Origin of the sequence: Pseudomonas sp. BIC9C (assembly GCF_034541995.1) — a bacterium.
Taxonomy (GTDB): Bacteria; Pseudomonadota; Gammaproteobacteria; order Pseudomonadales; family Pseudomonadaceae; genus Aquipseudomonas; species Aquipseudomonas fluorescens_CC.
In genome coordinates, this window is the sequence record NZ_JAWDGM010000001.1 from 1,671,595 (window position 1) to 1,785,454 (window position 113,860).

Consider the following 113,860-nt stretch of genomic DNA (forward strand, 5'->3'; position numbering starts at 1 on the left):
TCTTACCGGCGCCGGGCGGTGCTTCGAGCACGGCTTCGTGACGTGTAGCGAGGGCTTCACGCAGGGCGGGTAAAACTTCATCGATTGGCAAAGAAATCATGCTGGCTCCAAAACAGAGGGCCGAGTATAACGGCGAACTGCAAGGCGTTCGTCAGGGTCTTAATTCATATCGACGACGTTTCGTTTCGAGATTACCCAGGAGATTTCAAATGCGTGCTCCCTTTCGCCTGATTGGCGGTGTTCTGGTCGCAACCTTGCTGACTCAAGTGACCGCCTGCGGTTCGATCTTCTACCCCGATCGCCGTGGCCAGATCGAAGGCAAGATCGACCCGGCCATTGCCGCGCTCGACGCCGTGGGCCTGCTGTTCTACATCATTCCCGGCCTGATCGCATTTGCCGTGGACTTCGCCACCGGCGCGATTTATTTCGAGCCGGGCAAGACCGCCCAGGTCGACCCGCAAAAACTCAAGGACGCCATCGGCCCCGACGGCAAGGTCGATAACCGCAAGTTGCAGACTATTCTGGAAAGCGAACTGGGCCGCAGCTTCCCGCTGGACGATCCACGCCTGATCCAGAGCAAAGGCAGCGCCCAACAACTGGCAATGTTCGGCCTGCAACCAGCCGCGTAATCCCTGCGCGCGAAAGGACTCTTCAAGGAACAATGGCCACTATGACCTCCAGCTCCGAACACGCCCGCCTGCTGCGGCTGGCGACCCGTGCCTCGGTGGCGGTGGCGTGCACCCTGATCGTCGCCAAAGCCATTGCCTGGTGGCTGAGCGGCTCGGTGAGCATGCTCGCCGGGCTCACCGACTCGGCACTCGACGGCGTCACGTCGTTGCTCAACCTGCTGGCGGTGCATTACGCCCTGCGCCCCGCCGACGATGATCATCGCTACGGGCACGGCAAGGCCGAGTCATTGGCGGGCATGGCCCAGGCGCTGTTCATTGGTGGCAGTGCGGTGCTGATCGCATTACAGGCCTACGATCGGCTGAAACACCCCGAACCGGTCGGCGCGCCGTGGATCAGTATCGGGGTGATTGTGTTCTCGCTCGCCCTGACCCTGGCCTTGTTGATGCTGCAACATCGGGTGATCAAGGCCACGGGCTCCAATGCCGTGCGTGCCGACTCGCTGCATTACCGTTCGGACCTGTTGCTCAACGGCAGCATTCTGCTGGCGCTGGTACTGGCCGGGTTTGGCTGGGATCAGGTCGACGCCTGGTTTGGTCTGGGCATCGCCGCTTATATCTTTTGGAGCGCGGTGCAGATCGCCCGGGAGAGTTTTGCGGTGTTGATGGATGAAGAACTGCCACCGGATGTCAGCCAGCACATGCTGGAATTGGCGTGCAGCGTGCCCGGTGTGTTGGGTGCGCATGACTTGCGTACGCGGATCTCCGGCAACCAGTGGTTTGTGCAGTTGCATCTGGAGTTGCCGGGGGAACTGACGCTGTCAGTCGCCCACGGCATCAGCGATCAGGCGGCCGCGGCCATTCACAGCGCCTACCCGCGCGCCGAAGTGCTGGTGCACGCCGACCCGAGGGAAGTGGTGAACGCTGCCAGGGCTCAGTAATTCACCTGATAACCGCGACTGCTCAGGCAGTTGCCCTGAGCCTGTCGGTAGGCTTGCACCACCGACGGATCTGGCTGGTAGGTGGCAGTTCGTGGATCGAAACCACTCTGCTGCACCGCGTATTGATAACACTCGTAGCCATCCCGGCTGACCTGCTCTGGCGACTGACCGTTGGCCGGATAGGCCTCCACGTCATAACCATTGCTGGCGGCTGGTGGTTGCGATTGGCCAACCGGCGGCTCGACCACCTCGTAATCCTGAGTGCTTTCCTGGTAGGCGTAGTACGAACCGGCTGCGAGGAAAAACAACGTTCCGGCGATCCATACCTGCTGGGCATAATCGGGCAGGTAGCGAACGCGAATCCCGCGCGGTGGTTCTACCACCTCATAGCGCGGGCCGAGCGGGCGATACCAGTAACCGGCGGAATAGTAATAATCCATGCCACGGTAAGGCACGCGGTAATTACGCTCAGGGAAGCGGTCGATCACCTGGCCAGGGCGATACCTCGGCCCGGGTCCCCAGCCGTTACCGCGCCCGTCAGGGTGACCCTGCCAGTTACTGTAATTGGTCGGTGCACCCATGTAGCCGCCCCAGTGCTGGTTGTAATCGTTGCGATGCGGCTGGTCCTGGTAGTAACCACGCTGCGGCTGCTGGGTCTGGCGCACGGTGTCGGGGCGCGGCTGGATCGGAAAGTCATTGGCCGGCAACTGCGGCGGCGGCGGCGGCGAGCGAACCGGGCTGTTGAAATCCGGTGCCGGACGGTTCTGCCACTGGCCATTGTTCTGATGTTGATTCTGGCCGCTGTGCTCGAACTGGCGATTGTCGTTGTTCTGCGCACGCGGCTGGTTCTGCGGCTGGCCGTTTTGCGGGTGCGGCTGGTTGTTGCCACCATGGCCCTGATTACCACCCTGATGCCCTTCCTGGTCGTGCTGCCCGCCATCACGGCCATGGTTTTGCGGCTCATCGGCCATCGTTTGCGCGGTGACACTGACACACAGCAAACCAACACCGGCCAAACGCCAGATGCGCGCTTTCATGCTTTTCCTCACTGCGGGTTAGGGCCTGTACATAAGACTGGGAAAGCACGGGCCGGTTCTGCTACAGGTTATCAGTCACGCAACTTATTTATTGAGGGCTGAGCGTCAATTCACGGCAGTAAATTGCGCAAGAAAAAGGGGAGACCCGTCGGCCTCCCCTTGGAGAACTTCGTCCTGGCTCGACGCTTTTGACGTCGGCTCACCTCACGCCGTCTTCTGGACAGTGTGTAGCTCGGGGGCCGGCACGTCCCCGGTGGGGGTGGCGACCGCGGCGGGCCTGATTGGGCGAGCCGCACTGGACTGTTTGTCCGAGCAGTGATTCTGGTGATAAGAATAGGCCTGGAGCGCCGGCAGAGGATTGCGAAGATTGCTGAATTAAACATCACTTGCGCAATTTTTAGCCTCAGATACATAATCCTCCGCAATAGTTACGACAAAGGACCGTTTGATGAGCAAGCTCGACCGTTACGACCTGAGTATTTTGGCGGAATTGCAGCGCGACGCACGCATCTCCAATCAGGAGCTGGCCGAGCGCATCGGCCTGTCGCCTTCACCGTGCTCGCGGCGGGTCAAGCAACTGGAAGACGACGGCTACATTTCCCGTCAGGTCGCCCTGCTCGACCGCAAAATGCTCGGTCTGAGCCTGACGGCCTATGTACTGATCGGCATGGACCGTCACACGCCGGAGCGTTTCGAAAACTTCGAAGCGGCCATCCGCACCTTGCCCCAAGTGCTCGAATGCAGCCTGGTGACCGGGATGGATGCCGACTATCAACTCAAGGTCGTGGTGCCGGACATGGATCACTACCAGAAACTGCTGCTGGGGCATCTGACCCGGATCGAAGGGGTGACCAGCGTGCGGTCGAGTTTTGTGCTGAATCAGGTGTTGAATAGCACCGAACTGCCTTTGACTCATCTGCGCAGCTGAGGACGCCTTCGCGAGCAAGCTCGCTCCCACAAAGTTTTGTGTTGACCGCAGTATCGTGATCCATACAAAACCTGTAGGAGCGAGCCTGCTCGCGATGGGGCCGGCACAGGCGACGAATGACTGCGACACACCGACGCAGGTCAATACTGCACGAAGCCCGTGCGGCGTATACTCGCCGCGCCCTTTTAGCCCCGCCTGCGCTGGAGATGTCCGATGGATCCTGCAGTATTCGAAGAGTGGATGATGACCGGACTGGTCACGATCCTGATCATTTTCATGGGTTTCATCGTCTGGGATCTGGCGAAGAAGTCAAGGCCGGGCGCTTTGGCTCTTTCATCCTGTTCTTCGTGCTCGGCCTGGGTGTTGCTGCATTCGTGATCAAAAGTGTGGTCATCGGCCTGATCGAATCCGGCACGTTATAAGCGCGCCGGCACTTCTTTCCATTGCCCCTGATCGAGCCCTTCGATCGTCCAGTCACCGATTCTGACCCGTACCAGGCGCAGCGTCGGTAAACCGACCGCAGCCGTCATGCGCCGCACCTGCCGGTTGCGCCCTTCGCGAATCACCAACTCCAGCCAACTGGTCGGCACGCTTTTACGAAAGCGCACCGGCGGATTGCGCGGCCACAGCTCGGGCTCGTCCAGTTGTCGCGCCTCGGCGGGCAAGGTCATGCCGTCGTTCAATTCGACCCCGTCACGCAAGCGCTGCAATTGCTCGACGCTCGGCTCGCCCTCGACCTGCACCCAATAGGTCTTGGCCAGTTTGTGTTTCGGGTCGGCGATCCGTGCCTGAAGCTGACCGTCGTTGGTCAGCAGCAACAAGCCTTCGCTGTCGCGGTCCAGCCGTCCGGCCGGATAGATGCCCGGTACATCGATGTAATCCTTGAGGGTCGCGCGCCCTTCGCCGTCACTGAACTGCGTCAGCACATCGAACGGTTTGTTGAACAGGATCAGTTTCGGCTCGGCCGGTGGTGCCTTGGCGACACGGCGCTGGGCTGATGGGGATGGTTTCGCGCCAGGGCGGCGGGAAGGTGGACGAGATGGACGCGACATGGGCAAAACAACATCTAACGGTCAGGGCTGCTAATGCTAGTAGCCCGACCGTTAAATGACCATCGACAAATCAGCGGAACGGCGGCTCGTCGAAGCTGCGCAGTTTGCGCGAGTGCAGTGAGTTGAGTTCGGTACGCAACAGATCCACCGCCTCGATACCGATCTTCAAGTGCTGGCTGACCGCGCGTTCATAGAAGGCGTTCGCCGAGCCCGGCAACTTGATTTCGCTGTGCAGCGGTTTGTCCGATACGCACAGCAACGTGCCGTACGGCACCCGCAAACGATAACCCTGGGCGGCGATGGTGCCGCTTTCCATGTCCACCGCCACGGCGCGGGACAGGTTGATCAGCGGCCGTTCCTGTGCCCAGCGCAGCTCCCAGTTACGGTCGTCGTAGGTCAGTACGGTGCCGGTGCGCAGGCGCTTTTTCAGTTCGTCGCCCTTCTCGCCGGTGATGTTGGCCGCCGCTTGCTGAAGCGCCAACTGCACTTCGGCCAAGGCGGGGATCGGAATGTTCGGCGGCACCACCCGGTCGAGAATCCCGTCACGGCGCATGTAAGCGTGGGCCAGCACATAGTCGCCGATGGTTTGTGACTGACGCAGGCCACCGCAGTGACCGATCATCAGCCAGCAATGCGGGCGCAGAACGGCGAGGTGGTCGGTGATGTTCTTGGCGTTGGACGGGCCGACACCGATGTTGACCAGGGTCACACCGTGGCCGTCGCTGGCGATCAGGTGATAGGCCGGCATCTGATAGCGGTGCCAGACCACACCGGCGGCAATCGCCGAGGCCTCGCCGTGATCCATGCTCTTTTCGATGATCACGTTACCCGGCAGCACCATGCGCACGAAGCGCGGGTCTTTGCGCAGCTGTTCCAGACCATGGACGATGAACTGGTCGACATAGCGGTGATAGTTGGTCAGCAGAATCCACGGCTGCACATGCCGCCAGTCACTGCCGGTGTAATGCACCAGTCGGCGCAGGGAGAAATCCACCCGTGCGGCATCGAACAGGGCCAGTGGCAGCGGATCGGTGTTTTCCCAATCGTACAAACCGTCGGCAATGCCATCGGTCGCGGCCGACAGGTCGGTACTCGGGAACACCCGCGCCAGCACGGCAGCGGTGACGCCGGAACCCGCCAGCTCATCGCCCTGCTCGACCACATACGGATACGGGATGTTCTGCTCGCTGACCCCGACTTCCACGGTCACGGTGAAGTCGTGCATCAGCGGAACCAGCTGTTCCAGCAGGTATTTACGGAATGCCGATGGATGGGTGACGGTGACGCTGTAGGTGCCTGGCAACTGGACCTTGGCATAGGCACGGGTGGTCTGCGGGACCTCGCCCTGGCAAAGGTAGGTCAGGCGCAGTTCGGGATAACGGAACAACGCCCGCTGCTCGGCGTCCGGCTCTACACGGTCCTTGAGGTAACGCTTGAGCGCCTGACTCAGCGCGGTGGTTGCACGATTGTGCAAGAGTGCAAGCCGATCCACGGCTTGCTCGGCGGTTTGAACGACAATAAAAGCTTCGGTCACGATCAGCATCCTGTGTTCTGACTTGCAGACCTTCATCTTGCCTGCATCGTCGCTTCACGGGAACAGTGGCATGTTGGCGATGTGCATAGAGAACATCTGTGGGAGCGGGCTTGCTCGCGAAAGCGGTCTTTCAGCCACATCAATGTTGAATGTGAAACCGCATTCGCGAGCAAGCCCGCTCCCACATGGGGCCAAGTGGTGATCACGCAATCGTGATCAGAAACCCTGCGGAGTCGAGCGGGCGACAATGGCTTCCACGTCCAGGCCTCGCGGCAATGCGCCATAGACTCGGCCGCCGCCATCCAGACGACTGGCGATAAAGGCATCACTGACCACCCCGTTCCCGGCTTCCAGCAACAGCTTGGCCTGCAGCCCCAGCGCAATGTCCTCGGTCAACTGCCGGGCGCGGTACTGAATGTCACTGGTGTCCTTGAAGGCCAACTGCAATTGATGGATATACGCAGCCAGGCGCTTGTCGCCATGGCCATCGCCCAACTCGCTGAACAGCGCGTCGAGTACGCCCGGTTCTTTCGACAGGGCACGCAGCACATCAAGGCACTGCACGTTGCCGGAACCTTCCCACGTCGAATTCACCGGCGCCTCGCGGTAAAGCCGCGGCAGAATGCTGTCTTCGACATAACCCGCGCCACCCATGCATTCGGCCGCTTCGTTGATCATGGCCGGCGCCCGCTTGCAGATCCAGTACTTGCCCACGGCCGTCACCAGTCGGGCGAATTTGGCTTCCTGCGAATCGTCCAGATGATCCAGCGCCCGGCCCATGCGCAGGCTCAAGGCCAGGGCGGCTTCGCTTTCCAGCGCCAGATCCGCCAGCACGTTCTGCATCAAGGGCTGTTCGCTGAGCAGCTTGCCGCCAACCGAACGGTGAGCGCAGTGATGGCTGGCCTGAGTCAGCGCCTGGCGCATCAGCGAACTGGAACCGACCATGCAATCGAAGCGGGTCATGGCGACCATCTCGATGATCGTCGGAACGCCACGGCCCTCTTCACCGATCATCCACGCCAGTGCGCCGCGGAACTCCACTTCGCTGGAAGCGTTGGAGCAATTGCCGAGCTTGTTCTTCAGGCGCTGGATGTAGAACTGATTGCGCGTGTCGTCCGGACGATGGCGCGGCAACAGGAAACAGGTCAGGCCCTTGTCGGTCTGCGCCAGTGTCAGGAAGGCGTCGCACATCGGCGCCGAGCAAAACCACTTGTGCCCCACCAACTCATAGGCCTGGCCCGGACCGCTGGCGCCGACCGGATACGCCTTGGTGGTATTGGCCCGCACATCGGTGCCGCCCTGCTTCTCGGTCATGGCCATGCCGATGGTGACCCCGGCCTTGTGGGCCATGCCGACGTTACGCGGGTCGTATTCGGTGGCGAGGATTTTCGGCAGCCATTTTTCGGCCAGGTCCGGTTGCAGACGCATGGCCGGAACGCTGGCGAAGGTCATGGTCAACGGGCAGCCGCTGCCGGCTTCAGCCTGACTATGCAGGTACGACATCGAAGCACGGGCGACATGGGCGCCGTCCTGCGGGTGCGCCCAGGGTAGCGAGGTCAGGCCGTGCTCGACCGCCGTACGCATCAATTGGTGATAGGCCGGATGAAATTCCACCAGATCGATGCGATGACCAAAGCGGTCATGGCTGTTGAATACCGGCTTGTTCTGATTGGCCAGGAACCCGGCTTCCATCAACGGGCCACCGGCCAGTGCGCCGTAGGCATCGATCCGCGCTTCGGCCCAACCGGCCCCGAAGCGCCGCGACCATTCCTGCAATGGCAAGTCGATGCGGTACAGGTTGGCGCCGTCCAGTGACGGTGGCTGATTGGTGACTTCATGGGTTTCGGCGAACTGATGCAGGTTCATGACTGGGCTCCTTTGGTCGGCCAAGGGACTTCAGTTAAGCACCGGCCCTCGGTCGATCAAAGTGTCATATCCGCCTAACTGTCGGCGCTTTCGCCCTGTTGCGAGCAAAGCACACGGCGGTAGAGCGCGGCCTGCAAGTCTTCGAATTTCACCGGCTTGCTCAAGTGATCAATCACCGCGCCGGTCGGGCAGCGCTCACGGTCACCGCCCAGGGCGATCATGAACAGCGGCAGCTCGGCATAACCCGGCAACGCACGGATCTGGCAGCACACCGACCCACCGTCCTGAAGCGGCAACTGACAATCGACCAGCACCGCGTCAAACACATCGCGCTGCAAGAGATCGAGCGCGACATCGGCACTGTCGGCCGTACGCACGCGAAACCCCAGCTTGAGCAACATGCCGCGCATCACCAACTGGCTGATGCCGTTGTCATCCACCAACAGCACGGCACAGTCCTGGGGCAAGCGCAGGCGCGGAAAGTCCCGAGTCATCAACGGCGTCACCGGACGCTCAATCACCGGCAGCCCGACCTCCACATCAAGCTGAAACCGACTGCCGCGCCCTGGCTCGGTGCGATGAGTCAGGCGTCCACCCAGCAATTCGATCAACTGTCGGCAAATCGCCAGACCGACACCCAGGCCACCGTATTCACGGGTCATCGAGCCATCGAGCTGGAAGAACCGCTGATACATCGTGGCCTCCCCCAAATCGGTGAAGCCAATGCCCGTGTCGATCACCGCAAAGGTCAACGCCAGCCGGTCGGGCTCAATGGCCTTGCCGGTCACCCGCAAGGCCAGACCGCCGACCCGGGTGAACTTGATGGCGTTATCCAGCAGACATTCCAGGCACTGGGCGATCTTGACGTGGTCGCCGTACAAGCGATCCGGCACACCTGGCGCGACATCGACCTTGAAGTCCAGCGACTTGCCCGATGCGTTGCCCTCGAACTGCGTGCGCAGTGTCTCGACCATGTTGCGCAAGCTGAAGGTGTCGGCCGAGGCCTTGAGTTTGCCGGCCTGCAATTCGGTGAGGGTCAGGATGCCGTTGACCATGCGCATCATGTCCCGCGCCGACCCCGAAGCCGTCTGCTGATACTGCTCCAGCTCAGGGTCCATTTCGACCGTCTGCATCAGTTCCAGCGAACCGATCACACCATTCATGGGCGTGCGCAGTTCATGGGTCAGGGTGGCAAGGAATTCGTCCTTGAGCCTGTTACTGCGAGCCAGTTGCTGGTTGAGAACCTCTAGCTTCTGGCTGGCGTCGAACAGGGTTTGCGCCTGCTGCTCGCGCATGTCATTGATGCGGTCGGCCAGCGCCAGGGACAGCAACGCCACTTCGATGGCCGAGCCGATCTGACTGGAATACATGGTCAGGAACACGTTCGGCAGGTATCCCAGCACCATCAGCGTATTGACGATGCCGCCGAGCAAAAACGCCGACCAGGCAATGATGAAATACCGCGCAACGCGCAGGCCCCGCAGCCAGGCAAAGATCCCGGCGGCAAAAATCACCACGGTGAACATCAGCGCCAGTGCCGTGGCCAGGCGCAAGGCCAGGGCGTAACTGGTCATCAACGACAGGCCCACGACCAGCGCACTAAAGGCAACCAGCGCCAGTAACAAGCGGTCGAGCCAGCGACTGTGGGTCGCCATTTGCAGGAAACGACGGGCGAACTGACTGCCGAACAGCCCTGCACAGCCGATGAAAAACGGCGTCGCGGCGTTGGCCCACCAGGGGTTGTCCGGCCAGAAATACTGCACGGCCGCCCCGTTTACCGACAGCTGATACAAGCCGAACGAGGCGATATAGAAGATGTAGTAGAGGTAACTGGTGTCACGCACGCTAAGGTAGATGAACAGGTTGTAGACCAGCATCCCCAGCAGCACGCCGTAGATCAGCCCCAGCACATAGAGGCGCACGGGCTGCTCTTCGAGGTAGGCCGTGCTCGACCACAAGGTTACCGGTGCCTGGATCGAGCCTTCGCTTTGCAATCGCAGGAACAGGGTTTCGGCCTGGTCAGGCTTGAACGTCAGGTCGAACAAATAGTTGTTCTGACGAACCTCGCGACTGGCGAACGGCAAGGCATCGCCGGTCTGCCTGACCATCTGATAATTGCCAGCCGCATCAGGCAAATAGAGATCGAGATGATCGAGGGGCGGATAGGCCAGCTCCAGCAGCCAGGTCCGTTGCGCCGCCGGATTGGCCGGACGGTAATGCAGGTCGATTTTCAGCCAGAACACCGAACGCGAATACCCGGCGTTGAGCGTGTCCTTGTGGTGCGGTTTGAAGTTGCCGGCCGCCGCTTGCGCACGGCTATCCGCGATGGTCGCCTGACCACCTGCGTCCTCGTAGACCTGCAGGGTTCGGCCCAAGGGGAGGCTTTGAGTGAACTCATCGAACTCGACGGCGTTTGCCAGGAGGGGCAAACACAACAGCAACATCAGCAAATAGTGCATTGAAGCCCCAGCGTGGCCTGTCCGGTTCTGTCAGGAAGCCCCCCATTCCTTTTGAGCAGACGTAAAACCGGTATCACCTGTTATTGGTTTGGATCCACTCTAGCATAGCCGTTGATGGCCACTAAACACCATTGAAATTTTTCCTACAAAGGCTCTAGGACGGGCGTTTCAGAGCAGCTATCAGAAGACATTTTGTGGCTGATGAGTCACCGTGGCGAGGGAACAGCCGGACTGGCTGTCGCTACACCCGAAAAACGTTGTTTGGTGGTAAGCTCGCGCACCATGAATATCTACAGCTCTCGCCCCGTTGTCCTCTGTCTCTCCGGCCACGACCCAAGTGGTGGCGCCGGCTTGCAGGCAGATATCGAAGCCCTGCTCGCTCAGGGTTGCCATGCGGCTCCGGCCGTCACCGCCCTGACCGTGCAAGACACCGTCAATGTCACTGATTTCCGCGTCCTCGACCGTGAGTGGGTACTGGCCCAGGCCAATGCCGTGCTCAACGACTCCGAAGTCGCGGCCGTCAAACTGGGCATGCTCGGTTCCCTGGAAATGGTCGACACCGTGGTCGAACTGCTTTCGGCGCACCCGCACTTGCCGGTGGTCTGCGACCCGGTGCTGCGCGCTGGCGGCGGTGGACGCCTGGGCAAGGACGAAGTCGGCTACGCCATGCGCGAACGCCTGCTGCCCTTGTCGATCATTGCGACCCCTAACCTTCCCGAAGCCCGAATTCTCGCCGAACTGCCCGAAGGCACCGCGGACGAGTGCGCTGAAAAACTCCTGCCGTTCGTCAAACACCTGCTGATCACTGGCGGTCATGGTGACGAAACCGAAATCCACAATCGCCTGTACAGCCGCGATGGCCTGCGCGAAACCTACACCTGCCAGCGCCTGCCCGGCAGTTATCACGGTTCCGGTTGCACCCTGGCCAGCGCCCTGGCCGGTCGTCTGGCCCAGGGTGAAAACCTCGCCAGCGCCGTGCAGACCGCGCTTAACTACACGTGGCGCACCCTGCGCGATGCCGAGCAGTTGGGCAAAGGCCAGTTCGTGCCGCGCCGTTTGCCACTGGATTTCTGTTCGTAACTTCCATTTGTAATGCGGTGAGGCTTGTCCAATGAAACTACGTGGCCTGTACGCCATTACCGACAGCCATTTGCTGGACGGTAAGTTGCTCAAGTACGTGGAGGCGGCGCTGGAAGGCGGCGTCACCTTGCTGCAATACCGCGACAAGAGCAGCGACGAGGCCAGACGTCTGCGTGAAGCCGAAGCCTTGCGTGATTTGTGCGAACGCTACAACACCCGGTTGATCATCAATGATGACGCTGAGCTGGCCGCACGCCTGAATGTCGGCGTGCACTTGGGTCAAACTGATGGTCCATTGTCTCCGACCCGCGCCCTGCTGGGTCGCGATGCAATCATCGGTTCGACCTGCCATGCGCGACTCGACCTCGCCGAACAGGCCGTCAAAGAAGGCGCCAGCTACGTCGCGTTCGGCCGTTTCTTCAATTCCAACACCAAACCCGGCGCGCCCACCTGCAGCCTCGACCTGCTCGACCAGGCCCGCCGACAGCTGCACCTGCCGATCTGCGCGATTGGCGGCATCACCCTGGACAATGCCGCCCCGCTGGTGGCCCACGGGGTCGATCTGCTGGCCGTGGTGCATGGCCTGTTTGGCGCCGAGAGCACGGCTGAAGTCACCCGCCGCGCCCGCGCATTCAATGAATTACTAAAAGTCTGAGAGCCCGATCATGTCTCGTTCCGAAACGCTGTTTGCCAATGCCCAGAAACACATTCCCGGTGGCGTGAACTCGCCGGTTCGCGCGTTCAAGAGCGTCGGCGGCACGCCGTTGTTCTTCAAGCACGCCGAAGGCGCCTACGTCACTGACGAAGACGACAAGCGCTATGTGGATTACGTCGGTTCCTGGGGCCCGATGATCCTCGGTCACAGCCACCCGGACGTGCTGGACGCCGTGCGCAAACAGCTTGAGCATGGATTGTCCTACGGCGCCCCGACCGAGATGGAAACGCAGATGGCCGACCTGGTCTGCTCGCTCGTGCCATCGATGGAAATGGTGCGCATGGTCAGCTCCGGCACCGAAGCGACCATGAGCGCCATCCGCCTGGCCCGCGGCTTCACTGGCCGCGACAGCATCATCAAGTTCGAAGGCTGCTACCACGGTCACTCCGACAGCCTGCTGGTCAAGGCCGGCTCCGGCGCACTGACCCAAGGCGTACCGAGCTCGGCCGGTGTACCGGCAGCGTTCGCCAAACACACCCTGACCCTGCCGTTCAACGACATCGATGCCGTTGAGAGCATGCTGGCCGAAGTTGGCGGGGACGTGGCCTGCATCATCGTCGAGCCCGTGGCCGGCAACATGAACTGCGTACCGCCGGCACCGGGTTTCCTCGAAGGTCTGCGGACCCTGTGCGACAAGCACGGCGTAGTGCTGATTTTCGACGAAGTGATGACCGGTTTCCGTGTCGCTCTCGGCGGTGCCCAGGCGTATTACGGCGTGACCCCGGACTTGACCACCTTCGGCAAGATCATCGGCGGCGGCATGCCGGTCGGCTGCTTTGGCGGCAAGCGCGAAATCATGTCGCGCATCGCCCCGCTGGGCCCGGTGTACCAGGCCGGTACGTTGTCCGGCAACCCGCTGGCGATGGCCGCCGGCCTGACCACCCTGCGCCTGATCAGCCGCCCGGGCTTCCACGCCGAGCTGACCGACTACACCACTCGCCTGCTCGACGGCCTGCAACAGCGCGCCGATGCGGCCGGCATTCCGTTCGTGACCACTCAGGCCGGTGGCATGTTCGGCCTGTACTTCAGCGGTGCCGACGACATCGTCACCTTCGATGACGTGATGGCCAGCGACGCTGCCCTGTTCGGCCGCTTCTTCCACCTGATGCTGGAAGGTGGCGTGTACCTGGCACCGAGCGCCTTCGAAGCCGGTTTCACCTCGATCGCTCACGGCGAAGCCGAGCTGAAACTGACCCTGGACGCCGCCGAGCGTGCCTTCGCTGCCTTGAAATAATAAAGCTGTAGCGCTGACGCTGGCCATCGCCAGCGTCAGCTTTCACCTGCCCACCCGCGTTTTTTCCTACTCACCTGCCGATAATCCCCCGCAAAGTGGGCGATATATTTCCCGTGCAGCAGAAAAACGAGTAAAGACTTTGTAAGGTTGGCCCTGCTTATTTCATAATGCGCGCTTATTGGATCCCCTCGATGGGTCCGCGCGCCCTTCAGAGGTAAGTCGATTCCCATGAACCGCACCGGCCGCACCCTTGCACTGGGCTGCCTGTTGCTTCTTCAGCCCCTGCTCGCGCAAGCACAAGCAGGCGGCAACTCGTTGTTGATCCCAGCGATGGGTCGCTGCACCCTCAATACCCAGCCGCAAGACCTGGAACAGGCGCTCGCCGCCTGCCAGAAAGCGTCGGATGAAGGGGATGCGCAAGCGCAATACGAGTTGGGTGAGTTCTACTACGAAGGAAGAAACGCGCCGCGCGACCTCAATAAAGCCCTGAGCTATTTCGAAAAAGCCTCGCTGCAAGGCCACGCCCAGGCGCAATTCAAGCTCGGCACCATGTTCTTTCATGGCGAAGGCGTGCCGGCCAATAACGTTCAGGCGTACATCCTGCTGAAGATGGCGGCGGTCAACGGCGCCGAAGATGCACTGGACACCGCCGATGAAGTCACCGAAAAGATGCCCCGCGAAGAGCTGGAAGTCGCCACTCAGGTGCTCGGGCAGATTTTCCGTAAATACCTGATGGAATTGCAGAGCGCCGATGGGCGTACGCCTTTCTCGCCACTGCCCTGATTTCCGCTTTGTTCTGACTGGCCCCTTCGCGAGCAAGCCCGCTCCCACATTTGATCTGCGTCGTACACAAATCAAATGTGGGGGCGGGCTTGCTCGCGAATAGGGCGACTCGGTCGTGGGTCTTACTTCTCAGGCATCGGCATCGGGAACGGCATGACATTGCCGACCGCGCCACGGGCTTCGCTGATTTTCGGTGTCCCCAGACGCTCGACTTCGTCGATGCGCACGATCGAATGCATCGGCACAAAACTGCGTACCACGCCTTCGAACTGAGCCTTGAGCTTTTCTTCGCTCGGATCGACGACCACTTGCGTGCGCTCGCCAAAGACGAACTCTTCCACTTCCAGAAAGCCCCACAGATCACTCTGATAGATCTGCTTGGCGTACATTTCGAACACCTGGCCCTGGTTGAGGAAAATCACCTTGTAGATTGGAGCTTCACGTTTGGTCATGGTGGGCGGGTAACACATCGGGGTAAAAATGAGGGCGCAAACTATAGCACAGCCGTCGGACGCGCAACGGTAGGAACCACGGGACATGTTCCCTATAATGTGCGGTTCTTTGAATCACGTGATGACTCTTTCCATGGCCAAGAAGCTTTACATCGAAACCCACGGTTGCCAGATGAACGAGTACGACAGCTCGCGCATGGTCGATCTGCTGGGCGAACATCAGGCCCTGGAAGTCACCGCCCGCGCTGAAGACGCTGACGTGATCCTGCTCAACACCTGCTCGATCCGCGAACGTGCACAGGACCGGGTCTATTCCCAGCTCGGTCGCTGGCGCGAACTGAAGCTGGCCAACCCGGACATGGTGATCGCCGTCGGTGGCTGCGTGGCCAGCCAGGAAGGCGCGGCCATCCGTGATCGCGCACCGTACGTCGACGTGGTCTTCGGCCCGCAGACCCTGCACCGCCTGCCGGAAATGATCGACGCCGCGCGCATCAGCAAGCTGCCGCAAGTCGACGTCTCGTTCCCGGAAATCGAAAAATTCGACCATTTGCCCGAGCCTCGCATCGACGGCCCGAGTGCTTACGTGTCGGTGATGGAAGGTTGCAGCAAGTACTGCACGTTCTGCGTGGTGCCCTACACCCGCGGCGAAGAGGTCAGCCGGCCGTTCGACGACGTGATTGCCGAGATCATTCACCTGGCCGAAAACGGCGTGCGCGAAGTGACACTGCTGGGGCAGAACGTCAACGGCTATCGCGGCCTCACCCATGACGGGCGCCTGGCGGATCTGGCCGAGCTGATCCGCGTGGTCGCCGCGGTCGATGGCATCGACCGCATCCGTTACACCACGTCGCATCCGCTGGAGTTTTCCGACAGCCTGATCCAGGCCCACGCCGACGTGCCGGAACTGGTCAAGCACCTGCACCTGCCGGTGCAGTCGGGCTCGGACCGCATCCTCGCCGCGATGAAGCGCAACCACACCGCGCTGGAATACAAATCCAAACTGCGCAAGCTGCGCGCCGCCGTGCCGGGAATCTGCATCAGCTCGGACTTTATCGTCGGCTTCCCGGGCGAGACCGAGAAAGACTTCGAGCAAACCATGAAGCTGATTGCCGATGTCGGTTTCGACTTTTCCTATTCGTTCGTCTACAGCCAGCGCCCGGGTACGCCGGCCGCCGACCTGGCCGATGACACACCGGAAGAGTTGAAAAAAGAACGCCTGAATGCCCTGCAACATCGCCTGAACCAGCAAGGTTTCGAGATCAGCCGACAAATGGTCGGTTCGATCCAGCGGATCCTGGTGACCGATTACTCGAAAAAAGACCCGGGCGAGTTGCAAGGCCGGACCGAGAATAACCGTATCGTCAACTTCCGCTGCGACAATCCGACCCTGATCGGCCAGTTCGCGGATGTGCACATCGATGCTGCGCAGCCGCATTCGCTGCGGGGTTCGCTGATCCAATAACACATTTCGGAAACACTGAGGACCCTGTGGGAGCTGCGGTGCGACGATTCGACTTGCCAGCGATGAGGCCATCAACCCCGACAAATATGTCGCCTGTTGCACCGCTATCGCTGGCAAGCCAGCTCCCACATTGGGCTGCATTGTTCTCGAGAATGGGCTTATCCATTTAAGTGCTTTCGCACCCACGCCACTGGCGTTATCCTTGATTTCATCTCAATTGCCCCAGGGCGGCTAAATACGACCTTGAACGCACCCATAGAACCACATCGTTTCATCCTCGAGCCTTTTGAAGCTCGCCGCTTCGCCAATCTGTGCGGGCAATTCGACGAGCATTTGCGCTTGATCGAACAGCGCCTGACCATCGAGATCCGCAATCGCGGAAACCAGTTCGAGCTGATCGGCGAACCCAAACACACCACCTCCGCGGAAAACCTCCTGCGCCGCCTGTACCGGGAAACCAAGGGTACGGAGCTGTCGCCGGACATGGTGCACCTGTTCCTGCAGGAATCGGCCGTCGAACAGCTGGACAATCACTCCCCTGCGGAACCTTCCGTCGCCCTGCGCACCAAGAAAGGCATGATTCGCCCACGCGGCCTGAATCAGCTGCGCTACGTGAAGGAAATCCTCGGCAACGACATCAACTTCGGCATCGGCCCGGCCGGTACCGGCAAGACCTATCTGGCCGTTGCCTGCGCGGTGGATGCACTGGAGCGCGAGCAGATCCGCCGCATCCTGCTGGTGCGCCCGGCGGTCGAAGCGGGTGAAAAACTCGGCTTCCTGCCCGGCGACCTGTCGCAAAAAATCGACCCGTACCTGCGCCCGCTCTACGACGCACTCTACGAAATGCTCGGCTTCGAATACGTCGCCAAGCTGATCGAGCGCCAGGTGATCGAAGTCGCGCCGCTGGCCTACATGCGCGGCCGTACGCTGAACAACAGCTTCATCATTCTCGACGAAAGCCAGAACACCACGGTCGAGCAAATGAAGATGTTCCTGACCCGGATCGGCTTCGGCTCCACGGCCGTCATCACCGGGGACATCACCCAGGTCGACCTGCCACGCGGCACCAAGTCCGGCCTGCATCATGTGATTGAGGTGCTCAAGGACGTGCCGGGGATCAGCTTTACCCATTTCCAGCCCAAGGACGTCGTGCGCCATCCGCTGGTGCAGCGGATTGTCGAAGCCTACGAGCGCTTCGAAACCAAAGCGGCCGATGATGCAGCCGCCAAGGATAGCCGCCGCGATGCTTGAGCTTGACCTGCAAATCGCCACCGAAGCCACCGCCCCCAGCGAAGCCGAGTTCCGCCAATGGTGCGAACTGGCTTTGCGCCAACGCACCGCCGACTCGGAGATGACCATTCGCCTGGTCGACGAAGCCGAAGGACGCGAGCTGAACCACACCTGGCGGCAAAAGGATTACGCAACTAACGTCTTGTCATTCCCGGCCGATGTGCCGGATGAGTTCCTCGACATCCCGCTGCTGGGCGACCTGGTGATCTGCGTGGCCGTGGTCGAGCGCGAGGCCGCTGAACAGGGCAAGGAGCTCAAGGCCCATTGGGCGCATCTGGTGATTCACGGCTGCTTGCATCTGCTGGGTTACGACCATATTGATGACGACGAAGCCGAAGAGATGGAAGCTCTGGAACGAACGTTGCTTGCAGAACTGGGCTTTCCCGATCCGTACGCGGACGACGAAACCGATTTATCCCCTACCGAAACAACAAAGGATTCAGAGTAATCGCTATGAGCGAAGATCGATCGAGCAACGGGCAGAAGTCGTGGCTGGGTAAGCTCACCCAGGCTTTTGCCCACGAGCCGAAAAACCGCCAGGAGCTGCTGGAGCTGCTGCGCGATGCACACCAGAACAAACTGCTGGACAGCGAAGCGCTGGCCATTGTCGAAGGCGCCATCCAGGTGGCTGACTTGCAGGTCCGGGACATCATGGTCCCGCGCTCGCAAATGGTCAGCATCAAGGCACACCAGACACCCCGCGAGTTCCTGCCTGCCGTGGTCGACTCGGCCCACTCCCGCTACCCGGTCATCGGCGAAAGCCACGATGACGTGATGGGCGTGTTGCTGGCCAAGGATTTGCTGCCGTTGATCCTCAAGGAGAACGGCGACAGTTTCAACATCAAGGACCTGCTGCGCCCGGCCACTTTCGTGCCGGAATCCAAGCGCCTTAACGTGCTGCTGCGCGAATTTCGCGCCAACCACAACCACATGGCCATCGTCATCGACGAGTACGGCGGCGTGGCGGGCCTGGTCACCATCGAAGACGTGCTGGAACAAATCGTCGGCGACATCGAAGACGAACACGATGTCGAAGAAGACAGCTACATCAAGCCGCTGCCCAGCGGTGATTTCCTGATCAAGGCCCTGACACCGATCGAGAACTTCAACGAGTTTTTCGACAGCGAGTTCTCCGACGATGAATTCGACACCGTTGGCGGCCTGGTGATGAGCGCGTTCGGGCATTTGCCAAAACGTAACGAAATCACTGAAATCGGCCCGTACCGCTTCCGCATCCTGAACGCCGACAGCCGTCGGATTCACTTGCTTCGCCTGACGCCCATTGCTCGCTAAGGATTGAAATGCGCTGGACAACCTGCCCCGGCTGGCCCGGTAACCTGCTGGCCGTGGCGGCCGGTGCAATCACCACACTGGCCCTGGCGCCCTTCGATATCTGGCCACTGGCACTGCTCGCCGTCGGCCTGTTCTATGCCGGCCTGCGCGAGCTGAGCCCACGTCAGGCATTGGGTCGCGGCTGGTGTTTCGGTTTCGGCCTGTTCGGTGCCGGCACCAGCTGGATCTACTACAGCATCCACCACTTCGGTGGCGCCTCGGTATTGCTGGCCGGTTTCCTGATGCTGCTTTTCACGGCGGCGATTGCCTGGTTCTTTGCCCTGCCCGCCTGGATTTGGGCGCGCTGGCTGCGCCGCAATGAGGCGCCGTTGGCCGACGCACTGGCCTTCGCGGCGCTGTGGGTCGGCCAGGAAGCCTTCCGCGGCTGGTTCCTGACGGGCTTCCCGTGGCTGTATTCCGGTTACAGCCAGCTTGATGGCCCGTTGGCCGGGCTCGCCCCCATCGGCGGGATGTGGCTGATTTCCTTTACCCTGGCCCTGACAGCTGCGTTGATCTACAACGGCATGCGCCTGGTTCGCACGGGGCGCAAAGGCTTCATCGCTGCCGGTGTATTACTGCTGGTCGGTCCGTGGCTGGCCGGCATGGCGCTCAAGCACCACGCCTGGACCAGCCCGTCGGGCCCGCCACTGAGCGTCGCCGCCATTCAGGGCAACATCGAACAAAGCATGAAGTGGGATCCGGCGCAGCTCAACGCGCAACTGGCGCTGTACCGCGACATGAGTTTCAGCTCCAGGCGCGTCGATCTTCTCATCTGGCCGGAAACGGCGATCCCGGTGCTCAAGGAGTCCGCCGAGGGCTACCTGAACATGATGGGCAGCTTCGCCGCCGAACGTAAATCGGCGTTGATTACCGGTGTCCCGGTCCGCATGGAGGTACGCCACGAAAAGCGCTTCTTCAATGGCATCACTGTTACCGGTGAAGGCGACGGCACTTACCTGAAGCAAAAACTGGTGCCGTTTGGTGAATATGTCCCCTTGCAGGACATGCTGCGCGGACTGATCGCCTTCTTCGACCTGCCAATGTCGGACTTCGCCCGCGGCCCGGCCGACCAGCCGCTGCTGCAAGCCAAGGGTTATCAGATCGCGCCGTACATCTGCTATGAAGTGGTTCACCCGGAGTTCGCCGCCAGCCTTGCCGCCCGCAGCGACCTGCTGCTGACCATCAGCAACGACACCTGGTTCGGCACCTCCATCGGTCCGCTGCAACACCTGCAGATGGCGCAGATGCGCGCCCTGGAAGCCGGCCGCTGGATGATCCGCGCCACCAACAATGGCGTGTCCGGACTAATCAACCCGTTCGGTCAGATCACCGATCAGATCCCGCAGTTCGAACGCGGCATCCTGTACGGTGAAGTAGTGCCGATGCACAACCTGACGCCGTACCTGGAATGGCGTTCGTGGCCGCTGATCATTGTCTGCGCGCTGTTATTCGGCTGGGCACTGATCGCTGGCCGGATGGCCAAGACCGTCTGAAGTCATTTGTGGCGAGGGAGCTTGCTCCCTCGCCACAGGGTTTAGCGCTCAGCGATAGAAAAGCGAATAACCAATCTGCCCCACCGCCTCGTTCATCAATTGCCCGTTCTGCCAGATCGCCTTGAACTCCGGCATCCAGCCACCCAGTGGCCGCGCATTGTCACCGCCCAGAAACCCTACCGGCGCCGGCACCACCTCAAACCCGGCCTTGCGGAAACTCCAGACCGCTCGTGGCATATGCCAGGCCTGAGTCACGACCACCACACGCTTGATGCCCTGAGGCAGCAATACCTCGGCGCTGAACTGCGCATTCTCCCAGGTCGTGCGGCTGCGCCCTTCCTGCCAGCGCACGGTCAGGCCAAAGTCGTCACGCAAGGAGTCAGCCATCATCTGCGCCTCGCTGGGTGGCGTGCCGTAGTGCAAGCCGCCGCTGGTCAGTACCGGCAGGCCGGATGCCTTGGCCAGCCGCGCGGCAAAGCGCTGGCGTTCCAGACCGACGCCCGTGGGCTGGTCGGCGCCCCAGGCCACGTCACCGCGCTCGCGCCCCGAGCCGAGGACCACGATCGCATCCGCGCGTTGCCCCAGGCCAGCCCATTCATCACGGGCCAGCGGTGGCTCCCGCTCGAGCAGGCCGGCACTCCACTGCACCACCACCGGCAGGCTCATCAACCAGAAGCCCCCCAGACCCAGCGCAAAGCACACACTGGCAAGCCTCGGCCTTGAGCGACGTAACCACCAGGCAAGCAAAAGCAGCAGCAATAGAATGCCGGGGGGCAAAAGAAGTTGTTTTACGAAATAACGAAATGGCATCGAGCATCTCCCGGAGATGCCCGAAGCCTAAGTGGGTTGACGCAATGCGACAATCAATACAGAAGGACTATGCTTCAAAAATGCCTGGAGCATGGCTCTGTACCCTATTTGAACTGCAAAGACCGGACCTTTACCGCGTCTCTGCCGCGAACCTTGTCCTTGAGCCAGATGATCTTGGCCGAACGTGGTGCATCGAGTTGTTTTACCGCCTCTGACAAGCATCCGTGTGTCTCACGCTCACTGCGATCCAGGTACGCTTTGACCAGTGCAAACTCTGCGGGGCTCAGGCCGCGCAGTTCCAGTTCCAGAGGGCGTTCGTCGCGCAACCGGCTAGCGGTCCTTGCCGCCTCCAGGGCCAAGGCCAAACGATCGATCAGCCTTTCGTACAGCTCCGGTTTTGTAGCTTTTTGCTGTGACTCAACCATCCCTCACCTCATTGGAAGATAAGACCTACTCCCCAGTTAGAGCTTAGCTTCCATGAACAAACCGGCTGAACGCCGCGACCAACGGCCCTCGCAGCGGTTTTTGCAGGACGTGCGGCAGCAATCAGGGTTTCCCTCGGCAGAGCGCGGTCATGTATGCTACGGCGCTTCCTGTAACTCCACTTCCAGCTCGGCTGGGCATCGAAAACGCCAATCTGGCGTGATCACCGTCCAGCGTTGCATTGAAGAGGATTAGGCCACCCCTATTCAGTTCAAAAGTAGCCATGCACGAACAATATCAGCCCCGTGAAATCGAAGCCGCCGCCCAGTCGTTCTGGGACGAGCAAAAGTCCTTTGAAGTCAGTGAACAGCCAGGCAAGGAGACCTACTATTGCCTGTCGATGTTCCCTTACCCCAGCGGCAAGCTACACATGGGGCACGTGCGCAACTACACCATCGGCGACGTGATCTCCCGCTACCAGCGCATGCAAGGCAAGAACGTTCTGCAACCCATGGGTTGGGACGCCTTCGGCATGCCGGCGGAAAACGCCGCGATGAAGAACAACGTAGCGCCCGCCAAGTGGACCTACGAAAACATCGCCTACATGAAAAGCCAGTTGCGCAGCCTGGGCCTGGCGGTGGACTGGTCGCGCGAAGTGACCACCTGCAAACCCGATTACTACCGCTGGGAACAATGGCTGTTCACTCGCCTGTTCGAAAAAGGTGTGATCTACAAAAAAAGCGGCACCGTGAACTGGGACCCGGTCGACCAGACCGTCCTGGCCAACGAACAGGTAATCGACGGTCGCGGCTGGCGTTCCGGGGCGCTGATCGAAAAGCGCGAAATTCCGATGTACTACTTCAAGATCACCGCCTATGCGGATGAGCTGCTGGAGAGCCTCGACGAGCTGACTGGCTGGCCTGAACAGGTCAAGACCATGCAGCGCAACTGGATCGGCAAGTCCCGCGGCATGGAAGTGCAGTTCCCCTACAACGTCGACTCCATTGGCGAAACCGGGACCCTGAAAGTCTTCACCACCCGTCCGGACACTTTAATGGGCGCGACCTACGTCGCCGTGGCCGCCGAGCACCACCTGGCCGCCCTCGCCGCCAAGAACAACCCTGAGCTGCAAGCGTTCATCGCTGAATGCAAGGGCGGCAGCGTGGCCGAAGCCGACGTCGCCACCCAGGAGAAAAAAGGCCTGCCGACCGGCCTGTTCGTCGAGCACCCGCTGACCGGCGAAAAACTGCCGGTATGGGTCGCCAACTATGTGCTGATGCACTACGGCGATGGCGCGGTAATGGCAGTTCCAGCCCACGACGAGCGTGATTTCGAATTCGCCCACAAGTACAACCTGCCGGTCAAATCGGTAGTGCGCACCAGTTCCGGCGATAGCAACCCGACACCATGGCAAGACGCCTACGGCGAGTACGGCACACTGATCAACTCCGGCGAGTTCGATGGCCTCGATTTCGCGGGCGCCTTCGACGCCATCGAAGTCGCGCTGATCAAGAAAGAACTGGGCGCCTCGCGTACCCAGTTCCGCCTGCGCGACTGGGGCATCAGCCGTCAACGTTACTGGGGCTGCCCGATCCCGATCATCCACTGTGGCACTTGCGGTGATGTGCCAGTGCCGGAAGATCAACTGCCTGTCGTGCTGCCGGAAGACGTCGTACCCGACGGCGCCGGCTCGCCACTGGCACGCATGCCCGAGTTCTACGAGTGCACCTGCCCTAAATGCGGTGCACCGGCCAAGCGTGAAACCGACACCATGGACACCTTCGTCGAGTCCTCCTGGTACTACGCCCGTTACGCCTCGCCGCACTATCAAGGTGGCCTGGTCGAAAAAACCGCGGCCGATCACTGGCTGCCGGTGGATCAATACATCGGCGGTATCGAACACGCGATCCTGCACCTGCTCTACGCGCGCTTCTTCCACAAGCTGATGCGTGACGAAGGCCTGGTGAGCTCCAACGAGCCGTTCAAGAACCTGCTGACCCAGGGCATGGTGATCGCCGAGACGTACTATCGTCGCGAAGCCAACGGTGCCTACACCTGGTTCAACCCGGCGGACGTTGAACTCGAACGCGACAGCAAGGCCAAGGTCATCAGCGCCAAGCTGATCGCAGATGGCCTGCCGGTGGAAATCGGCGGCACCGAGAAGATGGCCAAGTCGAAGAACAACGGCGTCGACCCACAGTCGATGATCGACCAGTTCGGCGCAGACACCTGCCGCCTGTTCATGATGTTCGCCTCGCCACCTGACATGAGCGCGGAATGGTCCGACTCGGGCGTCGAAGGTTCGCACCGTTTCCTCAAGCGCGTCTGGCGTCTGGCTCAAGCCCACGTCACCCAAGGCCTGCCGGGGAAACTGGACGTTGCCAGCCTGAACGACGAGCAGAAAGCCATTCGCCGCTCGATCCACCAGGCCATCAAGCAAGCCAGCCACGACGTCGGCCAGAACCACAAATTCAACACCGCCATCGCCCAGGTGATGACGCTGATGAACGTGCTGGAAAAAGCCGCGCAAGGCACCGAACAGGATCGCGCGCTGGTCCAGGAAGGCCTGGAAACCGTAACCCTGCTCCTGGCCCCTATCACCCCGCACATCAGCCACGAACTGTGGCATCGCCTGGGTCACGCCGACCCGGTGATCGACGCCGGCTGGCCGGTGCTGGACGAAAGCGCGCTGGTGCAGGACAGCCTGCAACTGGTGATTCAGGTCAACGGCAAGCTGCGCGGCCACATCGAAATGCCGGCCAGTGCCAGCCGTGAAGAAGTCGAAGCAGCCGCCCGTGCCAACGAGAACGTCCTGCGCTTCGTCGACGGTCTGACCATTCGTAAAGTGATCGTAGTGCCCGGGAAACTGGTCAATATCGTCGCCAGCTAATTGGATCAGGCGCCAGGTGAGCCTGGCGCCGAGTAAAACCTTTCGGGCCGCTTGATCGGCCCACATGGTTTCAAGGGGAGCAACAAGATGATCAAACGCAATCTGCTGGTGATGGGCCTCGCGGTTCTGCTGAGTGCCTGCGGTTTCCAGCTGCGCGGAACCGGTACCGACGAACTGGCGATCAAGGAACTCGACTTGAGCGCCCGTAACGCCTATGGCGAAACCGTGACTCAGTTGCGTAAGGCACTCGAGGGCAGTGGCGTCAAGGTCTATAACGGTGCACCGTACAAACTGGCGCTGACCAATGAACAGGAAAGCCAGCGCATCCTCAGCTACGCAGGTGCCGGACGTGCAGGCGAGTACCAGGTCACCACCGTGCTGAACTACGACATCCGGGGTCGCGGCGACCTGCCACTGTTGAGCGACAAGCTTGAAGTGCAGAAAATCTATATGCACGACGGCAACAACCTGGTGGGCTCCGACCAGGAAGCCGCAACCGCCCGGGCAGAAGGCCGCCGGGAGATGGTTCAACGCATGATGCTGCGCCTGCAACAACTGACCCCGGGCCAACTGGATCAGTTGCAGCAGACTGCCGAAGCCAGGGCCAAGGCTGACGCCGCCGCACTGGAAGCGGCGAAGAAGGCTGAAGCGGAAACCCCGCGCCAGTCGCCAATCGAACTGCCGCAGCAGTAAGACTTACGGGGCGCTCAGGCGCCCCGTTCGCCCTCTCTTATGAAACTCGCCCCCGCCCAACTCGCCAAACACCTGCAAGGCGCCCTTGCGCCGGTCTATATCATCAGCGGCGATGACCCGTTGTTGTGCCAGGAGGCGGCCGACGCTGTTCGCGCTGCCGCCCGCCAGCAGGGATTCGATGAACGCCAGGTGTTTGCCGCCGACGCCAGTTTCGACTGGGGCACGTTGCTGCAAGCCGGTGCCAGCATGTCGCTGTTCGCCGAAAAGCGCCTGCTGGAACTGCGCCTGCCTTCCGGCAAACCCGGCGACAAAGGTGCCGCCGCGCTGATCGAGTACTGCTCGCGCCCGGCCGACGACACCGTGCTGCTGATCAGCTTGCCGAAACTCGATGGCAGCGCACAGAAAACCAAGTGGGGCAAAGCGCTGGTCGAAGGACAGCAGACCCAGTTCGTGCAGATCTGGCCGGTCGATGTCGCCCAGTTGCCAAGCTGGATCCGCCAACGCTTGTCCCAGGCCGGGCTTTCCGCCAGCCAGGACGCCGTTGAGTTGATCGCAGCAAGGGTCGAGGGCAACTTGCTGGCCGCCGCCCAGGAAATCGAAAAGCTCAAGCTGATGGCCGAAGGGGGTCAGATCACCGTTGAAACCGTGCAGGCTGCCGTGGCCGACAGTGCGCGTTTCGACGTCTTTGGCCTGACCGATGCGGTACTCAATGGTGAAGCAGCCCACGCGCTACGCATGCTCGAAGGGTTGCGCGGTGAAGGCGTCGAGCCGCCGGTGATTCTCTGGGCCCTGGCCCGGGAGTTGCGCCTGCTGGCCAATATTTCGCTGCAATACAGCCAGGGTACACCGCTGGACAAGGCCTTCAGCCAGGCCAAGCCGCCGGTCTGGGACAAACGTAAACCGTTGATGAGCAAAGCGCTGCAACGCTACTCGGCACAGCGCTGGGCGCAACTGCTGCTGGAAGCGCAACGCATCGACGCGCAGATCAAGGGCCAGGCTGCGGGTTCGCCGTGGATGAGCCTGAGCCGGTTGACGTTGTTGATGGCCGGGCAGCGCTTGTCGTTGCCGGCGGAGTGAAAAGTCCTACGTAATGTAGGGACTAGACAGATCCACGACTTCGGCCGATGATTCGCCTCGCAAAATCCACTCACTTGCGAGCAATCACCATGAGCAAAAAGCCATCGAAGCATGGTCCCAACAAGGCCAAATCCATCATCGCCCAGCCATTGTTCCGCAGCCGCCAGGAACGCCCCGGCAAGGGCAAAGGCAGCTACCGCCGCGAAGCCTTCCAGTCTGACAACTGGGAGGCTTCTTACTTTCTGGCGGCCTGAAAGGCAAGCATCCGCTCAACATGTTAAGGTCTGCACCTGATACGTTTTCCCTGGACCTGTGCATGCCCTTTTGTATTTCCCGTCGTTGGCATCTGCGCCAATTGATTGCTGCCTCCAGCCTTGTTTTGCTAGTCGCCTGCGCGGAAAAACCAACCGCCGCCGACGCACAGCCGCTTCAGACGCTTCCTGTCGCCACCGCTCCGGCTGTTGTTGCGCCTGTGGTTCCGACGGGCGAGAACCTCGACATCCAGCCAACCCAGACCTTCGCCGAATGGCAGGCGGGTTTCCGCAAGGATGCCCTGGCCGCCGGTATCCGCGCCGATCTGTTCGACCGCGCCTTCGCCAATGTCAACTTCGACCCCAGCGTGATTCGTGCCGATCGCAGCCAACCGGAATTCGCAAAACCGGTATGGGAATACCTCGATGGCGCCCTGTCGCCGCTGCGGGTGCGCAAAGGCCAGTCGCTGGTCAACCAGTACGCCGACATCCTGCAAAGCATCGAACAGCGTTACGGCGTTGATCGTCAGGCTCTGGTGGCCGTGTGGGGCATGGAAAGCAACTTCGGCCAGTTCCAGGGCAGCAAGTCGGTGATCAATTCGCTGGCGACCCTGGCCTACGAAGGCCGACGCCCGGGCTTCGCCCACGCGCAATTGATTGCCGCGCTGCAAATTCTGCAACAGGGTGATATCGAACCGGAGAAAATGCTCGGTTCCTGGGCCGGCGCCATGGGCCAGACCCAGTTCATCCCGACTACCTACAACACCCATGCCGTGGACTTCGATGGCGATGGGCGCCGCGACATATGGGGGAGTTCGGCCGATGCCCTGGCCTCGACTGCGCATTATCTGCAAAGCTCCGGTTGGCAGAAAGGCCAGCCATGGGGCTTCGAGGTGCAGTTGCCAGGCGGGTTCGACTACGTGCTGGCCGATGGCACGATTCGCAAAAGCGTCGCGGAATGGCGGCAACTGGGGATCACGCTGCCCAATGGTGGCCAGGTCCCGGCCGGTTCCGAGCAATTGTCCGCGGCCCTGTTGCTACCGGCCGGTTACCGTGGCCCGGCGTTCCTGGTGCTCGATAACTTCCGGGCGATCCTCAAGTACAACAACTCGTCGTCCTACGCCTTGGGGGTGAGCTTGTTGTCCGAACGCTTCAATGGCGCGGGCCTGATCAGCGGCACGTGGCCAAAAGATGATTTGCCGTTGAGCCGTACCGAGCGGATCGAACTGCAAAACCTGCTGAGTGCTCAGAATTACGACGCGGGTAATGCGGACGGGATTATCGGTGCCAATACCCGCAAGGCGATCCGCAGCGCACAACAGTCGTTTGGCTGGCCGGCGGATGGGTATCCGACGCACAAGTTGCTGGAAGGGTTGCGTAACCGCTAAAAAGCTTCGCGGGCAAGCCCGCTCCCACAGGCTCACAGGCGATCACAACATTTGTGTACACCTCAAACTTTGTGGGAGCGGGCTTGCCCGCGAAGACTGAGTAACAGGCGATAAAAATCTAGCGCCTGACCACCACATCCTGCTCCAACACCAACTCCTTGTTCCCCGCATCCAGCCTGACCAGCGCGCCCATGGGCAATGTCAGGTTCGGATCGCAATGCCCGCTACGCCATCCGGACAGCACCGGAATACGCAAGGGCTCGAAGGTCTGCTTGAGCAACCGCTCCAGCGCAGGCACCTCCACCCCCGCCACATCCCCCACCAGCACCCCACGCAACTTGCCCAAAGTGCCTGCCAGCCGCAGATGGGTCAGCAACCGGTCGATGCGATACAGCGGCTCGTTGATGTCCTCGACAAACAGGATGACGTCCTCGGCGTCAATCTCGTAAGGCGTGCCCATGGTCGCGGCGATCATCGACAGATTGCCCCCCAGTAAACGGCCGTGAGCGATGCCTGGCTCAATCGTCGACAACGGATAGGCCACGGGGTGCGCCAACACACAGCCCGCCTTCACCTGCCCGCGCAGCATGTTGAAAAACGAAGGCTCGGTGGGCTTTTGCTTGTCGCCCAGCAGATCGGCATTGAGCATCGGGCCATGGAAGGTCACGAAGCCTGCATAACGACTGATGGCCAGATGCAGTGCGGTGATGTCGCTGTAGCCGATGAATGGCTTGGCGTTGTTGCGCAGCAATTCGAAATCGATGCGATCAAGCAACCTCGGTGTTCCGTAGCCACCGCGCAGGCAAATGATGGCATCGACCTCCCGGTCGGCGAACGCCGCGTGCAGGTCATTGAGTCGCACCTCGTCACTGCCGGCAAGATAGCCATCCTTCTCGTAGACGCCAGGAAAAATCTTCAGCGAATAGCCGCGGGCGCGCATCCATTGCACGGCTTTACTGGTGTCCAGCGGCGCGGGACCGGCGGGTGCGATAACGCCGATCATGCCTTCCGACGGCAGTGCCGGGACAGAAACGTGAGGGCAAAGGGTCTGGGTCGGTCGAACGGTCATCCGTGAATCTCCCTGCGTGAAAACTTCAGCACACAGTAGTCAGGAACGGGGACAAACAGAAGAGGAACCGTTGCCCCGCAGGTTGCAGGAAAAAGTGGCCAGTACCGTAGGACAGGCAAAAAAACGCCCGCAAGGCTGAAAACCGTGCGGGCGTTTTTCATTTCATTGCGCAGATCAGGACGACATCAGCTCGGCCTTGACCAGCTTGGCCTGCTCGTCGGCGTGATACGAGGAACGTACCAGCGGACCCGACGCAACGTTCTTGAAACCCATCTTGTAACCTTCCTCGGCGAACCAGGCGAAGGTGTCCGGGTGTACGAAGCGCTGCACCGGCAAGTGGCTACGCGAAGGTTGCAGGTACTGGCCCAGGGTCAGCATGTCAATGTCGTGCTCGCGCATGCGCTTCATGACTTCGATGACTTCTTCGTCCGTTTCACCCAGACCCAGCATCAAACCGGATTTGGTTGGGATGTGCGGCATCATCTGCTTGAAGCGTTGCAGCAGGGTCAGCGACCACTGGTAGTCCGAACCCGGACGCGCAGCCTTGTACAGGCGTGGCACGGTTTCCAGGTTGTGGTTGAACACATCCGGCGGCTCGGCGGCGGTGATTTCCAGGGCGATGTCCATGCGGCCACGGTAATCCGGGACCAGGGTTTCCAGCTGCACGTTCGGCGACAGCTTGCGGATTTCACGGATGCAGTCGGCAAAGTGCTGGGCACCGCCGTCACGCAAGTCGTCGCGGTCCACCGAAGTGATCACCACGTACTTCAGGCGCAAGTCGGCGATGGCGATGGCCAGGCTTTCCGGTTCGTTGACGTCCAGTGGCTTCGGACGACCGTGGCCGACGTCGCAGAACGGGCAGCGACGGGTGCAGATGTCCCCCATGATCATGAAGGTCGCCGTGCCGCCGGAGAAGCACTCTCCCAGGTTCGGGCAGGAAGCTTCTTCGCACACGCTGTGCAACTTGTGTTTGCGCAACAGGGCCTTGATACGGTCGACTTCCGGCGAAACCGGGATGCGGACGCGAATCCAGTCCGGCTTCTTCGGCAGTTCGGTGGTCGGAATGATCTTCACCGGGATGCGTGCAACCTTTTCGGCGCCGCGCAGCTTGACGCCGGCTTCAACCTTGGGACGCGGGGCCGGGCGCTCGGAGACATCGAGCGTCGGGATCATGGTTTGCACTGCATCAGTAGTCATATCAGTCGATTCCGCCCGTCAGGGTCGTCTGCTCAGCATAGTCGAGGTGTTTGACGAGCTGCGCACGCAGCCGGGCACTTACCTCGGCAAATTCAATCGATCCTGCGTGATCGCTCAGCTGGGTCATCGCCAGCCCGGCGTAGCCGCAGGGATTAATCCGTCGAAACGGTTCCAGGTTCATGTCCACGTTCAGGGCCAGGCCGTGAAAGGAACAGCCGTGGCGAATCCGCAGCCCCAGGGAAGCGATTTTCGCCCCGTCAACGTAGACACCCGGTGCATCGGGCTTGGCCACGGCGGTCACGCCATAACTGGCCAGCAGCTCGATCAGGCATTGCTCCATCCGGCTGACCAGATCGCGCACACCAAAACCCAGCCTGCGCACGTCCAGCAGCAGATAAGCCACCAGCTGGCCAGGGCCGTGGTAGGTCACCTGACCACCACGGTCGACCTGCACCACCGGAATATCACCCGGAAGCAGCAGATGCTCGGCCTTGCCGGCCTGCCCCTGGGTGAACACCGCAGGGTGTTCCACCAGCCAGATCTCGTCGGCAACATCGGTGCCGCGTTCGTTGGTGAAGCGTTGCATGGCATGCCAGACCGGCTCGTAAGCCATCTGGCCGAGCTCGCGAAAGCCCAGCGTGCCGGACATCACAACACCATGTGCACGAAACCGGTGGCCCGCAGTTCGCTGTTGATGTTGTACAGCTGGTCCTGGTCGGTCGCGACGATGTGCAACTGAATGGTGGTGTATTTGCCGTTGGTGCTTTGGCGTTCATCTACACGGTCATGGTTGATCGTCGCGTGTTTCTTGACGATCTCGATGATCTTGTCCTTGTTGCCCACACCGGTATCGCTGATCACCTTAACCGGGTAATCAACGTTGGGGAATTCGATCTTAGGCGCCTTTACTTCGGTATCGGTCATGGCGTAACGGCCTCGTAAGCGTAAGCCGTGGCGACGGGCATAGCCCCGTGCCGGATCAGCGCGGGGCCATGCAGGTGCACACTATCAGTTGAACAAGCCGTAGAAGAATAGACGGATGCTATCCCACATGCGACGGAAGATACCACCCTCTTCGACGCCATCCAGAGCGATCAGGTCGGCGCTGTGCACCACCTTGTCGTCCAGTTTGACTTCGACTTTACCGATCACGTCGCCCTTGGCGATTGGCGCAACCAGTTGCGGGTTCATGGTCATGCTGGCAGCAAGCTTTTTCAGCTGGCCTTTCGGCAGGGTCATGGTCAGGTCTTCAGCCAGGCCGGCCTTGACTTGATTGGTGGAGCCTTTCCAGACAGGTGCCTGGGCCAGTTCGGCGCCCTTCTGATAGAAGGTCTGGGTTTCGAAGAAACGGAAACCGTAGGTTAGCAGCTTCTGGGTTTCGGCGGCACGGGCTACTTCGCTGCTGGTGCCGAACACCACGGCGATCAGGCGCATGCCATCACGTACGGCCGAAGACACCATGCAGTAGCCGGCTTCGTCGGTGTGGCCGGTTTTCAGGCCGTCGACGGTCTTGTCGCGCCACAGCAGCAGGTTGCGGTTCGGTTGCTTGATGCCGTTCCAGAAGAACTCTTTCTGCGAGTAGATCGCGTAGTGAGCCGGGTCTTCATGGATGATCGCGCGGGCCAGAACAGCCATGTCGTGAGCCGACGAATAGTGCTCAGGGTTCGGCAGGCCGGTCGGGTTCATGAAGTGGGTGTTGGTCATGCCCAGATCGGCGACGGTCTTGTTCATCAGGTCGGCGAAGGCGTCCTCGCTGCCGGCGATGTGCTCGGAGAGCGCGACGCTGGCGTCGTTGCCCGACTGGATGATGATGCCGTGCAGCAGGTCGCTGACGGTGACCTGCGAACCGACCTTGATGAACATCCGCGAACCGCCGGTACGCCAGGCGTTTTCGCTGACGGTCACCGGATCGTTTTCGCCGATCTGGCCACGACGGATTTCCAGGGTCGCGATGTACGCGGTCATCAGCTTGGTCAGGCTGGCCGGTGGCAGACGCTGGTCACCGTTGTTCTCGACCAGCACGTTGCCGCTGCTGGCATCCATGAGCACGTAGGCCTTGGCGGCCAGTTGCGGTGGCGACGGCATCATCTCGACCGCGAATGCGGCAGGTGAGAGGAGCAGCGGGACTAGCAGGAACAGGCGTTTGGCAAAGGTGGTGATGTTCATCCGTCTCTCGAAATCGCTAATGGAAACTTGCCCGAGGGCAAAACTATTCAGACAGCTTCTTAAAGGCTGTCGCATGTTCAGCTGCTCACTCTTTAACCCTGTGCCGGGCTTTTGTTCTTGGAAGAGCCAACAACCTGGTCCGCCCCCCAAATCGCAAGCGAACCGTCAATCAAGTACTACGTATTACTCGGTGACCACACTCGGCGAACCGAGATTGGCCAGGCGCACACTGTTCTGCACCTGCTGGATTTCACCCGGCGATCCGATCGGGCCCAGGCGAACCCGATGCAGGGTCTGCTGATTGCGCACGATCGAGCTGATGAACACCGGAGCGCTCACCATCCCGCTGAGCTTGGATCTCAGGAGTTCTGCAGCGTCCGGGTTGGCGAACGCGCCCACCTGCAGATACTGGCCAGAGGCTTGTACAGAAGCGTTTTTTTTTGCATCAAGCTGTACGGGCACCACCGCGGCGGCGTGTTGCTGCGGCGGTGGCGTCCATTGCTCGACGGTGCCGGCCGAAGCCGTGATCACCGGGGCGCTATTCTGCGCGACTTGCGGCTCGTTGAGCATCAAAGGCGCCGGACGGCCTTTGGCCGCCCAATACGCCTGTGGATCGATGCCCTCGACCTTGACCCGCGCGGTGCCGATTTCGGCATAACCGAGCTTCTTGGCGGCGGCGTAGGACAGGTCGATGATTCGGTCCGAGTAGAACGGCCCACGGTCGTTGACTCGCAGGATCACGCTCTTGTTGTTGTCCAGGTTGGTCACCCGGACATAACTTGGCAGTGGCAATGTCTTGTGCGCGGCACTCATGCCGTACAGGTCATACACCTCGCCGTTGGCGGTGTTCTGGCCGTGGAACTTGGTGCCATACCAGGACGCCGTGCCCGACTGCACGTAGGTCTTGGATTCTTGCAGCGGGAAATAGGTTTTACCCAATACCGAGTACGGGCTGGCCTTGTACGGGCCGGTGTGCAGGGTCGGCGTGGCATCCGGGATGCGCGAAACATCGACATCCCACCATGGCGCGCCATCCTTGTGGGCGCGGTTGATGTCCAGCCCCGGCGTCGAGCGCACGGCGGTGGAAGACTTCTGGGCCGGCGCACGGCTGGTCGAACAACTGGCGACCAGCACTGTCAACGCGGCGAATGCCATCAGCTTCAGGGGTTTATTGATAGGCAATGCCCGCATTACTTGACGCCCCGTGCTTGGACCAGCTGTTCAGACAGTTGATGTACGGCCATGGCGTACATCACGCTGCGGTTATAACGCGTGATTGCGTAAAAATTCTTCAGGCCCATCCAGTATTCGGAGCCATTGTCGCCTTCCAGGCGGAAGGCGGTAACCGGCATATCATCGCGCAGCGCATCATGACTTGACCAGCCCAGGGCTCGCAACTCCCCAACGGTTTTCGTCGGTTCGATTCCGGTGGTCAAACCCTCGTCGACCTGATCGCCACGGACATCGGCACGGCTGACTACCGGTTCGTCGGCAACCCAGCCATGACGTTTGAAGTAACTGGCGACACTGCCGATGGCATCGTCCGGGTTGGTCCAGATGTTGATATGGCCATCACCGTCGAAATCCACCGCATAAGCGCGGAAACTGCTCGGCATGAATTGTGGCAATCCCATTGCGCCGGCGTAGGAGCCTTTGAGCGTCAACGGATCGACCTGCTCTTCGCGGGCCAGCAGCAGGAACTCACGCAATTCCTTGCGGAAAAACTCGGCACGGGGAGGATAGTCGAAACCCAGGGTCGACAAGGCATCGATCACCCGGAAATTTCCGGTATTACGACCGAAAAAGGTTTCAACGCCGATGATCGAGACAATCACCTGGGCCGGCACGCCGTATTCCTGCTCGGCACGGGCCAGCACCGCTTCGTGCTGACGCCAGAAGTCCACACCCCGGGCTATGCGCGCATCGGTGATGAACATCGGGCGATATTCGCTCCACTGCTTGACCCGTTCGGCGGGTTTCGAGATCGCGTCCAGAATCGATTGCTTACGCTCGGCTTCGCGGAACACGCCCATCAATTGTTCACCGGCGAAACCGTAGTCGCGGGTCATTTCACCGACGAATTCGGCTACCTGGGGTGAACCTTCGTAGTCGCCGGCCAACGCTTCCTGCACGGTGCCAAGGATGCTTACCAGGCCGACCCATGGCGCATATCGAGTCGCCCAGCCACGCATTACTTGCATTGAAAATTTCACCTTATTCAAACCTGCGCGATCCACTTGCGATGGGTATGGATCGACATCAAAACCCCAAACGCTGACAGCAGCGTCACCAGCGAAGTTCCTCCGTAGCTAATGAACGGCAACGGCACCCCAACCACCGGCAACAGGCCACTGACCATACCGATGTTGACGAAAACATAAACAAAAAACGTCATGGTCAGGCTGCCCGCGAGCAACTTGCCGAACAATGTCTGCGCCTGGGCGGTAATCACCAGACCGCGGCCGATCAACAGCAGGTAGATCAGCAAGAGTGCGCAGATCCCCACCAGGCCGAACTCTTCGCCCATTACGGCAATGATGAAGTCGGTATGGCTTTCCGGCAGGAAATCCAGGTGCGACTGGGTGCCCAGCAACCAACCCTTGCCGAACACGCCACCGGAGCCGATGGCCGCCTTGGACTGGATGATGTTCCAGCCCGTACCGAGCGGATCGCTTTCCGGATCGAGGAACGTCAGGATCCGCTGCTTCTGGTAGTCGTGCATGATGAAGAACCACATGGCGATGGCCACGGGCACGGCAGCGGCGAGCACGCTGAGGATCCAGCGCCAGCGCAGGCCACCCATGAACAGCACGAACGCGCCGCCGGCCAGGATCAGCAGCGAGGTGCCGAGGTCCGGTTGCCGCACGATCAGGATGAACGGGATACCGATCAGCATCAGGCTGATGCCCACATGCTTGAGTTGCGGCGGCAGGGTGCGCTTGGACAGGTACCAGGCGATGGTCGCCGGCATCAGGATCTTCATGAACTCCGAGGGCTGGAAGCGGATCACCCCGGGGATGTTGATCCAGCGCGTAGCGCCCATGGCGTTGTGGCCCATGACGTCCACCACCACCAGCAACAGCACGCCGATCACATAGCCGACCGGCACCCATCGGGCCATGAACCGCGGCTCGAACTGGGCGATGACGATCATCGAGACCAGGCCGATGCCGAACGAAGTGGCCTGCTTGGCCAATAGATCCCAGCTCTTGCCACTGGCCGAATACAGTACGAACAGACTGCCGGCGGCGAGAGTCAGCAACAGGATCAGCAGCACGCCGTCGATGTGCATGCGCTGCAACAGCGTTGCACGGCGACGCATCACATCCTCGCTGGAGAGCATGCGATCAAAATTATTCATCACGGGCGGTTGCCTCTGCACTGATAGGGCTGGCGTATTCAGGCTTCAATCGGCCGTCCTCGCCGAGAAGCCAGGCATCCATGACCTGACGGACCACCGGCGCGGCCACGCCGGAGCCGGACTCACCGTTCTCGACCATCACCGAGACCACGATCTTCGGATCGTCGGCCGGTGCGAAGCCGACAAACAAGGCGTGGTCGCGATGGCGCTCCTGAACCTTGGAGCGGTCGTACTTCTCACCCTGCTTGATCGCGACCACCTGGGCCGTACCACTCTTGCCGGCGATCCGGTATTGCGCGCCGATCGAAGCCTTGCGCGCCGTACCACGGGCACCGTGCATTACCTGCTGCATGCCATGGTTGACCTTGGTCCAGTCGGACGGGTCACGCAGGATGATGTCCGGCATCGGGTTAGGATCCACCGGCTTCTCGCCTTCGATGGTCTTGGCCAGGTGCGGACGATTCCAGATGCCTTTGTTGGCCACCAGCGCGGTAGCCTGGGCCAGTTGCAACGGCGTCGACTGCATGTAGCCCTGACCGATACCGAGAATCAGTGTCTCCCCCGGGAACCACGCCTGACGACGTGTCGCCCGCTTCCATTCCCGGGTCGGCATCAACCCCGGCGATTCTTCGAACATGTCCAGGGAGACTTTCTGGCCGATACCGAACTTGCTCAGGTACGCCGACAACCGGTCGATCCCCAGCTTGTGGGCCAGGTCATAGAAGTAGGTGTCGTTGGAACGCATGATCGCCGTATCGAGGTCGACAAAGCCGTCGCCGGTACGGTTCCAGTTACGGTATTTGTGATCGTAGTTGGGCAGCATGTAGTAACCGGGGTCGAACACCCGGGACGAGGCCGTCACCACGCCCGCATCCAGTCCGGCAATCGCGACCGCCGGCTTGATCGTCGAACCCGGCGGGTACAGACCACGCAACACGCGGTTGAACAACGGCCGGTCGATGGAATCGCGCAGCTCGGCATAGGCCTTGGAGCTGATGCCGGTGACGAACAGGTTCGGGTCGAAACTCGGCTGGCTGACCATCGCCAGGACCTCGCCGGTTTTCGGGTCCAGCGCCACCACAGCACCACGACGACCACCGAGCGCGGCTTCAGCGGCTTCTTGCAATTTGATGTCCAGGCTCAGGACGATGTCCTTGCCGGGAATCGGATCGGTGCGCTTGAGCACGCGCAATACGCGGCCCCGGGCGTTGGTCTCGACTTCCTCGTAACCCACCTGGCCGTGCAATTCAGGCTCGTAGAAGCGCTCGATGCCGGTTTTGCCAATTTGATGGGTGCCGCTGTAGCTCACCGGGTCCAGAGACTTCAGCTCTTTCTCGTTGATCCGCCCCATGTAGCCCACCGAGTGCGCAAAATGCGCACCCTGCGGATAGTGACGGACCAGCTGCGCGACCACTTCCACCCCAGGCAGGCGGAACTGGTTCACGGCGATCCTGGCGATCTGCTCTTCGGTCAATTCGAACATGATCGGCACCGGCTCGAACGGCCGACGCCCCTGGCGCATGCGCTTCTCGAAAATCACCCGGTCCTCGGGCGTGAGCTCGAGCACCTGGACGATCACATCGAGCACTTGCTGCCAATCGCCAGAGCGCTCGCGGGTCATGCTCAGGCTGAAGCTGGGCCGGTTGTCGGCAATGACCACACCATTGCGATCGTAAATCAAGCCACGGGGTGGCGGAATCGGCTGCACATGGACGCGGTTATTTTCCGACAGGGTCGAGTGGTACTCGTACTGGATCACCTGGAGGAAATACAGACGCGCGATCAGCACGCCAATCAGTGTCACGACCGCAATTGCACCGAACACGACGCGGCCACGCACCAGACGGGCGTCTTTTTCGTGGTCCTTGATGCGGATCGGCTGGGACATGAGGGCAGAATTACTTGTGGTAAGGGTGACCGGACAGCACGGTCCAGGCACGGTACAACTGTTCGCCGATCAGAATCCGCACCAGCGGGTGCGGCAAGGTCAGCGGCGACAACGACCAGCGCTGGTCAGCCCGGGCACAGACTTCCGGCGCCAGCCCTTCGGGGCCGCCGACCATGAAGTTGACAGTGCGCGAGTCCAGCCGCCAGCGGTCGAGCTCGACCGCCAGTTGCTCGGTACTCCAGGGCTTGCCATGGACTTCGAGTGTGACAATCCGCTCGTTCGGCCCGACCTTGGCCAGCATGGCTTCGCCTTCCTGGCGGATGAAACGGGCCACGTCGGCGTTCTTGCCACGGGTATTGAGCGGTATTTCCACCAGTTCCAGCGCCAGCTCGGACGGAAGACGCTTGGCATATTCATGCCAGCCTTCTTCCACCCACCTGGGCATGCGTGAACCGACGGCGATCAGTCGCAGTCGCACAGCGGTCCCTTATTCCTGGTCTTTGTTGAGCTTGTTGAAGTGCTCGTGACCAACTTCAGGGCTGTGGTGCTTGCCATCGGCGGCACGGCTCTGCTCGGCACCTTTCCACAGGCGCTCCAGGTCGTAGAACTGGCGGGCGTTGGAGGTCATCATGTGGACGATCACGTCGTCCATGTCCAACAGCACCCAGTCGCTGTCGCCCTTGCCTTCTTCGCCCAGCGGCTTGATGCCCAGAGCCTTGACCGCTTCGCGGACCTTGTCCAGCATCGCGCCGATCTGGCGGTTGGAGGTACCGGTGGCGATGATCATGTAGTCAGTGATGCTCTGCTTGTCACGGACATCAATCACCAGCACGTCCTGGGCCTTGACGTCTTCCAGGGCGGCTACGGCGATCTTGACCAGCTCGTCGCCTTTAGGTGGCTCGGCAGCCAGAACTTTCTCGGGCAGCGGGGCACTCTTGAACGTGCCTTTGCGCTTAACTTTGTTTACGTCGTTGTTCGTCATATAAAACTCGTTTTGCTCGTATGTTCGGGCGCTTCAATACACGTTGTTGCCACGTGCCTTGAGGCACTCCTATTCAGTTCGACGCACGGTAGAGTCCGTGCGCATCGATGTAGGCCAGGACCGCGTCGGGCACCAGGAAACGTACCGACTTACCGCTGGCCAGCAGTTGACGGATCTGGGTGGCGGATACCGCGAGCGGTGTCTGCCAGACGAATGCAATCTGTCCGCTCGGCCCTTTGAGGGCCAGCGGGTCGCTCACCGAGCGCGCTGCCAGCAGGTTGCGCAAGGCATCCGGCGGTTCGCTGTCGGCATCCGGGCGTTGCAACACCAGGATATGGCAATGCTGGAGCAACTCTTCCCAGCGGTGCCAAGTGGGCAGGCCGCAAAAAGCGTCCCAGCCCAAAAGCAGAAAAACCTGGTCGGATACGGCCAGTTCGGCACGCATCAGTTCCAGGGTATCAATGGTGTAGGACGGTTTGTTCCGCTGCAATTCGCGGGCATCCACCACCAACGGCGCCACACCGGCCACCGCGCACTCGACCATCGCCAGACGGTCTTTCGCCGACACCTGCGGCTTGTCCCGATGGGGCGGCCTGGCACTGGGTGTCAGACGCAGCTCATCGAGGGCCAGGGTTTCGGCGACTTCCAGCGCACCGCGCAAATGGCCGATGTGCACCGGGTCGAACGTTCCGCCCAGCACGCCAATGCGGCGAGGGGCTGGCTCGCTGACGGTGACCGGGGCTGACGGGTCGAAGTCGCCCAAGTCAGACCGGCTCCTGTCCGCGCAACTGCCCGTCGCCGACCACGATGTACTTCTCGCAGGTCAGTCCTTCGAGGCCTACCGGGCCGCGGGCGTGCAGCTTATCAGTAGAAATGCCGATCTCGGCACCCAATCCGTATTCGAAGCCATCGGCGAAGCACGTCGGGGTATTGATCATCACCGACGAGGAGTCGACTTCAGCCACGAAACGCCGGGTGTCGCCCTGGTGTTCGCTGACAATCGAATCGGTGTGATGGGAACCGTAATGATTGATGTGCTCGATGGCCTGGCCCAGTCCGTCGACTACACGGATCGACAGAATCGGTGCCAGGTATTCGGTACTCCAGTCTTCTTCGGTCGCGACCACGGCATCGATGATTGCCCGGGTGCGTTCGCAACCGCGCAGCTCGACACCTTTTTCGCGGAACTGTGCCGCTATCGCCGGCAGGAAGTCCCTGGCAACGGTGTAATCGACCAGCAGCGTTTCCATGGCACCGCAGATGCCATATCGGTAAGTCTTGGCGTTGAACGCGATGCGCTGGGCCTTGGCCAGATCGGCGTGTTCGCTCACATAAACGTGGCAGATGCCGTCCAGGTGCTTGATCACCGGTACGCGGGCATCACGGCTGACGCGTTCGATCAGGCCACGGCCGCCGCGCGGCACGATGACATCGACGTATTCAGGCATGGTGATCAGCGCGCCGACGGCTGCGCGATCCGTGGTCTCGACCACTTGCACTACCGCGGCCGGCAGATCGGCCTCGGCCAGACCACGCTGAATGCAGGCGGCGATGGCTCGATTGGAATGAATAGCCTCGGAACCGCCACGCAGGATGGTCGCGTTGCCGGACTTCAGACACAGACTGGCCGCATCGATGGTCACGTTCGGCCGCGACTCGTAGATGATTCCGATCACGCCCAGTGGCACGCGCATCTTGCCGACCTGAATACCGGACGGGCGGAAACTCATGTCACGGATCGCGCCGACCGGGTCCGGCAGGGCTGCCACCTGACGCAGGCCGACGATCATGCCGTCGATACGCGCCGGGGTCAGCGCCAGGCGCTCAAGCAGGGCTGGTTCCAGACCATTGGCGCGACCGGCGGCCAAATCCAGTTCATTGGCCGCCGCCAGCTCGGCGCGGGCAGCGTCCAGCGCATTGGCGGCGGCCTGCAGGGCGCGGTTTTTCTGCGCGGTGCTGGCACGGCCGATCACGCGGGAAGCTTCACGGGCAGCGCGACCCAGGCGGGTCATGTAGTCAAGAACGGACTCAGTCATGGTCTGGCGTGGTCTTTGATTAGGTCTTGGTAAAGAGTAAAGCGGCAGATTATAGCTGTCGCGTCCCGGGACTAACAGCGGTGACGGGCGGATGGTCGAAATGGAGGGCAAATTGCCGACGTTCAGCCGGGATTAAGCTGCAAATTGTTATCATCACGACTCATTCAGCCCTGACAAATGCCGGTCATCATGTCCAATCTGACTGTTCGAGCGTCCGCGATGAGCCTTCCCAAGGGCCTTCCGGACGCGTTTTTCGACCGCGACGCCCAAGTTCTGGCCCGGGATTTACTGGGTAAAGTCATTCGCCATCGAGTGGGCGATCTGTGGCTCAGCGCCCGAATTATCGAGACCGAAGCCTATTACTGCGCGGAAAAAGGCAGCCACGCATCCCTCGGCTACACAGAAAAGCGTAAGGCTTTGTTTCTGGATGGCGGCCACATCTATATGTATTACGCCCGGGGTGGCGATTCCCTGAATTTCAGCGCCCAGGGGCCGGGAAACGCGGTACTGATCAAATCCGCCTACCCATGGGTCGATGAATTGAGCGGGCCGGCCAGCCTGGCACAGATGCTATTGAACAATCCCGATGCCCAGGGCCACCCTCGCCCGTCACAAAAACTCTGCGCCGGGCAAACCCTGCTGTGCAAGGCGCTGGGCCTGAAAGTGCCGGTGTGGGACGCCAAACGCTTCGACCATGAAGTGCTACTGGTGGAGCACGTCGGCCAGACGCCCGCCCACATCATCAGACTACGCGCCTGGGCATCCCCACGGGCGCGATGAGCACCTGATGTACCGCTTCGTCGATGCGGCTTACGCGCCGTACTGCACGCGGAACCCGCTGCGCCGGGGACAAGTCGAAGGTCGCGATTATTTTGTGCTGACTTGAAAATGGATTGATCCATTGTGGGAGCGAGCCTGCTCGCGAAGGCGGAGTGTCAGGCGATATCAATATCGACTGAAAGGGCCTCTTCGCGGGCAAGCCCGCTCCCACAGGGCTTTGTGGTGTTTTTGAAGAACTGTGCTTGTCCCCAGGGACCAATTGAACATTCAATGGAGTGGTTTTTATGGGCCAATGGCTCGATAGCCTGACCGGTTGGTTGACGGTCAACCCGCAATGGCTGGCGGCGGCAATATTTCTGGTGGCTTTTGTGGAATGCCTGGCGATTGCCGGGCTGATCGTCCCCGGCACGGTTTTACTGTTCACCGTTGCGGTGCTGGCCGGCAGTGGTGCGTTGACGCTGAGCGAAACGTTGCTGCTGGGCTTCCTCGCCGGGGTGTTGGGCGACGTGGTTTCCTATTTCCTTGGACGGCATTTTCATCAGAATATCCGGCGCCTGCCCGGCTTGCGCCATCACCCGGAATGGATTGCCGGGGCCGAGACCTACTTCCAGCGCTATGGCATCGCCAGCCTGCTGGTCGGGCGTTTTATTGGACCGCTGCGGCCAATGCTGCCCATGGTCGCCGGCATGTGCGACATGCCCTTCCCACGCTTCTTCGCCGTCAGTCTGCTGGCCGGTGCGGGCTGGTCGGTGGCTTATCTGCTGCCAGGCTGGGCTACCGGCGCGGCGATTCGCTTGCCGTTGCCGGAAGGTTTCTGGACTCAGGCCGGGATCGTTGCCGGCAGCATTGCGGTCATGGTGGGATTGAGTGCCACCAGTAGCCTGCGCCAGCATCGCCGGGCCACAGCGATAATCGCCGGCATGAGCTTTCTGATTCTGGCAGGGCTGTTCATCGGTTATCCGTATCTGAGCGCTCTCGATCAAGGGTTGATGACCCTGGTTCAGGAGCATCGCAGCCCGATGTTCGATGAGGTGGCGGTGGTATTCACCCTCATTGGCGAATTCCGCAACATGCTGCTGTTCAGTGCATTGTTGGTGGCACTGCTGCTGATTACCCGGCAATGGCGACAGGCAGTTTTCGCGTGCAGTACCCTCCTCTGCACGGCATTGGCCAACACCGCAACCAAACAGTTTTTCGCCCGCGTGCGCCCGGAAGTATTGAGCGATCCATTGACCAGCTACAGCATGCCCAGCGGCCACGCCTCCGGCGCGTTCGCGCTGTTTCTGACCCTCGCCGTGTTGGCCGGTCGCGGGCAACCGCCGCGCATGCGCTTGACCTGGCTGCTGGTGGCCAGCTTGCCGGCGATGGCGATTGCCCTTTCCCGGGTGTACCTCGGGGCACACTGGCCGACCGATGTCATGGCTGGCGCGATGCTGGCGGCATGTGTCTGTGCGGCCAGCCTGTGGCTGATCCAGCGCAAGGCCCCACTGAACGCCCTGCCACCCAGGGTCTGGTGGCTGGTGTTGCCGGCGCTGGCGGCATTGTTCAGCTTCTTCGTATTGCGGCATTTGCCGCATACGATGTTGCGGTATGCGTATTAGTAAAAACGCTTCTCAGGCAAACAACTCACCCTGCAACTCATCCAGCAGCGCCTGAATCGCATCCAGTCGCTGCTGCGGATCGTCAAGTTGCAGCAGATCGATTTTGTCCAGCTCGGCAAAAGGCAGCAGGTACGCCAACTGATTGGCCAGTGACTGTTGCCCGGTCGCTTCAGTGCCCATGTTCAAGGCTTCGACCATCGGGTGTTCCGCCAGGGCCTTGAGCAATGCCACCAGGTCGGCGTCCTCATCCTGCAACGGCTGCTCCGGCTCGTCCTCCAGCCACTCGACCTCGGCGACGGTCAACTGATCGCGCTGGACTTCCGCTTTCAATACATGGAAACGCCGCCCACCCTGAACCCGAATCCCCAGCAGGCCGTTGTCCTGTTGTTTGAAATCGGTGATCAGCGCTTCGCAGCCCACCAGCGCGTAGCCGGCCGGGGCGATCCCGACTTCTTCACCCTCAAGAATGCACACCACGCCGAAGCCACCGCCCTGCTTCATGCAGCGGCCGATCATGTCCAGATAGCGCGCCTCGAAGATCTGCAAGTCGAGGATGCAACCTGGGAACAGCACTGTGTTCAACGGAAAAAGCGGCAGACTCATAGACATATCCTTACACCACCATCGACACCGCCAGCGGCAGCAACACCGCCGTGGCCACGCCCATCAAACTCATCGCCAGCGCCGCGAAGGCACCGCACTCTTCACTTTCCTGCATCGCCACCGCCGTGCCGACCGCGTGGGCCGTCATGCCCAGTGCCATGCCCCTGGCTTCCGGGCTATGCACGCCCAGCCGGGTCAACAGGACCGGACCGAAAATCGCCCCGATCACACCGGTAATCAAGACGAACACTGCTGCCAGCGCCGCGACCCCCCCGATCTGCTCAGCCACCAACATGGCAATTGGCGAGGTCACCGATTTCGGCGCCATGGTCATCAGGATCATGTGCTCTGCACCGAACGACCAGCCCAGCAACACGCCCATCCCCGTGGCCACCACCCCGCCTATCACCAGCGTAGTAAATATCGGCCAGAACAACTGCCGAATCCGTCGCAGGTTGAGATAAAGCGGCACCGCCAGCGCGACAGTGGCCGGTCCGAGCAGGATGCTGAGAATCTCGGTGCTCTTGCGGTACTCGGTGTAGGTCAGGCCGCAGCCCACCAGCACGCCGATCACCAGCAACATGGAGACCAGCACCGGCTGCAAAAAGATCCAGCGGGTTTTCTCGAATACGCCCAGTACAAGCTGATAGGCGCCGAGGGTAATGCCAATGCCGAACAACGGATGGTGAATCACCGACGTCCAGGCGCCGTGCCAGTCGAAGATCATTGGCTGTCCTCGGAGATAGCGTGACGCTTGACCATACGCTGCATCAACACCCCGGCAAAGGCCATCGAAAGCAGCAGCGACAACACCAGCGCACCGACAATGGCCCAGAAATCCGCCGCGATGTCAGCGGCATAGACCATCACGCCCACAGCTGGAGGCACCAGCAACAGCGGCAGGTAGCGCAACAGGCTGCTGGCGGCCTGGTTCAGTGGCTCGCCGACCTGTCCGCGACAGATGAGGTACACCAGCAACAGCAGCAACCCCACAATCGGCCCAGGCAGCACAGGCAAGAACAAGTGATTGATCGCAGTGCCGAGCAATTGGAACAGCACCAGCCACGTCAGGCCCCGTAGCAACATCAAAGATCTCCCGCAAAATCCGTCACCCGCATTGGCCGGGCATTATAAGCATGCTCGCGCTATAGACCGGCATTCGCCAAAAGCATGGTCAGTTGACCGGAGCGTTTTGCCATGTTGATCTACAGTGGTAAGCCGGGAGATTAAATCCCCGCAAGCCAAAACTATAAAACCGATGAACCCAAGGAGAGTCTCAATGCCCTATGTTCCAGTTGCAGAGCTCAAAGATTATGTCGGCAAGGAACTCGGACGTTCCGAATGGCTCACCATCGATCAGGAACGCATCAACCTGTTCGCCGAAGCCACAGGGGACTATCAGTTCATCCATGTCGATCCGGTCAAGGCCGCGCAAACGCCATTTGGCAGCACCATCGCTCACGGTTTCCTGTCGTTGTCGCTGATCCCGAAACTGATGGAGGACATCCTCGTCATGCCCGAAGGTTTGAAGATGGTGGTCAACTACGGCCTCGACAGCGTGCGTTTCATTCAGCCGGTCAAGGTCAATTCGAAAGTGCGGCTCAAGGTCGACCTGACCGAAGTCACCGAGAAAAAACCCGGCCAGTGGCTGCTCAAGGCCACCACCACCCTGGAAATCGAAGGTTCGGACAAACCGGCGTATATCGCCGAACCCCTGTCCCTGTGCTTCGTATAAACCTTCCCGGATGCGAAGCAGCTCATGCTGTTTCGCGCCCTCTCGCGGCACCTCACCCTATATAAGGACACATAGCTGCGGCATACTCCCTCGCCTAATTGCCCGGAATCCGCTATGCGCCCACTTGCACTCCTTGCCTTGACCCTGATGCTCACCGCTTGCGGCGACGGCGAATCGCTTTTGTCCCCCGACGCCCGCCTGCCGGACGGCGGACGCTATCGCGGTGACCTGGTCAATGGCTTGCTGCAAGGCAAGGGGCGCATCGACTATCCGAACGGCAGCTGGTACGCCGGCGAATTCGACAAAGGCCAGTGGCAGGGCCAGGGCGAATGGCATGGCAGCAATGGCGAAGTCTATCGCGGGCAGTTCAATCAGGGACTGTTCGACGGTCAGGGGGCACTGACCACCAACGGCAACAGTTACAGCGGCGGCTTCAAGGCTGGCCGGCGCAACGGCGAAGGCACACTCAAAGAAAACGGAATGAGCTATCGCGGAGAGTTCAAGGCCGATCAATACGCCGGCCTGGGTCGCCTCGAACTCGAGGACGGCAGCTCCTATCAGGGCCAGTTCGCCCACGGCAAACCCAATGGCGAAGGCCAACGCGGCGACGGCAACGGCAATCAGTTCACCGGGCACTTCGTCGACGGCCAACTGGAAGGCAACGGGACGTTCAACAGCGCCGATGGCGACATCTATGTCGGCGGCTTCAAGAACAATCAACTGCACGGCAAAGGCCGCTACGAAAACGCCGACGGCGATGTCTGGCTAGGCCAGTTCAAGGAAGGTTCACTGAACGGCAAGGGCGAGTTGATCGGCGCTGACGGCAGCCACTACATCGGCCTGTTCAACGACTGGCGCTTTTCCGGCCAGGGCCGACTGAATCTGTCCGACGGCAGCTTTTACACCGGCCAGTTCGACAACGACAGTTACCAGGGGCGCGGCACATTGGTGTTGACCGACGGCACCGTGCTCAGCGGCACCTGGATCAACGGCCAGCGCGTGCGCGACGCCGAGGGCAAATTGTTGCCCGACACTCTGGAGCTCGGCCTGCTGGCGCAGGGGCACTTGCTCGACTCGGCACTGACCAATATTCCGCCCTCGACCCCGGCAGTGGAGCTGTATGCGTTGACCCTGGGCGGTGATGGCAAGCAAAGCGTATTTCTGCGCGAATCCGACTACGTCGCCAATATGCTCACCACCCGTTTCGGCGCCTTTGGCCAGATCCGCCTGGTGAACCATCGTGACCACCTCGCCGACCGCCCGATGGCTACCCGGGAAAACCTGCGCCGCGCCGCCCTGGCGCTGGCCGAACGCAGCGGTCCGGAAGACCTGATTTTCATCTACCTGACCAGCCATGGCACCAGCGAACACGAGCTGGTGCTGGACCAGCCGCGCATGGAGCTGGCCGATTTGCCAGCCGACGAGTTGGCTGCTGTTCTCGCCCCGTTGAAAAACCGCGACAAGATCATCGTGATTTCGTCCTGCTACTCCGGCGGCTTCATCCCCGCCCTCAAGGATGAACGGACCCTGATCATGACGGCCTCACGGGCCGACCGGGTGTCCTTCGGCTGCTCGGAGGAAGCCAACTTCACTTACTTCGGCGATGCTCTCTTCGCCCAGGCCCTGAACCAGACCGATGATCTGGACCAAGCCTTCAAACTGGCCAAGGCCACTGTCGCCGAGCGTGAGCTGGCAGACGGTTTCGAAGCCTCCGAACCACAGATCTGGGCACCGAAAACCGTCCTCTCGCACTGGCAACTGCTACGCAAGCAACAGGCACGAAAAGCCCTGCAAAGTGCATCTATGGAAAGCAAGGATGCAAACAGCAACTAAGCTGAACAGTATCAAGGGAGAAACACTATGTACTTGACGCCTCAGCACGTGCTGCTCGCCGGAGCCACCGGTTTAACAGGTGAACATCTGCTCGATCGCCTGTTAAACGAGCCAACGATTACCCGTGTATTGGCCCCCTCACGCCGGCCACTGGCCAAACATCCGCACCTGGAAAACCCGGTCGGCGACCCTACGGCATTCCTGCCACAACTGAACGGGCGGGTCGATATCGCCTATTGCTGCCTGGGCACCACGATCAAGCAGGCCGGCTCGGAACAGGCGTTTCGCGCAGTGGACCTGGACATGGTCGTGGCCTTTGCCAAACGCGCACGGGAGATGGGCGCACGACACCTGATCGTGATCAGTGCTCTGGGAGCCGATCGCAGATCCTCGATTTTCTACAACCGGGTCAAAGGCGAGATGGAGTACGCGTTGCGCGCGCAAGACTGGCCGCAGCTGACTATTTGCCGCCCTTCGCTGTTGCTGGGTGATCGCACCGAACCGCGACTGGGCGAGAAAGTCGCCGGCCCGTTGTCTCGGCTGATTCCTGGCAAATACCATGGTATCGAGGCCTGCCAACTGGCCCGGGCAATGTGGCGCCTGGCGCTGGAAGAGCAGGACGGGGTCAGGATTGTCGAGTCGGATGAGCTGAGGAAGTTGGGCAAGTAATTTTATGGTGCCTGAGCGGGCCTCTTCGCGGGCAAGCCCGCTCCCACTGGATTTTGTGTCGTACACAAATTTTGTAATCGCTGAAAAACCTGTGGGAGCGAGCTTGCTCGCGATAGCTCTCTTACAACCCACCCGTAGCCTGAAAACTCACGCCAATCACCGTCAACAACGACAGCGGCAACAGCAGCGTGTCGAACAACGCGCTCGCCGGCAGGTCGACACCGGGATAGCTCGGCGCGTCGGCTCCGAAACGGTCCTTGGCGCAGCACCCGCCGTTCATCGCGTACAAATCCAGGCGAGTGCCCGAGTACACCACCGGAGCACCCGGCTTGGCCGCATCGAGCGTGCGCGCCGTAGCGCACCCCGCCAGTTGCAGCGCCAGCACCACCACCAGCAGCTTATTCATCGCTGGTCAGATGATGCTCGCCCCAACGCGGCAACATGTCCTGAGGGATATTCAGCAGGTTAAGGATCCGTGCCACGACGAAATCGATCAGGTCGTCGATGGTTTGTGGCTGATGATAGAAACCCGGTGATGCCGGCAGGATTGTCACGCCCATGTTCGACAACTTGAGCATGTGCTCCAGGTGAATGCTCGAATACGGCGCCTCGCGAGGCACAAGAATCAGCTGGCGACGCTCTTTGAGCGTCACGTCGGCGGCACGCTCGATCAGGTTGTTGCAGGAGCCCGTGGCGATGGCCGACAAAGTACCCGTCGAACACGGCACCACCACCATCGCCGCTGGCGCGCCGGAACCCGAAGCCACCGGCGACATCCAGTCTTCCTTGCCATACACCCGAATCTGCCCGGCGGCAGCGCCGGTGTATTCGGTGAGGAATGCCTGCATCATCTGCGGCTTGGACGGCAGCGTGACATCAGTTTCGGTAGCCATCACCAACTGCGCGGCCTTGGAAATCAGGAAGTGCACTTCACGATCTTCCCGCACCAGGCAGTCGAGCAGGCGCAAACCGTACTGGGCGCCTGAGGCGCCGGTCATTGCCAGGGTGATGCGGTCCGGGCCGTTGTTCATTTCAACGCCTCGGCCAGTTTGCCGTGCAGGCCGCCGAAGCCGCCGTTGCTCATGATCACCACGTGAGTACCGGGTTGGGCCTGGCTCTTCACGCGCTCGATGATGCCTTCAAGGGAATCGCTGACAACCGACGGCACAGTGCACAGCGCCGCCGTGCCCGCCAGGTCCCAGCCGAGATTGGCGGGTGCGTACCAGATCACCTGATCGGCATCGACCACGCTTTCCGGCAATCCGTCACGGTGCGCGCCGAGCTTCATGGAGTTTGAGCGGGGTTCGATGATTGCAATCAACGGTGCATCGCCAATGCGCTTGCGCAGGCCGTCGAGTGTGGTGGCAATGGCGGTCGGGTGGTGAGCGAAGTCGTCATAGATGGTGATGCCACGGACTTCCGCGACTTTCTCCATCCGGCGCTTCACGCTCTTGAAGGCGCTCAACGCAGCGATACCCATGGACGGCACCACACCGACGTGGCGGGCGGCGGCCAGCGTCGCCAGGGCGTTGGCGACGTTGTGCTGGCCAGTCATGTCCCACTCGACCACACCCTGGGCGACACCTTCGAACATCACTTCGAACTTCGAGCCATCGTCACTGAGCAGCCTGACCTGCCACTGACCGCCGGCACCCGTGGTTTGCACCGGGGTCCAGCAGCCCATCTCGATAACGCGCTGCAACGCCGGCTCGGTGGTCGGATGAATCACCAGGCCTTCGCTCGGGATGGTCCGCACCAGGTGATGAAACTGCCGCTCAATGGCCGGCAGGTCCGGGAAGATGTCCGCGTGATCGAATTCGAGGTTGTTCAGGATTGCCGTGCGCGGACGGTAATGGACGAACTTGAGCGCTTGTCGAAGAATGCGCTGTCGTACTCGTCGGCTTCGATGACGAAGAACGGTGTATCGCCCAGGCGCGCCGACACCGAGAAGTTCTGCGGCACGCCGCCGATCAGGAAGCCGGGGGCCATGCCTGCATGTTCCAGCACCCAGGCCAGCATGCTGCTGGTGGTGGTCTTGCCGTGCGTACCGGCAACGGCCAGCACCCAGCGACCTTGCAGCACGTGATCCGCCAGCCATTGCGGGCCGGAGACATAAGGCAGGCCTTTGTTCAGCACGTACTCCACCGCCGGATTACCCCGGGACATGGCGTTGCCGATCACCACCAGATCAGGGGCCGGATCGAGTTGCGCCGGGTCGTAGCCTTGGGTCAACTCGATGCCCTGGGCTTGCAGCTGAGTGCTCATCGGCGGATAGACGTTGGCATCGGAGCCGGTCACGTGATGGCCCAGCTCTTTGGCCAGAACCGCCATTGACCCCATGAAAGTGCCGCAGATACCAAGAATATGAATGTGCATAGTCGACCTCGTAAAACTTGGTCGCAGGTTAGCTTAGGGAGGGGAAATTCGCACCTTGTGTTTCAGACTTCAGGACGCCTTCGCGAGCAAGCCCGCTCCCACAGGGACCGTGCATACCCTGTGGGAGCGGGCTTGCTCGCGAATGGCCACGACTCGGTTTAACGGGCAATTCCGTGTTTACGAAGCTTGCGATAAAGGGTATTGCGACTGACCCCAAGCTGTTCAGCCGTATGCGTCATATGCCAGCGTGTCTGCTCCAGCGCACCGAGTAACGCCTGCCGCTCGGCATCTTCCAGCGGATGCTCCGACACCAATTCCGTCATCGGCACTGCCGGCCGCGTCTGGCGAATCATCGCTGGCAAATCTTCCAGACCGATCCGTCCGTCCTCACACAGCGCTGCCAACGTACGCAGCACATTGCGCAACTGCCGCACGTTGCCCGGCCAGGCGAACCCCAATAAGGCCTCCCGCGCCGGCCCGTCGATCAACACGGTTTCTGCCCCCGCCTCTTCGGACAGTAAAAAGTCGAGTAACTGCGACTTGTCACTGCGATCACGCAATGCTGGTAGCGCCACCTCCAGCCCGTTGAGGCGGTAATACAAATCCTCGCGAAAGCTGCCGTCCTGCACGCGATCCAGCAAATTGCGGTGGGTGGCGCTGATGATCCGCACGTTAACCGCTTCCGGCTCGCCACCAATCGGCACCACTTGCCGGTCTTCCAGCACCCGCAGCAAGCGTGTTTGCAAAGCCAGCGGCATGTCCCCGATTTCGTCGAGGAACAACGTCCCGCCGTCGGCCTGTTGCAACTTGCCGCGCATGCCTTCCTTGCGTGCGCCGGTGAAGCTGCCGCCGCGATAGCCGAACAGCTCGCTTTCGATCAGGCTTTCGGGAATGGCCGCGCAATTGAGGGCGACAAAGGCTTTTTCCGACCGCTGGCTGGCGTGGTGCACCGCTTTGGCAAAGGCCTCCTTGCCGGACCCGGTTTCGCCATTGATCAGCAGCGGCACGTCGCGCTCGTAGACGCGCAAAGCCTTGCGGAAGTCCGCCTGCAACGTCGCATCATCCAGGCAAATACCCATCAGGCGCGGTGTTTGTGCAGCCTTGGGAGCAGGTACCCTCGACGTCGGCAGCGGCAGCGGCCGCCGCGCCTCACCGCGCAATACCGCGAACAGCTTGCGACCATCACGGGTACGCAATGGCCAACTGGCCGCGGCACCGATACTCGCCCGCCCCAGCAACTCATCGAGCGAGCAATCGAAAAACGCCTCCACCGGTTTCCCCAGCAAGCCGCCGCGAATGTGTCCAAGCAGGTTCAGCGCACTCTGGTTGACCGCGCAAATGCGCCCTTCTCCGTCGAACGCCAGCAAGCCTTCGCTGAACAAACCGACGGACTCGGCCTGCAAGTGAAAACGCAGCAACCATTGATTGTCGAAGCAACGCAGGAAGTAACAGCTCTCGATCATCTTCGCCGACAGATTGACCAGGGCCATGGTGTGAAACTGACTTTGCCGTGACACGTCGCGCCGCGCCGACGACACGTCGAGCACCGCCAGCAATTCGCCATGGGGATCGAAGACCGGACTCGCCGAGCAGGTCAGGCCGGTGTGACGGCCACGAAAGTGTTCGTCCTGATGGATGGTCAGCGACTGACGCTCCACCAGGCAAGTGCCAATGCCGTTGGTGCCTTCGCAGGCCTCGCTCCAGTCAGCACCGAGCCAGAGCCCGGCACGCTCGAAAATCTGCCTTTCAGCGGGCGCGGTGACGCAATTGAGGATCACGCCGCGGGCATCGGTCAGCAGCACTGCATGACCGGCACCGGAGAGTTGCTGGTGCAGGCTGGTCATTTCATTGCCAGCGATGTGCAGCACCTGCTGCAAGCGTTCGCGACTTTCCAGGACACGGCCATGTTCCAGCACCGTCGGCGCAATGCTCAGCGCCGGATCGAGATGATAGTCCTCAAGGCAGCGCAGCCAGGAACGGGCAATGGACGGATCGCTGCCGGGGCCGTGCAGGTGGGCCTTGCCCTGGGTCACGGTCAATACTTGCTGGGCATGGCGACTCAAATGGTTTTCGTGCATTTCTTATTATTCTCCCCGGGGCTCGGCGTCCCGTGCATGAGGTGATGCCGAGCATCCTCCAGCCGGGCCTGCATTGCAATGCCTGCAAGACTACCTGGTCACAGGCTGTGCCAGAAGCGGTACAAAGTGTCACGCCGGCTGTACCGGAAACGTCACAGGCGCGCTCCGTCCGTCCGACAAAAATTACGCAAGGTCTTGATTTACCTGAGATGCAACGCGCTGGCCCGGCCCTTGCTCTACGCTTAAAGCAAGCGCACATGCGCGTCTTCCTTATAAGCACAAGAACCAAGGAGAAACCATCATGCGTTACGCTCACCCCGGTACTGAAGGCGCTATCGTTTCGTTTAAAGCCAAATACGGTAACTACATCGGCGGCGAGTTCGTCGCGCCTGTCAAAGGTCAGTACTTCACCAATACCTCGCCAGTGAATGGCCAACCGATTGCCGAATTCCCACGCTCCACGGCCGAAGACATCGACAAGGCCCTGGACGCCGCCCACGCCGCTGCCGATGCATGGGGCGCCACCTCCGCCCAGGCGCGCTCGCTGGTGCTGCTGAAAATCGCCGACCGTATCGAACAGAATCTGGAAACCCTGGCGATCACCGAATCCTGGGACAACGGCAAAGCCGTGCGCGAAACCCTCAACGCCGACATTCCGCTGGCCGCCGATCACTTCCGCTACTTCGCCGGCTGCCTGCGCGCCCAGGAAGGCAGCGCTGCCGAAATCGACGGCAACACCGTGGCCTATCACATCCATGAACCGCTGGGCGTGGTCGGGCAGATCATCCCGTGGAACTTCCCGATCCTGATGGCCGCCTGGAAACTCGCCCCGGCGCTCGCTGCCGGTAACTGCGTGGTGCTCAAGCCTGCCGAACAAACCCCGCTGGGCATTACCGTGCTGGTCGAGCTGATCGGCGACCTGCTGCCACCGGGCGTGCTGAACATTGTGCAAGGCTTCGGCAAAGAAGCCGGCGAAGCGCTTGCCACCAGCAAGCGCATCGCCAAGATTGCCTTCACCGGCTCGACCCCGGTCGGCTCGCACATCATGAAATGCGCCGCCGAAAACATCATTCCGTCCACCGTGGAGCTGGGTGGCAAGTCGCCAAACATCTTCTTCGAAGACATCATGAAGGCCGAGCCGTCCTTCATCGAGAAAGCCGCCGAAGGCCTGGTGCTGGCATTCTTCAACCAGGGCGAAGTCTGCACCTGCCCTTCCCGTGCACTGGTGCAAGAGTCGATTTACGACGAATTCATGAAAGTGGTCATGAACAAAGTCCTGCAAATCAAACGTGGCGACCCGCTGGATACCGACACCATGGTCGGCGCCCAGGCGTCCGAGCAGCAATTCGACAAGATCCTTTCGTACCTGGAAATCGCCAAGGGCGAAGGTGCCGAGCTGCTGACCGGCGGCAAGGTGGAAAAACTCGAGGGCAACCTGGCAAGCGGGTATTACATCCAGCCGACCCTGCTCAAGGGCACCAACAAAATGCGCGTGTTCCAGGAAGAAATCTTCGGCCCGGTGGTGAGCATCACCACCTTCAAGGACGAAGCCGAAGCCCTGGCCATCGCCAACGACACCGAGTTCGGCCTGGGTGCCGGCCTCTGGACCCGCGACATCAACCGTGCCTACCGCATGGGCCGCGCCATCAAGGCCGGTCGTGTGTGGACCAACTGCTACCACCTGTACCCGGCGCACGCCGCGTTCGGCGGGTACAAGAAGTCCGGCGTCGGCCGTGAAACCCACAAGATGATGCTCGACCACTATCAGCAGACCAAAAACCTGCTGGTGAGCTACGACATCAACCCGCTGGGCTTCTTCTAAAAACCGGGGGGCGATGCAGGTATCTGTGTCGCCCTTCAAGCCGCCATCGCGAGCAAGCTCGCTCCCACAGTGGATCTGGGTTAGTTCCCGATATTTAACTCACAAGAGATCCCTGTGGGAGCGAGCTTGCTCGCGATGGCGTCCTAAATGACTCAACACCCAAGGCCTGGCCGCTCTGGCACGGGCCTTGCCTACCCGTCATTCAGCGTTCAACCCAAACCGTCGCACCCGAAAGTCCGCAAGATCGAACAATAAAAAATAGAGAGGACTTATGACTACTTCTTCCACACAGCTCAAACCCACACTCGGCACCCTGCATTTATGGGGCATTGCCGTCGGCCTGGTGATTTCCGGCGAGTACTTCGGCTGGAGTTACGGCTGGGGCACCGCAGGCACACTGGGTTTTCTCGTCACCGCGTTGATGGTGGCGACGATGTACACCTGCTTTATCTTCAGTTTCACCGAGCTGACGACTGCGATTCCCCATGCTGGCGGACCATTTGCCTATAGTCGAAGGGCCTTTGGCGAGAAAGGCGGGTTGATCGCCGGCATCGCCACCCTGATTGAATTCGTCTTCGCACCACCGGCCATCGCCATGGCCATCGGTGCGTACCTCAACGTGCAATATCCGGAACTGGACCCGAAGGTCGCCGCCGTTGGCGCCTATTTCGTGTTCATGGGCCTGAACATCCTCGGCGTCAGCATCGCGGCCACCTTCGAACTGGTGGTCACCGTGCTGGCCGTCGCTGAACTGCTGGTGTTCATGGGCGTGGTCGCGCCGGGCTTCAGTTTCAGCAACTTTGTGCTCAATGGCTGGTCAGGTGCCAATGAGTTCACGATGAGCTCGATTCCTGGCATTTTCGCCGCCATTCCCTTCGCGATCTGGTTCTTTCTCGCTATCGAAGGTGCAGCCATGGCCGCCGAGGAAGCCAAGGACCCCAAACGTACAATCCCCAAGGCCTATGTCAGCGGCATTCTGACGCTGGTGTTCCTGGCCATCGGCGTGATGGTGATGGCGGGCGGTGTTGGCGACTGGCGCCAGCTGTCGAACATCAACGATCCGCTGCCCCAGGCGATGAAAGCGGTGGTCGGCAATAATTCGACCTGGATGCACATGCTGGTGTGGATCGGTCTGTTCGGCCTGGTGGCGAGTTTCCACGGGATCATCCTCGGCTACTCGCGGCAGTTTTTCGCCTTGGCCCGTGCCGGTTATCTGCCTGCCGGCCTGGCAAAACTTTCGCGCTTCCAGACACCGCACCGGGCGATCCTGGCCGGCGGCGTGATCGGCATTGCGGCGATCTACAGCGATGGCCTGGTCAATCTGCAAGGCATGAGCCTGACGGCGGCGATGATCACCATGTCGGTATTCGGCGCCATCGTGATGTACATCATCAGTATGCTGAGCCTGTTCAAGCTGCGTAAGACCGAACCGAACCTGGAACGCACCTTCCGCGCCCCGGGTTATCCGATCGCGCCGGGGATCGCGCTGTTTCTGGCGGTGGTGTGCCTGGTGGCGATGGCGTGGTTCAACACCTTGATCGGCCTGATTTTCCTCGGCTTCATGGCTGCCGGCTACCTGTACTTCCAGCTGACCGCCAAGCAACGTTCCGAGGCGCCGGCGGACGCTATGCTCGAAGGTATCTGAATGCACCGGCACCGGGCCGCTGCCCGGCGCCTGCATTATTGAAGTGCACGCAGCTCCCATGGGAGCGGGCTTGCTCGCGAAGGCGTCGTGTCAGTCGACATTTATTTTGAATGACACACCGCATTCGCGAGCAAGCCCGCTCCCACAGGAAAAGCAGATCGCTGTAATTATTGGAGGACTCCGCCCCATGGCCGCATTCGCCCATACCGTCGGCGCCCAGACTTACCGCTTCGACAGCCTCAAGGAAGTGATGGCCAAGGCCAGCCCTGCACGCTCCGGAGATTTTCTGGCCGGCGTCGCAGCCCTTAATGACGGCGAGCGCGTCGCGGCACAGATGACGTTGGCCGACACCCCTTTGAGCCACTTCCTGCAGGAAGCACTGATTCCCTACGAATCCGATGAAGTCACCCGCCTGATCATCGACACCCACGACAAACAAGCCTTCGCCGTCGTCAGTCACCTCACCGTCGGCGGCTTTCGCGACTGGCTGCTCAGTGATGCCGCCGACGAACAGGTTCTGCGCGCCCTAGTCCCCGGCCTGACCCCGGAAATGGTTGCCGCGGTATCGAAGATCATGCGGGTGCAGGACCTGGTGCTGGTGGCACAAAAGATCCGCGTGGTCACGCGGTTTCGCGGCACCCTGGGCCTGCGCGGTCGACTGTCCACGCGCCTGCAACCGAACCACCCCACTGACGAACCGGCCGGCATCGCCGCAAGCATTCTCGACGGTCTGCTGCACGGCAATGGCGACGCGATGATCGGCATCAACCCCGCCACCGACAGCATCGCCTCGATTTGCGCCATGCTGGAGATGCTCGACGCGATCATCCAGCGCTACGAAATTCCGACCCAGGCTTGCGTACTGACCCATGTCACCACATCGATCGAGGCGGTCAATCGCGGCGTCCCGCTGGACCTGGTGTTCCAGTCGATCGCCGGCACCGAAGCGGCCAACGCCAGTTTCGGCATTAACCTGAATGTATTGAAGGAGGGCTATGACGCCGGTTTAAGCCTGAATCGCGGCACGCTGGGCCAGAACCTGATGTACTTCGAAACCGGCCAGGGCAGCGCCCTGTCAGCCAATGCCCACCATGGCGTCGATCAACAAACCTGCGAAACCCGCGCCTACGCCGTCGCACGTCATTTCAACCCGTTTCTGGTCAACACGGTCGTCGGCTTCATCGGCCCGGAATACCTGTACAACGGCAAACAGATCATCCGCGCCGGCCTGGAGGACCACTTTTGCGGCAAATTGCTCGGTGTGCCCATGGGTTGCGACATCTGCTACACCAACCATGCCGAAGCTGACCAGGACGACATGGACACCCTGCTGACCCTGCTGGGCGTCGCCGGAATCAACTTCATCATGGGGATCCCCGGCTCCGACGACATCATGCTCAACTACCAGACCACCTCGTTTCACGACGCGCTCTATGCCCGACAGACCCTGGGGCTCAAGCCTGCGCCGGAGTTCGAGCAATGGCTGGCGAAAATGGGCATCTTCACCCAGGCGGACGGCCGGGTTCTGTTTGGCAGCAACCTGCCGCCGGCCTTCCGCCAGGCACTGGCGCAACTGGGATGAGTAATGACATGGACAAACTACCCTTCGATCCCCACAACCCATGGCTGGAACTGCGGCGCCTGACACCGGCGCGAATTGCCCTGGGCCGCACCGGCACCAGCATTCCCACCCACGCACAACTGGACTTCCAATACGCCCACGCCCAGGCGCGGGATGCAGTGCACTTGCCGTTCGATCACGCGACACTCAGCTCACAACTGGCCGAACGCGGGCACGAAAGCCTTTTACTGCACAGTGCAGCGATCGACCGCAACAGTTACCTGCAACGCCCGGACCTGGGACGAAAACTGAGTGAAGCGTCGGCAAAGACCCTGCGGGAATACGCTTCGGCGCATCCTGGCGGGGTCGATTTGGTGATAGTGATCGCCGACGGCCTGTCGGCACTGGCCGTCCATCGCCATACCCTGCCCTTTCTGGCGCGCCTCGAAGAACAGATCGCAGCCGAAGGCTGGACTGTCGCACCGGTGATACTGGTGGAACAGGGACGCGTTGCGGTCGCCGATGAAGTCGGCGAATTACTTGGCGCAAAAATGACCGTCATCCTCATCGGCGAACGCCCTGGCCTGAGCTCCCCGGACAGCCTGGGTTTATATTTCACCTACAATCCCAAGGTCGGCCTTACCGATGCCTACCGTAATTGCATCTCCAACGTGCGGCTCGAAGGCCTGAGTTACGGCATGGCGGCACACCGTTTGCTGTATTTGATGCGCGAAGCCTGCCGGCGGCAGTTGTCAGGGGTCAATCTGAAGGATGAAGCACAGATTCAGACGCTGGAGTCGGACGCGGGAGCCGACATGAAAGGAAATTTCCTGCTCGGCCCACCGAATGCCTGAACCGCTTGCGCATTGCACATTCGTACCAGTTTCAGGCAGGATCGTGGCGCGGCCGCCAAGGGTTTCCCATCGCCGTCAGAGACGTAAGACAGCCACTTGAAGACGAGACCTACCATGCGGATTATTCAAGCGACCCTCGAACACCTGGACCTGCTGACCCCGTTGTTCGTCAAATATCGCGAGTTTTACGGCTCCCTGCCGTATCCGGACTCGTCCCGGGCGTTCCTCGAAAAACGCCTGCGTCGCAAGGAGTCGGTGATCTATCTGGCACTGTCCGATGACGACAGCAACAAACTGATGGGTTTCTGTCAGCTGTACCCGAGTTTCTCCTCGCTTTCGCTCAAACGTGTGTGGATCCTCAACGATATTTATGTCGCCGAGGACGCCCGCCGCCAGTTGGTGGCCGACAACCTGATCCGCACCGCCAAAAAAATGGCCAAGGAAACCAATGCCGTGCGCATGCGTGTTTCCACCAGCAGCAACAACGAAGTCGCGCAGAAAACCTACGAATCCATCGGATTCAAGGAAGACACCGAATTCAAGAACTATGTGCTACCGATCAGCGACGAACTCTGAATCACCTGCCCCCTGCTCGCGATGGCATCGACCGGATCACACTGGCCCAACGAGGCGACGGCATCGCGAGCAGGTTCGCTCCCACCTGTTCGTTATCAAACATCAGCCCAGTCATGACATTCCCCGCTACAATCTCGACGCGATTTTCACCTCTCGCCTCGTATAATCCCGATCTTCCCGGCTTGTAAGAAAAACTACCCCTATCCGTAGTCTTACGTGAAGTCATCCGCACAGGCCTGCTGAGTCGGGCCGTTACCACAGGTGCTTTCCATGGATTTCAACCCGATCGACATTGTCCTGCATCTCGACGTCTACCTCGACATGCTCGTAACCAACTACGGGGCATGGATCTACGCCATCCTGTTCATGGTGATCTTCTGTGAAACCGGCCTGGTGGTCATGCCCTTCCTGCCGGGCGACTCCCTGCTGTTCATCGCCGGCGCCGTGGCGGCCGGTGGCGGCATGGACCCGGTACTGCTGGGTGGCCTGTTGATGCTGGCGGCGATTCTGGGCGACAGCACCAACTACATCATCGGACGAACGGCGGGTGAAAAACTGTTCAGCAATCCGAATTCGAAGATCTTCCGCCGCGACTACCTGCAACAAACCCATGATTTCTATGACAAGCATGGCGGCAAAACCGTGACCCTGGCGCGCTTCATGCCCATCATCCGCACCTTTGCACCATTCGTCGCCGGCGTGGGGAAAATGCCTTATCCGCGTTTCTTCGCCTTCAGTGTCTTCGGCACTATCCTGTGGGTCGGCGGGCTGGTGACGCTCGGTTACTTCTTCGGCAATGTTCCGTTCATCAAGAAGAACCTGTCGCTGCTGGTAGTCGGCATCATCCTGCTCTCGCTGGTGCCGATGATCATTGGCATGGTGCGTAACCGCCTTGCAGGTTCGAGCTCCAAAGCCGAATCGCGCTGATACGATGTGGTCTCTGAGCGCCTGGCGTCGCCGGCGCACCTTGGCAAAGCACCCGATTGCCGATGAAATGTGGCAACGGGTGCGTCATCACCTGAGTTTTCTCGATGGCATCAGCGTCGCCGAAGACCAATGGTTGCGCGAAGCCTGCGTGCTGTTCCTCGAAGACAAGCACCTCACCGCCCTGCCCGGCGTCGAACTGCATCAGGAGCAACGCTTGCTGCTCGCTGCCCAGGCGCAACTGCCGCTGCTGCACCTCGGCGACCTGAACTGGTATCAGGGCTTCCACGAAATCATTCTCTACCCTGACGACTTCCTCAGTCCTCAGCGCCATCGCGATGCCAGCGGCGTCGAGCACGAATGGGACGGCGAGCACAGCGGTGAAGCCTGGCAGCAAGGCCCGATCATCCTCGCCTGGCCGGGCGTGATGGCCAGTGGAGGCTGGGAAGGCTACAACCTGGTGATCCACGAACTGGCGCACAAACTCGACATGCTCAACGGCGTCGCCAACGGCCTGCCACCGTTGCATGCTGACATGCGGGTCAGCGACTGGGCCAACGTCATGCAAGAGGCCTACGACGACCTCGACCGGCAACTGGAACGCAATCCCGACGCCGAAACGGCCATCGACCCCTATGCCGCCGAGAACCCTGCCGAGTTCTTCGCCGTCACCAGCGAATACTTCTTCAGCGCCCCGGATTTGCTGCACGAGGCTTATCCACAGGTGTACCAGCAGTTGAAGCTGTTCTATCGCCAGGACCCGCTGGCGAGGTTGAAGCAACTAAAGGCGCATGACCCTGTCTATCAGGCACACCAGTAAGCGCCATACGACTTCTGGTACATGGCGTCGACCCAGGAATATGCCTATAATCGCCGCCACTTTTTGGTCAATCCGGCCAAGTATTTCTGGTCAACTAACGGGGGCAACGCCCAATGAGCTACAGCAAGATTCCGGCTGGCAAAGACCTGCCGAACGACATCTACGTCGCGATCGAGATTCCGGCCAACCACGCGCCGATCAAATACGAAATCGACAAAGACAGCGATTGCCTGTTCGTTGACCGTTTCATGGCCACCCCAATGTTCTACCCGGCCAACTACGGTTACATCCCGAACACCCTGGCTGACGACGGTGATCCCCTCGACGTGCTGGTTGTAACCCCTTACCCGGTTGCTCCAGGTTCGGTGATCCGCGCTCGTCCGGTCGGCATCCTGAACATGACCGACGACGGCGGCGGCGATGCCAAAGTCATCGCGGTTCCACACGACAAGCTGTCCCAGCTGTACGTCGACGTGAAGGAATACACCGACCTGCCAGCGCTGCTGATCCAGCAGATCGAGCACTTCTTCGCGAACTACAAAGATCTCGAAAAAGGCAAATGGGTGAAAATCGAAGGTTGGGACGGTGCAGACGCCGCCCGCGCTGCGATCACCAAGTCGGTTGCTGCCTATAAAGGCTAAGAGCAGCTGTAGCTTCTAGCTGCAAGCGGCAAGAAAAACCCCGGGTGATCCGGGGTTTTTTGTGGGTGCCTGACAAGCACGCCAAACACCCCGTTTAAACAAGCCTCCCTATGGTTTTTGCTTGTTTAAAATCCCCCAAGCGCGTCTTACATCCGGTCGTAAATTTCCCGCGAAATTTGAACGAGGCGTTTATTCAAACCCTTGTTAGCCGCCAGTAGACTCGCGTTCATGAAAAAGAACACTAGCGGCCCACGCTTCAAGGCACTCCTCGAAGCTGCGAACATCACGACCACCGGATTTGCCGAATTCCTGGATACGGCTCCGCAAAATGTACATAACTGGTACACCCGTGGCGTGCCCGCCCATTGCATGGAAGAAGTCGCCAGAAAACTCTCCGTCAGCAGCGACTGGCTGAAAACCGGCGAAGGCTTGAAAGACGCCCAACACCTGCGTCTGCTCGACGAATCCGGCAACACCTTCGATGCCCAGACCATCCGCGGTGTCTACACGGTCATCGAGTCTGTCGACGTCGAACTGCCTTTCTATAAAGAAGCTTTTACCACCCCGGGCTCCAACAAAACCCACGTCATAAAAGACCCCAGGCAATCGATCCGCCTGCCCCGCAGCCACCTTGACTCCCTGGAGATCAACCACGCAGACGCCATCTGTGCCTTCATGAGCGGTAACAGCATGGGAGAGAAAATTGAAGACGGTTCGACCCTGGCGATTGACCGTGGCCTGACCCAGATTGTCGATGGCGAGATCTACGCCATCGAACATGACGGCATGCTACGCATCAAGTACCTGCACCGATTACCGGGCAACTCCCTGCGACTGCGCAGCCACAACCGCGCCGAGTACCCGGATGAAATCTTCAGGCCCGCACAAATCGAAGAGCAGAACATCAGGGTGCTGGGTTGGGTGTTCTGGTGGTCGACCCTGAATAAACGGCGACCGACGGTACCGTTTCTTTAAGCGCTCCAGAACACCCATTGCCACCCCTGCCGAGTGGCCGGACAGCTCTGTCTGGCACTTCCCGCTGGGAATTTCTCTCAAACCTGCGTATGCTGCGCCCCACATTTGCGCATCGACCCGCCTTGCGGCTCAGATGCACTGGCCTGGCAGATGACTTTCTCACCAGGTCCCACAGCCGGACGCAAGATCCGGGTGTACGTTTTGAAGGCTGGCGCGGTTTACCAAAAATGATCCAAGCCAGTCCCCGAGAAGCCGGCCACAAGCCGGCTTTTTTAGTTATTGGAGCCCTTAAAGCGTGGGGCTCTCAGAAAATAGCGGCACGCTGACCCACAAATCGACCCACAAAATGGCGTCGACTTAACTGTCGTCAACATGGACGCTTGACTAGGCTATTGGGTGAAGGCAGGCTTCAAGCGCCATAGCAATTACCGTATTTCCGGTTTAGGGAGCAGCCATGGAACAAGATGGGAAGAGTTCCAATGAGATCAAAATCGACAAAATCAGCTGGTATGTCGCTTTGATAATTTGGGGAGGCGGTGCCTTCGTTATCTATCTTATTTGGGAGTGGCAAAAAACTGTCGCAGGTGGTCTTGGGGAAGCTATCGCCACCCTTGTCCAGATAGTCAGCTTTTTTTACTTTCTCTCGCTGTTTCCAATAAAGCACTTCATTTTCGACTACCTCTCAAACCGTTAGATACCGTACGCGCGCGTACTGGTCGCAATTTCCTCGCGCGCGCGGAACGGTCAGTTTCCGGCTAGTTGTCGCCTTTCCTCTAGCATCGCAAGCTGGGCAATTAGCTGCGGGCAGTTCCCTAGCTGGGTCTCGTCCAGAAACGCGCTCACTTGACCATCATGCAACCGATCAAGGCGAGCCACAGCATCGCGCGCCATATCGATCATCGAGCCGGTACGCTCCCCCCAAAGTCGCTCAAGATTGATCATCGTCGTTCTACGCTCAAGTTCGTGCTGGTCATCGGTCCAACCTTCAGTTCGCACTGCCCATTCATCCGCAACCTCGGCAATGTGCGAACCAATGCCAGCAGGCAGCCCAGCATCTGCCATCCATTGACGAATCGTGAGGTCAGCTTCGACACCCTCCGGGCTTGCATCTCCGCCAGGCGGCAGCAGGTACTCGGCTAGGTTCTCAGGGCCGGTGATGGTCGAGGCCAGCAGCCCTTGCCAGCGGTCGTCCTCGGTCTTCTCGACGGCCTGGTCAACTGAGTCGATAGGTTCAAATTCGTTTGCCTGAGCTTCCATCACTCACCTCGACTCGAAAGGATCTGTTCGCCACCACGGCGCACTATATCCGTCAGGCTTGGGCCTTCGCGCAACGCATGTGCAGAGGTCAACCCCGGCAGGTGCATAGCAAACAAAGGCGTGCGCGCGGCAAGGTGGTTCATAACCAGCCCAGTGATGCCACGCCCCCAGCCAGCCGGCCCCTGCCCTACGAGATTGATTGAGTGAATCTGCCCCTCTAGTCTGCCGATTTGCTCAAGATGCCCGATCGCAACGTCTAATGCGTCCTGAAGGCCTACAGCGGCCTCATTGCGCGATTTCAGAAACGAGGCAGTGCGCGACCAACGCTCGGCACTCTCTGAGGCTTCCCGAGCTTTCTGGACGACCTCCATCTGTCGGTTGATTGCGGCCAGTCCTGCCATCAGATCGGCAACACGGTCACGAGCTACGGCCAGCTCCGCGCCCACTGCGGTCTCCTCACCTCTGGCAAGCGCAGTCAGCACGCTAGTGGGGCGCTCATCAAGCAGCGTGTCGAGGCGGGCTTGGGCCTTTTTTAGCTCGTCGGCAATCGCGGCATGAGCCTGGGCCAGATCGTCAGCGGTTGCGTTCTTTTTGGTGAATAGGTTTTTCAAGGCTTTCATAGGTAGTTTTCCTTTGCGGTAAGTTGTTTGAACTCGGCCAGATAACCGGCCAACCTCTCAGCCGGGTCGTTGCTTAGGTTTTCTTCGGCCAATAGCTCAGCGTCCCGGCGGTCGTAATCGACCAACCAGTCATCAACACTCTGGTGTTCTTGCGAAGGGGAAACAGGACAGGGAAAGCTCTCGTGTTTCCTTTGCTCCTTGTTTACTTCTTGCTTTTTACGCGGCTCAAGAAACACGCGGTTAGAATCAGGCTCAAGCCCAGGTGCCACGGCGCTTTGCTCAGTTTCTTTGCCGACTGGACTTGCCGACACCTTGCCGACTAGTTGCCGACTGCTTGCCGATTCCTTGCCGACTGCTTGCCGAGAGGTCTCGACTCCAAAAGCGGCCCGGACTTGGTCGGAATCAATGCTAATCGGGCGAACAGTTGAGACAACAAGTCGGCCCGGTTGCGTCTCGTGACGGTCGCCCTCAATCAACACGCCACCCAGCTTGTGCATCACTTCGCACAACTCCGAACGCCTGCGCGGCTCAGGCAATCCCGAGGCGCACCACAGCTTCCAAAGTTCGTGACGGACACCAACGCGGAATTGGCCTTGGGGGAGCGGGTCGCCCTTGCGGCCGGCCTTGGTCGTGCGCTCACGGGTTAGCTGGGCGTTGAAAACCGCGCAGACGTCTTCACCTGTGAGCAGGTCAACGAATTGCAGCGTGACGCCTTGAAATCGACCGCCGCCATAACGCCCGGTACGGTGCCCCAGGTATCGAAAACCATGCCGACCAAAAGCACTTAGAAGCGCAGCCGTGAGGACTTCGCCATGCTCATTCAGCCACTCAGCAGGGACAGGTTTCCCGCTGGCAGGCTGGATCACCAGCCGCCCGCTTTGAATTGAAACCTCGTCGCCGCGAATGAGCAGCGAGCGAAAGAGCTCAGCAGGTTTCATGGCCGCACTCAGTCAGCACATAGCGACCGATGCCGCTGTGCCGATTGCCCTCGCGGTCAACCGCTGAGACTCGATCTGTCAAAATCGTGCAGCCCCGAGCACGTAGCGTCTTTACCCGGCCAGCAGGGTGAAGCACGTTGTAATCGTGGCGCAGTTCGAACGTAGTTTTGGGCCCAGCCAACAACGCAGCCAAAACGCGCGCGACCTGCGCGGCTTCGCTGGTGTTACGATGATCCTGCGACGGGCTGGTGACTTCTTCGGGGGCGCTGGCCTTTTTCATTGGCGCGCCTCCCGATCTGCAAGAACGTCACTCCAGGCTCGCCCCTTTGCACGGGCTTCAATCCACGCGTCAACGTCGCTACTGAGCCAGCCAACCGCACGTTTACTCAGAGCAATGGGAGCGGGAAACTCACCTTGCCCAATCAGCTCGTAGAGGTGAGTTTTTCCAAAACCTATACGGGCAGAAACAGCCGGGCGGCGATGGATGATGAGTTGCATTGAACCGTCTCCTTTCGGGCTGTCTCGGCCCGATGTGAACTAGACGGCTCTTACTCTTATGCACGGCCCGACGAGTTAAAACGACATGTCGCCGCGATACGGCTAATTAGCACTTCCGTGGGGCCCCCCTTTTTCTCCCGTAGTCGGGCGCAATGTCTCGCAGCCAACCGCGCAACGTCTTGGGCTTCGGAACGAAATCCCCATCTTCTTTGGTCTCGCGTATGTGGTTGAAGATGCGTTCTGCCATGGCGCCAATGAGCACCCGTTGTTCGTGGTCTTCAGCCCAATACTGTTCCGCCAGCTTCAATGCCTTGATCTTTTGGGGGGAGTTCTTCCTTGCCCGCTTCTCATTCGCAGTGTCCAAGCGCTGGCGCACCTCCTTAGCTCGGGGAATGACTGCCTCCCGGAATAGCTCCCCAAATGCGATGTCGAGCGCTGCCACTTTCCCGAACTGTTCAGAGTTGCGCAGACACTCGTACAGCTCGGCTCGGACATCGAAGAAACGCATGGCAGCCTCGAACAGGGGACTATCGTCCGGGTCTTGCCTCTTGGATATGGAGAGCCCCACGCCGGTCAAGATTGATCGCTGGATCAGTTCATTGAACCTGCGCCTTTTCTCGGCGCGTCGTTCCTGTGCGGACAGTTCCTCCGCTGTGGGCTCTACGTGGGCAGTCAGAAGCGCTGTGGCCGGTCCTATTCGTTTACTCATGCCCGACGATCCTCTAAGCGAATGACGTTTTCAGCGGGGGCGGTAGTGCAGTAAGCGGCCCAATCAGTCATCAGCGCGCGACGCTTCTCCAGAAAGTCGGAGCGCGAATAGGCTGCCTCGGTCTGACTGCGCTCATCATGTGCAAGCGCCAGCTCACACACTTCACGCGGGTAGTGGGTGCGCTCATTTGCCCAGTCTCGGAAACTTGACCGGAACCCATGGCGGGTAATGTCGTCATGTTTCAGATTGTGCAATAGGGTGCGGATGGCATTGGCGTGCATCACGCCAGTTTTACCCTGGCCGGAGAACAAGTAAGGAGTGCCATCGATTCGCGGCAGAGTGCGCAAAAGTTCCACCACCTGACGGGCTAGCGGCACAGTGAACGCCTGCCGCATCTTCATGCGCTCGGCAGGTAGCGACCAGACACCGGCCTCCAAGTCAAACTCAGACCACTCAGCAAAGCGCACCATGTGCGCGCGTGCACCGGTCAGGATCAGCAGACGGGCAGCAATCGAAACGCGCCCCTCAACCTGGGCCAACTCAGTCATCAGGGACGGGACTTTCTGCCAGTTAAGCGCGGGGAAGTGCTGACGCTGGCGAGCCTTTTTCTTTTCAGCCTTACTCAGCAGGTTATCGAGATGCCCACGCCAGCGGGCCGGATTGTCGCCCTCACGCAGCTTGCGAGCCTTAGCAGCATCTAGCACTTGCTCAATTTGCCCGCGAACCTCATCGGCGGTGCGGGTTTTCTCGCTCCAGATAGGGCGCAGCAGTTTCAGAACATGCTCGGTTTGAATGTCGGTCACCGGCAGCGTTCCAATCACAGGGAAGGCGTACAGCTCCAACTTGCGCAGCCAGCCCTTGCGCCATTTCTCCGACCAGCCAGCCCCATGCGCCTCCATGTAATCACTCGCCAGCATCTTAAAGATCACGCGGCGGGCTTCCTGCGTGCGTTCAGCGTTCCGCTTTGCCTCGCGCTCAGCATCACGAGCGGAAAGTGGGTCATTCCCAGCGGTTAAGACTTTGCGTTGATCCGCTGCCTGCTCGCGGGCTTTCGCCAGGGTCACGGTCGGATAAGGCCCAAGCCCCATTTCCCGACTCTTGCCAGCCAGCATGTAGCGGAAAAGCCAACTGGCCACGCCCGACCGGCTGATCTGGAAATAAAGCCCGTCACCGTCACTGGTTTTTCCAGGCTGCCTAGCCTTGGCCAGCGCCTCGATGCCCTTGGCTGTCTGCTTGCCCATTCTTTCGACCCACAAATTGACCCACAAAATAGAGCCGGATTTCTCCGGTAGATAGCGAACCACTGCGGATCGATTCTAAGGCCAAAGCCCCGTAGTTACTACACCAATAAGGAAAAACGCGGATCATCGCGAACTTCCAAAATGCCGGCCACAAGCCGGCTTTTTAATGCCTCAAAGAAAGTGAACTGCTCAGCACTTGAATTTGTCGCAGCACTGCTGCGACAAGTAAAACGAATAGTGTCAGCACCGCTGTCACTTTTACCTCTCACGGATAACTAAACGACTTCACCAACGTCAACTCCCCCACCGCGCGCATCGGCACCAGGAACGTCTCCATCCTCTCGCTCGGCGTTCCTTCCTCGGTAATCACCGTTACCTGCGCGGTAGTCAGTGATTGCACCGCGTCTTCCTGCCCCTCCTCATCACTGCTGTACCCGCCACCGAAGTAGTTCACATACACCAGGTACTGGCCCTTGATCGGCGCCGGCATGGCGAAGATTTCCGGGCCGTAGCCGGTGGTGACGTCGACGTCGAGCGCTGCGCCGTTGGGGGAGACGCGCTCGCCATACCAGATGTGCGCGCCGTCGGGGGTGATGAGGTGCAGGTCGAGATCGGTGTTGTCGCTGTCCCAGGACAGCAATACGCGCAACTTGGCCGGGGTCGCGCCGCCGCTGCTGTTGAGCAATTGCGTGCGGTGGCGTTGTTGGCCATCAGGGCTGCGAACCTCGACGCTGTTGCTGCCGTTGGGGAATGAAAACGGGCGGTCGAAACGGCCGGCCGGGTCGATTTTCAGCGGCATGCTCACCCCGTTGACGATCAATCGGCCGGGCTCTGTCGATTTGGCTGTGGCCTTGATCTGCCCGCTGATGCGCGCCGTGTTGGCCTGGCCTGCCGGGGTATTCACCGACGAGGCCGGGTAGTTGACGGTCTGCCGGAAGCTTTCCCCTTCGCCCCCGGGCGCGCCGGTGCGCCAGCCGCCTGTGGGAGTGTCGAGTCTGACGCTGTCAGCCGCCATCACCGACGGCAACGCCAGCAGCGAACAGAGCAACATCAAGACCTGTGGATAACGGAGTTTCATGGTCTATTCCAGCAAGAGGTGGCGGGCGAGCCCTTCGATGTAGGTTTCATCCTGGCCGTTGGGGTGCGCTTCGAAGGCCAGATGCAGGTATTCGTGGGTCAGGTCGAGACGGTCTTGCAGCGTCTGCACGCCACGCACGTAGATACGCTGGCGTTCGCGGTCGACATAGGGGCGACCGAAGGCCAGGCGGCATACGGCGAAGGTGCTGACTTCGTTGTAGCCCGTTTCGCTTTCAAGCATTGGGCGCCAGCCGCGCCGTTGTTTCTGCAGCCATTCTTGCGCGACGGGCAACGCTTCGCAGGACGCGACCGGGTTGTCCCAGCGACTGAGACTGGCGCGTGGGTAGGCGTGCAGCAGGATGGCGTCGTAGCGCTGGCCGGCACGGGCCTGTTCGACGGCTTGCTGCCAGGACAGTTTGTCCGGGCCGGGTTGATCGGAATGGTAGGTGACGGTGCTGCCGGCCAGGACCAGGTCGCAGGTCCACGCAGCGATGTCGCGAGCCTCGGACGACGCCGGACGCGGTGCGACCCGCTGACGGCTGCTGCTGTCGTCGATGCTCAGGCAGTCACCACTGCGCGTGGCGTTTTGCAGCAGGTAAGTGCGAATAGCCACGGCCAGGGCTTTGGCGGCTTCGACCGGTTCGGCGCTGGCTTCGCGCTGGAGAACACGGGCAACGTACTCTTCGCGATCCAGACGAGCCACGAGCTTGTCGTTCAGCAGAAACAGTTCGCCGTCGCTGTGGATATCCAGCGCATTACCGTTGGTGAATTCAACGCGGTAGTCACCCTGCAACGCTCCGGAAGTCACCGCGGCGCCCCCTGACAGCACGCGCCGAAGTGGGTAGCGGGAGAATAGGTCGACCTCTACGCATTTCCCTGCATCCGCAGGCCATGAAACAGGCATCACCGTAGACAATGCCTGTGCGTAATCACGCAGTACCCGCTGACTGGTGCCCCGCCCGCCGGCCCAGACCGCTGTGCCATCCGCCGTCCAACCGGCAAACCCGCCCTGGCGTGATGTAGCATCCTGATCCGCCAGCCAGCTCCAGGTCTTCACTCGCAGGCGGCTTCCGAGTTCGCCGACGACATGGCCATCGGCGGCATTGAGCACCACATCGAGCAACACACGCCGGGCTTGTTCCTGTGCCGGCAGTACCGACAGCACCTTCAACAGCTCCGCCACCGAAACCCGGGTCTCCGGTTGTAACGAAGGCAAATCCAGCAACCATGGCGGCGCCTGCCGCGTCTGCCAATAGGTTCGCCAGTCGGCATCGCGGATGCCCAACCGCGCGGGTTGGAAATACAAACCGCATGACTTCACCAACGCCTGATCGCGCTTGATCCTGCCGCCAGCCGTGCAGCAATAAACCTCTTCCTTCGACTGGCCGCGACATTCATAAGCCGACTCATGGGCATCGCTATCGACCAGCCAGGCGTAGACGAATAACTTCCACACGCTGCCCAGCGGCGTCTGCAACGTCTGCGGCAGCGGTTCGCGGGTGATCACCTGAGTTCGATTCAACGACAACAAATCACCCTTGAAAGCCAGGCGCAGCGGTTCGTCCTGCGCTGTCGCCAGCGCCGGGATCAAACACAGCAGACACCCCATCAGAAGCCTGTGCACGTCAGTGAACCGTGACCTGACCAAGGGCTGGCTTTTGTTCCAGCGCCTGATGCTGCGGCGCATACACCTGGGTGAATCGCACGGGCGGCAAGTTGAACTGTCCCTTCTGCGAGAAGCGCACCAGATGCCGCAGGCGCAATTCGCCACTCAAGGCATCGACCGGAACGGCATAAGCCATTTGCCCCGGTTCGAATCGCGCCTTCTCCAGCGCCGTTGGCTCGGTGCCGGCCTTGCCCATGAGCTTGATGCCCCAGGTCGTGCGCTCGACATCCGCGCCCGGTGGTAACGGTACTTCCAGCAAACCGTAGCGCAGCGGTCTGGCGGCTTTACTGGTGACGATCACTTCATCGAGATAAAGGTTGTCGCTGGACAGCGGCGCGTTGCCGACTGCTTCGAGTTTGAAGGTGAAGGCTTCATCTCCCGGCACCAGTCGCGACAGGCGACGGGTGATGGTCACGGCCATCGGATCGACCGCCGGCTGCTGGCTCCGGTAGCTCAATGCAGCACGCAGCGGACGCTCTTGCGCGCCGGTCAGCGACAACACGTTCGGCAGCTGCGCGCCTTGCCACACCCAATAGGTCTCGCCGGTAGCGCCCTGTTCCGGCTTCCAGCCCTCGCCCGGTTCCAAGGCAACAGCCGGCGCGGCCTGCTCGATGCCGTGTTGCAGCCAAGTCAACGCCAACGCACGCTCCAGTGTAGATTGCTGTGGCAGCAAGCGTTGCAGCAAAGCCTGAACACGAGCCTGATCGAAAGGTTGCAGCGACAGGTTCAGCGCTTCGGCAAACGGCTGGGAACTGACGGCCAACCGTTGCTGTGCATCAGCCAGTTGCCGCTTGAAAGCGTCCGGCAGATTGACCTTCGACTGCTTGGCCAACGAGGCGGTCAAGACGCGTGCTGCGGCCAGGCCCAGCGCCGAATCCGGATCGCTCATGACGAGGCTGTCTTCGCCGTCCTCCATCAGGTTGGCGGCATTACCCTCGCCGGCCTTCGCCAGATCTTCCATCAAGCCACTGAGCAAGGTGTTGACCGGTAACTGCATCTGCCGGGCAAACGACAGAATCAGCGCCCGCTGCAACAGCGGCGTGTTGTTCGCCTGTTTGGCGTAGACCTCCAGCACCCGCTGCCAATGCTCCGGCGGCAGGCTCAGTTCCAGCACTTGGCTGGCGTGCCAGTCGGCGTAATAGGCGTAGGCGGTGAGGAATGCATCCGGCTCGCCGTCCATGCCCCACCAGGTGAAGCACGCCGAAGGGCCGGCCATTTGTACCAGGCGCAGGCGACTGTTTTGCATGATCAGGCGTAAGCGATCGCGGATCTGTGGGTTCGTCGCCAGCGTCGGGTAGGCGATGCTCAACGGCAACAGGCGGCTGGCCGTCTGCTCGACGCCACCGTAGGGATAGCTCAACAGGTCGTCGAGGGCAGAACGGAACAACGCTTGCGGACTGTCATCCAGACGCAGGCGAATATCACTGGCGTCTGCCGGCAACGTCAGCGGCGTATCGCCGCCGCCCACGTCGAGACTCTGCGATTGCGTCACTTGCCAGCCTTCACCGGTCGCGGTCAGGCGCACCGCCAGGGCATCAGCGGTTTTGCCGTCCTGCAGCAACTCGGCGCTCCACTCGCCATTCACCAGTTCAAAGGTCGGCAACGGGATGTAGTTGATGCCGCTGTTCAGAGTTACAGGCACGCGCTGTTCGCTGCCGGCGTAACGGGTCAGCAGTTCGGCCTTGAGCGGTTTCTCGGCCTGGCTGAAAGCAAATACACCGAGGTCCGGTTTGTCGCCGGCGCGGAATCGAGTCGGCCCGCTCCACTTCAGGTACAGCGGTTTTTCCGAGCGTACGAATTGCTTCTTCTGCCCGACCTGGCCGTCATCGGCGATAGCCCTGGCGGTGATGCGCCAGCGGGTCAGGGAGTCGGGCATCTTGAAGGTGAAGCGGGTCTTGCCATTGGCATCGGTCAGCAATTGAGGTTGCCACGCAGCCGTGTCGACGTCCTCGCGACGCGGCCGTTCCAGCACCTTCACGCCACGCTCACTGCGATTGGCCTTGCCCGGTGCACCGGGGCTGCCCGGCAAGGCGACGTCATAACTGATGAACGACAGACTGGCGCTGGTGCGCACGTTGTTGCGCCGTGGGTGATAGAAGAACTGGTCGATGCTCGGCGCGACTTCAGGCTGCAGGGCGTAGACCATTTCATCGACCACGCTGACCGTCAGGTGCGCGGGCATCGGCTTGCCGGCGAACCGGGTGGTCAGGTCCACCGAGACGGTTTCACCCGGCTGATAGGTTTCTTTATCGGTGGCGATGGCCACGTCGATCTGTGGTGTTATCACCTTGATGCCGGCGTTCTGGAAACTGTATTGGCCGCCCTTGGTGTACAGCACCGAGAAGGTCAGGTTCGGTGCGAAACCGTCCTTCACCGGGATGCGCGCGCGGTATTGGGTATCGCTGAGTTTTTCCATCTTCAGCCAGTCGCCGCCCTTGGAAAGTAACGCAGTGGCTTCGACCTTGTCTCGCTCCAGCGACAGCAAGGCATCGCTGACCGGTTCCGGGAAAGTGATCAACGCCAGCGCTTCATCGCCGGCCTGGTACTCGGGTTTGTCGAGGACGATTTCCACCGTGCCGGGTACGGCTTTGACACCTTCGCCGGTGACCGAATGCCCGGTGGCGCCGACCACGCGACCGTGGTCATCCTTGAGCGTCAGGTTGTAGGTGCCCGGCCGGTCAAAGGCCAGGGTGAAACCTTTGTCGGTTGCCGCGAGTTTGCCTTCGCCGGTGCTCTGGTCCTCCAGGCGCACCCAGCCGTAACCGCCAGGCGCAACGGCTTCGACCTGCTCGCCTTCGCGGGTATAGCTGAAGGCAACCTTGTCACCCACCGCGCTGAAGCGCCGGGGCGCACTCAAGCGGAAATTTGCCGCACCGCGATCGATGAGGATTTCCTTGGTGGTCTTGACCCGATACGCCGCGCCATCGCTGGCAAACACCGTGAGCATGTAGCGACTCGGTTTGTCGGCGGCCGGCAAATCAAGGGATGCGTTGCCCTTGGCGTCGGTGGTCAATTCGGTACTGGTCAGCTCCACCGGAAATTGCCCGAGGTATTGCAGTTCGTTGTCGACCATCGACAGCTGCTGGGCGCGCAGGCTCAAGGTCAGTTTCGCATTGAGCACCGGTTTTCCGTCCGGGTACAGCAGCACCAGGCTGCCCTTGACCGGTTCGCCAGTACGGTAATCCTGTTTGGCCAGATTGAGCGAAATCTCGAAGTGCGGCTTGATGTATTCAGCGACGCGGAAAGCGCTGCTGTAAGCCTGATCCCTGTAGTTGAAACGCAGTTCATAACCACCGGCCACGGCGTTGTCCGGCAACTGGAAGCGGCCCTGGGTGCCGGCCCTGGAATCGAGCTTCAAATCGAGGGATTGCAACGCCGTGCCGGTCGCATCGAGCACAGTCACGTTGACGTCGGCCGCGGTTGGCTGCACCGAGTCCCGCGCGTTCTTGAATTCACGCCCGACGATTTTCAGCGACACCCAATCTCCCGGCCGATACAACGGCCGGTCGGTGAAGGCATAGAGTTTGGTGTCGTAGATTTCGCTGTCGTAGTAGAAGTTTTCGGAGACGAACACCCCGCCCTCTTCGTCTTCGCCGATCACGAACGAACGCTCGGGGCTGACGTGTTTCAGGCGCAGCAAGCCGTCGCTATCCGTGGCGCCGCTGCTCATTACGCCGAGGCCATCGGTCCACAGCACATTGACCTTCGGCACCGAGCTGCCTTCGTGTTTGCGCGCAGCCCACACCAGCAATTCGTCACCGGCAATCTTGCTCACCGCCACGGTGTTGGAGACGAACACCATAGTCGTCGCGCGGTACTTGCCGATCAGCGCTTCCACCAGATAAAGACCCGGTTTGAGATTGCCCAGCGGGATGTACACATTGCCCGGCGCGACGCTGACGAACTCACTGGAAGAACCGGCCAGGTTCACGCCTGCAGGTGGCTGGATCGGCTTGGCCTGCCACAGCGGATAACGGAACTGGCTGACCACCGGCAAACCCGGTATCAGTGCGAATTGCGGCTGTGCATCGTAGGGCGTTGGCGCGGCCATCGCATTGCCCATCTTCAGTTCCGGCACTTCCTCGGTGACTTGTTTACGCGACTCGTAGGAAAACGCCCGCTGCATCACCCGACGGGATTTTCGATACCAGTTGTCCCACAGGTAAGCGAGGGTGTTGGACAGACCCTCCCCCTTGAACTGGCCATCGCTGACCACCCGATGCAGGTTCTTCTGACGCTTGAGGAAATCCAGTGGCTTGTCGATGCGATACACCCGAATGTCGGCACCGCCGTAGGGTTCCATGCGAAACCGGCGATAGTCGCGGCCCGGCGCTTCAAGGCGCACCATCGCCTGTTCATCACTGGCAAAACTGCTGTCGGCCAGCAGGAAAAAACTCTCGCCGGCCACCGGTGTATAGCCGCTGGCCGGGACAGAGTCTTCGGCATGAACCGCCGAGAAAGGCAGTACCAACACCAACATCAGAGACAGTAAACGCAGCATGCGAGCACCGGTCATTGGGAGAGAAAGTTCAGTCGATAGACGCCGATGAAGTTGGGGTTGGCTGCGTCGGGTATCCATCGGGTGTCCTTCCATGTCATGAGTTGCTGCAGGCTTGCCGAACGCATGCCGTTGTCGGTGGGTGTGGTGGTGCCGGTGTGATAGGCGATGTAACGGCCCATCCAGATCATCAGGTGCTGGTCGTCGCCCTGATCGAAAAACATCAGGTCGCCGGGGCGTGCCTGAGCCACATCGCGGCTGACCAGATGGCTGTTGAACTGGATCAATTTGATCGCATTGACGTACGGCCCGACCTTGCCGCCACCCTGCTGCCATTGCTGGGCGAGACCGCGCTGGGCATCACTCAATTGCAGCTCCGGCGGCAGGTAACGATTGGACAGGCCATTGCTGCGCAGCCATTTGTCGTCATGCACTTTCAGCGCTTCGTTAGCCGCGAAGCGCACCAGCCCGGCGCAGTCTTGCTGATACCAGCGCGGACTCGGGCCCTGGCTCAGTTGCTCCTGGGCGATGCGCACGAACCAGGCGCGGAATACCTGGGATTGCTGTGGGTCGAGCGTAGGTGTCTCGACGGCCCGGGCGCCCGCGCTCAGCAATAACGCCAGCAGGCCGAGACTGCGGATCAATGCCGTCACAGGGCTTTCCACTCCAGCGGCAGCCACTGCCAGTGGCCGTCGGGCTCGCTGCCTTCGGGCAAGGTCAGGGCGTATTTACCGTAGCCGCCGAGCTTGCGCAGTTTCGGGATCAGCCAGGTTTGCGCGGCGTTGTAAAACACCGGTTCCATATCCTGTGGCAGGCTGTCCAGCGTTTCCTGCTGCATCAGTTGCGCCATTGAATCCGGGCCGAAATAGACCGGCATCAACAGGTCTTTGGGTACCACGTCGGCCATCGGCGGGAAGCGTTTGTCGAGGGTGCCGAGGGCCTTGTCCACCAGCTTGTCGTCGAGGGAAAACAACAACGTCGAACCGTGGCGTGCGAGGCTGACTTTCATGAACGCCTTGCCGGTGATCGCGTCGGGGTCTTCGGCCTCTTTGGCCGCATAGGGACCGAAACTGGAACTGACCTGGCGTTGCCACTGGCGGCTCTGGCCTGCCTGTTTTTCAACCACCGGGAAGGCACCGTCTTCGGCGTTGTTCTCGTAGGCACCGACCATCGAACCGAACAGGCTGCCCAAATCCCCATCGAGTTTGCCGCCGTCGTCATCGTTGAGGCTGGCCACCAGCAAAGGCGTGTACAACCGTGAATCGGCATACCAGCACAGGCCCGCCGCGCCCGCCATGTGTTCTGTCAGCGCCTGGGCCACCTTCTCCTGCGCACCGAGTTTCACCAGCAGCGGTTTCTGTTGTTCGGCAGCCAGCGGCAACGCTACGCAAGCGCTGGCCCCCATGGGCATCGCTTGCCAGATCGGTTTGAAATCGAAGTCCGGCTGATTCTCCAGTTCATCCATGGCCAGGAAGCTGTGCCAGCCCTTGTCGTCCATATCGAAGCGCAGACCGGCGAAGTTCGGGATAAAACGCTGGTAACCCATGGCCAACACGCTGGCATTCACCGACAGGCGCTGTTTCACTTGCGGCTCACGAGGCGGCAGGCCGAAGGCTTCGGGAAACAGTTTTTCGCCATTGAGCAGCGCGGCAATGGCCGTGGTCGACACGCTGCCCGGTTCCTCCGTTGCACCGCTTTGCGGATCGTAGAGTTTCGTTGGGTTGGACAGCACCACCAGTTTGTCGCCGTGGGAAGCAAACAGCAGCGCCTTGCTCGCGTTGTAGTTGAGTTGATAGAGCGCCACGTCGTCGGTACCGACCTTCAGGTCAGCGAGTTTGCTCAACTGCGAGTCGTCCAGCGCCACTTTGGCCAGCGGCTCCAGCACCTTGGCCAGCCCGCCGCGATCCATGACCAGCAGGAAATCCTTGAGCCGCCCATCCGCCCCGCGCCACAACGCGACGTCGGCAGGCTGATCGAAGAGTTGCTCGATCAAGGTGTCCTGCAGTTTCAGGTCGTGTTCGTAGATGATCCGTCGCAGGCTGCCGATCAACCCCAGGCGATCGGCGTGGGTTTCGTAATAGAAGACGAAATCTTCGGTCAGGGTTTCCTTGAGGAACGGCACTGCCAGCAGGTCTTTGGGCAATTGGCTCAAGGAACGGGTTTCCAGCAAGCCATCAGGGCGACTCATACCCAGTTTGTCACTGGCCAACGCAGGCGCCGGGGCCTTGGGCTTGTGCATGAACCACCCGATCCCACCGGCCACGACAACGACCAGACATAAGCCGATCAGCAGCGTCGGCCAATGCAGAGAAGATTTGGCCGCGGGGGCGCCAGCGGCTGGGGTAACAGTGCTATCACTCATGTTCACAAAACCCGATGTTCATCCGTGGAGCGGGGATGCTTAGTAGTTGAAAGTCTTGACCAGCAGCAGGTCGCCGATTGCGCGCAGGGGCACGATGAACGTCTCGCGTTTTTCATCGACGGTGTTTTCGTTGAGCACCAGATTGATCTGCGAGGTGATCACCTCGTTCTGGTTGCTGGTCTCATCGAAGTTATAGCCGCCGCTGCCGAAGTTGCCCCAATAGTTCACATAAACCAGATAGGTGCCATGCAGCGGTGCGGTCATGGTGAACATTTCCGGACCCGGGCCATCGACGCCGTCAGGGTCGAGGCCGCCGCCATTGGTCAAGGCCGGGTGTGCCCAGAACGCATGCTGACCATCGGGCGTGACGATGTGCAGGTCGAGTTCGGCCTTCGGATCGTCCCAGCCCAGCACCACACGAATCTTTGCCGGCGTGCGCAGGTTGTTGGCCTCATAAAACTGGACGCGCTTGAGGGACTGGCCTTCGGCGCTGCGGACTTCAACGCTGTTGGGACCGGCACCAAACGCATAGGGCCGGGCAAAACGCCCTTGCTCGTCGGTATAGAGATTCAGCGGATTGCCGTTGACCGCCAACGTGTGCGGCCCGCGCTGAGTGCCGATGGCCTTGAGTCGGCCTTCGATCATCGTGCGATTGCGCTGCACACCCCGGTCGATCGGCGGCGTGGGATAGGCGACTTGCGGGTTTTCGCCACGGTCCAGCAGACCGTTGTAACGCCAGCCGCCCACCGGTTCCGATAACCCGGCATTCGGTGCGGCCAGAATCACGGGCGCGGTAGCCAACCCGATCAGCAGCAAAAGAAATGAGCGCATGTGACGCCTCCTGCCATGCATGACGAAACCTTGCGCCTGATCCTGGGCACATTACAGATGTGGAGACTGCGTTTCGTCTGAAAGACCCGTGAATGGCGGGTCGTCGATGACGCGAAGATTAGACGCTCAGTCCGCTCCTAACAATCGGGCACTTCCTGCAATGCGGTGCGAATCACGGTTGTGGATGGACGGTGAGCCGAATAATTCGTACATATGGCTCGCCACTCCTGTGGGAGCGAGCCTGCTCGCGAAGGTCGTGAACGATAACGGGTGAAACCGGATGCCCAGCGGTGCCTCTGGTTTTTCGCGAGCGAACTCGCTCCTACAGGGGGCCGGAGCCAAGTCCCTCGTGACAGGGTCGTTTTCACGCAAGAGTCGGTGCCATCTAGCCCCGCTCATTTGCCCATAAACCCCCTATCTGCTAGTGTCGCGCCGGTTTAACGTCAACCGGAAATCGCCGCCATGGCCCGCAAAAAAGCTGCACTGGATTTCGAACAGTCCCTCGCCGACCTGCAAACGCTGGTGGAGCGTCTGGAGAATGGCGAATTGTCGCTGGAGGACTCGCTGGCCGCTTTCGAGCAAGGCATTGGCCTGACCCGCGATTGCCAGGCGGCGCTGGCCCAGGCCGAGCAAAAGGTTCAGGTGCTGCTCGAGCGTGATGGCGAGTTGGCCGAGGAACCCTTCGACGCGGATCAGCCAGAATGATTGCAGCGTACTCGGCCACCAGCCAGGCCCGCGTCAACGCAGCGCTGGAAACCCTGTTCACCGCACCGAGCCCCGAGCTGGCGCGGCTGTACGAAGCCATGCGCTACAGCGTGATGAATGGCGGCAAACGCGTGCGGCCACTGCTGGCCTACGCCGCGTGCGAAGCGTTGGGCGGCAGGGCCGAGCAAGCCAACGGTGCGGCCTGTGCGGTGGAACTGATCCACGCTTATTCGCTGGTGCATGACGATTTGCCAGCGATGGACGATGACGATCTGCGCCGCGGCCAGCCAACCACCCACAAGAAATTCGATGAAGCCTGCGCGATCCTCGCCGGTGACGGCTTGCAGAGCCTGGCCTTCAGCGCCCTGCTTGACCCACGCCTGAGCGCGTCGGATGCGGAAATCCGCCTGCAAATGGTCAGCGCCCTGGCACTGGCGGCAGGCCCGGCGGGCATGGTCGGCGGTCAGGCCATCGACCTCGGTTCGGTCGGTCTGAAGCTTGATCAGAAAGCCCTGGAGTACATGCACCGGCACAAGACCGGCGCGTTGATCGAGGTCAGCGTCAAGCTCGGCGCCCTGGCCAGCGGCCGTGCCGAGAAAGACGAACTCAAGTCCCTGCAGGCTTATGCACAGGCCATCGGTCTGGCATTCCAGGTGCAGGACGACATCCTCGACGTCGAAAGCGATACCGAAACCCTCGGCAAACGCCAGGGCGCCGACATTGCCCGGGACAAACCGACCTACCCGGCCCTGCTCGGCCTCGACGCAGCCAAAGCCTATGCCCTGGAGCTGCGCGACCAGGCCCTGCACGCACTGCGACCGTTTGACGCAGCGGCCGAGCCATTGCGTGATCTGGCCCGGTATATCGTCGATCGCCGCAGCTGACGGCGAATCCGCCAAAAAAGACCAACGCGTGGGCAGGGGACGATGCATCAGGTAAACTGCCGCATCTTTTATACCTATAACGATTCGCCTGATGCCCACGACGTTTCATGAGATTCCCCGCAAGCGCCCGACCACGCCCCTGCTCGACCGCGCGAACACGCCGGACGGCCTGCGCCGGTTAGGCGAAGCCGAGCTGGAAACCCTGGCCGATGAGTTGCGCCTGGAATTGCTCTACACGGTCGGCCAGACCGGTGGGCATTTCGGTGCAGGCCTGGGCGTCATCGAGCTGACCATCGCGCTGCATTACGTCTTCGACACCCCGGACGACCGGCTGGTGTGGGACGTGGGTCATCAGGCTTACCCGCACAAGATCCTCACCGGTCGCCGCGAGCGCATGGGCACCCTGCGCCAGAAGGACGGCGTTGCGGCGTTCCCGCGCCGCTCCGAGAGCGAATACGACACCTTTGGCGTCGGCCACTCCAGCACGTCGATCAGTGCCGCGCTGGGCATGGCGATTGCCGCCCGCCTGCAAAACAGTGATCGCAAGGCCATCGCGGTGATCGGCGACGGTGCGTTGACCGCAGGCATGGCGTTCGAGGCACTGAACCACGCGCCGGAAGTGGACGCCAATATGCTGGTGATCCTCAACGACAACGACATGTCGATCTCGCGCAACGTTGGTGGCTTGTCGAACTATCTGGCAAAGATCCTTTCCAGCCGCACCTACGCGAGCATGCGCGAAGGCAGCAAGAAAGTGCTGTCGCGCCTGCCCGGTGCCTGGGAGATCGCGCGCCGCACCGAGGAATATGCCAAGGGCATGCTGGTTCCCGGCACCCTGTTCGAAGAACTGGGCTGGAACTACATCGGCCCGATCGATGGCCACGACCTGCCGACCCTGATCGCCACCTTGCGCAACATGCGCGACCTGAAAGGTCCGCAGTTCCTGCACGTGGTCACCAAGAAAGGCAAAGGCTTCGCCCCGGCGGAAGTCGACCCGATCGGTTACCACGCCATCACCAAGCTCGAACCCCTGGACGCCCCGGCCGCCGCGCCGAAAAAGGCCAGCGGGCCGAAATACTCCGGTGTGTTCGGCGAATGGTTGTGCGACATGGCGGCTGCCGATCCGCGTCTGGTCGGGATTACCCCGGCGATGAAGGAAGGCTCGGACCTGGTCGCGTTCAGCGAACGGTTCCCGCTGCGTTACTTCGACGTGGCCATTGCCGAACAGCACGCCGTCACCCTCGCGGCCGGCATGGCCTGCGAAGGCGCCAAACCCGTGGTAGCGATTTATTCGACTTTCCTGCAGCGCGGCTACGACCAGTTGGTGCATGACGTCGCGGTGCAGAACCTCGACGTACTGTTCGCCATCGACCGCGCAGGCCTGGTGGGCGAAGACGGTCCGACCCACGCTGGTAGTTTCGATCTTTCGTACCTGCGCTGCATCCCCGGCATGCTGGTGATGACCCCGAGCGATGAAAACGAGCTGCGCAAAATGCTCACCACCGGTCACCTGTATGAAGGCCCGGCGGCCGTGCGTTATCCACGCGGCAATGGCCCGAACGCAACCATCGAGAAAAACCTCGAACCGATCGAGATCGGCAAAGGCGTAGTCCGCCGCCGGGGCAACAAAGTCGCCCTGCTGGTGTTCGGCGTGCAACTGGCCGAAGCCCTGAAAGTCGCCGAGACGCTGGACGCCACCGTGGTCGACATGCGCTTCGTCAAACCTTTGGATGAAGAACTGGTGCGTGAAATCGCGGCAAGCCACGATCTGCTGGTGACTGTCGAAGAAAACGCGATCATGGGTGGCGCCGGTGGCGCGGTCAGCGAATTCCTCGCCCGTGAAAACATCCTCAAGTCGATGCTGCACCTGGGCTTGCCGGACATCTACGTCGAACACGCCAAGCCTGCGCAAATGCTGGCCGAGTGCGGGCTGGATGAAGCCGGGATCGAAGCGTCCATTCGCGAGCGCCTGCAACTGCTGAACATCTAAACGCAAAACCCTGTGGGAGCGAGCTTGCTCGCGATGGCGGCCTGTCAGTCGACTCAGATGCTGACTGATACACCGCTATCGCGAGCAAGCTCGCTCCCACAGTGGTTTTCAGCGCCTATCAAAACTGTATTCGCCTCAAAGCACCAACGGACTGCCCATGAAACTCTCTCCCTTCGCCCTGACGCTGACCCTGCTGCCGGCCGGCCCACTGCTGGCCGACACCTTCGAACGCGACCAGGCCCTGAAGTTGCCCGATGTACTGATCAGCGCCAACCGCCAGGTCGAAGCACGCAACGACAGCAGCGCCGCCAACACCGTATTCACCCGCGAAGACATCGATCGCCTGCAGCCCGACAGCGTCACGGATCTGTTGCGTCGGGTGCCTGGCGTGCAAGTCTCGCAGACCGGCGGGCGCGGCAGTCTTCCGGGGGTCTACATCCGCGGCACCCAGTCGGCCCAGAGCCTGGTGTTGGTGGACGGACAGCGCATCGGCAGTACGACCTCCGGCGACAGCAACCTGCAACACATCAACATCGAGCAGGTCGAGCGCGTGGAAGTGCTGCGCGGCTCGCGCTCGGTGATTTATGGCAGCGATGCGATTGGCGGGGTGGTCCAGATCTTCACCCGCCGTGGTAGCGAGCAGGGTCTGCAACCTCGACTGCACACGGGTTTTGGCAGCCACCAGACGTGGGAGCGCAGCCTTGGCCTGTCCGGTGGTGATGAGCGAACCCGCTTCAACCTCGGCGCCAGCCTCGACGAAACCGCCGGGATCAATCGCACCCACCAGTCATTCCCCAGCGACGGTGACCATGACGAGTATCGCAACAAGTCGCTCAGCCTGAGCTTGAGCCATGCACTCAGCGATGACATCGAGATCGGCGCCAACGTGCTGGATAACCGTGGCAAGAGCGAGTTCGACAACCCGTTCGGGCGCTTCGACATGAATACGTTCGAGTCGGTCCAGCAGCAACCCTACAGCGAGTTCGATGTGAGCAGCGTCAGCAGCTATGTCGATGCACGGGTCAACGATCTCTGGAAAACCCGCGTGGATGTCGGCCACAGTGAAAACCGCGAGAAGACCCTCGACAAGCTCAGCGATGAGCGCACGGTGTTCAACACTTATCGCGACTCGGTGACCTGGCAGAACGACCTGGCGATCAACGAGCAAAACAGCCTGATGCTCGGCGGCGACTGGTATGAAGACCGGATCAACAGCAGCACGGCGTACGACGAAGACAGCCGCTGGAACCGCGCCGCGTTTATCCAGCATCACTTTCAGGCGGACAGTTTCTCCACGGAGTTGGGCCTGCGTCACGACGATAACCTGCAGTTCGGCAGCCAGAATACCTGGAGCGGCACCCTCACTCTGCCGCTGAACCCGGACAACGAAGTGCTGCTGACCTACAGCGAAGGCTTCCGCGCGCCGACGTTCAACGATCTGTACTACCCCGACTTCAGCAACCCGGACCTGAAGCCTGAAACCTCGAAAAGCTATGAGTTGCAGTGGCGCAGCCAATTGACCGAGAACAGTCGCCTGGAGGCGTCGCTGTATCGCACCGACCTTGAAGACGCGATCATCTTCGGCAGCAACTCGCGCCCCGAGAACGTTGCCTCGGCGCGAATCAACGGCTTCGAAGCAGCGCTGAAGCAGGAGCTGCTCGACTGGCAGAGCAATCTCGGCGTGGCGATCATCGACCCGCGCGACCGCGACACGGGCCACACCCTGGCCCGTCGCGCACGGCGCACTTTGAGCTGGGACCTGGACCGACAGTTCGATCGCCTGGGCCTCGGCGCCAGTTGGCAAGCGGTCAGCAACAGCTATGACGACCTGAACAATCAACAACCGCTCGGCGGCTATGCCTTGTTGGGACTGCGCAGCAGTTGGGAACTCAATCGTGAAATCAGGCTGGAGCTGAAGGTCGATAACCTTCTGGACAAGGGGTACAGCCGGGCGTTGTACAGCCACCAGGGTAGCCAGTTCGGGTATCGCGAGGAAGGTCGGGCGTGGATGTTCGGGGTGACGTGGACGCCTGGAATCTGATCCGACATTTGTACTGTCTGGACCGGCCTCTTCGCGGGCAAGCCCGCTCCCACAGGTTTAGCGCGACCCTGTGGGAGCGGGCTTGCCCGCGATTACAGACGCCGCGATCTTAGCGCTCGGGCGCGATCAACTGACACAGTTTTGCGGTTGCCTCGATCATCTGCCCGCTCGGCCGCTCCAACCCCTTGTCCGTCACCAGGCGCAATTGTCCGTTCGCCACCGCCGCCACCTGAGGCCAGGCTTTCCACGCCTCAAGCTGAGCCTGTTCACCGGCCAGAATCACCTCGGGATTACGCTGCAACACAGCTTCCACGCTGACTTGCGGTGCCGGCAGTTTCAGGTCGGCAAACACGTTTTGGGCACCGCAGACCTCCAGCGCATCACTGATGATCTGCTCGCCGCCAACCGTATACAGCGGTCGATCCCAAACCTGATAGAACACGCGTAACGGCTTATCCCGGCGATAACGCTGACGCAGCTCACTCAGTCGTCGACGCAAATCGCTGGCCAATGAAATTCCGCGTTCAGGCCGGCCGAGCTGAGCGGCAATGGTCTCGATCTGCGCGGTGAGCTGGTCCAGGCTGTGGGGTTCGGCGACGTAGGTGGGAATATTCAGGCGCTTGAGCTGGTCGCGTTGGGCCGGGCCGACGCTACCGGGCCATAGCAGCAACAGATCGGGGTTCAGGCTGAGCAAGCGTTCCACATCCAACTGGCCATAGCGGCCAACGGAGGGCAGGTTCTTTAGTTCGACAGGTCGTTCACCGGCGTCCAGCACACCGACCAGGAGGTCGGCAGAGCCCAGTTCAACGACGATTTCAGAGAGCGACGGTGCCAGGCTGACAACCCGCTCGAGCGCAATGGCCGAGCTGCTGGCGGCCAGCAGCAAAACCGCCAGCCAGACCGCGCGCATCAACCGAGTTGACGCGGAATACGGTAGAGGTAGAACAGCACCGCGGTCGACAGCGCCAACAGCATCAGCGGCACCGCTTCAAGCCCGACGAACACCGCCAGGGCAGCAATCCAGGCCGGCAGGCCAGCGGCGAGGAATGCCGTGCGCCGCTTGGCCGCCAGACTGATCCAGGCGCCAGGTTCTTCAGGGGTATCGAGGGCTTTCTGAGTGGCGATCAGCGCGTGTTTGTAGGCACCGAAAAACTTCAGGCTGACAAACATCGAGGCGACTCCGGCGATGAACAACGGCATCGCCAGCACCGGCAGGATGGCTTCACTCTGGCCGAACAGCGCGTTGATCACCAACAGCGGCAACAAGGCCAGTGCCAGGTACTGCCACCAGCTGACGGACAGTCGCCGCCGGACCTGACCGCGGGTCACGCCCGGTCTACCTCGCCTTGATGCTCATTGCCCATCATGTGGTCGAGCTTGCTGGCCTTGGTCGCCAGGTAGAGTCGGTTATGCGGGTTGTGGCCGGTGTGCAGCGGCACGCGCTCGGCGACCACGATACCCATGTCGGTCAAGGCTTTGACCTTGCGCGGGTTGTTGGTCATCAGGCGCAATGACTTCACGCCCAGGTGCTCCAGCATCGGCAGGCACATGGCATAGTCACGCTGGTCGGCGGCAAAGCCCAGACGCTCGTTGGCTTCGACGGTATCGGCGCCACCGTCCTGCAGTTCGTAGGCGCGGATCTTGTTCAGCAGGCCAATGCCACGGCCTTCCTGGCGCAAGTACAGCAACACGCCACGACCTTCACGGGCAATCGCCTGCAAGGCAGCTTCCAGTTGCGAGCCGCAGTCGCAGCGCTGGCTGAACAGGGCATCGCCTGTCAGGCATTCGGAGTGCAACCGGCCGAGTACCGGGGCACCGTCGGCGAAATCACCCAGGCTCAGCACAACGTGCTCGCGGCCGGAGGCTTCATCGAGAAAGCCGTGCATGGTGAATTGCGCAAAAGGCGTTGGCAGCTTGGAAGCGGCGACAAAAACGACAGGCACCGGTGTGCTCCTGATCTAAAAGTCTGAAGATTCGCAGAGCCGGCATTGTAACAGCAGGTTCCGGGCGACGCTTAGGCTGAATTATCGGCGATAACTATCAAAAAGTTTGATATGCGCCCTGACGACACCGCCCCTGTGGGAGCGAGCTTGCTCGCGATAGCGGTGTGTCAGACACTTATTTGCCAACTGAAATTGCGCCATCGCGAGCAAGCTCGCTCCCACAGGGTTCAGTGTCAGCCATTGAATCCGGGTCAGTCCTCATCGAACGGATAAGGCTGTTTCCAGCGCTCGAAGATCGGTTTCAGTTCGCCGCTTTTCACCAACTGCTCCATGCGCTGGTCGAACAGGGCCATTAACGTGCGCGCCTTCGGGGTCTTGGCGAAACACAGGTACAGCGGCAACTCTGCGATATGGGTGCGCCGCAGCTGGGACGGATCCTTGGCGCGGCTGATGACATCATTGACTTCGGTCAGGGCGTCGATATAAAAGTCAGCGCGATTGTGGGTCAGCATCGACTCGATGCCGGTACGCCGCATCACTTCGTCGAAGTGGCGCACATTGGGCAAGTAATGCTGGTAATCGTAGCCGCGGACCCAGGCCAGCCGATAATTGCCCAGGGTTTCCAGGGTGGGTACCGGACCGTTGGCCAGGCCCAAGGCATAGATATGATCGGTGTCGAAACTCCAATGGGGATAGAGCACATCCTCGGATTCATCACGATAGGAGCCTACGCAGGCATCGACTTCGCCACGTTTGGCCAGGCCCAGCGAACGCACGTAGGGCTCGGTGCGAATGTCGACCTTGACGCCCGCCGGCTCGAAGACCTGCCGTAGTACGTCCCAACCCAGTCCATGACCGTCAGCAGCGGTGTAGTCCTCCCAGTCTTCGCTGGCCAGGTGAATCACTGACGGCGGCGTAGCAGCCCCTCCTCCCGCCTGGGCAAAAGAGCAAAACATCGCAAACGCCATCACCATCAAACCGCGTAAAGCCATCCCTGCTACCCCCGATTTACCGCTCTCCTGATTTAACGCATGGAAATCCCCGATCAGGCGAAAAACCACACCAGTCCCTGCATCGCCAACCAGGCGAACACTCCGGCCAGGACATCATCGAGCATGATGCCAACGCCGCCATGTACATGCCGGTCAATCCAGCGAATCGGCCACGGCTTGAGGATGTCGAAGAAGCGGAACATCAAGAAGCCCGCCAGCAACCACTGCCAACCTTCCGGCACCAGCCACAGGGTGATCCACATCCCGACCATTTCGTCCCAGACGATGCCTTCATGGTCGTGCACCCGCAAATCGTCGGCCACTTTGCCGCACAGCCAGAAGCCGAACAACATGGTGATGCCCAGCATCAGCCAGTAACCCCAGTCGGGCAGCATCTGCCACAACGGGATAAAGGGCAGCGCAACCAACGAGCCCCAAGTGCCGGGCGCCTTTGGCAAGGTGCCCGAGCCGAAGCCGAACGCCAGGAAATGCCATGGATTACGCCAGACCGACGGCGGTACGTTTTCCGCCGGGACCTGCTTGGGGTGATCTGTCACGGTGACTCCCGAAAATGTTGATAACCCCGGCTTTGCGGGGTGATGTCTTTGCCATCGGCGTCCAGCAGCATCACGCCCTGCCCCGTCACCACCTGCCCAATCACATGAATCGGCCAGCCGTCGGCCAGCAATAGCGGTAACTCGACGGACGGTAAGGTGAAGACCAGGACGTAATCGTCGCCACCGCTCAGGGCCGCAACCTGTGCGTCCGATTGACCGAGAAAATCGACCAGGCTCTGCGACAGCGGCAAACGATCCCTTTCGACTTCGATACCGACCTTCGAGGCCAGCGCGATATGCCCGCAATCAGCGAGTAGACCGTCGGAGATGTCCATTGCCGAAGTGGCCTTGCCGCGCAACGCCTGACCCAATCCAAGCTGCGGTTGCGGCGACCAGTAATGCGCCAGCAACGGCTCGGCAATGCTCGCTTCGGCCGTGCGCTGGCCGAGCACCAATGGCAAGGCACCGGCGGCATTGCCCAGGTCACCGCCCACACACAGCAGATCGCCCGGTTGCGCGCCGCTGCGAGTCAGCGCCAGACCGGCCGGCACACGTCCGAACACAGTCATGGTCAGGCTCAGCGGCCCACGGGTCGTGTCGCCACCCACCAGCGCCACGCCACAGCTTTGTGCCATCTGGTTCAAACCACGGGCATAGGCTTGCAGCCAATCGGCGGTCACCGTCGGCAAGGTCAGGGCAAGGGTAAAGGCAACGGGGGTGGCGCCCATGGCAGCCAAGTCGCTGACGGCCACAGCCAGCGAGCGCTGACCGAGCAGAAACGGATCGCAGGGATCGGCGAAATGCACACCGGCCACCAACGTATCGGTAGAAATCGCCAACTGCTCCCCGGGAGGAACAGCCAGCAAGGCGCAGTCATCGCCAATCCCGAGGGCAACGCCTTCGCCGCCCTGCGCACAAGGCGCGGCGGCAAAGAAATTGCGGATCAGCTCAAACTCGCCCATGGCTTCGTGCCGACGTTACAAGCGCCGATCAGCGCTTGAACGCCTTCACTTCAGCTTCACGCAGACGCGGGGCCAGCTTGTCGAGCACACCGTTGACGAACTTGTGGCCGTCGGTGGAACCGAAGACCTTGGCCAGTTCGATACCTTCGTTGATCACAACGCGGTAGGGCACGTCGACGCGCTTGAGCAGTTCCCAGGTGGACAGACGCAGAACCGCCAGTTCAACCGGGTCCAGCTCTTCGATGGTCAAGTCCAGGCAAGGCTTGAGTGCGGTGTCGATTTCGGTCTTGAACTGCGGAACCCCGTGAAGGATTTCGCGGAAGTAGGCGCCGTCGACATCGCTGAAATCGTTATCGACCCGGAACTGCGCTTCGATCTCGTTCAGCGATTGCTTGGCCATGTGCCATTGGTACAGCGCCTGAGTCGCGAGCTGACGGGCTTCGCGGCGCTTGGCGCTTTTCGATGGCTTGCCAGCATCCGCAGGCTTTGGATCGCGCGGGTTGAAACGATCGCTATCGTCGCTAATCACTTGGCCTCCAACTGCGCCAGCAGGCTGACCATTTCCAGAGCGGACAGGGCAGCTTCAGCACCTTTGTTGCCGGCCTTGGTGCCGGAACGCTCGATGGCTTGCTCGATGGAGTCAACGGTCAGCACGCCGAATGCAACCGGTACGCCGAACTCCATGGACACCTGGGCCAGGCCCTTGGTGCATTCGCCAGCCACGTATTCGAAGTGCGGAGTGCCGCCACGAATGACTGCGCCCAGGGCGATGATTGCCGCGAATTCGCCCTTTTGAGCGACTTTCTGCGCAACCAGCGGGATTTCGAAGGCGCCAGGTGCGCGGATGATGGTGATGTCGCTTTCGCTTACGCCGTGGCGAACCAGGGCATCAACTGCACCGCTGACCAGGCTTTCAACGACGAAGCTGTTGAAACGGCCCACTACCAGAGCGTAGCGGCCTTTAGGGGCGATGAAGGTACCTTCGATGGTCTTCAGGGTCATTCGTTAGATCTCTTAAAGAGCCGGGACGCGTCTCGTACGCGTCCCTCAGTGATATTTGAACCGCGAATTCAGGGCCGGAAAATGCCGGTCATTATTCGGAGGGCACGTATTCTACAACTTCCAGATCGAAACCGGATATCGCATTAAATTTCATCGGTGCCGACATCAGGCGCATTTTGCGTACGCCAAGGTCGCGCAGGATTTGCGAACCGGCACCCACGGTGCTGTAGGTGGTCGGCTTTTTCACCGCCAGGTGGTCGGCGGTTTCGCGGATGTGCGCCAGCAACACGTCGCCATCGAGCGGGTGACCGAGCAACAGCACCACGCCGCTGCCAGCCTCGGCAACCGTGGCCATGGCGGCGCGCAGGCTCCAGCGGCCCGGTTGCTTGACCATCAGCAGGTCGCGCAGCGGGTCCATGTTGTGCACGCGAACCAGGGTCGGTTCTTCGGCACACACGTTGCCCAGGGTCAGTGCCATGTGCACGTCGCCTTCCACCGAATCACGATAGGTCACCAGGTTGAATTGGCCCAGTTCGCTGTCCAGTGGCTGCTCGGCAATCCGCTGAACGGTACGTTCGTGGATCATCCGGTAGTGAATCAGGTCGGCGATGGTGCCGATCTTGATGTCGTGTTCGGCGGCAAAAGCTTCCAGCTCGGCGCGACGGGACATGGTGCCGTCATCGTTCATCACTTCGCAGATCACGCCGCTCGGCTCGAAACCGGCCATGCGCGCCAGGTCGCACGCCGCTTCAGTGTGGCCGGCGCGAGCCAGGGTGCCGCCGGCCTGGGCCATCAGCGGGAAGATGTGGCCCGGGCTGACGATGTCTTCAGCCTTGGCATCACGGGCGGCAGCCGCCTGCACGGTACGTGCGCGGTCGGCGGCGGAGATGCCGGTGGTCACACCGGTGGCCGCTTCGATGGAGACGGTGAACTTGGTACCGAAACCGGAACCGTTGCGCGGCGCCATCAATGGCAGCTTGAGCAGTTCGCAACGCTCGCGGCTCATCGGCATGCAGATCAGGCCACGGGCGTGCTTGGCCATGAAGTTGATGTGCTCGGGCTTGCAGCACTCGGCGGCCATGATCAGGTCGCCTTCGTTCTCGCGGTCTTCGTCATCCATGAGGATGACCATCTTGCCTTGGCGGATGTCTTCAACCAGTTCTTCGATGCTATTGAGCGCCACAAGGCACCCCCCTTCTTTCGAAATTTGAGCTTCAGGATTTGAGGTAGCCGTTTTGGGCCAGAAAGCTTTCAGTGATGTTACTGGAGGTCGGTTCTGCGGCCTTGTCGCCCAGCAACAGGCGCTCCAGATAACGGGCCAGCAAGTCCACTTCCAGGTTCACCCGGCGGCCCGGCTGGTACGAAGCCATGATGGTTTCGCTCAGGGTATGCGGAATGATGGTCAGCAGGAACTCGGCGCCATCGACTGCGTTCACGGTGAGGCTGGTGCCGTCGACAGTGATCGAGCCTTTATGGGCGATGTACTTGGCCAGTTCTTTCGGTGCACGAATGCGGAATTCCACGGCCCGCGCATTCTCTGTACGGGCAACCACTTCGCCCACGCCATCGACATGACCGCTGACCAGGTGCCCGCCAAGGCGAGTAGTCGGGGTCAGGGCTTTTTCCAGATTGACCGGGCTGCCGCTTTTCAGGTCGTTCATGGCGGTGCAGTCGAGGGTTTCGCGGCTGACGTCCGCCGCAAAGCCGTTGCCGGGCAACTCGACCGCGGTCAGGCACACGCCGTTGACCGCGATGCTGTCGCCCAGTTTGACGTCGCTCAGGTCGAGCTTGCCGGTTTCGACGTGTACCCGCACATCACCGCCCTTTGGGGTCAATGCACGAATGCTGCCGATGGATTCGATGATGCCGGTAAACATGAGGTTCTCCTCGAGAACAAAGCCAAAGCTTGCGCGATGGCCGGAAATTATACGCTTGCGGCCCAGTCAGCGTGAGAGCGTAGCGAACGAAGGTAAGACAAGGCAAAAACAGGCGAGGAAGCGGAGTTTACGGGTTGCAAATGAGCATTCCGAGCCTGTTTTTAACGCAGTATTACCGAGTGCAGTAGCTCTCACGCTGACTGAGGTGAAGGAATGGCAATGACTCGCCAATCATCGCCAACCGCACGAATTTCGGTGATTTTGAGTTCCGGCGCATCCTTCATCTGCGCAAGCGGCCAGTCCAGCAGCGGCCGCGCCGAAGAGCCCAAAAACTTGCCGGCGATAAAAATCTGGAACTCGTCCACCAGTCCGAGCTGGGCAAACGCACCCGCCAGACGCGCACCCGCCTCGACCAACACTTCATTGACCCCACGGGCAGCGAGCTCGACCAACAGCTGGCGCAGATCGACCTGGCCGTCATAGCCGGGCACGATCAGGCATTCCGGGCCATTGGCGTACTGTTCTTCCACCGCGACACAGGTGGCGACCAGGGCGGGACCTGCCTTGAAGAATGGCGCATCCAGCGGCACCCGCAGGCGACCGTCGACCAGCACGCGTAACGGCGGGCGGCTCATGGCCAGGGCCGTTTGCTCAGCATCCAGTCCCAATTCATCGGCCCGCACGGTCAACCGCGCGTTGTCCGCCAGCACCGTGTCGGCGCCAGTCAGCACCACGCTGGCCTGGGCGCGCAAGCGTTGCACCGCCGAACGTGCAGCTGTACCTGTGATCCACTGGCTTTCGCCACTTTCCATCGCCGTGCGACCGTCCAGGCTCATGGCCAACTTGACCCGCACGAACGGCAGGCCGTGTTCCATGCGCTTCAGGAAACCCTGATTGAGCTGGCGTGCCTCGCCTTCCAGCACGCCGCTTTCGGTGGCAATGCCGGCCTGGGCCAAACGTTGCAGACCGCGACCGGCGACTTCCGGGTTCGGGTCCTGCATCGCCGCGACCACGCGGGCCACACCGGCATTCACCAGCGCATCGGCACAGGGCGGCGTGCGGCCGTGGTGGCTGCACGGCTCGAGCGTCACATAGGCAGTAGCGCCACGAGCCTGCTCACCGGCCGCGCGCAAGGCGTGGACTTCCGCGTGAGGCTCGCCGGCGCGAACATGCCAGCCTTCGCCGACAATCTGCCCGCCCTGCACGATCACGCAACCGACCCGCGGATTGGGGTGCGTCGTGTAGTGCCCCTTGCGCGCCAGTTCCAGCGCACGGGCCATGAAATGAGCATCGAGGATGGCAAGTTCAGCGGGCGTGGTCATTCTTTCACCGGTTCACGGGCCAGGCGATCGATCTCTTCGCGGAACTCGTTGAGGTCCTGGAAGCGGCGATATACCGAAGCGAAGCGGATGTAGGCGACTTCGTCGAGCTTCTGCAGCTCGGCCATCACCAGTTCGCCGACCACGAGGGATTTGACCTCCCGTTCGCCGGTGGCGCGCAGTTTGTGTTTGATGTGCACCAACGACGATTCGAGGCGCTCGACGCTCACCGGGCGCTTCTCCAGCGCGCGCTGCATGCCGGCGCGGAGTTTTTCTTCGTCGAACGGCTGGCGACTGCCGTCGGTTTTGATCAGGCGCGGCAACACCAGTTCACCGTCTCGAACGTCGTGAAACGCTCGCCGCAGGCCAGGCATTCACGCCGGCGGCGCACCTGTTCGCCCTCGGCGACCAGACGCGAGTCGATGACCTTGGTGTCGTTGGCACCGCAGAAGGGACAGTGCATGGTGGCAGGCAACAAAAAAAGGGAGGGCCATGGTAGCGCATCCCGGTGGCAAGACAAGCCATAGGGTTTGCGGTATACAGACGCAATGATCACTTGATCCATGGAATTCAGCTTTATGGAGCCACCGATGTCGTTACGTCCGCTCGTTTTGCTCAGTGTTTTCAGCCTGCTGGTGGCTTGCGGCAGCGATGCGCCCAAGCCCCAGCCGCCAACGCCAGGCCCGGCGCCGCAACAGGCGCAGAAGAAAGCCAGGGAGGCGGCTGTCCTCGGCCCCTTGCCCGCCTATCAGCGTGAACTGAGCGGCACCCTGCAAGGCGTGCCGGCAGGTGCCGAGGTCGAACTGGCATTGCTGGTCATCGACGAAAAAGACCGCCCGCAACAATTGCTCGCCAGCTCCAGCCTGATCGGCAACAACCAGGTGTTGCCGTTTCACCTGCGTTTCAACCCGGATGCCTTTCCGGTCGGCGCCCGTGTTGAGCTGCGAGGCCGCGCCAGTCAGTCGGGCCAGTTGATCCTGCACCTGCCGTCGCAGCTGATTACCCAGCCGACCACCCAGGCCCTGGGCCAACTGCAATTCGTCAAAGCCCCATGAGTGTGCCGCTCGACCTGCAACGGGCCTTGGCTGAACTGCTCGGCGATGCACAACTGGTAGCCTGCCCATTGCCGGAAACCGACTTGCAACTGTGGCTGATCGACGGCGACAACATGGACCGCGCCTTCAGCCCGGAAGAAACCCGGCGCATCCTGCATGAGCCACCGTACTGGAGTTTCTGCTGGGCCAGCGGCCTGGCCGTGGCCCGCTATCTGGCCGAGAACCCGCATTGGGTCGAAGGCAAGCGGGTGCTGGATTTCGGTGCCGGTTCCGGGGTGGCGGGGATTGCCGCTGCCAAGGCCGGCGCCCTGGAAGTGCTGGCCTGCGACCTCGACCCGCTGGCGATTGCCGCGTGTCGGGCCAATGCCGAGCTCAATGATGTGCAGCTCAACTACTCGACGGATTTTTTCGCCGAGGCTGATCGCTTCGATCTGATACTGGTGGCGGATGTGCTGTACGACCGGGCCAACCTGCCGCTGCTCGACCAGTTCCTCAGTCGCGGCCGAGAGGCGCTGGTGGCGGACTCCCGAGTATGGGACTTTCGCCATCCGTTGTACCGGCGCATCGAAATGCTCGAAGCCATGACCCTGCCGGATCTGGCCGAGCCCCACGAGTTTCGGCATGTGAGCCTCTATCACGCCGCCCGCGCCTGACCGTATAGTTGCTCCATTCACGCTTTTACGAGATTGCCCATGAGTCAGGAAACGCCGTACATCTTCGACGCCACGACTGCCGATTTCGACCAGTCGGTGATCGAGAACTCTTTCCACAAGCCGGTGCTGGTGGATTTCTGGGCCGAATGGTGCGCGCCCTGCAAAGTGCTGATGCCGATGTTGCAGAGCATTGCCGAGAGCTATCAGGGTGAGCTGCTGCTGGCCAAGGTCAACTGTGACATCGAGCAAGACATCGTCGCCCGCTTCGGCATCCGCAGCCTGCCCACCGTGGTGCTGTTCAAGGACGGCCAGCCTGTCGACGGCTTTGCCGGCGCCCAGCCGGAATCCGCCGTGCGCGCCCTGCTCGAACCCCATGTGCAGATGCCACCACCGGCCGCCGCCGATCCGTTCGAACAGGCCCAGGCACTGTTCGATGACAGCCGCTTTGCCGATGCCGAAGCCCTGCTCAAAGTGCTGCTGGGTGAAGACAACACCAACGCCAAGGCATTGATCCTGTACGCCCGCTGCCTGACCGAGCGCGGTGAACTGGGCGAAGCGCAAGCCGTGCTGGATGCGGTCAAGAGCGACGAGCACAAGGCCGCACTGGCCGGCGCCAAGGCACAGATCAAGTTTCTCGGTTTGGCCAGGGACTTGCCGGATGCCGCCGACCTGAAGGCCCGGCTGGCGAAAAATCCCCAGGACGATGAAGCGATCTATCAACTGGCCATCCAGCAACTGGCCCGCCAGCAGTACGACGCCGCGCTGGATGCGCTACTCAAGCTGTTCATCCGCAACCGCAGCTACAGCGAAGGCTTGCCACACAAGACCTTGCTGCAGGTGTTCGAGTTGCTGGGCAATGACCACCCGCTGGTCAGCACGTACCGCCGCAAGTTGTTTGCTGCGCTGTACTAAGCCGACCCTGTAGGAGCGAGCCTGCTCGCGAAAAACCTGAGAGCACCGAGGTGAATCAGGTTTCCCGCGTTATCGTTGACGCCCATCGCGAGCTTGCTCGCTCCTACAACAGCCAGCGGTAAATCGGCGTATCGGTGCCGCTTTCCACCTTCACGTCCGGACTGTGGCGTAACCGCACCAACAGGCGCTTGCCCGCCGCCGCGCTGCCGGTCAGGCCTTCGAGTTGATCGAGCAGATCCGGTCCGCTGAGCTGCCCGGCCTTGCGCAACAGATCCCGGGCGATCTGCCACAGCGCATCATCCTGATTCAGCGGTTTCGCCGCTGGCGCGCTGACGGCGGATTTCTCCACCTGCAACTGCGCCCCTAGTCGCGCCCAGTCCGCGTCGTCCATCTCCAGGGTCAAATCCACCGGCCAGTCGCCGATGCTTCCGCGAATTCGCAACATAGGTCTGCTCCCGCACATTTCTTCCCTGCATGCTCCCATGGGACTTGTGCAACGCCAAGCGGACAGTCAAACTCCCCGCACTTACGTTATAAGATTACATAACATATTCTTCATTTTACTTTTCGGAGACTCGTCATGCGTCGTCTGCTTCTTGCCCTGCCGTTTGCCATGCTGCCGTTGGCTGTCGCCCATGCCGCCGACGAACACGATCATGAGCATGGCAGCCTGGGCGCCCACGAACATGGCGTGGGACGCCTGAATGCTGCGCTGGACGGGCAGACCCTGGAACTGGAGCTGGACAGCCCGGCCATGAACCTGGTGGGTTTCGAGCATGTCGCCACCAGCGACGCAGACAAAGCCAAGGTCGCCGCCGCCCGCGCCCGACTGGAGCAACCGCTGGCCCTGTTCAACCTGCCAAAAGCCGCTGGTTGCGTACTGGAAAACCAGGAATTGGAAAGCCCGCTGTTCGGCGACAAACCCGATGCCGACGATGATCACGATGAAGACGCCAAGGACGAAGACGGCCACGAACATCACCATGATCACAGCGAAATCCACGCGCGTTATCAGTTCACCTGCGCCACGCCGGCGGCACTGAAGTCGCTGGACCTGGCGAATATTTTTACCAGCTTCCCGGCCACCCGGAAAATTCAGGTACAACTGATCGGCCCGAGCGGGCAGCAAGGCGTTGAAGTGACGGACAAGGCTGCTGCCCTCAAATTCTGAATCCACCGAAGCCCCCTTGTAGGAGCGAGCTCGCGATGGACGTCAACGATAACGCGGGAAACTTGATTCACCTCGGTGCTCTCAGGTTTTTCGCGAGCAAGCTCGCTCCTACAGGGTTCACCTATCAATTGACCGGTTTCACATGACCCAAGCACTCATCGAACTGTCCGACCTGGGCTTCAGTTGGCCCGGTCATCCGCCACTGCTGGACATCCCGGCGTTTCGCCTGGAGCGCGGAGAAACCCTGTTCCTCAAAGGCCCCAGCGGCAGCGGCAAGACCACCCTGCTCGGCTTGCTCGGCGGCGTGCAGAAGCCTGATCGCGGCAGTATCCGCCTGCTCGGCCAGGAGCTGACGCAACTCTCGGCCGGTGCCCGCGACCACTTCCGCGTCGATCACACCGGCTACATCTTTCAGCAGTTCAACCTGCTGCCGTTTCTGTCGGTGCGTGAAAACGTCGAACTGCCCTGCCACTTCTCGAAACTGCGCGCCGAACGGGCGAAGCAACGCCACGGCAGCGTGGACAAAGCGGCCGCAACGCTGCTCGCCCACCTGGGTTTGAAGGATGAAAACATCCTCGGTCGCCGCGCCGATTCGTTGTCCATCGGCCAGCAGCAACGGGTCGCCGCCGCCCGCGCGCTGATCGGTCAACCGGAACTGGTGATTGCCGACGAGCCGACCTCGGCCCTCGATTACGACGCCCGCGAGAACTTCATTCGCCTGCTGTTCGCCGAATGCCGCGAAGCCGGGGCGAGCCTGTTGTTCGTCAGCCACGACCAGAGCCTTGCGCCGTTGTTCGATCACAACCTGTCGCTGGCCGAACTCAATCGCGCCGCCACCCCGTCCGAGGTCTGAGATGTATTTGTTTCGTCTAGCCATGGCCAGCCTGGCTAACCGCCGCTTCACCGCGATCCTCACAGCGTTCGCCATCGCCCTGTCGGTGTGCCTGCTGCTGGCGGTGGAGCGCGTGCGCACCGAAGCCAAGGCCAGTTTCGCCAGCACCATCAGCGGCACCGACCTGATCGTCGGCGCCCGCTCTGGCTCGGTGAACCTGTTGTTGTACTCGGTGTTCCGAATCGGCAACGCCACCAACAACATCCGCTGGGACAGCTTCGAGCACTTCGCCAACAACCCGAAAGTGAAGTGGGCCATCCCGATGTCCCTCGGCGACTCCCATCGCGGCTATCGGGTGATGGGCACCACCGAAGCCTACTTCGAGCATTACCAGTACGGACGCCAGCAACACCTGGAGCTGGCCGATGGCCGGGCCTTCGCCACCGACCCGTTCGAAGTCGTACTCGGTGCCGAAGTGGCGGATGCGCTGCACTACAAACTCGGCGACAAACTGGTGCTGGCCCACGGCGTGGCGGCGATCAGCCTGGTCAAGCACGACGACAAGCCGTTCACCGTGGTCGGTATTCTCAAACGCACCGGCACCCCGGTGGACCGCACGCTGCACATCAGCCTTGGCGGCATGGAAGCGATTCACATCGACTGGCACAACGGCGTACCGGCCCGGGGCGAGGGTCGCATCACGGCCGATCAGGCGCGCAACATGGACCTCACGCCGCAAGCGATCACCGCGTTCATGCTCGGCCTCAACAACAAGATTTCGACCTTTGCCCTGCAACGGGAAATCAACGAATTCCGCGGTGAGCCGATGCTGGCGATCCTGCCGGGCGTGGCGTTGCAAGAGCTGTGGAGCCTGATGGGCACCGCGGAAAAAGCCTTGTTCGTGGTTTCGCTGTTTGTGGTGCTGACCGGATTGATCGGCATGCTCACGGCCATTCTCACCAGCCTCAACGAACGCCGCCGGGAAATGGCGATCCTGCGTTCGGTGGGTGCGCGACCGTGGCATATCGCGACGCTGCTGGTGCTCGAAGCCTTTGCCCTGGCGCTGTCGGGCGTGATCGCCGGTGTGGCGTTGCTGTATGTGTGCATCGCGGCGGCCCAGGGTTATGTACAAGCCAACTACGGCCTGTTCCTGCCACTGTCCTGGCCAAGCGAGTATGAATGGACGCTGCTCGGTGGCATCCTCATCGCCGCGCTGCTGATGGGCAGCGTGCCGGCCTGGCGCGCCTATCGCCAATCCCTGGCCGATGGCCTGTCGATCCGTTTATGAGGACGTTGAAAATGCCCCGCGCTGTACTTGCGCTGTTGATGCTGGTCGCCCTGCCCTTGTGGGCGGCCCAGCCGCGAGACCTGACCTGGTCGGAGATGATCCCGCCGGATGCGCCGAAAGAAGTGCCGAACATGACGCCGTTGCACGACCTGTCGCAGATGAGCAATGCCCTGTCGGCCGAGTCGGCACCGGCCGCCAAGCAGGACCTGCCCAACGCACCGGTGGTCAAGGCCCTCGATGGCCAGAGCATTCGCTTGCCGGGCTACATCGTGCCGCTGGAAGTGAGCGAGGAAGGACGTACCACGGAGTTCCTGCTGGTGCCGTATTTCGGCGCCTGCATCCACGTACCACCACCACCGTCGAACCAGATCGTGCACGTCAAGAGCGAGGTCGGCGTGAAGCTCGACGAGTTGTATCAGCCGTACTGGATCGAAGGCGCGTTGCAGGTCAAGGCATCCACCAGTGAGCTGGCGGATGCCGGGTATCAGATGGAGGCGGACAAGATTTATCTGTATGAACTGCCGGAGTGAGTCCGGTCGTTTTGCGTTGTTGAAAATGCCGCCTTCGCGAGCAAGCCCGCTCCCACACTGGAATGCGTTCCCCCTGTGGGAGCGGGCTTGCTCGCGAAGAGGCCATCGAAATCACTACAAATCCATTACTTCCCACTTTCCTTGAGCTGCATCAAAAGACCAAATCGTTAGGCGCCTTACCATTGGACATCAAAATTTTTAACGTCCTCTGGAGCCCCCATGAACAAGTCCATGCTCAGCGTTTCGCTGCTTGCCTTCGCGCTCGCAGCCCCGCTCACCCACGCCCACGAGGCCGGCGACATTCTCATTCGCGCCGGTGCAATCACCGTCAACCCGGAAGCCGACAGTTCCAGCGTCAAGGTCGATCAAGGCCCGCTCGCCGGTGCCGACCTGGGGGGCAAGGCGACCATGAGCAGCGACACGCAACTGGGCTTGAACTTCGCCTACATGCTCACCAACCACCTGGGTATCGAGCTGCTGGCGGCCACACCGTTCGAGCATGATGTGAAACTCAAGGGCACGGCTCTGAGCGCGGCCAATGGCAAACTCGGCACCCTCAAGCACCTGCCGCCGACGTTGAGCCTGGTGTACTACCCGCTGGATCCCAAGTCGGCCTTCCAGCCGTACGTCGGCGGCGGCATCAACTACACCTATATCTACGACGAACACGTTGGCAGCCAGGCGCAGTCCGCCGGTTTCAGCAACTTCAAGGCGGAAAACTCCTGGGGTCTGGCGTGGCAGGTCGGTGCTGACTACATGCTGACCGACAACATCATGATCAACGCCCAGGTGCGCTACATCGACATCGATACCCGCGCCACCGTCGAGAACAACTCGATTGCCCCAGGTACCCGGGCACGTGTGGATGTCGATGTCGACCCGTTCATCTACATGGTGGGTCTGGGTTACAAGTTCTAAAGAACGTTCACGTGGTGGTGAATGAGGCTGTTGTGGCGAGGGAGCTTGCTCCCGCTGGGTCGCGAAGCGACCCCAAACCGGCAAAAGCGGTGATTCAAACAAACCGCAGTAACCGGATTGACGACTGCTACGCAGTCGAGCGGGAGCAAGCTCCCTCGCCACAGGAATTACACAAGCTGTAAGTAAATCCCGGCCGTGAAAAAGGCGCCTGTCAAAGGGCGCCTTTTTCATGTTCGCGAATCGGGCTTACAAAACCCTCAGCGCCCCAGCAACCGCGCCAGCCCCACACGCATCGGTGTCTGCTCCGAGGTCGTGAAGCGTTCCAACAGGCGCTGGTTGTTCGCCCGGGAGTGACGAATGTCACCGGAGCGCGCCGGGCCGTAACTCACCGGCGGCAGCTTGCCGACCACGGCTTCGAGCGCTTCGAGCATTTGCTTGAGGGTCGTTGCCTGGTTCCAGCCAACGTTGACCGCACCGACTTCGACCCGAGGCTTCTCGATGGCCTGCACCAGCAGGTCGACCAGGTCTTCGACATAGACAAAATCCCGGGTCTGCTCACCATCGCCAAACACGGTGATCGGCAGGCCCTTTTGCGCGCGCTCGCTGAAAATACTGATCACCCCGGAGTACGGCGAGGACGGATCCTGGCGCGGGCCGAAGATGTTGAAGAAGCGGAAAATCACCGGCTCCAGCGCATGTTGGCGGCGGTAGAAATCGAAGTAGTGCTCGCTGGCCAGTTTGTCCGCAGCATAGGGCGTTAGCGGCGACTTGGGCGTGTCTTCGTCGATCGACTCGCCCTCGCCATTGTTGCCGTACACCGCCGCGCTGGAGGCAAACAGCACGCGCTTGACCCCGGCCTGGCGCATGGCTTCGCAGACGTTCAGCGTACCGATGAAGTTGCTCTGGTGCGTCCGCACCGGATCGTCCACCGAGGCCTGCACCGAAGCCACGGCCGCCAGATGCGCCACGGCGCTGCAACCGACCATCGCCTGGGCAACCAATGCCGCATCGGCCACGTCGCCGACGATCAGTTCGACCTTGGGATTGTCCAGCGGCAGATTGCTGCGCTTGCCAGTGGACAGGTCATCGAGAATCCGCACCCCATGGCCCTTGGCAAGCAGGGCGTCAGTCAGGTGCGAACCAATGAAACCGGCACCACCGGTGATCAAAACGGGACCGTCAGCCATGGCGATAGAACCTGTCCAGTAGAGCGGGAAGCGCCGCACGCCAGGCGCGCGGTTTGATCCCGAAGGTGTGCAGAATTTTCTTGCAGGCCAGTACCGCGTGTTGCGGTTCTTCAGCAGCATCCGGACGCGCGGCGTGGGCCTGAGCGGTCGGGGCTTCGATGGCCAGCGGATGCAGGCTGCGGGCTTCGGTCAGAATCGCCTGCCCCAGCGCCAGCGGCGTGGTCGCCTCATGCCCGGCGTAGTGGTAGGTGCCCCACAGCGGCGCAGCGCAATCGAGTTGCTTGAGCACTGAAATGATCACGCGGGCGGCATCGTCGACCGGCGTTGGATTGCCGCGCCGGTCGTCGGCCATCAGCAGTTCTTCGGGTTGTTCGGCACGGGCGAGGAAGCGGCCAAGGGTGCCGTCCGGGCTGTCGTCCAGCAGCCAGCCGAAACGCAGCAGTACGTGTTGCGGGCAGGTGGCGCGAACGCTTTGTTCGATCCGCCACAACGCCTGGCCCCGCAGGCCCAGTGGCACGGGTTCGTCTTTTTCGCTGTAGGCCGTGGCGCGGGAGCCGTCGAACACGCGATAGCTGGAAGGTTGCAGCAGAACGATGTTGTGGTGCTGGCACAGTTCCGCCAGACGCTCGATCGCACGCTCCTGGCCGGCCAGGCGCTGTTCGCTCACCGCCTCTGCCTGAAACCAGTCGAAGTAGTAGGCAAGGTTGATCAATGCATCGGGACGGGTGTCGTCGAGCAGTTGTGTCAGGCTCGCGGCATCCCAGCCGTCTTGCGGCGGGCGGGGGGCGAGGAAGCCGATGTCTTCCTCTGCACCGAGGCGAATCAGCGCCTGCCCAAGGGCATTTCCGCCGCCCAGTAACATAAGGCGCATTCGCATAGAGTCAGCAGGCCCAGTCTGATTGAAACAATGGCTTTATCGACACCGCGCCCAGGCGATGTCGTAGGTAATTGCCGGAATCGTTGCATTTTGCGGGTTTAGTGCGCAACCGTCATCCGTAAAGTGTAGATGTCCGGGATTTGTGTCACCTATGAGGGCCCCTTCGCGGGCAAGCCCGCTCCCACAGTGATCTCTGTCGTTTACAGATTTTGTATCCACAGCAGATCCTTGTGGGAGCGGGCTTGCCCGCGAAGAGGCCCTGAAGGCTGCTAGAGATCCCAAGTGGTACTTGCATCTTGCGCGCCCCACCCGCATAACTTGCTGCATGAACCTGCCCATCCCCGCAGACAGTGCCCTGAGCGGCTTTCACCCTGCCGTCAGCGCCTGGTTCAGCCACACGTTCGCAGCGGTCACCGCCGCCCAGGCCCGGGCGTGGCCGTTGATCCGCCAGCAGCGCTCGACCCTGATCGCCGCGCCCACCGGCTCCGGCAAGACCCTCACCGCCTTTCTTGCCGTCATCGACGACCTGGTGCATCGCGGCCTGGAAAGCCCCGAAGGCTTGCCCGACGCCACCCTGGTGGTTTACGTCTCGCCACTCAAGGCGCTGTCCAACGATATCCAGATCAACCTGCAAAACCCACTGGCCGGCATTACCGAGCAATTGCGCCTGATGGGCCTGCCCGAACTGCAGATCACCACGGCCGTGCGCACCGGCGACACACCGCAAAAAGATCGCTCGGCGATGCGCAAGACGGCACCGCACATTCTGGTGACCACACCGGAATCCCTGTACGTGTTGCTCGGTTCCGATTCCGGTCGGCAGATGCTCGGCACGACACAAACGGTAATCATCGACGAAATCCACGCCATGGCTGCCAACAAACGCGGCAGCCATCTGACACTGAGCCTTGAACGCCTGCAGGCATTGTGCGCACAACCACTTCTGCGCATCGGCCTTTCGGCCACGCAAAACCCGATTGAAGCCGTCTCGCGCTTCCTCGTCGGTCGCGACCGTCCGTGCGAAATCGTCGATATCGGCCATGCCCGCCCCCGCGACCTGGACATCGAAGTGCCGCCCGTGCCGCTGTCGGCAGTGATGGCCAACGATGTCTGGGAACGGGTGTACGACCGCCTCGCCGCCCTCGCCCGGGAACATAGGACCACGCTGATTTTCGTCAACACCCGGCGCCTGGCCGAACGCCTGAGCCGTCACCTGAGCGAACGCCTGGGCAAGGACGCCGTGGCCGCCCACCACGGCAGCCTGGCCAAGGAGTTTCGCCTGGACGCCGAGCAGCGACTCAAGCGTGGCGACCTGCAAGTGCTGATCGCCACGGCGTCGCTGGAACTGGGGATCGATATCGGCGACGTCGACCTGGTGTGCCAGATCGCCTCGCCGCGCTCGATTGCCGGGTTTCTGCAACGGGTTGGCCGCTCCGGGCACCAGGTCGGCGGTACGCCCAAGGGCCGTTTGTTTGCCACCACCCGCGACGACCTGATCGAGTGCGCCGCGCTGCTCGACTGTGTGCGCCGGGGCGAACTCGATACCTTGCTGATCCCGCAAGCGCCGCTGGATGTGCTGGCACAACAAATCATTGCCGAGGTCAGTTGCCAGGAGTGGCCGGAACAGGCGCTGCTGGAGATGCTGCGCCGCGCCTCGCCCTACGCCGGACTCGACGACAAACACTATCAGGCGCTGCTGCAGATGCTCGCCGAGGGCTACAACGGGCGTCAGGGCATCCGTAGCGCGTACCTGCACCGCGACGCCGTGAGCCGCACCCTGCGCGGTCGCCGGGGCGCAAAACTGACGGCGGTGACCAGTGGCGGGACCATTCCGGACAACGCCGACTACAGCGTATTGCTGGAGCCTCAAGGGCTGAACATCGGCACCATCAACGAAGACTTCGCGGTGGAAAGCATCGCCGGGGATGTCTTCCAGTTGGGCAATACGTCCTATCGGATCCTGCGCGTGGAAACCGGCAAGGTGCGGGTCGAGGATGCCCAGGGCCAGCCACCGACCATTCCGTTCTGGCTCGGGGAAGCGCCGGGGCGCAGCGCCGAATTGTCCTCGGCGGTGGCACGCTTGCAGGCTCAGCTCGACGACCTGCTGGGTGGCGCGCCTGGCAACTTGCAGCCCGCACTCGACTGGCTGACCGACACCCTGGGCCTGAACCTCGCCAGCGCCGAACAACTGGTGGACTACCTGGCCCGCGCGCGGCAAACGCTGGGCGCCCTGCCTTCACAAGACACACTGCTGATGGAGCGTTTTTTCGACGAGTCCGGCGGCACCCAACTGGTCATTCACACGCCGTTCGGCAGCCGCATCAACCGCGCCTGGGGCCTGGCCCTGCGCAAGCGTTTCTGTCGCACCTTCAACTTTGAATTGCAGGCCGCCGCCAGCGAAGACGCCATCGTGCTGTCGCTGTCCACCAGCCACAGTTTTGAACTGGACGATGTCTGGCGCTATCTGCACAGCAACAGCGCCGAGCATCTGCTGATTCAAGCCGTGCTCGACGCGCCGCTGTTCGGCGTGCGCTGGCGCTGGAATGCCGGGGTGGCCCTGGCGCTGCCGCGCTACAGCGGCGGGCGCAAAGTCCCGCCGCAGATCCAGCGGATGAAAAGCGAAGACCTGATCGCCAGCGTGTTTCCCGATCAGATCGCTTGCGTGGAAAACCTCGCCGGCGAACGGGAGATTCCCGACCATCCGCTGGTAGAGCAAACCCTCGACGACTGCCTGCACGATGCCATGGACAGTGAAGGCTGGCTGGCCTTGTTGCGGCGCATGGAACGCGGTGACATTCGCTTGATCAGCCGCGACTTGCCAGCACCCTCGCCGCTGGCGGCGGAGATTCTCAGTGCCCGGCCCTATACCTTTCTCGACGATGCTCCACTGGAGGAGCGCCGCACCCAAGCGGTGCTCAATCGCCGCTGGAGCGACCCGCAATCCACCGACGACCTCGGCGCGCTGGACGCCGAAGCGATTGCCGCCGTGCGCGACGAAGCCTGGCCGGCGCCCTCCGGTGTCGATGAAATGCACGAGGCCTTGATGGGCCTGACGTGCATCAGCGATGCCGAGGCCAGCGCCAATCCGCAATGGCTCGACTGGCTCGATACCCTGGCCGACAGCGGACGCGCGAGCCGCATGCAGATCAACGCCGGGCAATCGCTGTGGCTGGCGCTGGAGCGCCTGACCTGCCTGCGGGCGATTTATCCACAGGTCGACATGACGCCGCCCCTGCAAGCGCTGCCGGACTTCGATGAAGCCTGGGCACCCGAGGAAGCCGCACTTGAACTGATCCGCGCGCGGCTCAGCGCCTTCGGACCGCTGGCGCTCGATCGTATTGCCGAACCGCTCGGCTTGCCCGCTGCACGGGTCAACCAGGCCCTGGCGCAACTGGAACGCGAAGGCTACGTGCTGCGCGGCCGCTTCACCCCGGGCACCGCCCGGGAAGAATGGTGCGAGCGGCATTTGCTGGCGCGGATTCACCGCTATACGGTCAAGCGCCTGCGTCGGGAAATCGAACCGGTGGCGCTGCAGGATTTCATGCGATTTCTGTTCGACTGGCAGCATGTGTCGAGCGCAAGCCAGGGCCAGGGCGCAGCGGTATTGCCAGCCGTCGTCGCGCAATTCGAGGGTTACCCCGCCGCCGCTTCAGCCTGGGACAGCGACATCCTGCCGGCGCGAATCAAGGACTACTCGGCGTCCTGGCTGGATGAGTTGTGCCGCAGCGGCAGACTGGTTTGGACGCGCCTGACTGCCCACAACAAAGGCGCCAGCACCGCCCTGCGCAGCACGCCGATCGTGTTGCTGCCGCGCAACCGGGTCGGCCTCTGGAGCAGCCTGGCCGAACAGACGCCGGTCAGCGAACTGTCGCCGAAAACGCAAAAGGTCCACGCCGCCCTCAGCCAGCACGGCGCGCTGTTTTTCGATGAGCTGATCCATGAGGCCCATCTGCTGCGTTCGGAACTGGAAATCGCCCTGCAAGAACTGGTAGGCGCGGGCCTGGTAAACGCCGACAGCTTCGCCGGGTTGCGCGCACTGATCACCCCGGCCAGCAAGCGCCAGCCACGCAACAGCCGGCGTGGGCGCGGACTATTCATCGGTGGCATGGACGACGCCGGGCGCTGGGCTTTATTGCGACGCACGCCTGACGCGCCGGTGGTGGAAAACCAGCGTCCCGCGCCCGTACCGGCCGAAACGCTGGAACACATCGCCATGACTTTGCTGCGCCGCTACGGCGTGGTGTTCTGGCGCTTGCTGGAACGAGAGGCTGACTGGCTGCCGAGTTGGCGCGAACTGCTGCGTACGTTCCATCGCCTGGAGGCACGCGGCGAGATTCGTGGCGGACGGTTTGTCAGCGGCCTGGCGGGAGAGCAATTCGCATTGCCCGAGGCGATTCCATTGTTGCGGGAGGTGCGGCGTCGGCCTCATGACGGCAGCCTGGTCGCGGTGTGCGGGGTCGATCCGCTGAACCTCGCCGGCACGCTGTTGCCGGGTGCGAAGGTGCCGGCACTGGCAAGCAATCGGCTGGTGTATCGCGACGGGTTGCCGGTCGCTGCCGAGATTGCCGGCAAGCCGCTTTTTTGGCTGGAGATGGATCAGCAGGCCATGGCTGAAGTGCATAGCAAACTGATCAGGCATTGATGTTGTCTGGTCTGGCCTCATCGCGGGCAAGCCCGCTCCCACAGGGGTCTTTGCTGACCACAAAAATTGCAAACAACAGAAGTCTCTGTGGGAGCGGGCTTGCTCGCGAAGAGGCCCTCACAACCGAAAACGAACTCCAGGACAATGCCCATTACTGCGACCGCGACCGGTCCGGCATCAACACCGCCGAATGATCCGGCTCATGCCCGGCCTCGAGTGGTGGCTCGACCGGATGCCTCGGCACCAACGCCTGCTGTGGATAAGTCTGCGCGAAATGCACCCAGGGGCAGTTATCCACAAGCTTTTTCAGGCGCTGATTGAAAGCCCGGCTCACAGCATATTGACCACCGGACACTGTGCGGAATTGCGCGGTCAGCACCACGCCGTTGAGGTCCATTTTGTCGACGCCAAACACATCCAGCGGTCCTTGCAGGTTGTAGCGCAGGAACGGGTCGCTGCTGATGGAATGCCCGGCCTCGCGGATCAGCTCGATGGCCTTGTCGACATCGGTGTCATAGGTGAATTGCACCGAGAAAAACGCATAGGCGAATTGCCGCGACTGATTGGTCACGGCCTTGATCTGCCCGAACGGCACCGAGTGCACGAAGCCCTTGCCGTCGCGCAGGCGCAAGGTGCGGATGGTCAGGCCTTCGACCGTGCCGGCATGCCCGGAATCAAGCACCACCCAGTCGCCGATGGACAGGGTGTCTTCGATGATGATGAACAGCCCGGTAATCACGTCCTGCACCAGTTGCTGGGAGCCGAAACCGATTGCCAGGCCGATGACCCCGGCACCGGCCAGGAACGGCGCGACGTTGATCCCCAGGTTGGCCATGGTGGTGATCGCGCAAATCACCACCAGGATGATTTTGATCGCGTTGCGCAGCAGCGGCAGGATGGTTTTCACCCGCGTACTCGGCTGGCGCGCCGAGCGCTTGTTGGCCGGCGGTTTCAAGGCTTCCTGAATCGCCGTGTCGAGCACCACCCAGACCATCCAGGTCACCAGCAGGATCAGGCCGATGTGGCTCAGGGAATCACTGATCGCCCGGCCCACGGCATTGCTCACCGCAAATTCGAACAGCGACACGCCCCAGATCCGCCCGAGGATATCGATGAACACGATGGCCATGCCGATGCGCAGCAAGGCATGGGACAAGTTGAGAAAACGCTCCTTGTAGGCGCCGCTGCCGCGCAGGTCCGCTGCGCTGCGCGCCTTGAACAGATGGTGCAGCGTGGTGCTGAGAAACACCGTGGCAATCAGCAACACCGTGGTGAACAAGGCGCTGCGCAGCACTCTCTGGTTGTCCACCCCGGCGCCGATCAGGTTGATGATCGAAACCAGTACCATCAACAGAATCGGCCAATACCAAAGCCCGGAAAATATCCGCAGGGTTTCACGCAACGCCGGCTGACCGAGGCGCTGGGCCAGCGGCAGGATGCGGATCACATGGGCCACCGGGCGCCGCATGCGGATCACCAGCAAGCCGAAGGCAATCGACGCAGCCAACCCGGTGAACACGGCGATGCTGCGGGTGAGATTGTTGCCCAGTTGATGGGCGATCTGCGGACTGGTCAGAGCATCGCTCAAGGCCACCAGAAAGCCGATACCGAATAACGGCCGGGGACTGTTCTCGCGGATGATCTGCACCGCCCGCCGCTTGTGCCCGGCATTGAACACCACCACCAGCGACATCACCAATGACGCGGAAAATATCCCCGCGCTTGCGGCATAAGCCAGACACAGCGCCAGCGCCCGACCGGCCGATATCGGCAAAAACTGGCTGGCATAAATCGTTAACGGCAGACTGACCACCGCCGGCAAGGTGTAGGGCAGCACGTAACCGAGCAACGCCTGGCCCCGTTCGCGACTGAGCAGTAAACGGTGCTCGCACAGATGCCTGGCGGTCATCCGCCCAAGCAGCCAAAGACAGGCAAACACGGCCGCCCACACGCAGGTCAACAGCAGGAAATCGCTGGCGACGCTCCAGGCCGAACGGGCCGAAGACTGATTGACCAACTGATCCACTTCATCGGCCGCGCGGTCGGCACGCAGGCGCCAGGCATCGACCAGGTTCTGATTGAGATCAAGCCTGGACTGGACCTCGTCAATGCTTGAACTGATGGCCCCCAGTAACCCGCCTTGCACCAGCGGCTCAGGGTGTGCCGGCGGCGTGGCGGCGGTCACGGTGGCCGGCAGCCCCGGTATCGCGGCGGCTTCCAGTTGCTCACTGCCCAGAAACAGCAACGCCCCCAGCAGTATCGCGGTCTTGAGCCTGATCAAAGCACCCGCTCCTTTGCCTGTGTCTGTAAGGAACTGATCGATAAATACCGTGCAAGTTCGGCTATTGCCCGCAGATAGCAGGACGACGATGCCTGCCTGTGGCACAGACTAGCACTCGCGCTCGCGATCTTTGCGCCCAAGGCAAATATCAAATGTCCGTCCCTGTATTTTTCTGCACAACCCGAACCCCGACACTGCGCTCCATCGAATCAACCTCCGGAGTTGCAGCCATGCCCATTGCCTTGCTCGCGCTGACCCTCAGCGCCTTTGCCATCGGGACGACCGAGTTCGTCATCGTTGGCCTGTTACCCACCATCGGTGCCGACCTCGGCGTCAACCTGCCATCCGCCGGCCTGCTGGTCAGCCTGTATGCCCTTGGCGTTGTCGTCGGCGCCCCGGTGCTGACCGCCCTCACCGGCAAGGTCCCGCGCAAGTTGCTGCTGTTGTCACTGATGGTGCTGTTCACCCTCGGCAATCTGCTGGCGTGGCAAGCACCGAGCTACGAATCGTTGATCCTCGCACGGATCGTTACCGGCCTGGCCCACGGGGTGTTTTTCTCGATCGGTTCGACCATCGCCACCAGTCTAGTGCCGAAGGAAAAAGCCGCCAGCGCGATTGCCATCATGTTCACCGGCCTGACCGTGGCACTGGTCACCGGCGTGCCACTGGGGACATTCATCGGCCAGCATTTCGGCTGGCGTGAAACCTTCCTCGCCGTTTCGGCATTGGGTGTCATCGCCTTCGTTGGCAGCCTGATTTACGTGCCGAACAACATCGCCCACAGCAAACCCGCGTCGTTGTTGCAGCAATTGCAGGTGCTCAAGCAACCACGCCTGTTGCTGGTGTATGCCATGACGGCCGTCGGCTACGGCGGCTCGTTCATCGCCTTTACCTTCCTCGCCCCGATTCTTCAGGAGCTCTCCGGCTTCAGCGCCAGCACCGTCAGCCTGGTGTTGCTGGTCTATGGCATCTCCGTGGCCGTCGGCAACATCTGGGGCGGCAAGCTGGCGGACAAACGCGGCCCGATCAGCGCCCTGAAAATCATTTTTGCCCTGCTCGCCGCCGTGTTGTTCGTGCTGACCTTCACTGCCGGCAATCCCTGGCTGGCGCTGGCCACCGTGCTGGTCTGGGGTGCCGTGGCATTCGGCAACGTGCCGGGATTGCAGGTGTATGTGGTGCGACAGGCAGAACATCACACCCCGCAGGCCGTGGACGTGGACGTGGCATCCGGCCTGAACATCGCGGCATTCAACCTCGGCATTGCCGGCGGTGCGTGGGGCGGTGGCCTGATCGTCGCCCACATGGGGTTGATTCACACCGCGTGGATCGGCGGTCTGGTGGTACTGGTGGCGCTGTCATTGACTGCGTGGAGTGGACGTCTTGATCGCCTCGGCCCGGTGTTCGCCGAACCGGCTGAGGGTTCTGCCCGCATTATCACCGGCCACTGATAAACCCTGTGGGAGCGGGCTTGCTCGCGAAGGCGTAGGCACATCCAGCATTGATGTGACTGATACACCGCTTTCGCGAGCAAGCCCGCTCCCACATTGGATGGATGTGAGTTCAAGTCTGTGTACCGTCCGTAGCCCCATCGAAACTTTCGCCGCCGCCCCGGAGTCATCCAAAAACAGGGGCCGTCAGGCGGGAGGCGACATGACAGCGAATCACACTGATATTCCCGCACACTCAAGCGCAGCCGACATGCAGGTACAGGGGCCGTCCGTCACTTGTCGTTTCAAGGTGCTGACGGTCAACACCCATAAAGGTTTCACCGCGTTCAACCGGCGTTTCATCCTGCCGGAACTGCGTGAAGCGGTGCGCAGTGTGTCTGCCGATGTGGTGTTTTTGCAGGAAGTCCACGGCACCCACGAACAGCACCCCAAGCGCTACACCAACTGGCCGACGATGCCGCAATACGAGTTCCTCGCCGACACCCTGTGGCCGCAGTTCGCCTATGGACGCAATGCGGTGTATCCGGCGGGCGATCACGGCAATGCGCTGTTGTCGAAATTCCAGATCATCCGCCACGACAACCTTGACGTGTCCATTGGCGGCCACGAGAACCGCGGGCTCCTGCATTGTGTGTTGCGCCTGCCCGACGACGGCCGGGAAGTGCATGCCATCTGCGTGCACCTGGGGCTGCGCGAAAGCCACCGCACGGCGCAACTGAAATTGCTTGCCCAGCGTCTGGACGCCCTGCCGGGCGACGCCCCGGTGATCGTCGCCGGGGATTTCAACGACTGGCGCCAGCGCGCCGATGCATTGCTCAAACCAAGCGCTCTGCGCGAAGTCTTCGCCGCGCACCATGGCAAACCGGCGCGCAGTTTCCCCGCGCGCCTGCCGGCATTGCGCCTGGACCGCATCTACGTGCGCAACCTCAAGACCAGCCATCCGCAAGTGCTGACCACCCGGCCCTGGTCGCACCTTTCCGACCACGCCCCGCTGTCGGTGGAGATCGAGCTATGAGCCGCCAGCCAATGGAAAAAACCACGTTGCAAGACATCCCCGCCCCGCCGATCCACGAGCCGACAGCGGTCGATGTCGAATACGGCTGGCAAGGCAGCAATCGCGTCGAGTTGCTGGAAAACGGCGAAGCGTTTTTTCCCCGGGTATTTGAAGCCCTGCGCCGGGCGCAAAGTGAAATCCTGCTGGAAACCTTCATTCTGTTCGAGGACAAGGTTGGCAATGAACTTCAACAGATTCTGATCGAAGCCGCTCAGCGCGGCGTGCGTACCACCGTCAGTCTCGACGGGTTTGGCTGCGGCGAACTGAGTACCGGGTTCCTCACCGCCCTGACCGCGGCCGGCGTGCACCTGCAAATGTTCGACCCGGCACCGAAACGCCTGGGCATCCGCACCAACTGGTTCCGCCGTCTGCACCGCAAGATAGTGGTCGTAGACGGCAGCATTGCCTTTATCGGCGGGATCAATTTTTCCGCCGATCACCTGGCCGACTTCGGCCCTGAGGCCAAACAGGACTATTCCGTGGAGGTGCAAGGCCCGGCGGTGGCCGACATCCATCACTTCGCCCTGCTGCAATGCGGTCGCCCGGTGCGGGCCAAATACTGGTGGCAACGGCGCCGGATGCGGCGTTCGGAACTGGCCTTGAGCGATCACGACGGCCAGGTGCGGCTGGTGTATCGCGACAACGGTGAACACCCGTCCGACATCGAAGAGGTTTACCGCCAGGTGCTGCGCCAGGCACAACGGCGGGTGGTAATCGCCAACGCCTACTTCTTTCCCGGTTTGCGCCTGCTGCGCGAGATCCGCAACGCAGCCCGTCGGGGCGTGGATGTGCGGCTGATCCTGCAAGGGCAACCAGACATGCTGGTGGCCAGGCTCGCCGCGCGCATGACCTATGACTACCTGCTCAAGTCCGGGGTGAAGATCTACGAATATTGCGACCGCCCGCTGCACGGCAAGGTCGCGCTGGTGGACGAAGACTGGAGCACCGTCGGCTCCAGTAACCTTGACCCGTTGAGCCTGTCAATGAATCTGGAGGCCAACGTGCTGATCCGCGACCGTGGCTTCAATCGACTTCTGTTCGATCGCCTGGAAGACCTCAGCGATAACCACTGCAAGGTCATGTCTCCCGACATCGCGACACGCGGGCGTGTCTGGCATGTGACCGTCGGTTTTCTGGTGTTTCACGTCCTGCGACATTTCCCGGCGTGGGCCGGTTGGTTGCCGGCGCATAAACCTCGCCTGAAACCCGTCCCCCCTCCGACCGGGAGCGTTGACCATGAACCGCGCAGAGCCCCACGCGGCAACTCAAGCCAGTAGCGCTGGCAAGTCGCACTGGAGGCACTGGAAACGACCGTTGACGATGCTGTTTTTCCTGATGCTGATCGTGCTGTTCACGATGCTCGCCCAACGCATCGAATGGAACGAAGTGTTCGACAACCTGGCCGATTTCAAGGTGCGCACGCTGATCATTGCCTCGGGGCTGACCCTGATGAGTTTTCTGGTGTACGCCTGCTTCGACCTGATCGGCCGCTCCTACATCCGTCAGAATCTGACGTGGAAGCAGATCCTGCCCGTGGGGATTATCAGCTACGCCTTCAACCTGAACCTGAGCGCCTGGGTCGGCGGTATCGCCATGCGTTACCGGCTGTATTCGCGACTTGGGGTCAGCAAGAGCAACATTGCGAAAATTCTTGGCCTGAGCCTGGCGACCAACTGGTTTGGCTACATGGTCATAGCCGGCGCCGTGTTCAGCAGCGGGCTGGTACGCATGCCGCCGGGCTGGAAACTCAGCAGTGGTGCGCTGCAAGGCGTGGGGGTTTTGTTGTTGCTGTTGAGCGCCGGGTATCTGGCGGCCTGCCGGTTTGCCAAACGTCGGGAGTGGGCGATTCGCGGCATTGAGATTGACCTGCCGTCACTGCGCATGGCGGTGCTGCAACTGGCCCTCGGGGCCCTGAACTGGTCGCTGATGGCGGCGGTGATTTTCACCTTGCTGCCGAGCAAACTGGACTATCCACTGGTACTGGGCGTGCTGTTGATCAGCGCCATCGCCGGGGTCATCACGCACATCCCGGCCGGGCTCGGCGTGCTCGAGGCGGTGTTCGTGGCGCTGCTGCAACACGAGGTTTCGCGGGGTAGCCTGGTGGCGGGACTGCTGGCCTATCGGGCGATTTATTTCATTCTGCCGCTGTTGATTGCCCTGGTGATGTACCTGCTGGTGGAGGCCAAGGCCAAGTCGTTGCGAATTGCGAAAAAACCCAAGTAATTTGAAGTGTTTGGTCGTCCGTCATCGCGGGCAAGCCCGCTCCCACAGGGGACTTGTGGTACGGGCCTACCGCGCTGCAGCACCCGGCGTCACCCCGAACCGCGTCCGATAATCACTCGGCGCCAGCCCGGTGATTTTCTTGAATGTCGTGCGAAACGCCCCAGGGTCCTGATAACCCACGGTCCAGGCGATATGGTCGATGGTGCCGTTGGTGAATTCGAGCATTTCCCGGGCCTTGCCGACTCGCAGATGCTGGCAGTACTCAGTGGGCTTGAGCCCGGTGGCCGCACGGAATCGTCGCAGGAAGGTGCGCTCTTCCAGGCCGGCCTTTTCGGCCATCGCCGTCAACGATACATCGGTCGCCCCGGTGCTTTGCAGCCAGTGTTGCACCTTGAGGATCGGCGCATCGCCGTGACTGAGGATCGGCGCAAAATTACTGCCGCACTCACTGGCGCTGTCGCTGTGCTCCACCACCAGAAAACGCGCGGTATTGGTGGCAATACTCGGTCCCAGCAACCGGTTGACCAGGCGCAACCCCAGTTCGGACCAGGCCATCAGCCCGGCAGTGGTAATAAGGTCGCCGTCATCGACAATCGGCGTATCGGCCTTGAGCCTGATCGCCGGATAACGTTCGGCGAAGGCTTTGGCCGAGGTCCAGTGAGTGGTGGCGCTTCGACCGTCGAGCAGACCGCTTTCGGCCAACAGGATAGAGCCCACACAAACCCCGCCCAGTGTCGCGCCGCTGGCATGTTGCTCACGCAACCAGCGGATCAATCCCTGTGGCGCCTGGCCCTCGGAAAAACCGCCAATCG

At 61.1% G+C, this 113,860-nt stretch carries 105 protein-coding genes and 4 pseudogenes (2 of these 109 running past the window's edge); 50 read left to right on the forward strand and 59 right to left on the reverse strand.

The genetic code is table 11. The features are described from left to right. On the reverse strand, positions 1–100 hold the 5' portion of the coding sequence (gene hrpB / locus RS887_RS07800) for an ATP-dependent helicase HrpB (protein WP_322614956.1). Its footprint begins 2,417 nt before the window's first position; only the first 100 of its 2,517 coding nucleotides appear in the window; the start codon lies at positions 98–100; the stop codon falls past the left edge of the window. 109 nt (positions 101–209) lie between these two features. Between hrpB and RS887_RS07805 the strand changes: the two genes are divergently transcribed. Together RS887_RS07805 and RS887_RS07810 are read left to right on the forward strand one after the other, a co-directional pair. Next, complete coding sequence (locus tag RS887_RS07805; RefSeq protein WP_008022979.1) at positions 210–629, forward strand: hypothetical protein; 420 nt, start codon at positions 210–212, stop codon at positions 627–629. A 41-nt stretch (positions 630–670) separates the two neighbouring features. Beyond that, positions 671–1,567: a cation diffusion facilitator family transporter gene (locus RS887_RS07810; protein WP_322614957.1), complete on the forward strand. Its 897-nt coding sequence runs from the start codon at positions 671–673 to the stop codon at positions 1,565–1,567. Here the strand turns inward: RS887_RS07810 and RS887_RS07815 are convergent. After that, the gene (locus tag RS887_RS07815; protein ID WP_322614958.1) at positions 1,561–2,604 is read right to left on the reverse strand and encodes a DUF6515 family protein; all 1,044 of its coding nucleotides are present in this window, start codon (positions 2,602–2,604) and stop codon (positions 1,561–1,563) included. The genes RS887_RS07810 and RS887_RS07815 overlap by 7 nt on opposite strands. A 448-nt stretch (positions 2,605–3,052) precedes the next feature. Here RS887_RS07815 and RS887_RS07820 point away from each other — a divergent pair, with 448 nt between their 5' ends. Together RS887_RS07820 and RS887_RS07825 are read left to right on the forward strand one after the other, a co-directional pair. Further along, positions 3,053–3,532: an Lrp/AsnC family transcriptional regulator gene (locus tag RS887_RS07820; RefSeq protein ID WP_007937367.1), complete on the forward strand. Its 480-nt coding sequence runs from the start codon at positions 3,053–3,055 to the stop codon at positions 3,530–3,532. 213 nt (positions 3,533–3,745) lie between these two features. Further along, positions 3,746–3,954, forward strand: a pseudogene (locus tag RS887_RS07825) (DUF2788 domain-containing protein). On the opposite strand, the gene RS887_RS07830 reads toward RS887_RS07825, so the two are convergent. The 4 genes from RS887_RS07830 to RS887_RS07845 all read right to left on the reverse strand — a co-directional run bounded on the left by RS887_RS07830 (position 3,949) and on the right by RS887_RS07845 (position 10,443). Then, positions 3,949–4,584, reverse strand: coding sequence for a pseudouridine synthase (locus RS887_RS07830; protein ID WP_322614959.1), 636 nt, complete (start codon positions 4,582–4,584; stop codon positions 3,949–3,951). The pseudogene RS887_RS07825 and the gene RS887_RS07830 sit on opposite strands and share 6 nt — an antisense overlap. A gap of 70 nt (positions 4,585–4,654) precedes the next feature. Further along, positions 4,655–6,154: an AMP nucleosidase gene (gene amn / locus RS887_RS07835; RefSeq protein WP_322614960.1), complete on the reverse strand. Its 1,500-nt coding sequence runs from the start codon at positions 6,152–6,154 to the stop codon at positions 4,655–4,657. 180 nt (positions 6,155–6,334) lie between these two features. After that, positions 6,335–7,984 (reverse strand): acyl-CoA dehydrogenase family protein, encoded by a 1,650-nt coding sequence (locus RS887_RS07840; RefSeq protein WP_322614961.1) that lies wholly within the window; start codon positions 7,982–7,984, stop codon positions 6,335–6,337. Between the two features lie 74 nt (positions 7,985–8,058). Beyond that, positions 8,059–10,443 carry a 7TM diverse intracellular signaling domain-containing protein gene (locus RS887_RS07845; protein ID WP_322614962.1) on the reverse strand — a complete coding sequence of 795 codons (2,385 nt, stop codon included), beginning with the start codon at positions 10,441–10,443 and terminating at the stop codon, positions 8,059–8,061. A gap of 282 nt (positions 10,444–10,725) precedes the next feature. Here RS887_RS07845 and RS887_RS07850 point away from each other — a divergent pair, with 282 nt between their 5' ends. From RS887_RS07850 to RS887_RS07865, 4 genes are all read left to right on the forward strand, one after another. Further along, entirely contained in the window at positions 10,726–11,523 is a 798-nt protein-coding gene (locus RS887_RS07850; protein WP_008052407.1) for a hydroxymethylpyrimidine/phosphomethylpyrimidine kinase, read from the forward strand. 31 nt (positions 11,524–11,554) lie between these two features. Further along, positions 11,555–12,178, forward strand: coding sequence for a thiamine phosphate synthase (thiE, locus tag RS887_RS07855; RefSeq protein ID WP_322614963.1), 624 nt, complete (start codon positions 11,555–11,557; stop codon positions 12,176–12,178). A 10-nt stretch (positions 12,179–12,188) separates the two neighbouring features. Beyond that, complete coding sequence (gene hemL, locus RS887_RS07860; RefSeq protein WP_322614964.1) at positions 12,189–13,472, forward strand: glutamate-1-semialdehyde 2,1-aminomutase; 1,284 nt, start codon at positions 12,189–12,191, stop codon at positions 13,470–13,472. Positions 13,473–13,700: 228 nt separating this feature from the next. Next, on the forward strand, positions 13,701–14,255 hold the full coding sequence (locus RS887_RS07865) for a tetratricopeptide repeat protein (RefSeq protein WP_111288078.1): 555 nt from the start codon (positions 13,701–13,703) through the stop codon (positions 14,253–14,255). 122 nt (positions 14,256–14,377) lie between these two features. On the opposite strand, the gene RS887_RS07870 is transcribed toward RS887_RS07865, so the two are convergent. Continuing rightward, positions 14,378–14,707: a DUF1820 family protein gene (locus RS887_RS07870; protein WP_003185742.1), complete on the reverse strand. Its 330-nt coding sequence runs from the start codon at positions 14,705–14,707 to the stop codon at positions 14,378–14,380. 133 nt (positions 14,708–14,840) lie between these two features. Between RS887_RS07870 and miaB the strand changes: the two genes are divergently transcribed. The 5 genes from miaB (at position 14,841) to lnt (ending at position 20,284) form a co-directional block, all read left to right on the forward strand. Then, positions 14,841–16,169 (forward strand): tRNA (N6-isopentenyl adenosine(37)-C2)-methylthiotransferase MiaB, encoded by a 1,329-nt coding sequence (miaB, locus tag RS887_RS07875; RefSeq protein ID WP_015096961.1) that lies wholly within the window; start codon positions 14,841–14,843, stop codon positions 16,167–16,169. 243 nt (positions 16,170–16,412) lie between these two features. Continuing rightward, complete coding sequence (locus RS887_RS07880) at positions 16,413–17,420, forward strand: PhoH family protein (protein WP_008022966.1); 1,008 nt, start codon at positions 16,413–16,415, stop codon at positions 17,418–17,420. Then, positions 17,413–17,907, forward strand: coding sequence for an rRNA maturation RNase YbeY (ybeY, locus tag RS887_RS07885; protein ID WP_008022964.1), 495 nt, complete (start codon positions 17,413–17,415; stop codon positions 17,905–17,907). The genes RS887_RS07880 and ybeY overlap by 8 nt, the downstream gene beginning before the upstream one ends. A gap of 5 nt (positions 17,908–17,912) precedes the next feature. Next, the gene (locus RS887_RS07890; RefSeq protein WP_111288082.1) at positions 17,913–18,752 is read left to right on the forward strand and encodes an HlyC/CorC family transporter; all 840 of its coding nucleotides are present in this window, start codon (positions 17,913–17,915) and stop codon (positions 18,750–18,752) included. 8 nt (positions 18,753–18,760) lie between these two features. Next, complete coding sequence (gene lnt / locus RS887_RS07895; RefSeq protein WP_322614965.1) at positions 18,761–20,284, forward strand: apolipoprotein N-acyltransferase; 1,524 nt, start codon at positions 18,761–18,763, stop codon at positions 20,282–20,284. 48 nt (positions 20,285–20,332) lie between these two features. On the opposite strand, the gene RS887_RS07900 is transcribed toward lnt, so the two are convergent. Beyond that, positions 20,333–21,094 (reverse strand): YdcF family protein, encoded by a 762-nt coding sequence (locus RS887_RS07900; RefSeq protein ID WP_322614966.1) that lies wholly within the window; start codon positions 21,092–21,094, stop codon positions 20,333–20,335. A 104-nt stretch (positions 21,095–21,198) separates the two neighbouring features. Then, positions 21,199–21,519 (reverse strand): hypothetical protein, encoded by a 321-nt coding sequence (locus tag RS887_RS07905; protein WP_008022948.1) that lies wholly within the window; start codon positions 21,517–21,519, stop codon positions 21,199–21,201. A gap of 281 nt (positions 21,520–21,800) precedes the next feature. On the opposite strand from RS887_RS07905, the gene leuS reads away from it, so the two are divergent. The 5 genes from leuS (at position 21,801) to RS887_RS07930 (ending at position 27,816) form a co-directional block, all read left to right on the forward strand. After that, positions 21,801–24,407, forward strand: a complete 2,607-nt coding sequence (gene leuS, locus RS887_RS07910; RefSeq protein WP_322614967.1) for a leucine--tRNA ligase — start codon at positions 21,801–21,803, stop codon at positions 24,405–24,407. An 87-nt stretch (positions 24,408–24,494) separates the two neighbouring features. Continuing rightward, positions 24,495–25,100: an LPS assembly lipoprotein LptE gene (gene lptE / locus RS887_RS07915; protein WP_111288090.1), complete on the forward strand. Its 606-nt coding sequence runs from the start codon at positions 24,495–24,497 to the stop codon at positions 25,098–25,100. 39 nt (positions 25,101–25,139) lie between these two features. Beyond that, on the forward strand, positions 25,140–26,177 hold the full coding sequence (holA, locus tag RS887_RS07920) for a DNA polymerase III subunit delta (protein WP_111288092.1): 1,038 nt from the start codon (positions 25,140–25,142) through the stop codon (positions 26,175–26,177). An 89-nt stretch (positions 26,178–26,266) separates the two neighbouring features. After that, the gene (gene arfA / locus RS887_RS07925) at positions 26,267–26,431 is read left to right on the forward strand and encodes an alternative ribosome rescue factor ArfA (RefSeq protein ID WP_322614968.1); all 165 of its coding nucleotides are present in this window, start codon (positions 26,267–26,269) and stop codon (positions 26,429–26,431) included. 62 nt (positions 26,432–26,493) lie between these two features. Beyond that, a complete protein-coding gene (locus RS887_RS07930; protein ID WP_322614969.1) occupies positions 26,494–27,816 on the forward strand; it encodes a lytic murein transglycosylase in 1,323 nt (440 codons plus the stop codon). A gap of 118 nt (positions 27,817–27,934) precedes the next feature. Here the strand turns inward: RS887_RS07930 and RS887_RS07935 are convergent, their stop codons facing one another. The 13 genes from RS887_RS07935 to RS887_RS07995 all read right to left on the reverse strand — a co-directional run bounded on the left by RS887_RS07935 (position 27,935) and on the right by RS887_RS07995 (position 40,515). Next, on the reverse strand, positions 27,935–28,885 hold the full coding sequence (locus RS887_RS07935) for an LD-carboxypeptidase (protein WP_322614970.1): 951 nt from the start codon (positions 28,883–28,885) through the stop codon (positions 27,935–27,937). 174 nt (positions 28,886–29,059) lie between these two features. Further along, on the reverse strand, positions 29,060–30,058 hold the full coding sequence (gene lipA / locus RS887_RS07940; RefSeq protein WP_162130451.1) for a lipoyl synthase: 999 nt from the start codon (positions 30,056–30,058) through the stop codon (positions 29,060–29,062). Between the two features lie 25 nt (positions 30,059–30,083). Then, positions 30,084–30,731, reverse strand: a complete 648-nt coding sequence (lipB, locus tag RS887_RS07945) for a lipoyl(octanoyl) transferase LipB (protein ID WP_008022935.1) — start codon at positions 30,729–30,731, stop codon at positions 30,084–30,086. After that, on the reverse strand, positions 30,731–31,006 hold the full coding sequence (locus RS887_RS07950) for a DUF493 domain-containing protein (RefSeq protein WP_003215438.1): 276 nt from the start codon (positions 31,004–31,006) through the stop codon (positions 30,731–30,733). The genes lipB and RS887_RS07950 overlap by 1 nt, the downstream gene beginning before the upstream one ends. A gap of 84 nt (positions 31,007–31,090) precedes the next feature. Beyond that, entirely contained in the window at positions 31,091–32,248 is a 1,158-nt protein-coding gene (locus tag RS887_RS07955; RefSeq protein ID WP_111288102.1) for a D-alanyl-D-alanine carboxypeptidase family protein, read from the reverse strand. A gap of 183 nt (positions 32,249–32,431) precedes the next feature. Then, positions 32,432–33,439, reverse strand: coding sequence for a septal ring lytic transglycosylase RlpA family protein (locus RS887_RS07960; RefSeq protein WP_322614971.1), 1,008 nt, complete (start codon positions 33,437–33,439; stop codon positions 32,432–32,434). After that, positions 33,439–34,449 (reverse strand): lytic murein transglycosylase B, encoded by a 1,011-nt coding sequence (gene mltB / locus RS887_RS07965; RefSeq protein WP_322614972.1) that lies wholly within the window; start codon positions 34,447–34,449, stop codon positions 33,439–33,441. The genes RS887_RS07960 and mltB overlap by 1 nt, the downstream gene beginning before the upstream one ends. A 17-nt stretch (positions 34,450–34,466) precedes the next feature. Beyond that, positions 34,467–35,570 (reverse strand): rod shape-determining protein RodA, encoded by a 1,104-nt coding sequence (gene rodA / locus RS887_RS07970; RefSeq protein ID WP_052037671.1) that lies wholly within the window; start codon positions 35,568–35,570, stop codon positions 34,467–34,469. Between the two features lie 31 nt (positions 35,571–35,601). Beyond that, complete coding sequence (gene mrdA, locus RS887_RS07975) at positions 35,602–37,497, reverse strand: penicillin-binding protein 2 (RefSeq protein WP_322614973.1); 1,896 nt, start codon at positions 37,495–37,497, stop codon at positions 35,602–35,604. Positions 37,498–37,507: 10 nt separating this feature from the next. Then, the gene (rlmH, locus tag RS887_RS07980) at positions 37,508–37,975 is read right to left on the reverse strand and encodes a 23S rRNA (pseudouridine(1915)-N(3))-methyltransferase RlmH (protein WP_226303388.1); all 468 of its coding nucleotides are present in this window, start codon (positions 37,973–37,975) and stop codon (positions 37,508–37,510) included. Between the two features lie 9 nt (positions 37,976–37,984). Then, positions 37,985–38,479 carry a ribosome silencing factor gene (gene rsfS, locus RS887_RS07985; RefSeq protein ID WP_008022922.1) on the reverse strand — a complete coding sequence of 165 codons (495 nt, stop codon included), beginning with the start codon at positions 38,477–38,479 and terminating at the stop codon, positions 37,985–37,987. Positions 38,480–38,552: 73 nt separating this feature from the next. After that, the gene (gene nadD, locus RS887_RS07990; RefSeq protein ID WP_057400573.1) at positions 38,553–39,242 is read right to left on the reverse strand and encodes a nicotinate-nucleotide adenylyltransferase; all 690 of its coding nucleotides are present in this window, start codon (positions 39,240–39,242) and stop codon (positions 38,553–38,555) included. A gap of 1 nt (position 39,243) precedes the next feature. Continuing rightward, complete coding sequence (locus RS887_RS07995; protein WP_322614974.1) at positions 39,244–40,515, reverse strand: glutamate-5-semialdehyde dehydrogenase; 1,272 nt, start codon at positions 40,513–40,515, stop codon at positions 39,244–39,246. A gap of 189 nt (positions 40,516–40,704) precedes the next feature. Here RS887_RS07995 and RS887_RS08000 point away from each other — a divergent pair. Both RS887_RS08000 and RS887_RS08005 read left to right on the forward strand, forming a co-directional pair. Further along, positions 40,705–41,401: pseudogene (locus RS887_RS08000) on the forward strand (DNA-3-methyladenine glycosylase). Between the two features lie 178 nt (positions 41,402–41,579). Further along, positions 41,580–42,896 carry a bifunctional DedA family/phosphatase PAP2 family protein gene (locus tag RS887_RS08005; protein ID WP_322614975.1) on the forward strand — a complete coding sequence of 439 codons (1,317 nt, stop codon included), beginning with the start codon at positions 41,580–41,582 and terminating at the stop codon, positions 42,894–42,896. 12 nt (positions 42,897–42,908) lie between these two features. Here RS887_RS08005 and RS887_RS08010 read toward each other — a convergent pair whose 3' ends face one another. From RS887_RS08010 to RS887_RS08020, 3 genes are read right to left on the reverse strand one after another with little or no spacing between them, the layout of a single operon-like run. Continuing rightward, complete coding sequence (locus tag RS887_RS08010) at positions 42,909–43,499, reverse strand: LON peptidase substrate-binding domain-containing protein (protein WP_008022910.1); 591 nt, start codon at positions 43,497–43,499, stop codon at positions 42,909–42,911. Between the two features lie 10 nt (positions 43,500–43,509). Next, the gene (locus RS887_RS08015; RefSeq protein ID WP_322614976.1) at positions 43,510–44,226 is read right to left on the reverse strand and encodes an LrgB family protein; all 717 of its coding nucleotides are present in this window, start codon (positions 44,224–44,226) and stop codon (positions 43,510–43,512) included. Beyond that, positions 44,223–44,585, reverse strand: coding sequence for a CidA/LrgA family protein (locus tag RS887_RS08020; RefSeq protein ID WP_322614977.1), 363 nt, complete (start codon positions 44,583–44,585; stop codon positions 44,223–44,225). Before RS887_RS08020 ends, RS887_RS08015 begins: the two co-directional genes overlap by 4 nt. A gap of 193 nt (positions 44,586–44,778) precedes the next feature. On the opposite strand from RS887_RS08020, the gene RS887_RS08025 reads away from it, so the two are divergent. The 3 genes from RS887_RS08025 (at position 44,779) to RS887_RS08035 (ending at position 47,736) form a co-directional block, all read left to right on the forward strand. Then, a complete protein-coding gene (locus RS887_RS08025) occupies positions 44,779–45,234 on the forward strand; it encodes a MaoC family dehydratase (protein ID WP_111288120.1) in 456 nt (151 codons plus the stop codon). 114 nt (positions 45,235–45,348) lie between these two features. After that, complete coding sequence (locus tag RS887_RS08030; RefSeq protein WP_322614978.1) at positions 45,349–47,067, forward strand: C13 family peptidase; 1,719 nt, start codon at positions 45,349–45,351, stop codon at positions 47,065–47,067. Between the two features lie 27 nt (positions 47,068–47,094). Next, the gene (locus RS887_RS08035; protein WP_322614979.1) at positions 47,095–47,736 is read left to right on the forward strand and encodes an oxidoreductase; all 642 of its coding nucleotides are present in this window, start codon (positions 47,095–47,097) and stop codon (positions 47,734–47,736) included. Positions 47,737–47,857: 121 nt separating this feature from the next. Here RS887_RS08035 and RS887_RS08040 read toward each other — a convergent pair whose 3' ends face one another. From RS887_RS08040 to RS887_RS08055, 4 genes and pseudogenes are all read right to left on the reverse strand, one after another. Then, on the reverse strand, positions 47,858–48,142 hold the full coding sequence (locus tag RS887_RS08040) for a YceK/YidQ family lipoprotein (RefSeq protein ID WP_322614980.1): 285 nt from the start codon (positions 48,140–48,142) through the stop codon (positions 47,858–47,860). Further along, positions 48,135–48,767: a flavin prenyltransferase UbiX gene (ubiX, locus tag RS887_RS08045; protein WP_322614981.1), complete on the reverse strand. Its 633-nt coding sequence runs from the start codon at positions 48,765–48,767 to the stop codon at positions 48,135–48,137. Before ubiX ends, RS887_RS08040 begins: the two co-directional genes overlap by 8 nt. Continuing rightward, positions 48,764–50,112: pseudogene (gene mpl, locus RS887_RS08050) on the reverse strand (UDP-N-acetylmuramate:L-alanyl-gamma-D-glutamyl-meso-diaminopimelate ligase). The gene ubiX and the pseudogene mpl overlap by 4 nt, the downstream one beginning before the upstream one ends. 158 nt (positions 50,113–50,270) lie before the next feature. After that, entirely contained in the window at positions 50,271–52,190 is a 1,920-nt protein-coding gene (locus tag RS887_RS08055; protein WP_322614982.1) for a sigma-54-dependent Fis family transcriptional regulator, read from the reverse strand. 301 nt (positions 52,191–52,491) lie between these two features. Between RS887_RS08055 and RS887_RS08060 the strand changes: the two genes are divergently transcribed. The 10 genes from RS887_RS08060 to RS887_RS08105 all read left to right on the forward strand — a co-directional run bounded on the left by RS887_RS08060 (position 52,492) and on the right by RS887_RS08105 (position 62,702). After that, positions 52,492–54,012, forward strand: a complete 1,521-nt coding sequence (locus RS887_RS08060) for an aldehyde dehydrogenase family protein (protein WP_322614983.1) — start codon at positions 52,492–52,494, stop codon at positions 54,010–54,012. Between the two features lie 271 nt (positions 54,013–54,283). Then, positions 54,284–55,657, forward strand: coding sequence for an ethanolamine permease (gene eat, locus RS887_RS08065; RefSeq protein WP_322614984.1), 1,374 nt, complete (start codon positions 54,284–54,286; stop codon positions 55,655–55,657). A gap of 187 nt (positions 55,658–55,844) precedes the next feature. Then, complete coding sequence (locus tag RS887_RS08070) at positions 55,845–57,239, forward strand: ethanolamine ammonia-lyase subunit EutB (RefSeq protein WP_322614985.1); 1,395 nt, start codon at positions 55,845–55,847, stop codon at positions 57,237–57,239. An 8-nt stretch (positions 57,240–57,247) separates the two neighbouring features. Continuing rightward, positions 57,248–58,072, forward strand: a complete 825-nt coding sequence (gene eutC / locus RS887_RS08075; RefSeq protein ID WP_322614986.1) for an ethanolamine ammonia-lyase subunit EutC — start codon at positions 57,248–57,250, stop codon at positions 58,070–58,072. A 114-nt stretch (positions 58,073–58,186) separates the two neighbouring features. Continuing rightward, positions 58,187–58,648 (forward strand): GNAT family N-acetyltransferase, encoded by a 462-nt coding sequence (locus tag RS887_RS08080; RefSeq protein ID WP_007990572.1) that lies wholly within the window; start codon positions 58,187–58,189, stop codon positions 58,646–58,648. A gap of 270 nt (positions 58,649–58,918) precedes the next feature. Further along, positions 58,919–59,575, forward strand: a complete 657-nt coding sequence (locus tag RS887_RS08085) for a DedA family protein (protein ID WP_322614987.1) — start codon at positions 58,919–58,921, stop codon at positions 59,573–59,575. 4 nt (positions 59,576–59,579) lie between these two features. Then, positions 59,580–60,392 (forward strand): zinc-dependent peptidase, encoded by an 813-nt coding sequence (locus tag RS887_RS08090; protein WP_322614988.1) that lies wholly within the window; start codon positions 59,580–59,582, stop codon positions 60,390–60,392. Between the two features lie 113 nt (positions 60,393–60,505). Continuing rightward, positions 60,506–61,033 carry an inorganic diphosphatase gene (gene ppa / locus RS887_RS08095; RefSeq protein ID WP_007933577.1) on the forward strand — a complete coding sequence of 176 codons (528 nt, stop codon included), beginning with the start codon at positions 60,506–60,508 and terminating at the stop codon, positions 61,031–61,033. 228 nt (positions 61,034–61,261) lie between these two features. Continuing rightward, on the forward strand, positions 61,262–62,008 hold the full coding sequence (locus RS887_RS08100) for a LexA family transcriptional regulator (protein ID WP_322614989.1): 747 nt from the start codon (positions 61,262–61,264) through the stop codon (positions 62,006–62,008). A gap of 454 nt (positions 62,009–62,462) precedes the next feature. Further along, complete coding sequence (locus RS887_RS08105; protein WP_322614990.1) at positions 62,463–62,702, forward strand: hypothetical protein; 240 nt, start codon at positions 62,463–62,465, stop codon at positions 62,700–62,702. A 50-nt stretch (positions 62,703–62,752) separates the two neighbouring features. Here RS887_RS08105 and RS887_RS08110 read toward each other — a convergent pair whose 3' ends face one another. From RS887_RS08110 to RS887_RS08170, 13 genes are all read right to left on the reverse strand, one after another. Then, positions 62,753–63,265 (reverse strand): hypothetical protein, encoded by a 513-nt coding sequence (locus tag RS887_RS08110; protein ID WP_322614991.1) that lies wholly within the window; start codon positions 63,263–63,265, stop codon positions 62,753–62,755. Next, positions 63,265–63,885: a hypothetical protein gene (locus RS887_RS08115; protein WP_322614992.1), complete on the reverse strand. Its 621-nt coding sequence runs from the start codon at positions 63,883–63,885 to the stop codon at positions 63,265–63,267. The genes RS887_RS08110 and RS887_RS08115 overlap by 1 nt, the downstream gene beginning before the upstream one ends. Next, the gene (locus RS887_RS08120) at positions 63,882–64,823 is read right to left on the reverse strand and encodes a hypothetical protein (protein ID WP_322614993.1); all 942 of its coding nucleotides are present in this window, start codon (positions 64,821–64,823) and stop codon (positions 63,882–63,884) included. Before RS887_RS08120 ends, RS887_RS08115 begins: the two co-directional genes overlap by 4 nt. Beyond that, entirely contained in the window at positions 64,810–65,103 is a 294-nt protein-coding gene (locus tag RS887_RS08125; protein ID WP_322614994.1) for a helix-turn-helix domain-containing protein, read from the reverse strand. The genes RS887_RS08120 and RS887_RS08125 overlap by 14 nt, the downstream gene beginning before the upstream one ends. Then, positions 65,100–65,321 (reverse strand): helix-turn-helix transcriptional regulator, encoded by a 222-nt coding sequence (locus tag RS887_RS08130; protein ID WP_322614995.1) that lies wholly within the window; start codon positions 65,319–65,321, stop codon positions 65,100–65,102. Before RS887_RS08130 ends, RS887_RS08125 begins: the two co-directional genes overlap by 4 nt. Before the next feature lie 106 nt (positions 65,322–65,427). Then, on the reverse strand, positions 65,428–66,030 hold the full coding sequence (locus RS887_RS08135; protein ID WP_322614996.1) for a hypothetical protein: 603 nt from the start codon (positions 66,028–66,030) through the stop codon (positions 65,428–65,430). Beyond that, entirely contained in the window at positions 66,027–67,271 is a 1,245-nt protein-coding gene (locus RS887_RS08140; RefSeq protein WP_322615273.1) for a tyrosine-type recombinase/integrase, read from the reverse strand. Before RS887_RS08140 ends, RS887_RS08135 begins: the two co-directional genes overlap by 4 nt. Positions 67,272–67,536: 265 nt before the next feature. Beyond that, a complete protein-coding gene (locus tag RS887_RS08145) occupies positions 67,537–68,349 on the reverse strand; it encodes a YfaP family protein (RefSeq protein WP_322614997.1) in 813 nt (270 codons plus the stop codon). 3 nt (positions 68,350–68,352) lie between these two features. Then, a complete protein-coding gene (locus RS887_RS08150) occupies positions 68,353–69,957 on the reverse strand; it encodes a DUF2300 domain-containing protein (RefSeq protein WP_416339952.1) in 1,605 nt (534 codons plus the stop codon). Between the two features lie 16 nt (positions 69,958–69,973). Beyond that, the gene (locus tag RS887_RS08155) at positions 69,974–74,530 is read right to left on the reverse strand and encodes an alpha-2-macroglobulin (protein WP_322614999.1); all 4,557 of its coding nucleotides are present in this window, start codon (positions 74,528–74,530) and stop codon (positions 69,974–69,976) included. Continuing rightward, the gene (locus tag RS887_RS08160; RefSeq protein ID WP_322615000.1) at positions 74,527–75,165 is read right to left on the reverse strand and encodes a DUF1175 domain-containing protein; all 639 of its coding nucleotides are present in this window, start codon (positions 75,163–75,165) and stop codon (positions 74,527–74,529) included. The genes RS887_RS08155 and RS887_RS08160 overlap by 4 nt, the downstream gene beginning before the upstream one ends. Next, the gene (locus RS887_RS08165; protein ID WP_322615001.1) at positions 75,162–76,874 is read right to left on the reverse strand and encodes a DUF2138 domain-containing protein; all 1,713 of its coding nucleotides are present in this window, start codon (positions 76,872–76,874) and stop codon (positions 75,162–75,164) included. The genes RS887_RS08160 and RS887_RS08165 overlap by 4 nt, the downstream gene beginning before the upstream one ends. Positions 76,875–76,913: 39 nt before the next feature. Next, the gene (locus RS887_RS08170) at positions 76,914–77,705 is read right to left on the reverse strand and encodes a YfaP family protein (RefSeq protein WP_322615002.1); all 792 of its coding nucleotides are present in this window, start codon (positions 77,703–77,705) and stop codon (positions 76,914–76,916) included. A gap of 462 nt (positions 77,706–78,167) precedes the next feature. Here RS887_RS08170 and RS887_RS08175 point away from each other — a divergent pair, with 462 nt between their 5' ends. The 4 genes from RS887_RS08175 to RS887_RS08190 all read left to right on the forward strand — a co-directional run bounded on the left by RS887_RS08175 (position 78,168) and on the right by RS887_RS08190 (position 83,325). Continuing rightward, positions 78,168–78,410, forward strand: coding sequence for an exodeoxyribonuclease VII small subunit (locus tag RS887_RS08175; protein ID WP_007970180.1), 243 nt, complete (start codon positions 78,168–78,170; stop codon positions 78,408–78,410). After that, a complete protein-coding gene (ispA, locus tag RS887_RS08180; RefSeq protein ID WP_111288159.1) occupies positions 78,407–79,294 on the forward strand; it encodes a (2E,6E)-farnesyl diphosphate synthase in 888 nt (295 codons plus the stop codon). Before RS887_RS08175 ends, ispA begins: the two co-directional genes overlap by 4 nt. A 91-nt stretch (positions 79,295–79,385) precedes the next feature. Further along, on the forward strand, positions 79,386–81,284 hold the full coding sequence (gene dxs, locus RS887_RS08185; protein WP_322615003.1) for a 1-deoxy-D-xylulose-5-phosphate synthase: 1,899 nt from the start codon (positions 79,386–79,388) through the stop codon (positions 81,282–81,284). Between the two features lie 157 nt (positions 81,285–81,441). After that, entirely contained in the window at positions 81,442–83,325 is a 1,884-nt protein-coding gene (locus RS887_RS08190) for a TonB-dependent receptor domain-containing protein (RefSeq protein WP_322615004.1), read from the forward strand. A 109-nt stretch (positions 83,326–83,434) separates the two neighbouring features. Here the strand turns inward: RS887_RS08190 and RS887_RS08195 are convergent, their stop codons facing one another. The 12 genes and pseudogenes from RS887_RS08195 to nrdR all read right to left on the reverse strand — a co-directional run bounded on the left by RS887_RS08195 (position 83,435) and on the right by nrdR (position 92,440). Beyond that, complete coding sequence (locus RS887_RS08195; protein ID WP_322615005.1) at positions 83,435–84,235, reverse strand: cobalamin-binding protein; 801 nt, start codon at positions 84,233–84,235, stop codon at positions 83,435–83,437. Further along, positions 84,235–84,654 carry an MFS transporter gene (locus RS887_RS08200; protein ID WP_322615006.1) on the reverse strand — a complete coding sequence of 140 codons (420 nt, stop codon included), beginning with the start codon at positions 84,652–84,654 and terminating at the stop codon, positions 84,235–84,237. Before RS887_RS08200 ends, RS887_RS08195 begins: the two co-directional genes overlap by 1 nt. After that, entirely contained in the window at positions 84,651–85,268 is a 618-nt protein-coding gene (ribA, locus tag RS887_RS08205) for a GTP cyclohydrolase II (protein ID WP_008018152.1), read from the reverse strand. Before ribA ends, RS887_RS08200 begins: the two co-directional genes overlap by 4 nt. A 251-nt stretch (positions 85,269–85,519) precedes the next feature. Beyond that, positions 85,520–86,260: a transporter substrate-binding domain-containing protein gene (locus RS887_RS08210; protein ID WP_322615007.1), complete on the reverse strand. Its 741-nt coding sequence runs from the start codon at positions 86,258–86,260 to the stop codon at positions 85,520–85,522. Positions 86,261–86,313: 53 nt separating this feature from the next. Continuing rightward, positions 86,314–86,817, reverse strand: a complete 504-nt coding sequence (locus tag RS887_RS08215) for a phosphatidylglycerophosphatase A (protein ID WP_008018154.1) — start codon at positions 86,815–86,817, stop codon at positions 86,314–86,316. Next, positions 86,814–87,779, reverse strand: coding sequence for a thiamine-phosphate kinase (thiL, locus tag RS887_RS08220; protein WP_322615008.1), 966 nt, complete (start codon positions 87,777–87,779; stop codon positions 86,814–86,816). Before thiL ends, RS887_RS08215 begins: the two co-directional genes overlap by 4 nt. Positions 87,780–87,807: 28 nt before the next feature. Further along, the gene (gene nusB, locus RS887_RS08225; protein WP_007970164.1) at positions 87,808–88,308 is read right to left on the reverse strand and encodes a transcription antitermination factor NusB; all 501 of its coding nucleotides are present in this window, start codon (positions 88,306–88,308) and stop codon (positions 87,808–87,810) included. Next, a complete protein-coding gene (gene ribE / locus RS887_RS08230; RefSeq protein WP_003228649.1) occupies positions 88,305–88,781 on the reverse strand; it encodes a 6,7-dimethyl-8-ribityllumazine synthase in 477 nt (158 codons plus the stop codon). The genes nusB and ribE overlap by 4 nt, the downstream gene beginning before the upstream one ends. A 91-nt stretch (positions 88,782–88,872) precedes the next feature. After that, complete coding sequence (ribBA, locus tag RS887_RS08235) at positions 88,873–89,964, reverse strand: bifunctional 3,4-dihydroxy-2-butanone-4-phosphate synthase/GTP cyclohydrolase II (RefSeq protein ID WP_085718199.1); 1,092 nt, start codon at positions 89,962–89,964, stop codon at positions 88,873–88,875. 31 nt (positions 89,965–89,995) lie between these two features. Continuing rightward, entirely contained in the window at positions 89,996–90,658 is a 663-nt protein-coding gene (locus RS887_RS08240; RefSeq protein ID WP_046047353.1) for a riboflavin synthase, read from the reverse strand. 191 nt (positions 90,659–90,849) lie between these two features. After that, on the reverse strand, positions 90,850–91,980 hold the full coding sequence (gene ribD / locus RS887_RS08245) for a bifunctional diaminohydroxyphosphoribosylaminopyrimidine deaminase/5-amino-6-(5-phosphoribosylamino)uracil reductase RibD (RefSeq protein ID WP_322615009.1): 1,131 nt from the start codon (positions 91,978–91,980) through the stop codon (positions 90,850–90,852). Further along, positions 91,977–92,440: pseudogene (nrdR, locus tag RS887_RS08250) on the reverse strand (transcriptional regulator NrdR). Before nrdR ends, ribD begins: the two are co-directional and overlap by 4 nt. A 127-nt stretch (positions 92,441–92,567) precedes the next feature. On the opposite strand from nrdR, the gene RS887_RS08255 reads away from it, so the two are divergent. The 3 genes from RS887_RS08255 to trxA are packed head-to-tail and all read left to right on the forward strand — an operon-like array spanning position 92,568 to position 94,597. After that, positions 92,568–93,032 carry a YbaY family lipoprotein gene (locus tag RS887_RS08255; RefSeq protein ID WP_322615010.1) on the forward strand — a complete coding sequence of 155 codons (465 nt, stop codon included), beginning with the start codon at positions 92,568–92,570 and terminating at the stop codon, positions 93,030–93,032. Further along, positions 93,029–93,685: a class I SAM-dependent methyltransferase gene (locus RS887_RS08260; RefSeq protein ID WP_322615011.1), complete on the forward strand. Its 657-nt coding sequence runs from the start codon at positions 93,029–93,031 to the stop codon at positions 93,683–93,685. Before RS887_RS08255 ends, RS887_RS08260 begins: the two co-directional genes overlap by 4 nt. Positions 93,686–93,724: 39 nt before the next feature. After that, positions 93,725–94,597, forward strand: a complete 873-nt coding sequence (gene trxA, locus RS887_RS08265; RefSeq protein WP_322615012.1) for a thioredoxin — start codon at positions 93,725–93,727, stop codon at positions 94,595–94,597. A gap of 103 nt (positions 94,598–94,700) precedes the next feature. Here the strand turns inward: trxA and RS887_RS08270 are convergent, their stop codons facing one another. Further along, entirely contained in the window at positions 94,701–95,042 is a 342-nt protein-coding gene (locus RS887_RS08270; protein ID WP_085718204.1) for a hypothetical protein, read from the reverse strand. A gap of 135 nt (positions 95,043–95,177) precedes the next feature. Here RS887_RS08270 and RS887_RS08275 point away from each other — a divergent pair, with 135 nt between their 5' ends. From RS887_RS08275 to RS887_RS08295, 5 genes are all read left to right on the forward strand, one after another. Next, the gene (locus tag RS887_RS08275) at positions 95,178–95,768 is read left to right on the forward strand and encodes a DUF2796 domain-containing protein (protein ID WP_322615013.1); all 591 of its coding nucleotides are present in this window, start codon (positions 95,178–95,180) and stop codon (positions 95,766–95,768) included. Between the two features lie 142 nt (positions 95,769–95,910). After that, positions 95,911–96,621: an ABC transporter ATP-binding protein gene (locus RS887_RS08280; protein ID WP_008018167.1), complete on the forward strand. Its 711-nt coding sequence runs from the start codon at positions 95,911–95,913 to the stop codon at positions 96,619–96,621. Between the two features lies 1 nt (position 96,622). Next, a complete protein-coding gene (locus RS887_RS08285) occupies positions 96,623–97,888 on the forward strand; it encodes an ABC transporter permease (protein WP_322615014.1) in 1,266 nt (421 codons plus the stop codon). 11 nt (positions 97,889–97,899) lie between these two features. Continuing rightward, positions 97,900–98,418 (forward strand): DUF3299 domain-containing protein, encoded by a 519-nt coding sequence (locus tag RS887_RS08290; protein ID WP_057400609.1) that lies wholly within the window; start codon positions 97,900–97,902, stop codon positions 98,416–98,418. 219 nt (positions 98,419–98,637) lie between these two features. Beyond that, on the forward strand, positions 98,638–99,336 hold the full coding sequence (locus RS887_RS08295; RefSeq protein ID WP_322615015.1) for an OmpW/AlkL family protein: 699 nt from the start codon (positions 98,638–98,640) through the stop codon (positions 99,334–99,336). 257 nt (positions 99,337–99,593) lie between these two features. Here RS887_RS08295 and RS887_RS08300 read toward each other — a convergent pair whose 3' ends face one another. Both RS887_RS08300 and RS887_RS08305 read right to left on the reverse strand, forming a co-directional pair. Beyond that, complete coding sequence (locus tag RS887_RS08300) at positions 99,594–100,523, reverse strand: NAD-dependent epimerase/dehydratase family protein (RefSeq protein WP_322615016.1); 930 nt, start codon at positions 100,521–100,523, stop codon at positions 99,594–99,596. Then, entirely contained in the window at positions 100,516–101,400 is an 885-nt protein-coding gene (locus RS887_RS08305) for a sugar nucleotide-binding protein (RefSeq protein ID WP_008018175.1), read from the reverse strand. Before RS887_RS08305 ends, RS887_RS08300 begins: the two co-directional genes overlap by 8 nt. Positions 101,401–101,725: 325 nt before the next feature. On the opposite strand from RS887_RS08305, the gene RS887_RS08310 reads away from it, so the two are divergent. Further along, positions 101,726–106,042, forward strand: coding sequence for a DNA glycosylase AlkZ-like family protein (locus RS887_RS08310; RefSeq protein WP_322615017.1), 4,317 nt, complete (start codon positions 101,726–101,728; stop codon positions 106,040–106,042). Between the two features lie 151 nt (positions 106,043–106,193). On the opposite strand, the gene RS887_RS08315 is transcribed toward RS887_RS08310, so the two are convergent. Continuing rightward, positions 106,194–108,323 carry a mechanosensitive ion channel family protein gene (locus RS887_RS08315; protein WP_322615018.1) on the reverse strand — a complete coding sequence of 710 codons (2,130 nt, stop codon included), beginning with the start codon at positions 108,321–108,323 and terminating at the stop codon, positions 106,194–106,196. A gap of 230 nt (positions 108,324–108,553) precedes the next feature. On the opposite strand from RS887_RS08315, the gene RS887_RS08320 reads away from it, so the two are divergent. The 4 genes from RS887_RS08320 (at position 108,554) to RS887_RS08335 (ending at position 113,048) form a co-directional block, all read left to right on the forward strand. Then, complete coding sequence (locus tag RS887_RS08320) at positions 108,554–109,771, forward strand: MFS transporter (protein ID WP_322615019.1); 1,218 nt, start codon at positions 108,554–108,556, stop codon at positions 109,769–109,771. A 250-nt stretch (positions 109,772–110,021) separates the two neighbouring features. After that, positions 110,022–110,786 carry an endonuclease/exonuclease/phosphatase family protein gene (locus tag RS887_RS08325; RefSeq protein WP_322615274.1) on the forward strand — a complete coding sequence of 255 codons (765 nt, stop codon included), beginning with the start codon at positions 110,022–110,024 and terminating at the stop codon, positions 110,784–110,786. Next, positions 110,783–112,102 (forward strand): cardiolipin synthase ClsB, encoded by a 1,320-nt coding sequence (gene clsB / locus RS887_RS08330; protein ID WP_322615020.1) that lies wholly within the window; start codon positions 110,783–110,785, stop codon positions 112,100–112,102. The genes RS887_RS08325 and clsB overlap by 4 nt, the downstream gene beginning before the upstream one ends. Then, positions 112,062–113,048 carry a lysylphosphatidylglycerol synthase domain-containing protein gene (locus RS887_RS08335; RefSeq protein ID WP_322615021.1) on the forward strand — a complete coding sequence of 329 codons (987 nt, stop codon included), beginning with the start codon at positions 112,062–112,064 and terminating at the stop codon, positions 113,046–113,048. Before clsB ends, RS887_RS08335 begins: the two co-directional genes overlap by 41 nt. A gap of 66 nt (positions 113,049–113,114) precedes the next feature. Here RS887_RS08335 and RS887_RS08340 read toward each other — a convergent pair whose 3' ends face one another. After that, positions 113,115–113,860, reverse strand: the 3' portion of a protein-coding gene (locus tag RS887_RS08340; protein WP_322615022.1) for a GlxA family transcriptional regulator. It continues 247 nt past the right edge of the window; the window shows 746 of its 993 coding nt (coding positions 248–993); its start codon lies off the right edge, out of view — the gene reads right to left on this strand; the stop codon is at positions 113,115–113,117.

Excerpts from the sequence above, each read along its gene's own strand:
- lipB (WP_008022935.1), bottom strand. The coding sequence starts at position 30,731 with ATGTCCGGCACGCTGGGCTTTCGCGAGCTCGGCCAGATGGCTTACGAG.
- RS887_RS08040 (WP_322614980.1), bottom strand. The coding sequence starts at position 48,142 with ATGAATAAGCTGCTGGTGGTGGTGCTGGCGCTGCAACTGGCGGGGTGC.
- hemL (WP_322614964.1), top strand. The coding sequence starts at position 12,189 with ATGTCTCGTTCCGAAACGCTGTTTGCCAATGCCCAGAAACACATTCCC.
- RS887_RS07810 (WP_322614957.1), top strand. The coding sequence starts at position 671 with ATGACCTCCAGCTCCGAACACGCCCGCCTGCTGCGGCTGGCGACCCGT.
- lipA (WP_162130451.1), bottom strand. The coding sequence starts at position 30,058 with ATGATCCCGACGCTCGATGTCTCCGAGCGCCCGGCCCCGCGTCCCAAG.
- RS887_RS07960 (WP_322614971.1), bottom strand. The coding sequence starts at position 33,439 with ATGCGGGCATTGCCTATCAATAAACCCCTGAAGCTGATGGCATTCGCC.
- ybeY (WP_008022964.1), top strand. The coding sequence starts at position 17,413 with ATGCTTGAGCTTGACCTGCAAATCGCCACCGAAGCCACCGCCCCCAGC.
- RS887_RS07900 (WP_322614966.1), bottom strand. The coding sequence starts at position 21,094 with ATGCCATTTCGTTATTTCGTAAAACAACTTCTTTTGCCCCCCGGCATT.
- RS887_RS08010 (WP_008022910.1), bottom strand. The coding sequence starts at position 43,499 with ATGAGTCTGCCGCTTTTTCCGTTGAACACAGTGCTGTTCCCAGGTTGC.
- RS887_RS08190 (WP_322615004.1), top strand. The coding sequence starts at position 81,442 with ATGAAACTCTCTCCCTTCGCCCTGACGCTGACCCTGCTGCCGGCCGGC.
- RS887_RS08260 (WP_322615011.1), top strand. The coding sequence starts at position 93,029 with ATGAGTGTGCCGCTCGACCTGCAACGGGCCTTGGCTGAACTGCTCGGC.
- ispA (WP_111288159.1), top strand. The coding sequence starts at position 78,407 with ATGATTGCAGCGTACTCGGCCACCAGCCAGGCCCGCGTCAACGCAGCG.
- RS887_RS08105 (WP_322614990.1), top strand. The coding sequence starts at position 62,463 with ATGGAACAAGATGGGAAGAGTTCCAATGAGATCAAAATCGACAAAATC.
- holA (WP_111288092.1), top strand. The coding sequence starts at position 25,140 with ATGAAACTCGCCCCCGCCCAACTCGCCAAACACCTGCAAGGCGCCCTT.
- rsfS (WP_008022922.1), bottom strand. The coding sequence starts at position 38,479 with ATGACGAACAACGACGTAAACAAAGTTAAGCGCAAAGGCACGTTCAAG.
- RS887_RS07935 (WP_322614970.1), bottom strand. The coding sequence starts at position 28,885 with ATGACCGTTCGACCGACCCAGACCCTTTGCCCTCACGTTTCTGTCCCG.
- trxA (WP_322615012.1), top strand. The coding sequence starts at position 93,725 with ATGAGTCAGGAAACGCCGTACATCTTCGACGCCACGACTGCCGATTTC.
- rodA (WP_052037671.1), bottom strand. The coding sequence starts at position 35,570 with ATGCGTCGCCGTGCAACGCTGTTGCAGCGCATGCACATCGACGGCGTG.
- RS887_RS07955 (WP_111288102.1), bottom strand. The coding sequence starts at position 32,248 with ATGAACATCACCACCTTTGCCAAACGCCTGTTCCTGCTAGTCCCGCTG.
- RS887_RS08025 (WP_111288120.1), top strand. The coding sequence starts at position 44,779 with ATGCCCTATGTTCCAGTTGCAGAGCTCAAAGATTATGTCGGCAAGGAA.
- RS887_RS08080 (WP_007990572.1), top strand. The coding sequence starts at position 58,187 with ATGCGGATTATTCAAGCGACCCTCGAACACCTGGACCTGCTGACCCCG.
- RS887_RS08005 (WP_322614975.1), top strand. The coding sequence starts at position 41,580 with ATGGGCCAATGGCTCGATAGCCTGACCGGTTGGTTGACGGTCAACCCG.
- clsB (WP_322615020.1), top strand. The coding sequence starts at position 110,783 with ATGAGCCGCCAGCCAATGGAAAAAACCACGTTGCAAGACATCCCCGCC.
- RS887_RS07930 (WP_322614969.1), top strand. The coding sequence starts at position 26,494 with ATGCCCTTTTGTATTTCCCGTCGTTGGCATCTGCGCCAATTGATTGCT.
- RS887_RS08060 (WP_322614983.1), top strand. The coding sequence starts at position 52,492 with ATGCGTTACGCTCACCCCGGTACTGAAGGCGCTATCGTTTCGTTTAAA.
- RS887_RS07805 (WP_008022979.1), top strand. The coding sequence starts at position 210 with ATGCGTGCTCCCTTTCGCCTGATTGGCGGTGTTCTGGTCGCAACCTTG.
- RS887_RS08115 (WP_322614992.1), bottom strand. The coding sequence starts at position 63,885 with ATGAAAGCCTTGAAAAACCTATTCACCAAAAAGAACGCAACCGCTGAC.
- RS887_RS08135 (WP_322614996.1), bottom strand. The coding sequence starts at position 66,030 with ATGAGTAAACGAATAGGACCGGCCACAGCGCTTCTGACTGCCCACGTA.
- RS887_RS07850 (WP_008052407.1), top strand. The coding sequence starts at position 10,726 with ATGAATATCTACAGCTCTCGCCCCGTTGTCCTCTGTCTCTCCGGCCAC.
- RS887_RS08175 (WP_007970180.1), top strand. The coding sequence starts at position 78,168 with ATGGCCCGCAAAAAAGCTGCACTGGATTTCGAACAGTCCCTCGCCGAC.
- RS887_RS08195 (WP_322615005.1), bottom strand. The coding sequence starts at position 84,235 with ATGCGCGCGGTCTGGCTGGCGGTTTTGCTGCTGGCCGCCAGCAGCTCG.
- RS887_RS07865 (WP_111288078.1), top strand. The coding sequence starts at position 13,701 with ATGAACCGCACCGGCCGCACCCTTGCACTGGGCTGCCTGTTGCTTCTT.
- amn (WP_322614960.1), bottom strand. The coding sequence starts at position 6,154 with ATGAAGGTCTGCAAGTCAGAACACAGGATGCTGATCGTGACCGAAGCT.
- RS887_RS08170 (WP_322615002.1), bottom strand. The coding sequence starts at position 77,705 with ATGCGCTCATTTCTTTTGCTGCTGATCGGGTTGGCTACCGCGCCCGTG.
- thiL (WP_322615008.1), bottom strand. The coding sequence starts at position 87,779 with ATGGGCGAGTTTGAGCTGATCCGCAATTTCTTTGCCGCCGCGCCTTGT.
- RS887_RS07870 (WP_003185742.1), bottom strand. The coding sequence starts at position 14,707 with ATGACCAAACGTGAAGCTCCAATCTACAAGGTGATTTTCCTCAACCAG.
- RS887_RS08020 (WP_322614977.1), bottom strand. The coding sequence starts at position 44,585 with ATGTTGCTACGGGGCCTGACGTGGCTGGTGCTGTTCCAATTGCTCGGC.
- RS887_RS07820 (WP_007937367.1), top strand. The coding sequence starts at position 3,053 with ATGAGCAAGCTCGACCGTTACGACCTGAGTATTTTGGCGGAATTGCAG.
- arfA (WP_322614968.1), top strand. The coding sequence starts at position 26,267 with ATGAGCAAAAAGCCATCGAAGCATGGTCCCAACAAGGCCAAATCCATC.
- RS887_RS07905 (WP_008022948.1), bottom strand. The coding sequence starts at position 21,519 with ATGGTTGAGTCACAGCAAAAAGCTACAAAACCGGAGCTGTACGAAAGG.
- RS887_RS08270 (WP_085718204.1), bottom strand. The coding sequence starts at position 95,042 with ATGTTGCGAATTCGCGGAAGCATCGGCGACTGGCCGGTGGATTTGACC.
- RS887_RS08300 (WP_322615016.1), bottom strand. The coding sequence starts at position 100,523 with ATGGCTGACGGTCCCGTTTTGATCACCGGTGGTGCCGGTTTCATTGGT.
- RS887_RS07830 (WP_322614959.1), bottom strand. The coding sequence starts at position 4,584 with ATGTCGCGTCCATCTCGTCCACCTTCCCGCCGCCCTGGCGCGAAACCA.
- RS887_RS08305 (WP_008018175.1), bottom strand. The coding sequence starts at position 101,400 with ATGCGAATGCGCCTTATGTTACTGGGCGGCGGAAATGCCCTTGGGCAG.
- RS887_RS08070 (WP_322614985.1), top strand. The coding sequence starts at position 55,845 with ATGGCCGCATTCGCCCATACCGTCGGCGCCCAGACTTACCGCTTCGAC.
- ribD (WP_322615009.1), bottom strand. The coding sequence starts at position 91,980 with ATGACCACGCCCGCTGAACTTGCCATCCTCGATGCTCATTTCATGGCC.
- RS887_RS08325 (WP_322615274.1), top strand. The coding sequence starts at position 110,022 with ATGCAGGTACAGGGGCCGTCCGTCACTTGTCGTTTCAAGGTGCTGACG.
- leuS (WP_322614967.1), top strand. The coding sequence starts at position 21,801 with ATGCACGAACAATATCAGCCCCGTGAAATCGAAGCCGCCGCCCAGTCG.
- RS887_RS08240 (WP_046047353.1), bottom strand. The coding sequence starts at position 90,658 with ATGTTTACCGGCATCATCGAATCCATCGGCAGCATTCGTGCATTGACC.
- RS887_RS08155 (WP_322614999.1), bottom strand. The coding sequence starts at position 74,530 with ATGACCGGTGCTCGCATGCTGCGTTTACTGTCTCTGATGTTGGTGTTG.
- RS887_RS08165 (WP_322615001.1), bottom strand. The coding sequence starts at position 76,874 with ATGAGTGATAGCACTGTTACCCCAGCCGCTGGCGCCCCCGCGGCCAAA.
- RS887_RS08120 (WP_322614993.1), bottom strand. The coding sequence starts at position 64,823 with ATGAAACCTGCTGAGCTCTTTCGCTCGCTGCTCATTCGCGGCGACGAG.
- RS887_RS07995 (WP_322614974.1), bottom strand. The coding sequence starts at position 40,515 with ATGACTGAGTCCGTTCTTGACTACATGACCCGCCTGGGTCGCGCTGCC.
- RS887_RS08015 (WP_322614976.1), bottom strand. The coding sequence starts at position 44,226 with ATGATCTTCGACTGGCACGGCGCCTGGACGTCGGTGATTCACCATCCG.
- RS887_RS07950 (WP_003215438.1), bottom strand. The coding sequence starts at position 31,006 with ATGACCGATACCGAAGTAAAGGCGCCTAAGATCGAATTCCCCAACGTT.
- RS887_RS08210 (WP_322615007.1), bottom strand. The coding sequence starts at position 86,260 with ATGGCTTTACGCGGTTTGATGGTGATGGCGTTTGCGATGTTTTGCTCT.
- RS887_RS07890 (WP_111288082.1), top strand. The coding sequence starts at position 17,913 with ATGAGCGAAGATCGATCGAGCAACGGGCAGAAGTCGTGGCTGGGTAAG.
- RS887_RS08320 (WP_322615019.1), top strand. The coding sequence starts at position 108,554 with ATGCCCATTGCCTTGCTCGCGCTGACCCTCAGCGCCTTTGCCATCGGG.
- RS887_RS08125 (WP_322614994.1), bottom strand. The coding sequence starts at position 65,103 with ATGAAAAAGGCCAGCGCCCCCGAAGAAGTCACCAGCCCGTCGCAGGAT.
- ppa (WP_007933577.1), top strand. The coding sequence starts at position 60,506 with ATGAGCTACAGCAAGATTCCGGCTGGCAAAGACCTGCCGAACGACATC.
- mrdA (WP_322614973.1), bottom strand. The coding sequence starts at position 37,497 with ATGTCCCAGCCGATCCGCATCAAGGACCACGAAAAAGACGCCCGTCTG.
- lptE (WP_111288090.1), top strand. The coding sequence starts at position 24,495 with ATGATCAAACGCAATCTGCTGGTGATGGGCCTCGCGGTTCTGCTGAGT.
- RS887_RS08150 (WP_416339952.1), bottom strand. The coding sequence starts at position 69,957 with ATGGGGTGTCTGCTGTGTTTGATCCCGGCGCTGGCGACAGCGCAGGAC.
- RS887_RS08035 (WP_322614979.1), top strand. The coding sequence starts at position 47,095 with ATGTACTTGACGCCTCAGCACGTGCTGCTCGCCGGAGCCACCGGTTTA.
- lnt (WP_322614965.1), top strand. The coding sequence starts at position 18,761 with ATGCGCTGGACAACCTGCCCCGGCTGGCCCGGTAACCTGCTGGCCGTG.
- ubiX (WP_322614981.1), bottom strand. The coding sequence starts at position 48,767 with ATGAACAACGGCCCGGACCGCATCACCCTGGCAATGACCGGCGCCTCA.
- RS887_RS08130 (WP_322614995.1), bottom strand. The coding sequence starts at position 65,321 with ATGCAACTCATCATCCATCGCCGCCCGGCTGTTTCTGCCCGTATAGGT.
- ribE (WP_003228649.1), bottom strand. The coding sequence starts at position 88,781 with ATGACCCTGAAGACCATCGAAGGTACCTTCATCGCCCCTAAAGGCCGC.
- RS887_RS07840 (WP_322614961.1), bottom strand. The coding sequence starts at position 7,984 with ATGAACCTGCATCAGTTCGCCGAAACCCATGAAGTCACCAATCAGCCA.
- RS887_RS08280 (WP_008018167.1), top strand. The coding sequence starts at position 95,911 with ATGACCCAAGCACTCATCGAACTGTCCGACCTGGGCTTCAGTTGGCCC.
- RS887_RS08090 (WP_322614988.1), top strand. The coding sequence starts at position 59,580 with ATGTGGTCTCTGAGCGCCTGGCGTCGCCGGCGCACCTTGGCAAAGCAC.
- RS887_RS08100 (WP_322614989.1), top strand. The coding sequence starts at position 61,262 with ATGAAAAAGAACACTAGCGGCCCACGCTTCAAGGCACTCCTCGAAGCT.
- eutC (WP_322614986.1), top strand. The coding sequence starts at position 57,248 with ATGGACAAACTACCCTTCGATCCCCACAACCCATGGCTGGAACTGCGG.
- RS887_RS08030 (WP_322614978.1), top strand. The coding sequence starts at position 45,349 with ATGCGCCCACTTGCACTCCTTGCCTTGACCCTGATGCTCACCGCTTGC.
- thiE (WP_322614963.1), top strand. The coding sequence starts at position 11,555 with ATGAAACTACGTGGCCTGTACGCCATTACCGACAGCCATTTGCTGGAC.
- RS887_RS08275 (WP_322615013.1), top strand. The coding sequence starts at position 95,178 with ATGCGTCGTCTGCTTCTTGCCCTGCCGTTTGCCATGCTGCCGTTGGCT.
- RS887_RS08140 (WP_322615273.1), bottom strand. The coding sequence starts at position 67,271 with ATGGGCAAGCAGACAGCCAAGGGCATCGAGGCGCTGGCCAAGGCTAGG.
- eat (WP_322614984.1), top strand. The coding sequence starts at position 54,284 with ATGACTACTTCTTCCACACAGCTCAAACCCACACTCGGCACCCTGCAT.
- RS887_RS08295 (WP_322615015.1), top strand. The coding sequence starts at position 98,638 with ATGAACAAGTCCATGCTCAGCGTTTCGCTGCTTGCCTTCGCGCTCGCA.
- RS887_RS08145 (WP_322614997.1), bottom strand. The coding sequence starts at position 68,349 with ATGAAACTCCGTTATCCACAGGTCTTGATGTTGCTCTGTTCGCTGCTG.
- miaB (WP_015096961.1), top strand. The coding sequence starts at position 14,841 with ATGGCCAAGAAGCTTTACATCGAAACCCACGGTTGCCAGATGAACGAG.
- RS887_RS08110 (WP_322614991.1), bottom strand. The coding sequence starts at position 63,265 with ATGGAAGCTCAGGCAAACGAATTTGAACCTATCGACTCAGTTGACCAG.
- RS887_RS08055 (WP_322614982.1), bottom strand. The coding sequence starts at position 52,190 with ATGCACGAAAACCATTTGAGTCGCCATGCCCAGCAAGTATTGACCGTG.
- RS887_RS08285 (WP_322615014.1), top strand. The coding sequence starts at position 96,623 with ATGTATTTGTTTCGTCTAGCCATGGCCAGCCTGGCTAACCGCCGCTTC.
- RS887_RS08085 (WP_322614987.1), top strand. The coding sequence starts at position 58,919 with ATGGATTTCAACCCGATCGACATTGTCCTGCATCTCGACGTCTACCTC.
- dxs (WP_322615003.1), top strand. The coding sequence starts at position 79,386 with ATGCCCACGACGTTTCATGAGATTCCCCGCAAGCGCCCGACCACGCCC.
- RS887_RS08335 (WP_322615021.1), top strand. The coding sequence starts at position 112,062 with ATGAACCGCGCAGAGCCCCACGCGGCAACTCAAGCCAGTAGCGCTGGC.
- RS887_RS08255 (WP_322615010.1), top strand. The coding sequence starts at position 92,568 with ATGTCGTTACGTCCGCTCGTTTTGCTCAGTGTTTTCAGCCTGCTGGTG.
- RS887_RS07815 (WP_322614958.1), bottom strand. The coding sequence starts at position 2,604 with ATGAAAGCGCGCATCTGGCGTTTGGCCGGTGTTGGTTTGCTGTGTGTC.
- RS887_RS08310 (WP_322615017.1), top strand. The coding sequence starts at position 101,726 with ATGAACCTGCCCATCCCCGCAGACAGTGCCCTGAGCGGCTTTCACCCT.
- RS887_RS08290 (WP_057400609.1), top strand. The coding sequence starts at position 97,900 with ATGCCCCGCGCTGTACTTGCGCTGTTGATGCTGGTCGCCCTGCCCTTG.
- mltB (WP_322614972.1), bottom strand. The coding sequence starts at position 34,449 with ATGCAAGTAATGCGTGGCTGGGCGACTCGATATGCGCCATGGGTCGGC.
- RS887_RS07845 (WP_322614962.1), bottom strand. The coding sequence starts at position 10,443 with ATGCACTATTTGCTGATGTTGCTGTTGTGTTTGCCCCTCCTGGCAAAC.